The sequence below is a fragment of the Microcoleus sp. PH2017_24_DOB_U_A genome, from assembly GCF_020738205.1.
GTDB lineage: Bacteria > Cyanobacteriota > Cyanobacteriia > Cyanobacteriales > Microcoleaceae > Microcoleus.
Genome location: NZ_JAEQCT010000061.1, coordinates 1 through 88,683, shown reverse-complemented (window position 1 = coordinate 88,683; position 88,683 = coordinate 1). Strand labels below are relative to the sequence as shown.

The following is an 88,683-nucleotide window of genomic DNA, read 5'->3' as shown; positions in this document are numbered from 1 at the left end:
GCAATTTCCGGGAAATGTGATGTTGTAAAATAGATTTTTGGAACGAACCGCGAACTCCGCAAACTTGGAGAACAAAAGCTCGATCAAAAAAACATCCTTAGTCGAGTTTATTGAGTCCGGAATTTGGTACAATGCCAACAATTTCTCTCAAAAACTTCTCTTTTCTTCCTCTGCGTTCTCTGCGCCCTCTGCGGTTAAAAAAAATCTCATTCACAAATCAAATAAAATTGGACTAAAACTCCCTATGCCTAACCCAGAAATTCGCACAGCTAACGTCACAATTCCCAATAGAGATTTGCAAATCGCGGCTTACCTAGCCCAACCCGCCGCCGCAGGGCAATTTCCCGCTGTGATCGTGATTCAAGAAATCTTTGGCGTCAACGCACACATCCGCGAAGTTACAGAAAGAATAGCAAAGGAAGGATATGTGGCGATCGCCCCAGCCATCTACCAGCGCCAAGCCCCCGGCTTTGAAACCGGCTACACGCCCGAAGATATCAAAATCGGCAGACAATACAAAGAACAAACTACCGCATCCCAACTGCTGAGCGACATCCAAGCCGCCATCGATTACCTCAAAACCTTACCATCCGTCAAACAGCAAGGTTTTGGCTGTATCGGTTTCTGCTTTGGCGGACACGTCGCCTACCTCGCGGCGACTTTGCCCGAAATCAAGGCTACAGCGTCGTTCTACGGCGCTGGTATCGCCACTCTCACCCCCGGGGGCGGATCTCCCACGATCGATCGCACAGCGGACATTAAAGGTACTCTCTACGCCTTTTACGGCACTCAAGACGCCAGCATTCCCAAAGAACAAGTTGACCAAATTGTCGCAGAATTGCAAAAACACAGAATTCCTTACCGAATTTTCAGCTACAATGCCGATCATGGCTTCTTCTGCGACCATCGCGGCAGTTTCAACGCTACCGCAGCAGCCGAATCGTGGGTGCAAGTGAAGCAGCTATTTCAACACGAACTTCAACCAGCTTAGAGAGTGGAAGATGAGAGAGAGGGGAGAGGGGGAGAGTGGGAGAGTGGGGGAACATCTTGCTTCTTGCTTCAACAACTGACAACTGTCAACTGACAACTGACAACTGTCAACTGACAACTAATTTACTGATAACTGACAACTAAACTGACATGAATTCCAAATCTACAGGTTCTCAAAGCGCAAAAGCATCTTTTTCAATGGATGATTTTGCTAAAGCCCTCGAACAGCACAATTATGAGTTCCAGAAGGGACAAGTAGTGCGCGGCAAAGTGTTCGAGTATGACTCAAATGGCGCGTATGTTGATATCGGCGGCAAGTCTTCGGCTTTTTTGCCGATCGAAGAGGCTGCTTTGAGAACGGTAACGGATTTGTCGGAAGTCGTTCCGCTAGACGAGGAACGGGAATTTTTAATTATCCGCGAACAAGATGCAGACGGCCAAGTTACTCTGTCTCTGAAACAGTTACAAATTCAGCAAGCTTGGGAAGATTTAGTTGCATTGCAGGAAACTGGTAAAGTGCTTCAGGTGCGGGTTTCTGGGGCGAATAAGGGCGGCGTGACGGTGGATGTTGAGGGAATGCGCGGTTTTATTCCCCGATCGCACTTAGCCCAACGCGATAACATAGAATCGCTGATTGGTCAATCTTTGACCGTGAATTTCTTGGAAGTCGATCGCGAACGAGAAAAACTCGTACTTTCCCAGCGGATGGCCACTCAATCTTCTGCCTTAAATCAGTTGCAAATCGGTCAATTAGTGGAAGGAACAGTCAGCAGCATCAAGCCTTTTGGCGTGTTTGTGGATTTGGAAGGAGTTAGCGGTTTGCTGCACATCAAGCAAGTCAGCCAAAAATATATTGAGAACCTCGGACAAGTTTTCACCCCCGGCCAACCCCTGAAAGCCGTGGTAGTTGACCTCGATCAAAGTCGCGGTCGAATTTCGCTTTCTACTCGGGTACTCGAAAATTATCCAGGGGAAATGGTGGATAAAATGGCGGATGTCATGGATACCGCAGAAGAGCGATCGGAACGTGCTAGAAAAACTCTTTCTTAGGTTTTGACAATTGTACTCGTTTACTCGTTTTCACGCTAACCCTGAAAACGAGTAAACGAGGGAGGCGAAAATTATGAAAACTTGGGCGAAGGTATGTAGTTGCGCTTCAGCGCTCTTTATATATATATATGTTGATCGAGAGCAAGGTATGTAGTTGCGCTTCAGCGCTCTTGATTATATATATTTATCAAGAGCAATGTGCGATCGGACAAGGTATGTAGTTGCGCTTTAGCGCTCTTTATATATTATAATCAAGAGCGCTCAAGCGCAACTACGTACCTTTCGGAGCGCTCAAGCGCAACTACGTACCTTTCGGAGCGCTCAAGCGCAACTACGTACCTTTCTACGTACCTTTCGGAGCGCTCAAGCGCAACTACGTACCTATTAAGAGTGCTCAACGACAACTTCCATTAAACAGTTTTAGCCGCAGTCGAACTTGTTTCAGTCTCAGCCTGTGCTTGCACCGTCCAAGCATTTTCCATATCTAGCACTTGTTTCGCCTGATAAACTGGTAAGTCAAACCAGAAAGTCGTGCCCACATTAACTTCGCTAACTAAATTAATTTTAGTGTGGTGTTTGTCAATAATGTTTCTGACAATCGAAAGACCTAATCCCGTGCCTTCTAGAGTGTGGACTCGGTTTTCTACCCGGAAAAAGCGATCGAAAATTGCCTGCTGATCTTCGGGATCTATGCCAATCCCGGTATCAGAAATTTCGATCCGCACCACCGGAAAATGGCTGGTATTTGGTGGAAATTTGTGGGTTCCGGATGCGCCGTCTTCGCGTGGATGAGCATCCGACTCTAGGAAATAGGCTCGAATTGCCACCTTACCACCGGACTCGGTAAATTTTAAGGCATTTCCTACTAAATTTGCAAATACTTGCAGCAGCAAATCGTAATGACCTAAAGCTGGCGGTAAATACGGGTCAACTTCTTGCTCTAATTCGATGCCTTTGTCCTTGGCATTTAACTGATAAGTCCGCAGGGTTTGTTCCACGGCTTGCGGGAGGTCAACCGCGTCCAATTGATAAATTCGGCAGGATTCTAGGCGCGATAAGTCTAACACGTCGTTGACTAAACGAGTGAGGCGATCGGTTTCTCGATTGGCAATTTCTAGAAATTCCCGGCGTTCGCTTTCTAGAAGGTCTTCTCCGTACTCGTGGAGAGTTTCGATAAAAGATTTGATATTAAATAAAGGGGTTCTCAATTCGTGAGAAACATTGCTGATAAAATTGCTTTTAGCCTCATTTAGTTCGACTTCGCGAGTGATGTCCTGCACTGTCATGGCAATGCCTTTGAGACTGTCTCGGTACTGTCCGGAACCTTGATGCTTCGAGGTTTGCTCGTAGAATGTACACTCGATCGCGTTCGGGCGTTTTGACTCGGTACAGGTATTTTCCTCGTCGCGCACGCAGCTTTTGCACAGCGGTTCGGTTCCAGGGGCTTTGTGGAGAATTACGGTGGTTAGCAGAATCCGAATTGTGCGGTTGACTGGTTCGCTCAGAGTAATCCGAAATTCGCCGCCTTCGCGATCGCCCGCAGCGATTTCGTGCAGGGGTCTTGCTAACTCGCGCTGCACTTCCGCAGGTAAAATATTGACGACGTTAATGCCGATCGCATTTTTACCTTCCCATCCAAAAATCCGCCTCCCCGTCGGGTTGACTAAAATCACCTGCAAATTTGCATCCAGCAACAGCGCCCCATCAGCAATAGTTGAAACCAAAGTTTCTAGTTTCGCTTTTTCCGCTGTCAACTCTTCAATATTTTGTTCTTCATAACTCTCTAATTTCTCGGCCATCTCGTTAAAACTGCCGATCAACTCGCCCAATTCTCCCCCCAAAGGCAGGTCAACTCGCTGCTTAAAATTCCCGCCCGCGATATTTTTGACCCCAAATACTAATTGTTTGATCGGGTGAGTAATTGTCAGCGCATTAAATACAGCGCCCAAAATCACCATCACCCAAATCGTGACAAATACTGCTAAAGTAACATCCCTGGTTAGATTTGAAGAGATAACTGCTGCGGGATTTGGGTTAATGCCGATCGCCAAAACGCCTAAATACTTGTCCTCGTGAATTAGCGGCACAAATACGTCAGTAACTTCTCCGTCTGGCGTCAAGTGCTGCCGCACCAAAGGCAAAGAAGTTAAATTTCTCGCCTCAATGTCGGCGATAAAATTATCCGGGAGTTTAATTTGGCGGCGCAGTGTCAGGGAAGTTTGCACCTCAGATTCCGAGAAAGGTATCCCCAGAAAAATATCTCCTGCTTCGTCGCCGTACAGCATATAGCGGACGCTGGAGGTGCTGCTATAAAATTGGCGGGAAAAACGGGCTACTTCGGAGCGATCGTTTTTTGCAATCAACGGCGCCACATTTGCCGCCAAGAGCAGACCGAGGTCGCGGCCGTAGCGAGTATCGTTAAGTCTGGCGTCTAGTTGGATAGTATTCACGGCCCAAAAAGTCAGGCCGCTCATAATTAACGAAACTACGAGGGTAGCACCGGCCATCAGGCGAGTCTGGAGGGTAAAATCCGACCACCAGCGGGCAATAATTTCTCCGATTTTGTTTAGTATGGCCAGCATTTGAGCAGTTCACCAGTTGAATATTAAAAGGAAGATTAATTGAGTTTGTGGTCGATCGATTTTTCTGTCGCGACTTGTCCGCTACTGCCACCGCAGATGTGCCAAACTTTATTGTGGCACTTCTACCTTGAAATTGCTCTGCTTTTGGGCGGCCAAAACCTCTATCCTCCGGGGTTTTAATTCTATCTTCTGCTTGGGGGAGTTCTAGTATCCCCAGCGTGTCGAGCTTTCGGATAGCAGCGGCCACAGCAGGCCGCAATTCCTAATTTCGATCGACACTGGGCTCGACACTGGGCTCAACACTGGGCTCAACACTTGGCTCGACACTGGGCTCAACACTTGGCTCAACACTTGGCTCGACACTGGGCTCGACATTTTGAGGGGCCAGCGCTCGAAGGCCGATATCCCGGCGGCAGTAAACCCCTTCAAATTGGATGCAATCAACTGCTGCATAAGCTTTAGAGATAGCTTGTTCCAAAGTTTCTGCAACCGCCGTGACGCCCAAAACGCGGCCGCCCTCGGTCACTAACTGCTGCTGCTTCAACTGAGTGCCGGCGTGAAACACTTCTGCACCTTTGGCTTCAGCTTCCTCGATACCTGTAATAACTTTGCCTTTTTGATAATTTCCGGGATAGCCCCCAGAAGCTAAAACCACGCAAACAGAAGCCCCAGACTTCCAGCGAATGTTGGAATATTCACCCAGACGCTGCTGACAACAAGCAAACACCAAATCTTCCAGGGGAGTTTCCAAGAGGGACAAAACCGCTTGAGTTTCGGGATCTCCAAAACGACAGTTGAATTCTAAGACTTGAAGTTCTCTTTTCGGTGTAATCATTAAACCTGCGTAGAGGACGCCCCGGTAATCGATGTTGCGCTTTTGTAGCGCAGCGAGGGTAGGTTCAAGAATTTCTGCTTGAATCCTGTCCATTAGTTTGGGCGAGACAATTGGCGCTGGGGCGTAGGCTCCCATACCGCCGGTATTGGCTCCCTTGTCGCCTTCGCCAATGGCTTTGTGGTCTTGAGCTGCCAGCAGCGGTTCTACTGTGATACCGTCGGTGAGGGCGAGAATAGAGACTTCTTGACCGGTTACATATTCTTCGACGACGACTCGGAGGTTGTCGGTGCCGAATTCGCCTCTAAAAATGGTGTTGATGGCGCTGTGAGCCATTTTGACGGTGGTAGCAACGGTGACTCCTTTGCCTGAGGCGAGTCCGTCTGCTTTGATGACTATGGGTACTCCTTGTTCCACAACATATGCTTTGGCTGCTTCTGCGCCTGTAAATACGGCAGCTTTGGGTGTTGGGATTTGTGCTTCCAGCATCAATTCTTTGGCCCAGGATTTGCTGGATTCAATTTGGGCGCCGGCTTTGTTGGGGCCGAAAATCATCAGTTTTCGCTGTTGGAAGTAGTCAACGATGCCTAGCGATAGGGGCAATTCCGGGCCGACGATGACGAGTCCGATGTTGTTCACCATCACAAAGCGTTCTATGCCTTGGAAGTCGTCGATGTTGAGCGACAGATTTTGACAGCCTTTTGTGGTAGCTGTGCCGCCGTTGCCCGGAACGCAGAATACTTGTTTAATCCGCGTAGATTCTAGCAGTTTTTTTGCGATCGCGTGTTCGCGACCTCCGTTCCCCACAACCAAAACTTTCACAGTATCCTCACCTATAAATTTTGTTCCCTGAATGTCGCATTTTCAGTGTTTGCACCTGTCTATCTGCTTTTTGCAGTGCTGTCAATTATGCCATGCTTGGCGAATCGTGAATTGCTAGATGTGGCACTTTTCTGGAGGAGTGGGGAGCGATCGCTATTTGCCGGCATCCTGGGATCGTGCAATAATTCAAGACTTTCGCCGTCGATTTTTTCTAGGTTCTGCCTCGATTAAATCGTGCAATTAGCCCAAAAAAATTGCTTTTAAATATTCAATATTTCTCATACATTCGGCTACAAATAGCGATAAAATAAACAAGTTGATACCAGGAATTTTACTCACATGAAATCTAATCAAACCGCTGCGAGTTCGCCTGCCAAATTGAAGCGGGTGGGCGTTGTCGGCGGCGGTCAGCTAGCTTGGATGATGGGAGAAGCTGCTAGCGCGCTGGGTATTGAATTGGTAGTCCAAACTCCTAATGGTGATGACCCGGCAGTTTCTGCTGCTGTGGGTGCTGTTTTGGGGGCTGTTGATGATGTTTTGGCTACGGCTTATTTGGCGGATGGCTGCGATGTTATTACTTTTGAAAATGAGTTTGTGGATTTGGATGGTTTGCGAACGCTAGAACAGCAAGGTGTGTTATTTCAGCCGAGTTTGTCGTCGCTTTCTCCTTTGTTGGATAAGTACGTGCAGCGCTGTTATTTACAAAGGTTGGGTTTGCCAACTCCCAGGTTTTGGGCGCCAGATAGTATGGCGGATTTGGATTTAGATTTGTTGCAGGAACCCCAGGGAAGGCAGATTGGAGCAGGGGCTGTGGGGCATGAACCTATGTGCGGGGAAGTTGCGATCGACAATTTAGCAATTTCTGTTTCCGACAGCACACAGATAGAACAAAACTCGGAATCTGGGCCTAGAGATTTTCCCTTTGTCGTCAAAGTTCGCCGCCACGGTTACGACGGCCAAGGTACTTTTATTGTTAAGGATCGCGAGAGTTTTGAGTCAATTAGCGCTACACTTAAAGGTCAGTCTTTGCTGGTAGAAGAGTTTGTGCCGTTCGATCGCGAGTTGGCTGCGATCGCAGCTCGATCGGTAACTGGTGAAATAGCGATTTACCCGATCGTGGAAACTCAACAGCAAAATCAGGTTTGTCGTGTAGTGATTGCCCCCGCCGATATTAGTTTAGAGGTGCAAACCGAAGCTTGTGCGATCGCCCGTACTCTCCTCAACAGCTTAGAAGCCGTCGGCGTATTCGGCATTGAATTATTTTTAACCGCCGACAATAAGCTGTTAGTCAATGAAATTGCTCCCCGCACCCACAACTCGGGACACTTTACAATCGATGCTTGCAAAACTTCACAATTTGAACAGCATTTGCGCGCAGTTTGTCAACTGCCTTTAGGTAATTGCGATCTAAAATGTGCAGGTGCTGTGATGGTAAATTTGCTGGGCTACGAGTCTGCGGAGTCAGATTATTTAGAGAAACGAAAACAACTGGCACAAATTAGCGGCGCTTTTGTACATTGGTATGGTAAGAAAGTATCCCGCCCTGGCAGGAAACTGGGTCACGTTACTGTCCTCTTCGACGGGGACTTGGGGGGATCGCTCAAACCATTGAATCTATCTGGTATGGAAGTTAAATTGCTCGAAGAGTTGCCAAAATCGAGTTAGTTGCTGTATGTTAACTACCAGCCGGGAAGTCTAAGGGTATATTTAGAGGGGATTAATCTCAATTGCTGCGCGAAGTACCCCGTTGGGAATTACTCCTTGGGATGAAAGGCTCGTCGGGTGTAGATACCGAAACCGACAATTATTCTTTTATACCCCTTGATGATCTGGAAATACTCTGATACTATATTAACAAGTGGGGGTGGAACTACCTCACTATAAAAAGCCTTTGAAAAAAAGGAAAAAGAAGCCTGCGGTCTAACTGTACTCAGTTGACAGTCAGGTTTGTTCACATAAAGGTTCTACTGCGACGTTGGTGACTGCCAATAATGTTTTTTTGATCTATAACTCTTAACTCTCGGGAATCAAGATGTTTGGACAGCAGTAAACTGGGCTTGTACCCAGAAACTTTAAGTCCGAGCCAACGGTGCCCACCTGGTAAAATACCAGGTCAAAAGCTGAGGTAAGACGGCGTTGCGGTGAACCCTTAAAATATTGATTGAGATAGGCGCTAATATGGCTGGCCTATTTTTTTTATTGGGAATTGGGAATTGGGAATTGGGAATTGGGAATTGGGAATTGGGAATTGGGAATTGGGAATTGGGAATTGGGAATTGGGAATTGCATAAGTCCTATGATTATTAGTTTCGATCGCAAATAACACATAAATACTGACTACCGACTACTGACTACTGACTACTGACTACTGACTTCTTCTCAACCTTCCCGTACCATCCAGACAAGCATCGACAAAATTGTCTCGACAGGAGGAAACGGATAATCACTGACATCAATAGTCACAACTTGCCCTTCGAGCTTCATAAATCTCCAAGCAGTGCCGGTAGTTACTGAACCGTAAATAATCGGAATTGAATTATTGTTAATTTCATTAAATCTTTGAGCCGCCACCATTTCAGCAATGCACTGTCCTAAACCGCTGTTAATGTTATCTCGCTTCGCTTCTACTAGCATAACAGCAGGTGCTTCTATCTCAAATTGCTCAGGAGAGCGACTGATTAAAAAATCGCAAACTCCGTTTAATCCCGCTGCGGTATCCACGGTGAAATCGGTGCCGGAAAATACGCTGATTTGGCGGTTCAGCAACCGTTTGACTTCCAAAAGTGCGGGGGCGATAATTAGTTCTGATTTAGCTTTTTCGGTTCCTACTGCGATCGCCCAAGGCACTGTATCTGCCAACAAACCTGCTAAAATAGCACTGGGTGCGATCGGCTCAACTTCCGGCAAAAAACGCCCGCCTTCAACTGCGGTCAATCCGAAGCTTTGCTTAACCTTTCGCAGTGTAAAATCGCTGTATGCCATGATTTTGATTTCAAATTTAATCAGATGCTATATTAACATCAATAAAAATGGTGCTTTCAATGCCCTACAGTGAATTCACACTCAGAAAAGCTAAACGCGATTTCGGCTTAACTACCGTAGAAGCAGGCAGATTTTTGCCACCAACCGAACCCATCGAGCCTAGTGTATATTTAACTGAATCCCTCATTGAAGGATTGCCGCTTGCTACAGCGACGGGTTCTGAAAAAGCGCGATCAGAACTGATTATTAGTCCTATTTTAGTCGAAGTCCGCAAGATTTTACAGCGGCAAGTGAGTCTATTTTCGGGAGAAGATTTTACTGTAGAGCCGGAGTTGGGATTGAGTGGTATCTGCGATTTTTTAATTAGTCGTTCTCCCGAACAAATATTAATCGAAGCACCAGCAATTGTGATTGTTGAAGCGAAAAAAGCCGATTTAAAAATGGGATTGGGACAGTGCGCGGCCGAGATGGTAGCAGCTCAAAAGTTTAATGAAATCAACAATATTGCGATCGGCACAATCTACGGAAGTGTCAGTAGTGGCACTGCTTGGAGATTTTTGAAGTTGGAGGCAAAAACTCTGACAATTGACCTCAATGACTATCCTGTGCCGCCTGTGGAACCGTTGCTGGGGATGTTGGTTTGGATGGTTCGCGATGGTTAGGGCGATCGGCTTTAAGTTGAATTTTAAATTAATTGCGATCGCCCCTTGCCATTCACAGTTCGCTCTGCTATTCTCTAAAAAAGACCGATAAGTCGGTTAGCGCCATAAAAATGTCAAAAGCTCAAGAAACCAGAGAAAAAATTCTCAGGGAAGCCGCAGCACTGTTCAATCAGTACGGCTACTCAGGTTCTTCTATGTCTGACATCATGCGCGTTACAGGCTTGCAAAAAGGAGGAATTTACAACCATTTCAAGAGCAAAGATGAGTTAGCCCTGCAAGCTTTTGACTTTGCGGCTGAATGTATGCGCCGACAATATCTCGGGGCTTTGAAAGGAAAACGTCATGCGGTCGATCGGCTAAAAGCTGTTATATCTTTATTTAGCACGTTTGCCGAAAATCCTCCAATTCCAGGCGGCTGTCCCCTGTTAAATACAGCAGTTGAAAGCGATGATGCTCATCCAGCTTTGCGTCAGCGGGTACAAATAGCAATGGATGGTTGGCGCGCTTTGATTTGCAAAATTATTAACAAAGGAATTGCTAAAGGCGAAGTTCGAGAAAATGTCGAAGCCGATGTAGTCGCAACTATTGTGATTTCAACCCTGGAAGGAGCCGTGATGATGAGTAAACTTTATGGGGATGCAATTCATGTCAAAAGAGCAATTGAGCATTTGCACGGATATCTCGACAGTCAACTTTAGAACCGAATAATTTTTTTGTTATCAAACAGACCTTTCGGTCTCAAGAGAGCAATTTCTCCTCGTTACTAGGCTCTGCCTCCAATTTTCCTCCCCAATCGAGGCAGTTTTTCAATTATTAAAAATAGACTGAGAGTACCCAAAATGCAAGCATCCAGCGAACAGAAAAGACCTTTGGAAATAGAATTAAGCTTTCCCGTACAAACTTACGATATCGACTTTGCGGGAATCGTTAGCAATATTGTTTATATCCGCTGGTTGGAAGACTTGCGGATCGCACTTGCTGATGCTTATTTTCCAGTACAGAAAATGCTGGAAAACGGTGTGGCTCCAATGCTGGTGAAAACAGCAATTGAATACAAGCAGCCGATTAATATTTTCGATAAACCAACTGGGAAAATTTGGATGAGTAAAATGAAATCGCTGAAGTGGATGATGGATGCTGAAATAATTGTAGCTGGGAAAGTCGCTGCTATCGCCCAACAATCTGGTTGTTTTATTGAACTATCAACTCGCAAACCAGTGCCGATTCCATCTGAGTTTTCTCAAGCATATTTGGCTCAACAGTAAATCGATAAATTTTCACACAAAATACTTTTTGTAGTCAGGAGTTTAGTCCTTAAATTTTACGCCGATCGTCCGAAATAATACCAATACCAAACTGCAAATATTTACAAATCTCAATTACTTTATGAATCATTCAACAATTGCCAATACCGAAGTTATCCGCCTCATCACCATCCCCATCAGTCACTACTGCGAAAAAGTGCGGTGGGCCCTTGACTTGCTAAAAATTCCCTACATTGAAGAAAGACACGTACCACCTTTTCACCGATCGGCCACCAGCAAAAACGGAGGTAGCAGCGTTCCTGTTTTAGTTACCAAATCTGGCAATTTTACAGATTCAACAGATATTTTGCATTACCTCGATACAATCAGTTCATCAGGTCAGTATTTGTATCCGACAAATGTAGAAATGCGCCAAGAAGTCGAAGCACTTGAAGAGTTATTTGATGCTAGACTGGGAGAATATACTCGCAATTGGGGATATTTTTATCGATCGGGCGATCGCAAAACAATGCGAAGAGCTTGGTGCAACAGTACCCCCGTACTTGAGCGAATAGGGTTTGAAATAGCCTTTCCGTTGATTAGCGCCAAAGTGCGGCAAGTCTACAACATAACAGCAGATTCCGCCGCCAGTTCGCTGCAAGGAATCAAAGAAATTTTTGAGATTGTCGATCGAAGATTAGCAGGTGGCAAAACCTATTTAGTAGGCGATACAATATCCGCAGCCGACATAACTTTTGCAGCGCTGGCGGCTCCGGTTTTGCTGCCGTCGGAACATCCGGTTTCGGTAGCGAAAATTGAAGAATTGCCGATCGAAATGGCAGCAGTAATTAAAGAATTGCAGTCAACTGCCGCCGGAGTTTACGCCCTCCGCTTGTATCGAGAGCAGCGCCGAGTTCAGTCATCCCATCCCGATCGTCGCAAATCCAGCTTGCAGAAAGTAGCAGAAACGTGATACAGTTGAAGCTTGTGTCCAAATAACACCACTCCATGCCAAAACTCAAAACTCGCAAAGCAGCCGCAAAGCGCTTTAGAGCGACCGGCAGCGGAAAAATTGTGCGCCGCAAAGCTTACAAAAGCCACTTGCTTTCACACAAAAGTTCAGCTCGCAAAAGCCGTCTCTCTAAGCTGGTCGTCATCGATGAGACCAATGATGGTAACGTGCGGTTAATGCTTCCATACTTGTAAAGTTTAACGGAAATTCAAAGATGACACGGGTAAAACGCGGTAATGTCGCCAGAGCGCGCCGCAAAAAAATTCTCAAATTAGCCAAGGGTTTCCGCGGGGCACAGTCCAAACAGTTCCGCACAGCTAACCAACGGGTGATGCAAGCCCTGCGAAATGGTTATCGCGATCGCAAAAAACGCAAACGCGATTTCCGCCGCCTGTGGATTGCTCGGATCAATGCTGCATCGCGCCAACACGGCACGAGCTACAGCAGACTGATCGGCAACATGAAGAAAGCCAATATCGAAATCAACCGCAAAATGCTGGCACAAATGGCAATCATTGACCCCGCAACATTCGGTAAAGTCGTGGAAATGGCAAATCGAGCCGGATCGTGAAAGCTTGAATAGTTTTCAGACAGAAGAAAGCAGAAGTAGGAAAGATTTAGCTATCTGCCAGAGAAGGAAAACTCCTGATAAATCTAGGAGGTTGAGACTCATTTTCCTTCTTTGTTCTTACTTCTGGATTCTTGATTTTTCAGAAATCGCGATCGGGCTAGTCGATCGCCATTTTCGTGTTTTTATATAGTTGCCAAGGCAAATCTCACAGATTGCTAGCGGATTAAAATAAATAAAACCTTCCACAAACCAACTAACATAAAAAAACATGGATAGTAATTTGCTGATTGTTTACCTGTCAGTTTTGCTGGCTATACTCGGTAGCACTTCCTGGTTTGTTGTGCGCCAGATTTTCAAAACTCGGAAGCTGGAAATGTCCTTGGAACGCTTAGAAAATAAGCTGACCATAGAAAAAGGAACAGCACAGGAATACTACGAGTTAGGCAGTATCTATGTAGATAAGAAACTTTACTCCCAGGCGATCGTACTATTTCAAAAAGCTCTGAAAAGCCAAGAATTAGCAGGCGAAGAAGATCTAGCATTTCTTTACAACGCCCTAGGTTTTGCCCACTTCGGCCAAGAACAGTACGACATCGCGATCCGTCAGTACAAAGAAGCCCTGAAGTTGCAGCCCGACTACGTTACATCTCTCAACAATCTCGGTCACGCCTATGAGCGCAAGAAATTAACAGCTCAAGCCTTGGAAATGTACGAACAAGCTCTCACCTGCGATCCAGAAAATGCCACTGCTAAAAAGCGAGTAGAGTCCCTCAGGAAGCGTTTGGTAATCTATAATTGAGGGCCGGTGTTACGAGCAATACAGATCCCGCAAACCTGGTTTCATTCAGAAACCGGGTTTTTTCTTCCCATAATCAAAGAGACTAGACTATCGAACACCTTAATGCGTTAGTTTTTAAGAACAGGAATTCACCTAATGCGAGCGATCGCAGGCGATCCCAACAGTTTAAACTACTGTCAAGATCGAAGCAGTGCCTGCAACATCGGTCAGTCCTAAACAATTGAAGGAGGAGAACGTAGTGACATCAATTCTCGTTGTCGAAGATTCGTGGTTGACTCGCAGGGTGATCTGCAAAATCCTGCGAGCAGAAGGATACGAGACTTGGGAAGCATCGAGCGGCCCGGAAGCTCTGGAACTTCTGGCCGCTAAGACCCCAAACTGTATGCTCTTAGATTTGCTGATGCCAGAAATGGAAGGTCGCGAAGTCCTGCAAGCCATGCGCGATCGAGGATATAACATTCCAGTCATCGTCATTACCGCAGATATTCAAGCAACCACCAAATCCGAATGCATGGAACTCGGAGCCCTGGCAGTAATTCACAAAATGCCCAACTCAGACGAACTAATCGGGTGGATCAAAAAAGCTCTCAGTGCCAGCGAGGAGAGCGCCCCATGAAATTAAGCGCTCGACAGCTCGATGCTTTGCAGGAACTCGTCAACATCGGGATCGGTCAAGCAGCAGGGATTTTGAACGACATGATCGAATCTCCCATTCGCTTGCAAATTCCCTACCTCCAAATCCTGTCTCCAGCCGACGTGCAAACAGAATTAGAGCAGCACCTCAACGGCGAACAAATTTCCGCCGTCCAGCTCAAATTTACTGGTTCCTTTGGAGGCATTGCCCAGCTAGTCTTTCCCACCAACAGTGCGGCCACGCTCGTGACCATGCTGACTGGGGAAGAAGCTGGAACTCACGACCTGGATTCGGTCAAAATTGGTACGCTGAGTGAAGTAGGAAATATTGTAATCAACGGGGTCATGGGTGCAATCAGCAACGTACTTCAGCAGCGCCTGAACTACTCAATTCCCAATTACACGGAAGGGACGATCGCGACTTTGCTCACATCTGGCGGTTTGGCTGCTGATACAGTGGTTTTATTAGCCCAAACCCGTTTCATTATTGAAAGGCTTCACATTGAAGGAGATATCATCCTCATTTTCAATGTCAGTTCCTTTGACGCCTTGTTGGCTGCGATCAATCAACTTGCCGGGGGTCTATGATCGAGGAGAGCAAAACTATTGAGGAAAAGTTTGGAGTTCTCGACAGTGTACCAGTCGGCGCCTGCCTGCTGCGAGATGATTTTGTGGTGCTGTTTTGGAATGCCTGTCTGGAAGACTGGACGAAAATTGGGCGCGAGCAAATGTTGGGAACCAAGATCACAACTCATTTTCCTCACCTGAGCCAGCTCAAGTACGCAAATCGCTTCCAGCAAATCTTTGCAGGAGGCCCGCCAACAATTTTTTCTTCTCAAATTCACAAGCACCTGATTCCGGCAACTTGGCAAGAGGGCCAGCAGCGCATCCAGCAAACTACTGTGACGGCTGTCCCTGCACTTTCACCGGGCGTTGCAGAACTGAATATTCCCAACTTGATTCGATCGACTGTGGAGTTGGAACCAGATAGTATGGTGCGACAAGGAGATTCTGTTGGTGTCGCATTGCCGTCAAACTTTCGGGATTCAATTTCGCCTTACGGCTTTATCCCACCAAACTGCCAATCGTTTTACGCCCTGTTGGTAATACAAGACGTAACCGACCTCACCCACCGCATCCAAGCTTACCGCACGATGCGAGATCAAGCTTTGGAAGAAGTGGAAGTGCGCCAGCGGGTGGAAGCAGAATTGCGCGAGAGCCAGCATTTCATCCAGCAGATTGCCGATGTGGCGCCTTACTTACTCTACATTTACGACTTGACCGAACAGCGCAACGTCTATGTCAACGGTCAAGCTTCTAAGCTGCTAGGCTACACTCCCCAAGAAATTTTACAGATGCAAACAGCTTTGTATTCCAGTTTGGTGTACCCAGAAGATTTGCCGAGGCTATCCGCCCACCTGCAAAAATTTCCCTCAGTCGCAGACGGGCATATTTTGGAGTTGGACTATCGGCTCCAACACCGATCGGGCGAATGGCGCCACTTTCGCTGCCGCGATCAAGTGTTCGCCCGCACAGCAGAGGGGAAGCCCAAACAAATTTTCGGCACTGCTCAAGATATTACCGAGTACAAGCAGGCAGAAGAGGCGCTGCGACAACAAAACGAACGGGAACTGCTGATGGCGACGATTACTCAGCACATCCGCCAGTCTCTAGATTTGGGCGAAGTGCTCAGCACGACAGTGACAGAAGTGCGCCAGTTCCTTCAGGCCGATCGAGTGATGATCGTCCGCTTTAACCCCTGTACGGGCAGTCACTGCGCCACACCCCCGACGGGGGCGGTGACAGTGGAATCTGTAGCACTCAACTGTCGGCCGATGCTGGGAGAAACCCTGGAAAATTTCTGTTTTGACGAGTTCTATCTTGAAGCCTACCAACATCGGGCGATCCGACCGATCGCGGATGTCTCCGCCGCCGATTTGCCGCACGCTCAAATTGACTTGCTCGCACAATTTGAAGTCAGAGCTTATTTGGTAGTACCGCTAGTGCAAGGGGAGGAATTGTGGGGACTGCTGATGGCTCACCAGTGCAGTCCCCGACAGTGGATGCAGTTGGAAGTCGAGTTATTGTCTTCTCTGGCCACTCAGTTGGCGATCGCGATCAAACAAGCAGAACTCTACCAGCAGTTGCAAGCAGCCAACCTCAAGTTAGAGCGTTTAGCAACTTTAGACGAACTCACGCAGCTAGCAAACCGCCGTCGGTTCGATCAGTATTTAGACAGGGAGTGGCGCCGACAAGCGCGGGAACAAACACCTCTGTCCCTAATTTTGTGCGATATTGATTCTTTTAAAACTTATAACGATACCTACGGACATCCAAAGGGAGACGAGTGTTTGCGGCAAGTCGCCCAGGCGATCGGCAAAGCAATTAATCGCCCTGCCGATTTAGTAGCTCGCTACGGAGGCGAAGAATTTGCCGTTATTTTGCCGAATACGGCGAGTGAAGGGGCCGAGCTGGTAGCCGAACACATACAGCTCAAAATCGCAGCTTTACAGATTCCTCACGCTGGTTCTCAGGTGAGCAACTACGTCACTGTCAGTCTGGGGATAGCGACTATGGTTCCTATCTCTGAATCCGAAGCCTCTATTGCGATCGACGCAGCCGACGCAGCAGCGAGTACGGTTCCTGCATCTAAATCCCCAGCCTCGATATTGATTGACGCAGCCGACGCAGCGCTGTACCAAGCTAAAGATCTCGGGCGCGATCGCATCCAAGTTTACCAACCAGACCCTCCCACAGCCAAAACCAACGGCACAGCCCCTCCCGTGCGCCCGGTTGACTTTTCCCTACCCAATACTAATTTCCCCTCACCCACAAGCGCTTGACTTCTGCCAATATTTGTGAATTCGGAATAGACACTGACCCGAATCCGGCACTAATACCATTAAATATTTTAGATTAAATATTTTAAATTAAATATTTTAGAATGACTTATCACTATCAGGCTTTCGAGCTTGCCTACAGTTACATTCTTTTTTTTACCGCTATAACTTCAACACCGGAGACATTTTTATTCTAGCATTTTGGAACCAGCTTTGGCAAGAAAAAGTCTCAAATACAATCAGTTTTTTCTGACAATTTTACTGACTTTATCACTTGTTTGACCGAGAATGCTCCCAGTATAGATTAAAGTTTAATATCAAGTCCGCTGCTACCAAACTTGTATGGTAGGCTTCGATCGCAATTAGCAATAGAACAATGCCACCAATTAAAGAAAGTTAAACCAGGAATTAAGTCTTGACAGCGATGAAATAGTACCTTTTTGGCTACCAATCTTATAGCGTTCCAGCCAGATAGTATGGTACCAAGTGAGATCGATCGGGTCGGATTCCTAACCGTAGTTGCCTTCAACTTCTTCTACTGAAAGATGTGGTTCAACAACCAGACGCTTGACCATAATTGTACGATCGCACGCTCTTCACCACACCGCCATTATAGCCAGGACGGTGCGACCGGACTTGATATGAGTAAAATTCTAAAAAGTCAAAAGTAATAAAGCTTTCAGTAAAAACAAGATTTTTTACTTTTGACTTTTGACTTTTGACTTTTTAGCACATCGAGTATCAAACTCAAAACTCAAAACTCTTAAGGTGCTGCCGCCGCCCTGCGGTTGGCAACAATCAGATTTGCCTGGTACTCTGCCGCTTTTTGCTGAGCCTTTGAATGGTTGGGGCTAGTTGACGGCACGGCTCTCATAAGCTGAACCGCTTTCTGCCATTCGCTTGCTACCGCAATCCACTCTGCTTGAGATTGAGCCGTCTGTGCCAAAACTGCCGCCTTCTGAGCGTTGTTAACGCCTTCCCTCCAAGAGTCAGGCTTAGGCGCGGCGGCTTTTGGTGCAGGAGATGCTGCTTTTGGCGCAGGAGATGCTGCCTTGGGCGCAGGAGGTTTGGGAACAGGGCTCGCGGGCGTAGCAGCATTAGTGGGAGCGGCTTTTGGTGCAGTAGGAGATGCTGCCTGTGGGGCCTCGCCAGATGCGCTGGGAGATGGAGATGTGGCTTTAGACGCAGGAGATGTGGCTTTTTTGGGGGAGGGCGAAGCTGCTTCGGGGGCGCTCGGTTCAGGGTTCGAGCCGCCACCGAAGGGGAAATTTCCAGTCAAGTAAAGCGCTGCGATCGCCCCCAAAGGCACTAAGATACCCACAGGTATTGCCCATTTTGGGAATTGTTTTTTCGGAGGGGGGGCTACATCTTCGTCTTCGTCTTCCTCGTCGTCTTCCTCGTCGTCATCTGGATCGAATTGTCCCTCTTGATAATAGTCTTCGCCATCGGGTTCGACATCATCTAAACCTACAGAGTCGTCAGGCATTCCAGTATCCGAGGCATAAAGCATTGGATCTGCTGGCATCAGATCTATTTCATCTTCCCACGCAGGGGAGCCGTCACCTGTGCGACGCCCGTAAACTTTGACAGTGTGAATTGATTCGACTCCCAAATTCGTCATCCCGCTGCGGATGAAATCCACCAATGCCATTTGACTCGGTACTTTGCCTGACTCCAGAGTTATGTGGAGGCAGCCGTTGTCCCGCGTCACATCGGCGTTGATGCCTTTGGGTTTGAGTGTACGGTTGATGCTAGATGCGATCGCTTTTGGATCGCCCTGCTTCAGAAGTTCCCGCAGGTTCTGTTGTGTCATGGGTAGCGCTCTTTTTTTTGGGGGGGGTGGAGAGCCGGCAAATAATATTAATCGATCGGCGTTCGGCGGCGGACAATATTTATTTACCACATTAACTTCTACTGTGGCATTCTGAGATTATTTCTCGTAGCTATTGAGATTTTTGCGCGCGATCGGATATCCAGCATATATCCGATCGCGCAATTTGTTGTAAAAATTTACCAGAAAGAATTGGTTTAAAGCCCGCCCGCCCGATCGGGAGAAATTAAAAGAAGCCTATTCATTACTCCAATCCTTTTCCTTCCAGGTAGAGGTCGCCCTCAAACTGTCAACTGTCAACTGTCAACTGTCAACTGACTGAAAGTCACGGCCCGCTCCTGCTGGGCTGTCTCTCCTCACCGAAACAAGCTAGAAAGTTCTATTACTTTGGTTTGCAGGGTTGAGACTTCTTCCCGGCCCCGCTTTAAAGAAGCTTCTAACTCTAGCAGCAAAGGCAAACTTTTTTGTAGTTTTTCTAAGCTGGCGTTCTTGACTTCTTGGCGAAAATAGTATACTCGTTTCGGATTGCCGAGGTCTAGAGCTTGAGCAATTTTATCATCGCGATCGCCCGCTTGGATCATTGCCTTCACCCACAGCCAAATCCGAAACTTACCAGTCAAGCCCGCCACAATCCTCAAACCAGGTTCGCTCTGAGCCGTTAAGCCCGCCAATAACTCTAAAGCAGCGGAAGTCTTGCCCTCGCGAATCGCATCGGCTAGCTGGAAGGTATTCTGGGCGTTACAGTGCACCAGTGCAGCAACTTCCTCGGGGTTGAGAGGTTGACTGCGATTGCCGGCAAACAGCAGCAATTTTTCGAGTTCGCTGTATAGCCCGCGCGTATCGCTACCGATGGATTCGGCTAAAAGTTCGATCGCCGTGGCGGTCAATTTGACATTCATTTCGCCGGCGACTTGGCGCACCCGCTGGGCTAACTCTTTTTCATTCCAAGGCGGAATCGGTGAAAATTCTCGGAATTCGGCGGACTTGGCGATTAACTTGGTAGATTTGAGCCGGCTGTCGGGTTTTTTGACAGATGTCAGCAGCAATACGGTACTAGGGGAAATTACTGGCAGCGTCCGTTCCAATTGGGCTAAAAGTTCCGCAGAGCACTGCTGCGTTACAGTCGTATTTGCCAGCCAGACAAAACGGCTGCCGGTGCCGAAGGGTGGCGTTAAAGCTCGATCGAGTCCTTCAACCACAGCGTCGGGTCGATCGGCAACAATCTTGTCATAGTTAAAACTAGCCCAGTTGGGGTCGAGGACTGAGGAGCGCAAACTTGTGACTGCTTGCGCGATCGCAAAGTCGTCTTCCCCCCAAAACAGGTAAATTGGCATATTTCAAGTTCAGCAGCCCAAAAAATCAGATTTGCACGATCCCGAAGTCCAACATATCCTGAATCAGACTGTTGATACAAAGTAAATGATTTTCTAGAAACTTCTTGAATAATTAGGTAAAAGCTGGTAGTGTAGATTGAGAAAAAAATGCTTTAGCGACTAAAACAGCTAAGACCATGGTCACTTTGAGTCATTATCATTTCCAGCAAATGTTGAAGCATCAAGCTGCTGTTAAATGGCAGTTTTGTAGTAGGCATAACGGAAGAATACACATCAAAAACCTGTTCAAAGTGTGGACATAAATTCAAATGGCGCTTTCAATATCCTGTTGAAAGCTTTGAGAGATACCTCCTTGACAGGAGAGCTGGCAGCTTTTTCTGTATTGCCATACACGGTAGTATCAGGCTTAGTCCTGGATTTGCCGGGTTAAATGTATCTGTTGAAAGCCCGCACCATAATATAAAATTTGGTGTGGCAGTATTTCACCGCGAGGAAATCAAGATTGGATGATACTTATCAAGCTTACGTAAATCGGGTGGCGCGAATGACGCTGCTGGACTCCTACAAGTCCCAGGTGGAACACATTCAGGAATCTCCAAAATTTAAGCCTGATGAAGCCGGTCACAGAACTCCTGTACCTTTTCCGGGTTATTCGGTGATTACGCCACCTGCGGGGGAAGATGCAGACAATACTGCACTTTATACTAATTTACACTCAGTCCAACAACGGCTATTGCAGGAAATCGCGGACGGTGCGATCGTAGCACTGCCTCCTGATAGCTTCCATTTAACCGTCGCCGATCTGATTTGGAGCAGCGCTTTTCGAGATGCCTCTGAGAAAAATCCAGAATTTGAGGGTCAACTGCGCGGGCGCATGAAAGATGGTTTTGCGGCCTGCAAACCCTTGGCGGGCGGCTCTCCCATACGCTGGACGGTGCTGGGGTTGATGGTGATGACTAGGGCTGTAGGTGTCTGTTTGGCACCGACGGACGAAAACTCTTACAAGCAAATTCTGGAGTTTCGTCGATCGATCTATCAAAATCCCGATTTAATTGCCTTGGGAATTGAACAGCAATATCATTTTACGGCACACATTACTCTGGCTTATTTTGGGGATACCGGGCCGAACCTAGACCGCGCTCATTTTTCTGCCCTGATGGCTGAGTTAAACGACCAATGGCTCGACACGCCCCAGGATCTGTGGGTGCACAAAGCCGAACTGCGGAAGTTTGACGATATGACTAGCTACGTGCGGCAACCGGATTGGCCTGTTTTTGAGTTTTGACCACGAAGGAAGAAGGAAGAAGGAAGAGGGAAGAGGGAAGAAGGAAGAGGGAAGAGGGAAGAAGGAAGGAAGAGGGAAGAAGGAAGAAAGAGGTTCGAGCGAAGTTCGGCAACGAGCAAAGTACGGAATTTAACCGATACAAGCCAGAATTATGAGGAATCAAGGAAGATTTTCCCAATTCTTCCCCCTCTTCCCCTCTCCCCCTCTCCCAATTCTTCCCCCTCTCCCCCTCTCCTCCTCTCCCCCCTCTCCCCCTCTCCCCCTCTCCTCTGTCCCAACCTTCAAAATACTGCTTATAAAATGCTTTAATTATTCTGACTTGACAACAAAATCAAGCAAAAAATTCATGAGAAACCAGGAAAAATCAGTAATTCTGGTTTTTTAATTTTTAATGCAAAAGTGACTGTACACGTTGTTGGTATTGGTTTAGATGGAGCTGCTGGGCTGAGCGAATCGGCGCGGCAGGTTGTAGAAATGGCCGCTCTGCTCATCGGGAGCGATCGGCATTTGAGCTATTTTCCCCAGCAATCCTGCGAGCGCTGGGCGTTGGAAGATTTAACCGAAGCAATTCTGGAAATTAGGCGTTGGTTGGCCGCAGATGCGAATTTAGAGCCAGATGCAGGGACTTTTTCGCCCCCCTCCACCCCCTCGCATCAACTGATTGTAATTTTAGTAGCCGGAGACCCGCTGTTCCACGGCTGGGGAAAGTTGCTCATTTCCCAACTGCCGCCGGATAAATTGACTTTTCACCCCCATGCAAGCTGCGTGCAGTTGGCCTTTAACCGCTTGCACGTCCCTTGGCAGGATGCTCATTTTGTGGGTTCCCAGGGACGTTTTTTTGAGGAACTGACGGCAAAACTCAAGCTGGGTGTTGAGAAAATTGCGGTACTCGCAGACGAAACTCGCACTCCGGCGGCGATCGCAAGTTTGGTGAAAGCTCTGGATTTGCCCACACGCTACCAGTTTTGGGTTGGCGAAAATTTGGGTTCCGCCGAAGAACGCGTGGGTTACAAGTCTCTGGAAGCTTTGCTGGGAGAGGATTTTGCACTTCTGAGCGTGGTGGTGATGCTGCGGCACTCCCCGCCGATAGAAGCTTTGGATTTGGGAAAGTTGCCTTTGTTGGGTATTCCCGATGCAGCTTTTATCGGTTGTGGCGACAGGCCTGGTTTGACGGTTGAACGGGAAGTGCGGGTGTTGGTACTGGCACAATTGGCTTTGCAACCCGAACAAGTTGTCTGGGATGTGGGTGCTGGTAACGGTTCTGTGTCGATCGAGATTGCTCGTTTATTCCCGCAGTCCGAAGTATACGCGATCGAACAAACGGTTTCTGGGACTTCTGCGATCGAACTCAATTGTCGCCGTTTTGAGTTGCAAAATGTGTTTTCGATTCACGGAACCGCCCCGGAAATCTTGCACCGCTTGCGTCCGCCGCACCGGATTTTTATCGGTGGTAGCGGTGGAGGGTTGACTAAAATTTTGGGCGTTTGCGCTCTGCGGCTGCTCGCTGGAGGGTCGATCGTCCTAGCTTTGGATGTTTTTGAGGATATTGCTACTGTTTTAAGCTGGATTGGCGATCGGGTGCGCCGGGAACCCCACTGGAGTTACCGCATCGTGCAGGTGCAGTTATCGCGTTCTGTGTCTGTGGGCAGTTTGACTCGTTTTGATGCGTTGAATCCAATTTCGATTGTGACGATCGATCGACATTTGAATTAATTCTAGAATTTTAACCGCAGATGAACGCAGATGAACGCAGATGAATCGCTGCATAATATCCCGTCTTCTCGAAGGATCGCACCTAATAATGGTGATTTTTCAGGACATGATATTATGATAGCTTAGATAATAGGTTTGCTCGCTGAGTAGACCAGGGTGCAAATTGATTAAATCAACTCCATGACCGCAGTAAATTAAATTAAATTAAGGTACTAGAATTATGCAAATAAACCAGCTAGGGTTCCTATTTGTTGATGTTGTACTCTTGGCGATCGCCCTGATCGTTCTAATTCCGGTTGCAGTTCTATTCCTAGAATGCTGTGCAGCTTTCCTGTCCAGCTTTGGCACTACAGCGGAAACTCAAGAACCCCGCCCCAAAGTAGCAGTTTTAATTCCCGCCTACAACGAAGCAGCAGGAATAGCCGCCACCATCTCCACTATATTGCCGCAGCTAACACCTCAAGACCGGCTGTTAGTGATTGCTGACAACTGCACCGACGCCACAGCAGAAATCGCCCGCAACAGCGGTGCAAGCGCGATCGAGCGCCACGACACAGAACGCAAGGGGAAGGGATACGCCCTAGATTTCGGCTTGCAGTCGATCGCCTCAGACCCCCCAGAAGTAATCATCATGGTTGACGCCGACTGCATTTGTCAGCCGGACGCGATCGATAAATTAGCCCGGGTAGCAATGGCAGAACAAAGGCCAGTCCAAGCAACATATTTAATGGAACAGCCGCCCAATCCTACCCCAAAAGATTCGATTTCTGCCTTAGCATTTCTAGTGAAAAACCTAGTCCGACCCAGCGGATTAAAACAGCTAGGATTGCCCTCATTGCTAACAGGTACGGGCATGGCTTTTCCCTGGTTAATCATTCGAGATGTTCCTTTAGCCAGCAGCAATATCGTCGAAGATATGCAAATGAGCTTGGATTTGGCGATCGCCGGACATCCAACGGTATTCTGCCCCGAAGCCCGAGTCACCGGATGTTTGCCACAGCAGCAACAAGTCGCTAAAACTCAAAGAACCAGATGGGAACACGGACACTTACAAACCTTGCTAACTCAAACTCCCAGGCTGGCGACAGCTTCGATCGAGCAACAGCGTTTTGACTTAATGGCGATCGCCCTCGACTTAGCCGTCCCTCCTCTATCCCTTTTAGTTGCTATCTGGCTAGCCACTTTTGCCGCCTCAATACTAGCAGCAATTATCGGAGCATCCGCGATTCCCGCCATATTATTAGGAGTACAAGGATTGCTAATTTTAGTTTCAATTGTCAGCGCTTGGGCAAAATTTGGGCGTGCCGACATTTCCGGCGCAACTCTATTATCTGTTCCTTTTTACATCCTGTGGAAAATCCCTTTGTATCTGGGTTTTATCCTGAAACGGCAAACTAAATGGGTACGCACGGAACGCGATGTTTAGTATTCGGTAATATTCCGTAGGGTGCGTCAGCCAAATAGTTGATGCAACTCGAAACTCTTGTTCCTGACGCACCTTAGGATGACGACTGTAAGTTATTTTTTGATCCGAGATTTGAAAGTATTAGATAAGCGTTGACGTAGCCGATCCGTTTGTTGCCCTATCAAAACACTCATCAAAACAATTCCCATCCCAATCAGTTGAATTGGCGTAAGTGTTTGGTGTAGTAAGACGAATCCCAGTAGTGTTGCTACTACAGGACTCATCAACCCTAGCGATGCCACAGCCGATGTTTTGAGTTTATCAATCCCCCGAAACCAAAGTGCATAAGCAACTCCAGTGCCGACTAAGCCCAGGTAAACGAAGCCCAATAGGTTAGTTGTTGAGATATGAGTTATTGGCCCTTCGATCGCTAGGGCGATCGGCAGCAGAACGATTCCACCAACTGTTAACTGCCATGCTGTAAAAACAAGTAGAGAAACTGGGCGTTTCCAACGTTTGACTAGCACCGTTCCCAGACCCATTGTTGCAGCTCCAGCGATCGCAGCAACAATGCCAATGCTATCAAGACGCGCATTAGGGCCCAGAACCAGCAACCCGACACCAATAAAGCCTGCGATCGCCACCACAATAGACAGCTTAGACGGTTTTTCATTCAATATTAACGAAGAAAATAATACGACTAATAAAGGTTGGATTGCGCCTGCCGTTGCAGCAACGCCACCCGGAAGGCGATAAGCAGCGACAAATAATAGTGCTTGAAAAATTCCGATATTGAGGCTACCCAAGAGCAGAATACGCCACCACCAAATACCTTTGGGCAGTTGTCTAAACCAGGCTGCTAGCAGAATACCGATGGGGAGCGATCGCAAAGCAGCCACTAATAGCGGATGGTTAGGGGGCAGGAGTTCAGTCGCTACAACATAAGTTGTTCCCCAGATCATCGGCGCCAGAGCAGTCAGCAGAATATCAGAGAGGCGAACAGTAGCTGTCTTCACAATTTTATCTTAACGTCAAGATACTTGATGCCAAGATTCTAGCATTTATCTTGATGTTAAGATGGTTGGCATCAAAATTTTTAGGTGAGTAGCATTTCAATGAATGCCGATCCAGTCGATGCGATTTTGGCTCAATGGCAAAGAGAGCGCCCTGACTTAGATGTGTCGCCAATGGGCATTATTGGTAGGATGGGGCGACTGACCAAATACTTAGAACGATCGCTTCAACAGACATTTTCCAACTTTGGCTTGAACGTTGGAGAATTTGATGTGTTGGCGACATTGCGCCGTTCTGGCCAACCGTACCAGCTTACGCCGACCGAGCTATTCAATACATTGATGGTTTCATCGGGTACGATGACGCATCGTATAGATCGCTTAGAACGGGCCGATCTTGTGAAGCGCATGGACGATCCGAGCGATCGCCGAGGGACGCTAATTCAGTTAACCGATAAAGGTTTCAACGCGATCGAGAAAGCTGTTGAGGCTCATGTTGCCAATGAGCATCGACTCCTTAGCGCTTTAGACGAAGCCGAACGTAAAGTTCTAGCTCAACTGCTGCGGAAGCTTTTAATTTCATTTGAGGAGTAGCGGTGACAGTAAAAAATCATTGCAGCGGATGCACAAAGTCTTTTTACTTCGTTGCAATCATACTTGTCACAATACAGAAATCGTTCAACTTAGCGAAATCCCAGATTTCTGTATCTGTTTTCTCTGCTAGCCCGTGAAATTCAACATGGCTAGCGTTAGGGAAAATATCAGCCAAGCGAGTAACTAATTTTCGGCTCAGATTTTGATCGAATAGTAGTTTCAAGCGACACTCACCGAAGCAACTAAACGACGATCGCGATCGGCGACAAACTCTAAACAGGCTCTAATATCTGTTTCTGTCAGTTCTGGGAAGTCGTCAATAATCTCAGTAATAGACATTCCAGAAGCCAGCCAGCCAAGAACATCGTAAACCGTAATTCGCATCCGACGAATGCAGGGCTTGCCACCACGCTTATCTGGCTCTATGGTGATGATATCGCGATAGCTCATAAAAAATATTTGGTGGTTTCAACCGCCTTGAATCCCCTTTCGGGGTTAGAGGGGTATGGTTGCCCCTCTGTGGAGATATGGTTGTCTCCGAATCCCTTTCGGGTAATGTTCGCTTGTCGGTCAATGTTATAAGGGCTTTTTCCGGCTAGCAGCACTGTTTCAGTGACCTTGAAACAGTTTAACTACTAGCGACAGGGCAGGGGACTAGCGTCGCATCCACAGGGTGTCGTGACCCAAATAACGTAGACCTGCGTGAGGTCTTAGGCTGGTCAGAATGGCTTACTTGATTTCTCTTGCAAGCCCAATCTCTTTAGAGTTGGGTTCCTGACGATACAGGTAAAGTGTTTGCATCTACATTATAGAAAAATATATCGGAAAATAAAAACAAAAAAATCTGAAGCTGGAAACTTCCAACTTCAGACTTTTACTAACTCCCCGGGTAGGATTTGAACCTACGACCAATCGGTTAACAGCCGATCGCTCTGCCACTGAGCTACCGAGGATTGCGTGGTTTTTGTCACCCACATTTACTAATAGTAGCTGAACTTAGAGGATTTGGCAAGGCCTTTGACAAACTTTTTTTCGATCGTACAGAAAGCGGGTTCCAGCAGCTAATGCAGCCCCATTCTCATTCTGGCGAGGCGCTGCTGCGATTCAGGATCGAGGGAATTCGACAGAAAGCGACTGGAGTTGTGTTTGCGGGATTTGTGCTGGCGCTCGCTGCGGCGGGCGGTGGATTCTACGTCAGCGGCTAGTTGTTCGGCGGACATCCATTCGGCACCGTAGCCGACTACGGTCAATTGCTGCGCTCGGTCTGAGGTGGCGACAATCATCCGCCCTTTGCCTTTGACCGATCGCAACTCGTAGCGCAAACTAGCACAAGACTTTTCAATATAAGTATCTGCCGTCTGACCGAAGTCAGTGTAGTGCACTGATAAATTTTTAGTAATAATTTCTTTAACGCTCGGAGTATCTCGATAGTGAGCGTCAAACACGAGTCTGGCCTCAAAATCTTGAACGGCGCTGTAGTTAACTAAAACCTCAATCAACTCGCGGCGGGCTGTTTCGAGTTCGTCGCGATCGCGCTTCTCTCGGAGTCGAGGCCAAAGTCCAATCATGTTATAGCCGTCTACAAGTAACACTGCTTGCGATATATAGGGTGACATGGTTCAAGGCTGAAGAGCTCCAGCAGATAGAGGACGTTATTTGCATTGTTCATCAAAGCTTTTGTTAAATCTTATTACAGATTGATGATTGATTGCTACCTCCGATCGCAATAATTAAACCCCCCAAATCCCGAAAAGCTTGGGATGTGGGGGGTGATACGATTTTCGATTTTCGATTTTCGATTTTTGATTAAAGAATCGGGAATGACTTGTCACATAAGGGTTTGGAGTTTGCTTGCAGTTGCATTCCTGTGGGAAATTGGTGTGGGATTTGTGCGATCGTCTTCTGCAAGCTTTGCTAGCGCGCGATCGATAAATTTTTCCGCTTACTCGACAGATTCCACGGATACGGGCGATGGCTTACGCCCCGCTTCGCTACGGACAACCGTCGGCAGAGATATTTTCTCCACCGCAGGAGTACAGCCCAGCCACTGCACCGACAAGTCCGCAAACTGCTGCGGGGCGCCACTCACGCAAAAACGAGTCGGCAGCGCAGCACCCGAATTTCGCAGCCCTAAAACCTCCAATTCTCGGGCAGCAGCAGCCACCACGCGCACCGCAGGATCGATTAAATTCACCCCAGCAGGCAAGAGCGATCGCAACACGGGAGCCAACAGGGGATAATGAGTGCAACCGTAAATCAGCGTATCAATTCGCTGCTGAATCAAAGGAGCCAAATATTCCCGAGCCACCTCAGAAGTATAAGGATCGTGAATCCGGTTTTGCTCCACCAGAGGCACAAAAGCCGGACAGCTAACCTGCCATACCCGACAAGAATCATCCATTTCCAAAATCGCATTTCGATAGGCATTGCTAGCAGCCGTAGCAGGAGTTGCGATCACCCCGATCCGCTTGCCTTGCTGCACCGCAGCCTGGGCCCCCGGCAGAATTACTCCCAGCACCGGAATATCAAACTCAGCCTGCACCATCTCCATCGCCAAAGCAGAACTGGTGTTGCAGGCCATAATGACCATTTTCACATCCTGTTCCACCAGCCAGGCCATAATTTCGCGGACAAAATGCACAATTTCCGACGCCGCCCGAGTGCCGTAAGGCAGTCTCGCCGTATCTCCAAAATAAAGTATTGATTCGTTGGGCAATTGTTTGTATAACTGCGTCAAAACAGTCAAACCGCCCACGCCACTGTCAAATATACCGATTCTTTGTTGTCTAGAGTCTGTTGTCATTTGTTAGCTGTCAATAGTCTGTTTTCAATGGTCATCAGTTATTAGTCATCAGTCAGTAGTCATTAGTCAGTAGTCATCAGTTATTAGTCATTAGTCAGTAGTCATTAGTCAGTAGTCATCAGTTATTAGTCATTAGGGAAAATTACCAATGGGAGCATCTCATTTTTGTAAAAAGCATTTTTTCTTTGAGTGCGAGCGTCCCCGCTCGCGTATTGTACGATACGCGAGCGGGGACGCTCGCACTGTAAATGCAAAACTTAGATGCTCCCTTACCAATTACCAATGCCCAATGCCCTGTTTGCCCAATTCCCAATTCCCAATTCCCAATTCCCAATTCCCAATTACCAATTACCAATTACCAATTACCAATGCCCGATTCCCTGTTTGGCCAATGCCCTGTTTGGCCAATGCCCATTATCTTTGTTGAAGATAATATAAAATGCCACGAGCGATCGAAGCCGCCATTTGACTCCGGTAAGCTGGATCGGAAAGTTTAGCAGCATCCTCAGCACCTGTGACAAAACCGACTTCCAGCAACACAGAAGGCATAGCACTCTTCCTCAAAACATAAAATCTCGCCTGCCGCACCCGACGGTCTTTCGCCCCCGTCCCATCCAAAATACTGGCGTGAATCACCCGGGCTAAATCTTCCCCGCTATCGAAATAATAAGTCTCAATCCCGCTAATATCCGGGCGACTCATGTTAATCGCGTTGGCGTGAATGCTGACAAACAAAGTAGCATTCACCCGTGATGCTAAAGAAACTCTCGGTTCTAGGTCAATTTCGCTGTCGTCAGTCCGAGTCATTACGGCTTGCACGCCCTGCTGTTCTAGCAGCCTTGCCACCTGATATGAGATATCTAAAACAATTTCCTTCTCCTGAATGCCCCCAATCCCGACGGCACCCGGATCGCGGCCGCCGTGGCCAGGATCGATCGCCACTACGAAACGACGGTTAGAACCTTGGGGCAAATCACCCGCTCCTATACTGCTTCTCGGCGGCAACGGCTGCGGATTTGGATCGCGAATCAAAGGTGACTGCGCGCTAGCACTCGATCGCAATTGCAAAGACAGCATCTGCGGGTTAGGTCTCGTCACCCTGCCTACCTGTACCCCCGATCGCGGTTGCACCCAAATCACCACAGTCTCCGCGTCTTCCTGGCTGGCGGTAAACGATACAGGACTGTTGCCATCGAGCTGAGGAATTTGCCCCGCCAGAGAACTAGAAGCAAGCCGAATCCAGTAAGCTTTCGATGATTGATCCCACCCGCTGGTATAGGAGACTTGGCGGTCAGTTCTCACCACGAATTGCGTGCCGTTACTCGCTAAATCAATGGACTGAACTCTCGCTAAACTTCCTTGAGCTGGTCTCCCAACAGTTAGGGGTTGGGAGCGCGTCAGGATTGGCGGACTCGTGCCTCCTGGCGATAGCACAACCGAGCCAGAATTGCCGACAGAAGCGCGCCACTGAGTATTAGAACTCTTCATCCGCAAAGTTACGCGGGTAACGGGCGGATCTGTTGGCAATTGCCGGACTTCAATCTTGTCAACTCCGTGCTTGCCGTTAGTTTGAGGCTGTTGGCCGCCCGCGCCCGGAGCTAAAGTAGCTCCTTCAATATCGAGGGTGGCGATGTCCCCGGCCCGACTTTGTTGAAAATTAATTTGGGGGTTGCCACCGGCAGTACGGATCAAAAAACCGTCCGCCGTCACCTGAACGTTCTGAACTACAGTCGCTTCAGCAGATTGGGTTTCCCTTGCTGAAGGTTCAACCGATAATCTTTCTCCCCCAGGTTCTGAGATCGAATTTTGAGTTCCTCCGCGTACTGGTGCGGGCAAATCTACTGTCCACTCGCTGGCAGAAATGCCCCGAAATTTTACTTGCTGGGGGTCTAGAGTAAACCCGTCTTTGAGTTCGACGACTATTCTGGTGGTATCGTCGTCAAACTGTCCTACTCGCACAGATTCGATCGCCCCTGACAGCGGTTTGTTGACCGAGGGACTGCCCAGACTCGTCCCCGGTAAGTCGATTACCAATCGCGTGGGGTTGAAAATCAGTTGAGCCTTGGGTTGGACTCCCCCCTCTGTTCTAATGTAGAGCCGGTTCTCTGAAGCATCAAACCGCCAAGATTGCAGTCTAGCTGCTTCGGCGGCTCCGGCGAGCAAAAATACACTTAAGAAACTTGGTAGTAGCCAGTGGAATTTCACGACAGTTTTTTCCTCGTTTGCGTTACTGCTAAAAGCTGGAAGGGTGCTGCTTGCCCGAGTGGCTTTCAGCAGTTCGCCGCCAGCAGACCGGGGGCCAGGGGCCGTCAGTTGTTGGCTAAATGACTTTTTTATGCGTTAACTGGCCGCCAAATCCCCAATTATGACATTTTGGAACTTTCCTGCATACTTGGGGGCGATCGGTTATAAGCTGACTGAGAAATTGTTGGCACAAGGGAAGGTATTTATAGCAAAAGGAAGAAGGAAGTTCGGCAACGAGCACGCGATCGGGATTTTTAAAATGCGATCGGTTAGAAAACTTTAATTATCTATCGTCGCCAGAGAACTCAGAAGCAATAAAGTCAATGGTTTCAGCAATTCATAATATCCGGACGATCTGGTGCTGCTACTATTTATAGGAGCAATTAACCCTTATTTCTTGAAGTTAGAAGTTGAAATTTTACCAGAAAGAATTGGTTGAAAGCCGGAACCCCGATCGGGAGAATTTAAAATCAGACTATTCATTACTCCAATCCTCATCCTTCTAGGTAGAGGTCGCTCTCCTTCGGTCAACTGTCAACTGTCAACTGTCAACTGTTGAACGCTCTTCAAGGAATCTGTACGACGGGTCTTTAATGGATAGAGATAGTTACAGTAAGGGTAATAATCCGTTTGACAGTTGCATTGTCTTCTAACTTTTCATAGGCTACCTTGATAACTTAACAACCTACTTTCAGCATAATCAGGATTTCCCAGATTGAAATGACTTTTGAATGCAGCTAAATATTAGTTCCAGACCAACTGGCATATCCTTTTATAAAATCATTGTCTCTCACAGCTTGACATTGACATACAACTACATAGCGCCTCTTCCGTCTTTTTTTATGGCATTGTTACAGTCGGACATTTTGGGTAGTAATGGAAACTTAGTTGTTAGTTAGGTTTCCGGCATCGCTAATCTTAAACGATGATAGCCAGTCAATGCTGTTAACTGTAAATGGAGAATGTTTTGTCTCACTTTGTTTGGTGCCTAATGCTTTGTCACCAACAGTCTTTGAGCGTATACGATCGACAGCCAAAGGATTGGTTGCTTGACGGGGGAAAAGTTTTGACCGGAGATATTGTTATCGCAGTTGTCAAGTTTTTGCGACACCAGAAACAATCGATCGGCTTCTGGCAAAAACCTGTGATTTGGTTTGATGACCTGCCTTTCGACTAACTGCATAACTCCCACGTATACTACCAGTTAGAGAAGATACAGTATCTTGGCGATTCTGTCAATCTCTAAATTGCTGAAAAAAGCGACCATAAAATTAAATAAATCAACTCACCTTAGCTGCAAAATTTCGATCGATCCAGTTCAAAATTGCTTCATTTACTTGTTCCGGGCATTCATCCTGGGGACAGTGGCCGGCATTGTCTAATTCAACTAGCTCTACATACTGGGGATTGCATTCGACAAATTGGTGGGGCCGGGCGAACCGAGGGGGAATCATCCGGTCTTGTTTGCCCCAAATTAACAGCATCGGGATTGTGGAATTTCGCAGTACAGTCTTGACACCGGGGCTGAATTGTGAACTGCCTACAGCTTTAAATACAGCGCAGAAGGTACGGGCTGCTCCCCGATCGCCCGCAGGCCCTGATAGAATGTCCACTAATTCGTCGGTAACAGATTCCGGGTTGGCGTAGGCAAAGCCGACCCAGCGGCGGACAACTGAAGGTTTGCGGACGAAAGCAAACAGAGGCCTGAGGATGAGCGGAGAAACAAACCAGCTTTCCACAGCTTCGATCGCGGGTAACAGCCATCCTGGCACCGCCTCGGCTCGCACAGACGGGTCTGGGAGGCTAATCATCACCGTGCCGGCCACCATCTCCGGGTGAGCGGCGGCGGCGGCCAGACAAATCAGGGAACCGATCGAATTTCCTGCCAATACTACCGGCTCTCTGATAAAAGTCAGCCAAAAATCATACACTTGATCGACCCACAAAGACACAGAGTAGTTAACGGGAGCTTTTTGGGAAGCGCCAAAACCCAACAAATCCAAGGCGTAAACTGTATGTTTTTCGGCGAGGGGGCCGAGATTTTGACGCCAATGACCGATCGAAGCTCCAAACCCGTGCAGTAAAATAATTGGGGTGCTTGATGTGGCGGAGGCTATTGGTTTGGTAGCAGCATCTGGAAGATCGATCGCGCCTTGATTGTTCCCCAAAGCCGGCCGCAAATAGCTGTAGCGAGTTTGCCAACCGCGCCACACCCAGTCTCGTTGAGTTCCTACCCGTTGGTGCCAGTGCAGATAATTTGTCAATTTTGCCTCAGCTCGCAACATAAATTTACATTTGCTTATACCCATTCTACAAGGCAAATCAGGGGACTTGGGGAACGGAGCGGACTGGCTAGATTAGCTAATAAAAGCCGTTTTAGCTGATTTTTAACGATTTACCGGGAATTTGCGACCTTTTTACCATCAATCTGGCACGGGGGCGGGCGATCGTGTGTGAAGTTAAAATAAAACTAAGCAGAAACTTAGCCAGACTGAGTAGAATAACAGGTATTGTAAGAATTCATTTACGATAGTCCAAATATTCCCTAAGGCTTTAGCTGAGGGGAGAGAGGGCGCGGTAGTACGTCCGGTAAGGGTAACACCTTACAAAATAGCTCGATCGGACAAAATGAAAGATTGGTCGATCGAACCTGTAATTATCAAGAAGCTTCAATATTAAACTACTGATTGTAAAACCATTCATGCCTGTGATTGAAAGAAGACAAAATCGCAACCTACCCCAGATTAACGAAAATATTCGATACCCCAAAATCCGGGTGATCGATACCGACGGCGCGCAACTAGGGATATTGACACCCGCAGAAGCGCTGCGTCTGGCAGAAGAAAAAGAACTCGACCTCGTACTTGTCAGCGACAAAGCTGACCCGCCTGTATGTCGCGTCATGGACTACGGGAAGTACAAATTCGAGCAGGAAAAGAAAGCGCGAGAAGCTAAACGGAAGCAACACACTGCTGACGTGAAGGAAGTGAAGATGCGCTATAAAATTGAAGAACACGACTACCAAGTGCGCCTCAAACTAGCAGACCGCTTTATCAAATCTGGGGACAAAGTAAAAGCCACGATCATGTTCAGAGGTCGGGAAATCCAACACAGTAACCTAGCAGAGGACTTGCTCAAGCGCATGGCCACAGATTTGCAGGAAATCGCAGAGGTGCAGCAAGCGCCGAAAAAAGAAGGCCGCAGTATGATGATGCTGCTGTCGCCGAAAAAATAGTTATGAGCGATTAGTCATCAGTCATCAGTCATCAGTCAATAGTAATAGACTGGTGACGGTAGACTAATTGCCACGCCCCAAAAAGGATATAGGTTTCCGACTCTAGTCGTCGAGGGTCAAAACAAAAATTTTAGACCAAAGTTCCAGCTCCTAGATTCCATCTGTGGAGCAAATCTAAAATCGTTCGATGCTCGCGCTAGCCGAAGTCTAAAATCTAAAATCTAAAATCTAAAATCGGGATATCTACGCACTCTTAAGCATGGAAAATTTTCAAATCAGCGCTTGGGCGGGAGCAGGAAAAGGAGTGCTGCGATCGCTCAACCTGCGATCGGAAGAAGTAGAGCGAACCATACTGATGTTCCTCGTCTACACTCTAACCTCCGTCGGGCTGATCTGGCTGGAACTCAGCACGGTAGGTCTGTTTTTAGACGAATTCGGTGCGGACAAAATGCCCTTTATCTATATAGCCAGCGCCTTTATTGGTTCTGGTTTGGGATTTGTCTACTCGTGGATGCAAAAAATCCTGCCGCTGAGACGCACCGTTGTAGCGGTTCTGGGAATGATGTCGGTACCGCTATTTTTGTTTAGATTCGGCATCGGCTACGAAAATACTAAGATAGCTGGCATCAGCATCGCTTTTATTACTATTTTTTTGATGTGGCTGTGGGTGGAAGCTTGCTATGTCCTCAACGACCTCAATACTTCCATTACTTCCAACCAACTGTTTAATATTAGAGAAATCAAGCGCACCTATCCGCTAGTCAGTAGTGGTTATCTAGTGGCTGGGGTAGTTAGCGGGTTTTCTCTGCCAGTTTTGCTCTATGTAGTCGGACTCAAAAACGTTACTCTAGTATCGGGGTTAATGGTGGCGACAGGCTCGCTGTTGCTGTACTACCTCACAGAAAAATACCGTCAAGCTTTCCCGGAAACGGCTCACTGGACAGATGACGAGGACGAAGACGACCAACAAGAATTTACCGCCCGAAAAATAACAGGCCCTCTCCAAAAATACGCCATACCTCTAGTTAGTTTTTTCGTCCTTGCAGAAGTCCTCTATGTGTTGGTAGATTTTCAATTCTACAGCCAGCTAGAATACCAAAACCCTTCGGACGGCGCTAGTGGAGCTAGCTGGATTGCTAGCTTTTTGGGCATTTACGAAGGCATACAAGGTTTGTTTCAAGTGGCGACTCAGTGGTTCGCCTCCAGCCGCTTGGTAGAACGAATCGGTGTATTCGTGACGGCGATGATTTTGCCGGCGGGAATCGCTATTCTGGGCGTGCTGACGATAGGAGCATCCCTGGGCCAGCTAGTATCTGTGTTCATCGGACTGATATTGCTGAGATTTCTGGACGAACTGCTGCACTACACGCTGTTGGAAACGGTGAGCCCGGTTTTGTTCCAACCGATTCCTGACAATATTCGATCGGGAATTCAAACTCTAGTCAACGGTGTGGGCGAACCTCTGTCCTGCGGTGTGACAGGAGTTGGCATCCTAATTATGCTGTGGGTGACAGACAAGGTACTTCCCCACCAAGACGAAAAAGACACACTATTTCATGACAACCAAAGCTTGGTATTCATCGGGGCGATCGTACTTTTGGCTTTGGTGTGGCTGTTTGTAGTCTGGCTGATCCGCTCTCAATACGTGGGTTTGTTGGTCAAAAGTGCTGAACGGGGGCGCTTGGGCGTCACTGACGTTGACCTGAAAGCTCTCAAACGCGCAGTGGTGGAAACTCTGGAAAAGCCGGGGGGCGAAGATGAAAAGCGCTCTTGTATAGAACTGCTGACGCAAATTGACCCGAAAAATGTCGGAGAAGTTTTGGCGCCGATCCTGGAAGTGTTACCTTCGGCTTTGCAGCGCCAGAGCTTGGAAACAATGCTGCAACACCCAAACCCGGAATATTTAGAAGCTGTACGGGCTCTATCGCAGCAATCCTTGCCGCCGGAGGTGCTGGCCTTGGCTTTGCGCTACATCTGGCTGACGGAGGCTGAACCGAATATTGACAACTTGCGGCCTTATTTGCAGCCGAATGTCGATCCGGTAGTACGGGGTACGGCGGCTGCTTTAATTATGAGAAGGGGCGATCGCCAGCAAAAGGCAGAGGCTACTAATACGCTGCGCCAAATGCTGACGCACAAGATGGAACGAGAACGGGTGATGGGGACGCGGGCTCTGGGAGAGGCTGATTATTTGCAAGGACTGCGGCTTTATATTCCCAATCTGTTGCAAGATGAATCTCTGCGAGTGCGCTGCGCTCTGTTAGACGTGATTTCTTCTACTCATTCGGAAGAATATTATCCTTCGCTGCTGCGCGGACTCGGTTACAAATCGACTCGGGAAGCGGCTTTGCAGGCGATCGTCAAACTTCACAATGATGCGATTCCTTTGCTCGTCTATTTGGCTGAGGATATCCATAAGTCAGATTTGGTCAGATTGCAAGCTTGGACGGCTCTCGGTCAAATAGGGACTGTGGAGGCGATCGACATTTTGGTCAGCAATTTGATGACGGCTTGGGGAACTACCAGGCGCAACATCCTCCGCATCCTGTTGAAAATGCCATCGGAAGCGGGTATAGAAGGGATTCTAGACCGCATCGGCCGCAGCGGATTGGAAACTCTTATCGAACAGGAGTTGATGTTTATCGGTCAAATTTATGCAGCTATGGTGGATTTGTCTGGTGTAACAACCTATGGCAATTTTGCCGATCGAGATGCCAGCAGGGGTGCACCCGAGAACGATACGGCTCAATTGTTGCAGCGCGCTCTGGCGGGGTTGGAAGCTGATGCTAAGGAACGATGTTTTTTGCTGATGAAGTTTCTTTATCCGTTGGACACCGTACAAGCTGCTGCTTTCAACATTGCTTCTGGCCAACCTTCTTTGGTGGCTAGGGGATTGGAAATTCTCGACAATACTGTGGATATCGCTAAGAAGCGATCGCTGATCAATTTGTTGGATCAGCACTCGGAAAGAGAGAAATTGAGCAATCTCTCGGAATTAATGGTGTACAAACCTCTATCCCCGAGCGATCGTTTGCGCCGCTTACTGGAATTGCGCCATTTCCTTTCGGATTGGACTTTAGCTTGCTGTTTTCACTTGGCGAGGGAAGCGCGTTGGAGCCTTACCGCCCAACAAACTCTTGTCTGTCTGCAACACCCGACGGGTTTTGTCCGCGAAGCAGTGTTAGCCTATTTGAAAATAGCTTCACCGCGGGCTTTGCTCGAATTGTTGCCGAGGCTGCAAAATGACCCCGATAATTTGGTATCAGCTCAAGTTGAAGAGATGATGGCAGAGTTGGGTGCTGGGGGGAAAAGGTAAAGAAGGAAGAGGGAAGAAGGAAGAAGGAAGAAGGAAGAAGGAAGAAGGAAGAAGGAAGAAGGAAGAAGGAACAAAAAGAAACTATCTTCAATACCTAATTCCCAATACCTAATGCCCAATGCCCAATGCCCAATGCCCAATGCCCAATTCCCCTTCCTTTGTTAAAGTTTAAATTAATCACTGCATCGCATTATGTTAACTAGCGTCGAACGCCTATTGTTTGTCAGGGAAGTTCCGATTTTTAAGGAACTGCGGGATGATTTTCTTGTCCGTCTAGCATCGGTAATGGACGAACTTTCGTTTCCTTCTAAGCACAGGATTTTTACGGAAGGACAAGAAGGTCGATCGCTCTATATCTTGGTATCGGGTACGGTGCGGGTGCATATAGGCGATCGGGATTTGGCACAGTTGAAGGCGGGGGCTTGTTTCGGGGAAATGTCGCTATTTGATGCGGAACCTCGATCGGCTTCTATTTCGACTCTGGAACAATCGGAGTGTTTGATGCTGACTCAAATGCAGCTTTATGATGCGATCGATGAAACGCCGGGAATTGCTGTTAATATTATTCGCTTGCTGTCGCGCCGGATTCGCGAGTTGAATATCAAGTTGAATGCTAAAGAGGCGGTTATGCCACCGACAGATCCTGTGAGAGTTCCTGAAATGCGATGAATATTGGGAATCGGGAATTGGGAATTGGGAATTGGGAATTGGGAATTGGGAATTGCGGATAGTTTATTCCTTCTTCCTTCTTTCCTCTTCCTTCTTCCTTCTTCCTTCTTCCTTCTTCCTTCTGCTATCAAACAATTAAAAACCCGGCGGGCTAGAAGCCCATCCCACAAAAATCTTTTTTCTTGTGGGATGGGCTTCTAGCCCGTCCCAAAATTTGGTTAAAAGGATTTTTGCAAGAGGTCTATTGAAGAAATCGGGTTGTTTAAAATCGATAATGAAGCGCGATTTGCTGTCTAAACTATTCGGAAAATAAAAGGGTAGCGGTAAGCTTCGTTTGGAGTTTGCAACACGTGGATAATAGCCATGATTGTCAGTCCCCAATGTAGGAGATAACCTAGCGGCACTAGGATAAACCCGGCAAGCCCAAAAGTCACCACAGTTAACGCCACAATCACAGCGCTGTACACCCATACATTCAAGTGAAAATTGATGGCTTCGGTGGCGTTTTCTTTGACAACGGGGTCATCAGATACTAACAATACAGCGATCGGCGCTCCGATCGATAAAACTAACGTGCTGAAAAAAATCGCCCCGTGACACACCAGTGATAGCAGCTTCCGCTTGTCGGAGTCGTACATATTACTTTGATTCCTTGACTTTAGTGATAATTTTACCTTTAATAGCAACTCTAGCACAGGCTATAATGGCGATCGGGTGATGATTCCCCTACCTATTTTGTGATGACAACAGAACTCGAAACTGAACTGCTAACTGCTGTTGAGCGCCGGCGCAACTTTGCTATTATCTCGCACCCTGACGCGGGGAAAACTACTTTGACAGAAAAGCTGCTGCTTTACGGAGGTGCAATTCACGAAGCAGGTTCTGTGAAAGCACGGCGGGCTCAGCGACACGCTACTTCTGACTGGATGGCGATGGAACAGCAGCGGGGAATTTCGATTACTTCTACTGTTTTGCAGTTTGAATATCAAAATTATCACATTAATCTGCTCGATACTCCCGGACACCAAGATTTTAGTGAAGATACTTATCGTACTCTGGCGGCTGCTGATAATGCGGTGATGCTTGAGGATGCTGCTAAGGGTTTGGAACCGCAAACTCGCAAGTTATTTGAAGTTTGTAAGTTGCGACGTTTGCCTATTTTTACTTTCTTTAATAAGCTCGATCGCCCTAGCAGAGATCCTTTGGATTTGTTGGACGAAATTGAGAAGGAATTGGGGTTGCAGACTTATCCGGTGAATTGGCCGATCGGTACGGGCGATCGCTTTAAAGGTGTTTTCGATCGCAGAGGGCGCAAAATTCACTTGTTCGAGCGGACTAAACACGGTTCTCGCGCTGCTGTTGATACGGTGATCGAATTGGGCGATCCGCGCATTGAGGATTTGTTGGAACAAGACCTTTACTATCAGCTCAAAGAAGAGTTGGAACTGCTGGATGAGTTGGGAACTGAACTCGATTTAGACTCCGTTCGGGCTGGGAAAATGACTCCGGTTTTCTTTGGTAGTGCGATGAGCAATTTTGGGGTCGAGCTGTTTTTGGATGCGTTTTTAGATTACGCCATGAAGCCGATCGCCCGCAACAGCAGCGCCGGCGAACTGCCCCCAACTTATGAAGATTTTACCGGGTTTGTGTTTAAGTTGCAAGCCAATATGGATCCGAGACATCGCGATCGCGTGGCGTTTATTCGCGTTTGTACCGGCAAGTTTGAAAAGGACATGAACGTCACTCACGCTCGGACTGGTAAAACGGTGCGTTTGTCAAGACCTCAAAAGTTATTTGCTCAGGATCGGGAGTCGATCGAGGTTGCGTATCCGGGCGATGTTATCGGTTTGAACAATCCGGGGGTTTTTGCGATCGGCGATACTATTTTCACCGGTCAAAAAGTCGAATATGAAGGGATTCCCTGTTTTTCGCCGGAACTTTTTGCCTTTTTGAGAAATCCGAATCCTTCTAAGTTTAAGCAGTTCCGCAAAGGTGTTTCGGAGTTGCAGGAAGAGGGCGCTGTGCAAATTATGTATTCGGTTGATGAGTCGAAACGCGAACCGATTTTGGCGGCTGTGGGACAGTTGCAATTTGAAGTGGTGCAGTTCCGAATGCAGTCGGAATATAATGTCGAAACTACGATCGATATGTTGCCTTACAGTGTAGCTCGTTGGGTAGATGGCGGTTGGGATGCCCTGGCCAAGGTGGGACGGCTGTTTAATACTGTGACGGTGAAGGATTGTTGGGGAAGGCCGGTTTTGTTATTTAGGAATGACTGGAATTGCCGTCAGGTGGAAGGTGAGCATCCTGTTTTGAGGTTAAATGCGATCGCGCCTGTGGTTTCTGGTTTGGCCGTTACCGCGGAGTGAGATTACCACGATTACCTTGAATGAAAGACAACCCTAGATTCGATCGAAATCTTCCGAGTGGCGATCGTTGACATGAGTGCGATCGCCTCCATCAACCGCAAGCAGTGCGAAGTGCAAGCAGATTTCGACATTCGGGGCGATCGAGTGCGATCGATCGCCCCCGGCTACGGCAAACTGATCGGTTTGTACGAATCCCGCAAACCAGAAACCTGGAAGCATCCAGTCACAAATTATTCCCTCACCTACCGCCGCTTGTTTGAATTAGAAGCGTGTCTGCTGGAAAAAGAACGATCGGGAAAAAGCGGTTTATTCGGTCAATTAATTGTGCGCTGAGGTGATACAATGGCATCAGAAAAAAACTGGTATCTAGTTGGCATCGCATTATGGTTGCTTTACCCGATCGCCTATTGATGAGCGCAGAAGAATACCTGACTTGGGAACCCACCCAAGAAGAACGCTACGAGTATTGGGATGGCGAAGTCGTCGCTATGAGTGGCGGAACCCGCAATCACAATCGGATTACCTTCAACTTCTCCAAGGTTCTAGATGATGCCCTTGTCGATCGCCCTTGCGAGATGTACATGGCCGATGTCAAAGTCCAAGTGGAACCAGGACAAAAGTATTTTTATCCTGATGTTGTGGTAACTTGCGACGATCGCGATAACGATCCGCAATTGGTGCAATTTCCTTCCTTGATTGTCGAAGTTTTGTCACCTTCAACAGAAGCTTTGGATCGCGGCGCAAAATTTGCTAAATATCGCCAATTTTCAACGCTGCAAGAGTACGTCTTGGTGCAAGTCGAACAGCCCAGAGTAGAAATGTTTCGGCGCAACGAACAAGGGCTATGGGTGCTGTCGGAGTATGGTTTGGGCGATACTTTGCGACTGGAATCAGTGGATGTCGAAATTGCGATCGACCAATTGTACCGCCAAATACAATTTTCTTAGTCTCGCGTTGCGCGGACATTGTTTGTGTAGCCACGAATTCCATTCGTCCTTTCTCTCTTTCTTTCTTTCTTTCTTTCTTAGTCCGCGGAGGCGGACATTGTTTGTGTAGCCGCGAATTCCATTCGCCGGGTATCCAACGGAAATTCACCCAATATTCACCCAATATTCACCCAATATTCACCAGATATTCCCCCTTTCTTCCTTACAAAACTTGCTTGGGGGCGATCGGAATTTCAATAATAAACTCAGTCCCCTCTCCAGGTGCAGAAACACAACTCAACTTTCCGCCATGAGAACTCACAACAATCGAGTGCGAAATCGATAATCCCAAACCAGTTCCCGAACCCACCGGCTTAGTTGTAAAAAACGGATCGAATATCTTGTGCAGCACCTCACTGCTCATCCCTGGCCCACTATCAGCCATTCTAATAATAGCAGAATTGCGATCGGTCACCTCCGTAGAAATTGTAATAGTAGGCTGTTTATGAGAGCTTTCCGGGCAATCTCTTGCCAACAGCAGCGCATCGATCGCATTTGTCAAAATATTCATAAATACCTGATTCAACTGCGACGCATAACAAGTAATTAACGGTAGCTTGCTGTAATTTTTAATCACCTCAATTCCCAAACGGCCACCTTCTTTTCTCAGGCGGGGTTGCAGCAACATCACTGTACTGTCTATGCCTTCATCGATATTAACCGACTTCATTTGCGCTTCATCCAGGCGCGAGAAATTCCGCAAACTCAACACAATATCCCGGATTCTTTCCGCTCCGACTTTCATAGAATCCAGCAGCTTTTGCAAATCTTCGCTCAAAAATTCCAGTTCAATTGTTTCTATTTCCTCAATGATTTCATCAGCAGGTTCGGGATAGTGCTGCTGGTAAAGCTCAATCAACTTCAGCAAGTCTTTCACGTAGTCGCTAGCTGGATTGAGATTGCCGTAGATAAAACTTACAGGGTTATTAATTTCGTGAGCAACACCAGCCACCATTTGCCCCAAACTCGACATTTTTTCAGTTTGAATTAATTGAGCTTGAGTTAGTTTCAGCTCCAGCAAAGTTTGTTCTAAACGCTCATTCTTGTCATTTAACTCATACGTCCGCTCTTGCACTTTCTGCTCCACAGAATTGTAAAGCAGAGCATTTTCCAAAGAAATAGCAACTTGCGAAGAAAGCAGCCTTAAAACTTCCAATCTATGCGCCGTAAAAGCCCCGAGTGTTAAATTGTTTTCTAAATAAAGAATCCCAATTAGTTTGCCTTGATTGACAATCGGCGTACACAAAAGAGATTTGAGCTGGTGTTTGGCGATGTAAGGATCGGCAGTAAATCGCCCCTCAGCCACAGCATTGCTCAACACCAAGTCCGAGCGAGTCCTTTCCACATAATTAATCACCGTAACAGGCAAATCCTGACATTCTTCCACAGGCGTAAATTGCAGCACTGCTACATCTTCAGCAATTACTGACGCTTTGGCAGAAATCAACAGTTTTTCATCTCTCACCAAAATTAAAAACCCGGATTGTGCGCCTGCGTTTTCGAGGGATATCCTCATCAAAGAAGCCAGCAATTTGTCTAGGACAATTTCGCTGGAAATTGCCAGAGATGCTTTCATTACAGTTGCTAAATCCAGCACTCTCGCATCGCTTCCAGTAGAAGTATGAATAGTTGTGGTAGTTTGATTGTTGTGAAAACTGCCGTTGAGCGGCGTCATTTCCCGCAACTGGGGATACTTCTGTTCTAAATCTTCAACTTTGCGGACTGCACCCCAGCGCAAGTAGCACGAGTGAGCTTCGCGCAAGTGGATTTTGGCATATTGATATTTGCCTTTACTCAACCAAAACTTGGCGGCTAGTTCGTTAGCGAGGGCTTCATTTTGGACAAACTCATTGTCTTGAGCTAAATTGATCGAGAAATCGTAAAGCTCTACAGCTTCTGAATCTTTCTTAGTAATTCTGGCTATTTCTGCTTGTACTAAAAGATACTTGTGCAGAAAGTTTTCACGACAGTTATCAGCCCAGATTTTCATCTGTTTTTGATTGGCTTCTAACTTTTCCAGATATTGTTTTTGCTTGCTTTTTGAAACATTGGGAAAAACGGCAGCTAAAACTAGAGAAAAGAAAAAATTCCACTCGGTAGCGGGTATCGCTCCGGTAATAAAAGATAGTTGCTTTTCTACTTCCAATGCTAGTTGTAGTGCTTCATTGAAGTTGCCATACCAGTACATTACCTGGCATTTGCGAATCTGGTAAAGGCAAAGCGAGTACAAATTTTGATGAGCTTGACAGTTTTGTACGTATTCAGCTTCGCTCATATCGTCGCTTTCAAAGACAAACTTGTCAACAGTGAGTTGGCTCAAGTTACGCAGTATCAGCTCCACTCCTAATAATGTATCGGTAACAAGCTGATTTTTGGTTTTTTGGCTGAACTGCAAATACCTGCTCGTGTCTGCCAGAATTTGCGATATTTCTTTGCCTTGAAAAAAGTAATTGGCTATGCGGTTGGATAGGATATAACCGGCATATTCTAAATCTCCTGATTCTAAAGCTGCTTGATATCCTTCATTACTGATTGCGTGTGCCTCTTTAATATGGTTGAACCAGTAATGAAAAATACTAACCAGCGAAGAACAAGCTCTGCACTTCAAGCCGATATTGCCAGATTTTTCACTCAAATTCAGCGATAGCATGGCAAATTGATACGCGGCTTTGTAATCTCCCGAAACAGCGTTTAAGAACATACCGTAGCCTGCGTAGCAGAGAGATGCTTCGGGTACTAAACCGTAGGTGAGAGAAAGATTGACTCCTTTTAAAACGCTGACTTTCCACAAGTCGGGATTGCTGAGGTAAGCTGATGTTAAGAAGTTGGTGATTAATTTGACTGCGACTTTTTTGTCGGGTACTGTCATTTCGGGAGCGTCAATCAGGGAAGCTATTTCTCTACCTGCTAAAAAGTTTGTGGCTGCTGCAAATTCTTCGGCTATGACTTTTTGCAGCCCGTCTAGCGGCAAGTCAATGCCCAGCAAGTTCAAGGCTTTGATTCCAGCTTTAACTGCTTCCTCGTATTTGGCTCGCAGGGTGTACTGCACGATCAGGAGGTTGTAAATTTCTACTTTTTCTAAAGGCGATCGCGCTTTTTGCAAAGTTATGTTGATAAATTCTTCTGAATGCTCGAAATAGCCGTTCAGATACTCAACGTTAGCGCGCTCCATGTGCAGAGCAAAGGCTAAATCGTAGTGGGAATCCCAGATATCGGCGGTTAAACCGTCCATACCTGCGGTTAAATACTGCAACGCAGCAACGTAAGCTGTGGCATCTTTGGCTCTGCGGGCGGCGTCTAAATTCAGGGTTGCCAGTTCAATTAGTTCTCGCTCGTCTCGAATTAGCGATCGCGCTACATTCAAGTGATCGACTAACTCAAAGATTCTGTCAGCGCGATATTCAGCAGGAGTATTTTCGAGGATCTGCCTGCCGATTTTCAGGTGAACGTCTTTTTTTTGCGAATCATCAATTAAAGCATAAGCTGCTTGTTGTACGCGATCGTGCAAAAATTTATAATTGAGAATTAACAGCGGAAACAGCACGTAATCTAATGACTTGCTTTCCAATTCCGAAGTCGGCAGAATCAGCCCCGACTTAATCGCCGGCAACAGGTGAGAAAAAGTTTCCGACGCTTCTTTCTCATTAATTAAAGAAAGAGTATTTAAGTCAAATTCGTTGCCCAAACAAGCCACTAAACGCAAAACCTGCTGCGTTGAACTTGGCAGTTTTCTCAACTTCTGCACCATCAAATCTACTACATTGTCAGTGATAGCGCACTGCTCAATTTGAGTCATATCCCAATGCCAGCCGCCCTTGCTCCCCAACTGTGGCGGATGAAAAACTAGCAGATTTTCTTGATACAATGTTTGTAGGAATTGATTAACAAAAAAAGGATTGCCGTCTGTTTTACTGACAACCAGTTCAGCTAAGGGTTTGACCGATTTGCGATCGCTGTGCAAAGTCTCGGCAATCAAATGAGTGATGTTGTCCACGCCCAGCGGCGACAGAGCAATCTCATTAATGATGGCTTCCTGATTTCGCAGCGTCTCCACAGTCATCATTAAAGGATGAGTGGGACTGACTTCATTATCCCGATAAGCGCCAATTAAAAACAGATATTGTGTCGCTTCATCTGTCATCATCAACTCAATCAATTTGAGTGTGGCAGAATCAGCCCACTGCAAATCGTCGAGAAAAATTACCAGCGGATGTTCGGGCTGGCAAAATACGCGAATGAAATTTTGAAAGACTAAATTAAAGCGGTTGAGAGATTCCGTCGGCCCCAATTCAGCTACAGGAGACTGAGCTCCGACAATTAGTTCTACTTCGGGAATTACATCAATAATAATTTGCCCGTTTTGCCCGAAAGCAGTACGGAGTTTTTCGCGCCAAACTGCCAATTGAGCTTCGCTTTCAGTTAAGAGTTGTCGCACCAATTCCGAAAAGGCGCTAACAACTGCTGAGTAAGGAATAGTCCGCTTGTACTGGTCAAATTTTCCCCAAATAAAATAGCCGCGCCTGCGGGTAATAGGTTTGTCTAAAATCTTCACCATTGCAGATTTGCCAATGCCGGAATAACCAGCAATCAGCATCATCTCGCTGCGGGATTTATGCTGTCCTCTCGCGAGCACTGACAGGGAACTTTCTTTGCGCGATTTGCTCTCTTTCTTGATGACAGAAATTTGGGACTGTTCGATGCGGGAGGCTCGATTATTTGTTGCTGCTACCCGTTCAAATGCCGCTAAAAGAGTTTCAACTTCTCGCTGTCTGCCGTAAAGTTTTTGAGGGATTTGAAATTTGTCAGAAATATCTTGGCTGCCGAGAGCAAACTCAGAAATAACCCCAGATGTTTGCAACTGAAACAGACAGGATTCCAAATCCGCTTTCAGTCCCCAAGCACTTTGATAGCGATCCTCAGCCGCTTTTGCTAGCAATTTCATCACAATGTCTGAAATAGCTTGAGGAATTTCTGGTGAAAGTTCAGCGAGAGGTACTGGCTGTTTGGCGATGTGACAGTGAACTAACTCCATGGGATCGGTAGTGGTAAAAGGGAGCTGTCCTGCCAGGACTTCATAGAAGGTGACGCCAAGGGAATAAAAGTCCGTGCGGTAATCGATTACCCGGTTCATTCTGCCGGTTTGTTCCGGCGACATATAGGCTAAAGTCCCTTCTAAAAAGTTGGGATTTTTATTGGCAACGTTTTCCTGATTTGAGTCACTTGAGATGCTAAAATCTATGACTTTAACTTGTCCAGTCGCGGGATTAAAAACTATATTAGAGGGGTTTATATCTTTATGAATTACATTTTTTGCGTGAATCTCTCCCAAAGTTTCAGCAACTTTGATGGCTGTGGTCAAAAATCCCAAAGAGGTAAATTTTTGGGTAGCCATAAATATTTTTAAAGATTCGCCACCAAAATCTTCTAAAATCATTGCCAGACTATTTCTAACCTGCTGCAACCTGTGCATTTTAACAACTCCGTCGAGCTGGTTTAAGTTGGCAGTGATGTCATATTCCCGTTTGTATCTATTCAGTTCTTCGGGAGTCGGATAGTCTTCTTTGAGAATTTTGATAATAACAGGTTGGTTGTCTTGCTCGTTGCGGCCGCGGTAAACCAGGGAAGTGCTGCTTTCATAAATGAGAGCGAGAACTGCAACGCCGGGAATTGCCATCATAGTTGGTTCTCTCAAATTAGGTGTGCTTGTTGGTCAATATTACAGGACTTACGCGCGGCGGGCTAGAAACCCGGTTTCTTTGTTGGTAGTTGCTGACAATCTCAAGATTTTTTCCTATGAACCGGGTTTTTTCCGTAAATCCTATGTTATTCTTCATTATCACTCAAGAGCTATGTTTTGGGATGTGTGGGAAGACACGCCGTATCCAGCAAAGAGCTGTTGCTGACTTGCATGGGCCTGGGGCTTTTTCACCTCAGCAGTTAGGTAAACAAAAGCACAGATACAGGATTTGTGCAATGATTTGGTGTGGCGATCGATCGCACGGCTGACAAAAAAACAATCTCAGCTTTTAGATACCGAGCGGTTGAAACCGCGTCTACACAGACAAAACCCACTAGAGAGCGGGTTGAAGAATGGGCGTTTAAAATTAGGTTGTTTTCTTCAGTCTCGTGTTGCGCGGACGAAAGTTTTTGTAGACGCGGTTTCAACCGTGCGTCCTATCTATTGGGTCATCTACGCGCCGGCTGGAATAATAACCTTTAATCTCGGAGTTAAAAAATCGGCCTGTAGAATCAGCTTCTTGCAGATATTCCCAAATTTCCGGTTCTACGTCGCTGTATTGATAGACTGACCCGCTGCTAAATTCTATTTGCAAAACTTGAGCCTCTTCATTGTATCCGATCGCGCTAGCCATTGCCGAATCAACCGGCATCATAGCAATGGGTTCGTCGGCTGGGGCAATTTCTGTTAATTCAATACCGCCACTGAGTTCGGTAGAATCTGTATTGGCGATGAAATCAACCATGTGCAGGCCGTGCATTGCAGCTTCGGGTGCGGCAATTTCGATAAATTCGAGGCATTCCCCGCGATCGATCAACAGTCCTAGCTGGCCGTTAGAGTGACCGACTGCTAAGACATTGCTCAAGTCTATTTTGGATAGTTTCATGGGTTTTGTCAACAAGGATTTGTTTTACGTCAATATTTCCCGATCTTTGCAAGTTTCTGTGTCTAGGAAATAGTGGATTAATTAATAGTTTAGCCTGTATTGCCTAAAAAGTCAATTAACGTATCTTTTATGTGTAAAGTGTGCATTTAGCATCCTAATTTGGTATGATTTGTCTGTTGCTTAAGGAAATTAGACCTCTTCCACTCCTAAGCTTTCCTACCCTAAAATTATCTGCGTTTATATGTATTTATCTGCCTGAAATCTGCGGTTTGTGTGTCGATCGCAGACTTATGCAAGAGCTGTATTGAGCAAGGTTCGCCATAAGCACCCTACTTTGATAAGATGTGTCAGCTTCTTAACGAAACTTGACAATAAATTAAGAATTATTGCCATAAAACAAAGGTAAAGTTGTGGCAATGGCGAGTCAAAGCCCAACCTGTAAAAGCGTTTGAGGATTTTTCCCATCTGTAAATCTTCAGAAAGTTACTATTTCTAAAGGATTCATCTGGTGAGAAAATCTCAAACAACCTTAAAATTTAGCAGTAATCGCCCGATCGGGCAAATCTCAACCAGCATAAGGGAAAATACCTATGAAATTGGCTTATTGGATGTACGCAGGCCCAGCCCACATCGGCACTCTGCGCGTTGCGACTTCCTTCAAAAACGTCCACGCGATCATGCACGCACCGATTGGAGACGACTATTTTAACGTGATGCGATCGATGCTGGAGAGGGAACGGGACTTCACTCCGGTAACTACCAGCGTGGTTGACAGACACGTACTGGCGCGGGGCTCGCAGGAACGGGTGGTGGACAATATCACCCGCAAAGACAGAGAAGAGCACCCCGATTTAATTGTACTTACCCCGACTTGCACCTCCAGCATTCTGCAAGAAGACTTGGAAAACTTTGTTAACCGAGCTCAATTGGATGCCAAAGGCGATGTGATGCTGGCGGATGTTAACCATTATCGGTTTAACGAACTCCAAGCTGCCGATCGGACTTTGGATCAAATCGTCCAACTTTACATTAACAAAGCTCGCAAAAAAGGCGATTTGGAAGGTAAAAGCGAAAAACCATCGGTGAATATTATCGGTATGTCTACGCTGGGTTTCCACAACCAGCACGACTGCACCGAGTTGAAGCGTTTGATGGCAGATTTGGGAATCGAAGTCAACGAAGTTATTCCCGAAGGTGCTTCGGTTCACAACTTAAAAAGACTGCCGCGCGCTTGGTTTAACCTTGTTCCTTATCGGGAATTGGGGATGGCAGCCGGGGAGTATTTGCAAAAAGAATTCGGCACGCCGATGGTGGATATTACGCCGATGGGTGTGGTGGAAACTGCGCGCTGCATTCGGAAGATTCAGGAAGTTCTGAATGCTCAAGGTGCGGATGTTAATTATGAAGAGTTTATTGACCAACAAACGCGGTTTGTGTCTCAGGCTGCTTGGTTCTCAAGGTCGATCGACTGCCAAAACTTAACCGGCAAAAAAGCCGTCGTATTTGGCGATAATACGCACGCTGCGGCGATGACGAAGATTTTGGCTCGCGAGATGGGTATCCACGTTGTGTGGGCAGGAACCTACTGCAAACACGATGCTGATTGGTTCCGGGAAGAGGTAAAAGGGTATTGTGATGAAGTGCTGATCACGGAGGATCATGGGCAAATTGGGGATGCGATCGCCAAAGCAGAACCTTCGGCGATTTTCGGCACGCAGATGGAACGCCACGTGGGTAAAAGGCTTGATATTCCGTGCGGTGTGATTGCTGCGCCGATTCACGTGCAAAATTTCCCGATCGGCTACAAGCCATTTTTGGGCTATGAAGGCACAAATCAGTGCGTAGATTTGGTCTACAATTCCTTTACTTTGGGCATGGAAGACCACTTGCTAGAAATCTTCGGCGGCCACGATACTAAGGAAGTTATTACCAAGGGAATTTCGGCTGATTCTGATATGAATTGGACGAAGGACGGACAGGCAGAATTGAACAAAATCCCCGGTTTTGTGCGCGGGAAAGTCAAGCGGAATACTGAGAAGTTTGCTCGCGAGCGCGGTATTGCTCTAATTAATGCTGAGGTGTTGTACGCGGCCAAGGAAGCTGTCGGCGCGTAGTTACGCAGTACGGGGCATCTCTTGTAGATGCCCTTGCTTATTTATGAAATTTCAGATAAAATGACGGAAGATAGCAATCTACTTTGGACGAGCCGTTCATTCAATAATGTTCCAATACGCCTCACCAAAGAGCGATGGCAACATATCTTGAAAGAACACCCTGAAATGCAAGCTCAATATGAGCGAGTTTTAGAAACTTTAGAAAATCCCGATCTGATTCAAATAGATGACGTTACAGGCGGATTACTAGCCCTACGCTTCTATCCATTGATTCCCGAAAGTAGAAAATTTGTGGTAGTGGTGTATCTAGAAATAAATGATTCTGATGGATTTATCACAACAGCTTACCTCAGAAGACAGCCATCATCAAATAAGCGAATAATATGGACACAACAGTAAAAATTCTCGAAGACTCCACAAATATTACAGGTTTTTACGATAAGGAAGCGGATGTTCTCTATCTCTCGCTGGGAGAACCGCGAGAGGCTGTAGCTGTGGACATTAGCGATGGAGTTATCGCCCGCTATAATGAGGATAGTGAAACAATTGTCGGCATTACTTTAATTGGGTTGCGGCAGCGGGTATTGAAGGAATTAAATCGGAAACTGCACGTATTACCTCATCCAAATGGGTGGGCGGTGACTGAGGAAAATCTAGAGTCAAGTGAGAAGGTGTTTGCTACTCAGGAAGCAGCTTTTAAATATGCCGTTGGTTTGGCAAAAGCTCGATGGCTTGAGGTGGTAATTTATGATGAAAATGGAGAAGTTCGGGAAACTATAAATCCAGCGATAGATGCGTTATTGCAGCGTAGAATCGATCGCCCCGAATCTGACGGAGAGAAGCGGGAATGTTTAGAAATTGTTTAGATGTAGGGAAATAGATACCTGTGACCAAAGGAAGAATATATCAAATTAGTTAGGTGTGGTTTTCTGTGATGCTCGTAAATTCTTTCAATGCTGCATCAAGCCAGTGTTCGTACCACTGAAAAAAGGTAAAGTGCTTTGGGATATCAGCACGAGGCTCTTGCTCGGGATCGTGAAGGTGAACGGCATAGCCAAAGGGACAATATGATGGAGAATTGCTTTCCCAAATCCAAATTTCTCCGCAATACTTACCGTTGAGAACAAGCTCCCCATAAATATCGCAACCGTAATGTGTTAGCAACAGGCTACCACCGTCAGGAATTTTTTTCCATTCGGCGAGAAACTTCTTGTAAGCTTCCCATTCCTGCTCTGAATCGAGCTTTGAAGTGTCAATCGATCCTAAACCTAAAAATGGTTCAACGAGGGGAAAGGGCTCTTTTAGATCCGACGTTAAATTTGTCTCGGTGAGCTTCCGCATCCCCAAACCAGGGCCTGCTGGGCCTTCTCCAAGCTCGCGGAGAAATAATCGGTATTCTTCTGGGAGCTTTACCTGGGCACGAGCTTCCCAGTTGGCGATAAATTCTTCCGACAAGGGAGGGGAAAGCTGATACTTGTGGTGTTCGACCTGCATCACCCATAACTTGGTGTCGTGCTCTCGGAGTTGTGCCAACTTTTCTTTAATTCGTTCGATCGCGCTCATAACAAACTTCTCTCTTGCCTGCTAATTATTCACTAAGCTACTCATTTGTGTCACGGCTATTTTTTCCTGAGTTAACACGATCGCCCTTATTCAGTTTAACACGAGGGAGGAGCGATCGCCCTTTTCAAAGCAAGTGCGATCGCCCATCTGAAAAATTGCTATAATATCAAATGAGCCAACCTTGCTCTCAGTGAAAAAATATGTCAACCCCTACACAAACTCCCCAAACAAGCACCCTTGAGATAACTATCAATCAGGAACAAAAAGAACTGTTAGAAAAAGCAGCTACCCTGTGGGGTATTAGTCTGAGCGAATATCTGCTCGAAGTTGCTCTAAATCTAGCCCAAGAAATGCCACTTAAACCAGAACCGATCGTTCTTTCCGAACCAAATTGGAAAATTGTTACCTCAGCGATAGAAAATCCACCAGCACTTAACTCTAAGCTGAAAGCAGCGATCGAAAGGTATCGACAAAAATACAATCGCAAATAAATAATGGAATGGATTTTTTGCTCTATAGATGATAGGGTAAATTGCTACAATAAAATTAGTCGATCGCTATTTGGTAACAAAACAATGTCAACAGCAAGCGACACCCAAACAAAAATAGAGTTAACTCTCAGCCAATTTGACTAAAGTGCTTGAATAAATAAGAAAGCGATCGCCCTTATTCCACCTCACTCTCTTCTGGCTGATTCTCCGCCTCATCTTCCGCCGCAAAATCCACCTTCTCATAGACATCAGCCAGTGGCACTTCAACTTGAAAGAAATTAAAAACTAGCGCCGCATCTTCCTCATCGTACTGATGGTACGACCACCGCTTGTTAGCCAACTTACAATACTGTTCTACATAAACCTGAGATTGGTCAATCAGAATATACTCTTGAAATGCCGGCAGCGTTTGATAAAACTTAAATTTATCACTGCGATCGTAAGCTTTCGTAGATTTCGATAAAACTTCCACAATTACTTGCGGATTCATCACCGTATCCTGGCGATTATTGTAATACTCAGGTTTACCCGGAATTACCATCACATCGGGATAAGTATAAAATCGCTTTTTCGGCAGCCACAAACGCACGTCACCGAAGAAAACTCGATAGTCCTGTTTTTTGAGCCCAAGACTTAATGCAATATAAATATTGCCAGCGATTTGATTGTGATTTGTAGTTCCGCCTGTCATGGGAATAATTACTCCATCGCGATACTCACTTTTGTACTCTGCTGCTTCTTCCAGGGCGAGATATTCTTCGGGAGTGAAGTAGCATTGTGCTGTTGGCTGTTCTGTTACTTGTAGAATAGCTGTCACGGTTTTTTCCCCAACTCAATTGATATCTTGCATCTAGTTTAACATTGCCCTAAATTGCGGGCGGGCAGGATGCCCACCCCACAACAAAACTCATTCTTTGTGGAACAGGCATCTTGCCTGTTATTGAAAATAGTGCAACATATGCGATCGCCCTTCTCAAACAAAAAGCGATCGCACTTCAATAACTCGCAACCAAAATTAGTCGATCGGATCGAAAACTAAAGTCAATCTCGCAGCCGGAAGCAGTTATTTGATCGCACGCAAATGACCCTCTGCATCAGACCAACTGCGAAAGCGACCGATAACGACCCTTTGCAGGTTCGGAAGCAAACGAACCACAATCCACGGCTTGAGACGTTTCTCATACGGCATAATAGTTGTATCTCCTTGTTAATTGGAGCCATAGCCAGTCCTTGCTTTCCATGGCGGGGGACTGGCTTTTGACTGTGTATTGATTGGATTAGAGGAATTATAACATAATAAGCCCAAATATGTGTCAATTCTTTTCAAGAACAGGGCAACAACACGATCGGGAGCGTAAGCTTGTACCATTAAAAGCGTTAGTAAACCAACAAATATTTACATTGAGCAAGCGCGTTCACGTTACGTTTCCTGATTACGTATATGAAGCTTTGGATCGATGGGCTGACAAACAAGGCCGATCCACGGCTAACCTGATAGCCTTTCTCGTGGAAACGGCTTTATTGGAAGCCCAACAAAAGGGAGAAGTACCCCCTGGGCCCGAAGATCCCAAAAGTGACAAGTAAAGAGTTCCCTCGTGGGTTACATTGGTGGCAACTTAAGTTCAAACCCATCGACAGACTGCTGTTTAAGTATTAAACTTAGATCCCCCCCCCTAGCTCGCCTTAAGAAGCTATGCTTTATAAACATCTTTCTTGACAATCTTGAAAGCTTTGTACAGCAAAAATTTCAGGAGAAGTTGTGACACAAGCCTTGACAATTTAACAACTTTATTTATTGAAAGCAGCTTGCGTTTATTGAGAATTGGCAATCGAGGAATAAGGGTTTGATAGCCTCGCTCGCGCTCGCTCTCAAATGTTAAGAAAAATCCTTATAACGCAGAGCTTCTTAAGGGGGGAACCGGAATCTTCTCAAAGTCCCCCTTCTTAAGGGGGATTTAGGGGGAACTCCTCGGAGTAAACAGTTTTAACCCAGGCGTATTGCGGTATACATCCCATGTCTATCGCAACTCGCCCATATTTCAACTAATCCCCAAAACCCAAAAAACCCTCCCCAACAAGGAAGAGGGAGGGCGCACATAAAATAGAGTTAGAAATTCAGGCTTTTGCAAAATTAACAATAATGAGTCACATCCTCGCCGCACTCATCGGCCAAATAACACAAAGCACGAAAGCGCAGCCCCACCACTTGCTCGTAAAGCGGATTTAACTTGCACAGCGGCGGAATGTAAAATAAAGTGCGATCGCAAATTTTGACTTCCCGCTCAAACGGACACTGGCTGGGAATAAACTTGCACAGAAACCGAGCTAACTTTTGACTTTTAATTGCACTATTGTCAAGCCACTGTTTCAGCGGATTCAACAAGTCAAAGCGCGGCTTGTGGCCGTAAGGTTGAGGATTTGTAGCGACACTAACAGGGGTTTCTTCTTTGCCATGCCATACCCAAATTGGCAGAATTCGATCGGACTGTGTATTCTCAAATACGTTCATATTTCTCTGTTCCTCTTTTACAACGAGGTGCCAAGAACTCTTTGTAGAGCTTGTACGAGATTTTGTCTACAATAAGTACCTACAGCAGCTCGTTTTGCTTTACCGGATGAAACTTCTTGAATTAATGACTTGATCCGAGAAAAGTAGTTCCTGATTATTTTTGAGAGACGGTGTGCGATCGCAAAAGTGTCCTCATTGCCAGCCCAAGGATTTATCTATGGGGTAAAAACTCTGCCTTAAACCTTAAACCTTCAACCTTCAGTTAACTCTCCTTTTGTACTTCCTCTACGATAATGACGCATCGAGGTCAATAATTCCCTGCGTGAAAATGCGGAATTTTCAATCAAAGTTATAATAGTTTCAAATAAGCACGGCGCTGCAAAAAACCCTGAAACCCAGCGCCCACTGTCGCTGCGTGCGTGAATCGTAGCTATCCCGAGCGTGAATCGGCCAGAAACTCCTACAATTATAAATAATCGGCATTACCGCCCTCACCACCCATGAGCAACCCAGAAACCAAATCTATCACCCGCGAATTGCAAAGCCACGTCGCCATTCTCGGCGGCTTCGTCTCCCTCCTCTGGATTATTGAGATTCTCGATGTATTCATATTTCGAGGCGCGCTGAATTCCTACGGAGTCCGCCCCCGCAGCATCGACGGACTTGAAGGCATCCTATTCATGCCTTTTCTGCACGGCAGTTTTGCTCACTTAGCCGCCAATACCCTCCCGTTTCTGACATTTGGTTGGCTGATAATGTTGCAAGAAGTAAGCGACTTTTTTATAGTTAGTGCCGTTACTGTACTCATCAGCGGATTGGGAGTTTGGCTGACAGGCGCGCCCAATTCCGTGCACATTGGTGCCAGCGGATTAATCTTTGGTTACTTCGGATTTTTGCTATTGCGGGGCTTTTTTGAACGCAGTTTTACGTCTATTGCGATATCTTTAATTGTCGGTTTCTTCTACGGCGGTTTAATTTGGGGAGTTTTGCCCTCGCAGCCTGGAGTTTCCTGGCAAGCGCATTTCTTTGGCTTTGTCGGCGGCGTATTAGCAGCTCAACTTTTGGGGCGGCAGAAACGGCAAATCAACTAGGATAAGACTTATGCTGCATCGTATTATGACCTTAGGTACGTTGTTGCGCTTCAGCGCTCATTGCTATAGAAAAGAGCGCTGAAGCGCAACTACGTACCTTACAATTGCATCCCGAAAAGTAAGACTAACTGCTTACTAATAATTCTACTTGCGCCGGCAAGCACACAGTAAAAACCGAACCGCCACCTAACTGGCTTTGAACTTGCATATCACCGCCCATCATCAAACAAAAGTGACGGCTAATAGTCAATCCCAAACCCGTGCCGCCGTACTTGCGCGTAGTTGAGGCGTCACCCTGCATAAAAGCTTGAAATAAATGCTGCATTTGTTCGGGGGGAATCCCAATACCAGTATCAGCTACGCGGAAAATTATTAAATCGGAAGGTTCTGCTATTTCTTGAGTTGTTAAGCTGTCATGTTTAACTCTTTCAATGGACAGGGTAATAGTCCCGCCTTCGGTAAATTTTGCTGCATTGCTCAGCAGGTTGAGCAATATTTGACGAGTTTTGGTAATGTCAGCATACATCACTCCCAAGTCATTAGCACAATTAACTTCAAATTTATTAAATTTTTTCTCTACCAAGGGTTCGGCAGTAGAAACTACCTCGTCAATTAAATTAACCGGGTTGAAAGTTTCTAAATAAAGTTCCATCCGCCCCGCTTCAATTTTAGAAATATCGAGAATGTCGCTAATTAAAGATAGCAAGTGTTTGCCGGCAGTTTGAATTTTGTGCAAGTCTGGGATAAAATCTTCGCAGCCCAAATCCTCGGCGTCTTCTTTGAGCATCTCGCTGTAACCGATAATGGCGTTGAGGGGAGTTCGCAATTCGTGGCTCATATTGGCTAAGAATGAGCTTTTGGCTTGGCTGGCTGCTTGAGCGGTTTGAGCGACTTGTTGGAATTCTTCTGCTAGTTTGCGTTGGGTAATGTCTTCGGCAATGCCGACTATACGGTAAATTTCTCCTGTTTCGTTGCGGACTGGAAAAGCCCGATCGCGCACCCAGCAAACTGAACCGTCGGATCGCACTACCCGATACTCCTCATCATAATCCCCCTGCACCTGTTTTTCAAAGGCAGCCTTAACGCGATCGCGATCGTCTCGGTGAATAGCATCCCAAAAAGCCTCCGGATGTGACAGCAAACTCCGATAGCTTAAATTCCATATTTTCTCGCAAGCAGGGCTCACATAAATTATGTGCTTTTGATTCGGTTCTCTAATCCAAAATACCTCATGAATATTTTCTGCCAACTGGCGAAACCGTTCCTCGCTGGCGCGCAACTGATCCACAGCACGGTGAAACTCTGTCACGTCTTGAACCAGCGATGCCACCCCAATTATACAGCCCTCAGCATCAACCAAAGTCGTATTGTACCACTCGCAAAGAATAATTTTGCCGTCCTTTCTAATGTTCTCGTTAATGCTACTAATTCCTCCTTGATTAGTGAGCAAAGTTATAGATAGTTGCCTGACATACTCCTTAGCATTTTCAGGAACTATGAGATCTACTCCGTGGCGTCCCATTGCTTCCAAGCGATTGAATCCAAAAATTCTTTCTGCTGACAAATTCCAGTCCGCAACTTCAAAATTGAGATTCCATTCGATCGCCCCCAAAGGAGTTTGATAGAGGTGAAAAGCGAGTTTTTCCTGAGATAGTTTCAGAGAGCGAATTAATTGAGTTTTATCAGCAATCGCAGCTTCCACCCGCTCTTCGAGAGTAGTAAACGACTCTTCCAATTGATCTGCCATCGTATTAAAAGAGCGAGCCAGGACACCCACCTCATCCTCCCGCTCTACAGACGCCATCAAGCGGGGATCTACCGCCATTGAGTCCCATTCTCCCCGCGACAAAGCCTCCGCAGCCTTGCTCAGACGATGAATTGGCATGACAATCCACCTCGAAGTCACACATCCTAGAGCCGTCGCCAGCACCAAAGCACCGAAACAGAGCAAAATTGTGTAGCGAGTATTGGCGTTAATCGCTTCCATAAAATCGGCTTCGGGAACCGCCACTACAATCAACCAATCGAGGCCCCTCCTGTCTGAGAAGGGCGTTACCTGTAGAAATTGCCGTTGACCGTCGATGGTAAAATCTAACTGCTGAGAGCTGTCAATCTTGCTCAAATGCCCGAACCGTTGTGTCAAATAGCGGGCTGTCGATCGAATTAGAACATTTTTGCTATTCGCTGCCCCAATCCGTTGTGGAACGCCTTTGCTCACAATAAATGGCGCTTCTGGAGTTGAATTTGCAACCAATTCTCCAGACCTTTCGACAATAAAAGTTTGTCCTGATTTACCAATCTTCAGTTTTTCCAAAAATTGATGAATATCAGAGAGTGTCAAATCAGAACCAAGAATTCCAATCAGTTTATTATTCTTTCCGTAAACGGGTTGAGCAGCAGTAATTGCTAGTTTGGGAGTGTCAAAATAAGTATAAATTTTAGTCCATGTCGGCTTGCCAGCCCGCACCGGAGCTACATACCAAGGTCGGGTGCGAGGGTCGTAGTTAGGAGTAGTTTTTAAAAGCTTAGTTGCTTCGCCGAACTTAGACGGCGTGTAGCTGTGCAAATTATAGCCACTAGACTTATTAGAAATCCGAATTTGCAAATTGCCATCGTCAAGCCTTTCAACTCCCGTAAAAATTTTTTGTTCGGAGCCGAATTGAATGTAGCTAATTGTATTAAAGGTTTCGAGTTGTTTGGAGAAGTAGCTGAGTAAACTGGCTTCATCCTGCACGTTCAAAATACCCAGACGGATGGCATCGAGATTCAGTTGATTGATTTGGTGCGGCCTTTCGATATAACTATAAATGTGTTGCTGGATGCGCGATGTGACTTCGGCCCGCAGTTGCGCGGCAACATCGTTGACAGCTATGCGCCCGTGGCGCAGGGACAGCCACCCCGTCAGCCCCACCGCAGCGAAAGTCTGGATGGCAAAAGGCACTACAAGGACGAGGCGAATTGGCACTTGGCGCGACATTTTTAAAATATGGTCGCTCAGATATCTGATTGGCATATTGAAGCAGAAATATTACGAACCCACAAAGTTTCGGTAAAGTACAACCTGATGAGCGCAGATTTTGAATGAGACCGTTTTCTGTGGCAGAGTGCTGTTAAAAACTGGGAATCTGCCGCTACTAACTTAATTTTTAACGACTGCCACCGTTATCTTAGCGCGATCGCGTGCTTGGTCAGGGCGATCGAGATTAATGCAGTAAGTATAAGGAAGAAGGAAGAAGGAAGAAGGAAGAAGGAAGAAGACAGACACAGCAAGCTTGAGCTTGATTCATATTTTATGTTTAATTAGGTGGATTTACTTATCACTCCTGGAATGAATGTAGGCGCTGATACTATTTGAGATTTTACATTTGAAATTGGGTAGTTTGCGATCGCACTCCCAGCATCAGAAACTGTTTTTTTTCTCGCGTCTACTTCATTGCATCCGCCAGATGCACTAAACAAGCAGGTTTCTGAGAGTCGGAGCGCGATCGCAAGTTATAAATATTTACAATAAATTCACTTGATATCTCCACAACAAGCTACTTTTGATAGAGCGCAACTTAATTCCGGCTGGGTAGAATAAGTATAGTAGGATGCAACTAGCGGAGGCATGGATGATGAACGCAGTTATTGCTACTCTTGGCACTGCTCTCGGACTGAGCTCAATTTTGATCGGTTTGACCCCGGCGGTTATCGCCCAACAAAGGCTGCAACCAGCGCCCCAAAATTCAGAAACGACTTTATCAGGGGATTCCCTCAGAACTGTGGAGGACAGAACCGTAGACTCGGACTACCAAAACTTGATTGGTGAACGAGAAACGGCGGCTAATGCTGCTATTCGGCAGCGCAGCTTGGGGGATACATTTCGCCTCAAAATCGGCCCCGAATTGGAATTTATCACTACTCCTTCCGACGCCCAGCGCCAAGGAAATCCCGTTCCTCTCCAACCCAACGACAGTGGTACAGGAGCTGGAGTTCAGCTTCAGCTAGGACTTTAGCAATTTTGAATGAATTGATGTCAAGCAAACGAGCGATCGCACAGCCCGATTTTTGAGGCTGGGAGTTCTTGTGACTGCGATCGCTCGTTTCTCTGAATTTTATCACAAGTTTTGTGCGGCTTGTATCACAGGAGAGTCTTTATTCTCAATCTAGAATTGGGGCTATTAAACATCAGACGCATCCCAATTAGATACGTATCTTTACAATAGCGCATAAAACTGGCGGTGAAGGTCATGGGAAAGGCTCAACTAATCGATTATTTGCGGGGAGAGTTGGCGATATCGAATTCTGCGATCGCCGTTGCTCTGAGACACGATGAACAAGATGCCGGCCAACTGCCGATGGTTCTGTGGCAGTACGGGTTAGTTACCTTGGAACAGTTAGACCTGATTTTTGATTGGCTGGAAACTCAGTCGGCTTAATAATTTAAAATTCCGAATTTTAAAATATGGATATCTGATTCCAGATTTTTGAGAAATAAAGCTTACCAAAAGATTGGGTCTAGAACCCCGTCATTATAGGACGGCTTGAATTCAAAGTCTAAAGATTACTTTCCAATCAAGTTTATAGCTACAATTGCCCATAAGCGTCATAGAATAATTCCATGATTGTACTAGAGTTCAAGTTAAAAGGCAAGCCACAGCAATACCGGATCGTAGACGAAATGATCCGCACAGCTCAGTTTGTCCGAAACAAAGCTCTCAGATATTGGATCGACAATTCCAGAGTTAAACTATCGGATTTATACAAACAATGCGCCATCATGGCGAAAGAGTTTGAATGGGCCGGAAAACTTAACTCAATGGCGCGTCAAGCTTCGGCTGAGCGTGCCATTTTTGCTATTCAACGTTTCTTTTCTAATTGCCAAGCTAAGAAACCAGGAAAAAAAGGATACCCACAATTCAAAAAAAACACTCACTCCGTAGAATACAAAACTTCCGGATGGGCGATTTCCACCGACAAAAAATGTCTAACATTCACGGACGGTTTTGCGGCGGGTACCTTTAGGTTACTCGGTAGTCGAGACTTGCACTTCTATGCACCTACTGAGATTAAACGAGTCAGAGTAATTCGTCGTGCTGACGGCTACTACGCTCAGTTCTGTATCAATGTAGAGCGAACAGAAGAAATAGTTCCTACGGGGAAAACGATTGGCATAGATGTGGGATTGAACCATTTCTACACCGATAGTACAGGAGAAACAGTTCCAAATCCTCGGCATTTGCGTAAAAGTGAAAAAGCTTTAAAGCGGTTGCAGAAACGAGTTTCTCGGAAAAAGAAAGGTTCGAGTAATCGCAAGAAAGCGATAAATAAGTTAGGCAGAAAGCACTTAAAAGTCAGTAGGCAGCGTAAAGACTTCGCCATCAAGACGGCGTTGTGCGTAGTGAAATCTAACGATTTCGTAGCCTACGAAGACCTTCAGGTGAAAAATATGGTGAAGAACCATAAGCTTGCCAAATCAATTAGCGATGCAGCGTGGTCACAGTTTGCCCAATGGTTGCAATATTTTGGGAAAGTGTACGGTAAAACAGTAGTTGCTGTAGCACCTGGGTACACTTCCCAAGATTGCTCAAGTTGTGGCAATCGCGTTCAGAAATCCCTATCGGTCAGAACTCATATTTGCCTGTGCGGTGCGGTGTTAGACCGCGACCCCAATGCAGCTTTGAATATTTTGGCTAAAGGATTGAAAGCCCGTGCAGGAATTAATTTAAATACGGTGGGGCACACCGGAATTAACGCTTGGGAACAGACCGACCTCTACCCATTGGTGGTGACATCAACGGGCAAGCCGACTGGTTGAACCAAGAATCCCTGCGCGTTCAAGCCGGGGAGTGTCAAACAAACGGTCGTCTAAATAAAAGTATAGGGTTGAGTGTTGAGGTTGAGGTTGAGGTTGATTTTTTACCTTTGGGTAAGATCTAAATATGCGATAGGGACACAGCACTGCTGTGTCCCTATTGTTATGGCTCCAGACGCTATCAAACAAGCCCCAGCAACTTTTAGGTGTGCCGGGGCTTATTTCGATTTAATTTGGTGGCGGGAAGTGGATTTGAACCACTGACCTTCGGGTTATGAGCCCGACGAGCTACCAGGCTGCTCTATCCCGCGTCGCTTTATATCTCTGCTATTCTCAAAAATCAAACCCTGCATCCTCAAAGATTGCAGGGCTTGTTTCAAGTTGGTGGCGGGAAGTGGATTTGAACCACTGACCTTCGGGTTATGAGCCCGACGAGCTACCAGGCTGCTCTATCCCGCGTCGTTTTGTCTACTCTCTAATATAAACACATCTTTCTGGAAATTGCAACCCCTCAATCAAAAAAACTTTTGAGGTTGTGGTAGGGGTTGCTGAAATTGGCGAAGAAGTATCGATCGAAGAGGGAGAGAGGGGAGAGGGGGAGAGGGAGAGAGAGGGAGGGGGAGAGGGGGAGAGGATTTTTGGTCGGTCAACTAGATCTACAATTTAAATGCAGAACAACTTAACTTAAAGCATCGAAACTTCGCCGACCACCTCCAATCGTTTAAAATCGCTGAGAGTCAGGTAAGTGTCCGAAAGAGTTTCGGCGATCGTCGCAGTAATCCAGCCCAACTGCTTGAGCAAGTGAATCGCCACAGCAAATTTAGCGCGCTTTCCTCCATCAGTTACCTTAATTGCCAAACCCATACCTTCGCCAACCCGGCCAATACACTGAACCCCTTCAGCACCGGATTTGCTCACCAATTCGCCTTGAGTCAAGCGCATCAGTTCCGTGTCAAATCTCCCCTCACCAGCAACCATCATCGGGTGGTGAGTCATAGCGCGGACAATCCGCTCCATATCCACATTGTCGCCGGAGGCTAATTTAGCGTACAAAGACGCCATTTGCCCCAACTGCAACAGATAGGTAGGAGCGCCGCAGTCGTCGCGAGCGCTGATAAACTCTTCGGCAGGCATGGCCAGCAAGTCAGCTACTTTGCCCAAAATAAGCTGCTGGACGGGATGTTTGCGCCGCAAATAAGTTTCTAGAGGCCAGTGCAGTTGCTGACAGACAGCCAGCATTCCGGCGTGTTTGCCAGAACAGTTGTATTGCAGGGCGCTCTTTTTGCCTTCAGGAATGGGGCATTGAAGTTTAGATGGGTCAATGTCGCAGCGCCACAGAACGTTAAACACCTGTCGCGATTGCTCGATCGTACCTTGATGAGAACTGCAAATAATCGCTAAATCTCGATCGGTCAATTCGTAGCGTTCCAAAGTGCCGCTCGCCGTCACAGCCAAAGCTTGAAAAGGTTTGAGTGAAGAACGGACAAATGTCGCCGTTTCCGAGTTACCGGCAACGGAAAGAACGCGGCCGCGTTTGTCGCAAACAGCGGCTTGGGCGCGGTGCTTCGATTCCGGAATACCTTCGCGCAGCAGTGTGACTTCGAGTTCGGGAGCTTGGGTTCGTTTTCCCCTTGTCATATCAATTTTAGATTTTAGATTTTAGATTTTAGATTGGGGTGAAAGAAGTCTTGAGTTGCCAGTTGTGAAGTTAATCTTTTGGTGATTGTTTGTAACTCAAAACTATCGGGCGGGCAGAAAACTGCGCCGCCCCTACGACTCAAAACTTCCCTTTTACCATGAACGATTACACAAAACTCCAAATTAGTCCCCCGCCAACCAGCAATACTGTCAAACCATAAAATGTCTGCCGCAGACGCCTGAGAATTGGTTCTAGTTCGTAGTTGACTATCAATTGGTCTTGAGCTAAAACTTCGGGAGTTTTAGGCCAAGATTGACAATCGTACCAGCCAGACTCTTCGTAGACGACTGTGGGATTGGAAAGTCGCGATCGCACGTAGAACCAACCCAAGTAAAGCCGCAGCAAAGCTAATCCTAGAATAAAACCGGCACCAGCGGCAGCGCACAGGGCAAACTGAACTGGATACTTCAGCGGAGCAAAGCTGGCTGCTGCTAAGGGCCCGGATACCAAGCAACTCCAACCCCATACCCAAGCAAGTTTTGCCAGATATGCGGGCAAATCGAGAGTTACCCAGCTAAAAAACCAGGATTCTGTAAGTTCTTGATATTCATTAACCGGGCGTTGTTCCTGGGGAACAGGACAAATAGAAACAGAAGTGTCTTTCACATTAGCGATCCTCTCGGCGCGGTGGAAAATTCAATGCGTTCGGCGTGTCCCCAGAACGCTTCTAAATTGTAAAATTCGCGCTCTTGAGGTTTCAAGATGTGGATAATCACGTCGCCGTAGTCCATGACGACCCAACTGGCGTCTGATAGCCCTTGTGTACGCAGCGGTAAGCGTCCCCATTCTTCTTCTACTTGGTCGGCGATGGCTTGGGAGATGGCTCGTACCTGGACGTTGGAGAATCCGGTGACGATCGCAAAGTAGTCAGCGAGATAGCATACTTCTGCGACGCCCAGCAATACAATATCAACTGCTTTGCGGTCATCGGCAGCTTGTGCAGCGGTCAATATCAGGCCGCGGGCTTCGTCTGGGATGGTGGCGTCGGTTACTGTGGACTGGGCCCGGGAGTATTCGAGTTGGGTTAGATCTGACATTAAGTGTTTAAGTTCCTAATTGATACGGTAAGGGGGAATTGGTGCGCTATTGGCTTTCGGTTGTTGGCAGTTTGAGACTGGAAATAGGAGTTAAATTCAAGCCAAAAGTAAGTACAGGATTGCTGGTAAATTTTACGTTTAACTTGTGATTTGTTCGATCGACTTGGATGTCGAATTTCCTATTTCGGGCGATTGGGCGCGGGCCATTTGCAGCGCCCAATTCCGCGTAAGTACGGTGCGCGGGTGGATGTAGCAGCGAGTTTCTAGCAAATATTTGAGAGAATGATCGCTAGTTTGCCACACGGCTGCATAAAGATTTTGGACGCTTGTCTCGCGCAGTGCTTCTAGTTCGGCTGTGTTGCCGCGGCTGGGTTCTATAGTGTCTGCTATAAATACGGTACAACTGAGCTGGCTCATGTTTGGTCTGCCGAGGGTATGATTGGCGATTGCGTCCAAAATTTCTCGATCGACCACCCCGAATTCGTCTCTAGCGACGATCGCGCTCGCGTCTGCGTGCAGCAAATGCGGGTGTGCTTCCAACACTGAGTCTAACTCTAAACCTTCGTTCTGAGCCATTTGCAGCAGCATTTGGGGTTTGAAGTATTTTGCCAAGTCGTGCAACAATCCTGCCGATCGGGCTTTTGCTTCGTCGAGGCCGTAATGGCGAGCCAAGTCTCCTGCTGTCTGTTCGACTCCGAGGATGTGTGTGATGCGGGCGGCAGGAACGCGCTGTGTGAGCCAAGCTAGGACTTTTTCGCGATCGAGTGCAAGTGTCAAATATTAACTCCCAAATTGTAGGATCTATTATTTTAGCGTTTTGTTTTAATGGACTGCGGTGTAGGGCTGACAGGGGTGCGGTGGCTTGTGGGATGGGGAGAGGTGAAGGGGGCGATCGGTTCTACCTAAACCATTCAAAAATCTGTTAAAGTCGGTGGCTGTAACGACAAATTGTAGTTACCATAGACATCTGGCAAAAAGACAGTCAAGAACAGGCAGGATGCCTGTTCCACAATAATTATGCCAGAAGTCTAATATTTAGTAACAATCAATGAACAACGAATTTACTTCGAGCAAATCTCAAACTGACTGGCAACGCCTAGATGCCATGACTGATGAAGATATTGATTTCTCCGATTGCCCTGAAATTACGCCTGAAACGTTTGCCAAAGCATTAGTTCGGCGAGGCTTACCCAACCCTAAGACGAAAGCTCAAGTGACCTTACGCATTGACCGTGATGTTTTGGAGTGGTTTAAATCTCAAGGTCGAGGTTATCAAACACAGATTAACGCCTTACTCAGAGAATACATGAAAGCCCATCAATAATGGATTTGCTATTTTTTGTATCGTTCTCATTTATTCTACTTTTAATCAGTGCCATCAAAGGTTATTTTATAGTTGCTCCGCTTCTAGCTTCGATGGCAATTTTGACGGTCATTTTGTTGCGGAGGGGATTTCCGCTAAAAACCTTAATCAAAATGGCTGTTGCTGGCAGTCAAAAATCTTTTTCAGTCATCGCTATTTTACTTTTAATCGGCGCAGTCATGGCTGTGTGGATGGCTGCGGGGACGGTTCCGGTTCTGGTATATTGGGGAATTAAATCGATCGACCCTCAGTATTTCATTTTTTGGGCGTTTATCTTAACCAGCGTTTTTTCTGTACTACTGGGAACATCTTTTGGTGCTGCGAGTACGATCGGCATTGCTTTGATGATAATCGCCAACGGCAGCGGTGTAAATCCGAATCCGATCGCCGGGGCGATTGTAGCGGGAGCTTATGTGGGCGATCGGTGTTCTCCGATGTCTTCGAGCGCTATTTTGATTGCCATCCTTACCAAAACCGAAATTTATACCAATCTCAAAAATATGGCGGTGACGGGCTTATTACCGCTGCTCGTTTCCAGCTTGTTGTATTTAATTTTATCGGCTTCAAATCCCGTCGAACTTTCCGGCAACAATTTGGCTTTGGAACTAGGCACAGCCTTCAATCTTAATTCGATAACTTTGCTGCCAGCCTTGACAATTCTCATACTTTGTGTACTGCGAGTCGAAGTCAAAATCGCGATGGCTGTTAGTATCATTACCGGAAGTGCGATCGCCTTTTTCGTTCAAGGTTATTCGCCGATCGAGATTCTGCAATTTGCGATCGCAGGATTTAAATTAGAATCAACTTCTAGTTTAAAAGATATTGTAGCAGGAGGAGGAATTTTGTCTATGGCAAAAGTTTCATTAGTTGTAGTTGTCTCGACAGCATTTGCTGGCATTTTTGCCGGCACCAGAATTTTAGAATTTGTGGAAGTGTCTCTCAATAAAGCTCGAACCAGAGGAGATTTATTTTTTGCCACAAGAGTAATTAGCATTTTTTCAGCAGCCTTTGGTTGTACCCAGACGATCGCAATTATCTTGACCCATCAATTAGTGGAATCAAAGTACCGCCAACAAAAATTAGATGATTATCAACTTGCTGTAGACTTAGAAAATACCGCTGTTGTGATTTCCCCCTTAATTCCTTGGAATATTGCAGGATTAGTTCCAGCAACTGTCTTGGGTGTCAATTCGGATTTTATACCCTATGCGTTTTATTTATATCTGATTCCTTTATTTAATTTGATTCAACTGAAACTGGCTAAGGCACCTCATAAAAATTAACCAAAATTAAGAGATATCTTACATTCATTATCTCGCTTTTCTTAAAATTATCGGTGTTCATCTGTGTTGCGTCGGGAGCATCTCAGTTTTGCATCTGTAGTGCTGTCCCCGCTCGCGTGCTGATTGATATAGCAGGCGAGCGGGGACGCTCGCACTGCAATAAAAAATGCTTCTTGCAAAAATGAGATGCTCCCTGTTGCGTCTGCCTTAAATCTGCGATCGATCGCAGATGTATGCAATTGCTCGTCTACTTTGGCAGCGGTTGCAATATTTTCTCAGCATGACTTGCCGCCACCGCCGCAAATAAAGCCTCATAATGATTCAAAGCTTCCTCAAATCCGTAATTCTCCACAGCATACTTTCTACCTTGCTCGCCCAACGCATCCACCCGATCGCGATTTAAGAACAAATCCTCCACAGCATCAGCCAAAGCCTGCGGATCTTCCGGCGCTACCACCACCCCGCCACCGCTTTGCTGCACTGCTTTATGCGCCGTACCAGTTTCGGGAACGGACGCCAAAATTGCCCGACCGCTCGCCAGCAGCACTTGAATTTTTGAAGGCATATTAAAGTTAGTTACCCGGCGCTTTTGTACGACTAAACTAACATCCGCAGCAGCTAACATTTCGGGCAATTTTTCTCGCGGTTCAAACGACAGTAACATTACATTAGTAGCTTTGTAAGTTTCGCAATCTTTTTGCAAGCGCGTCAGTGCTGTTGATTCCCCCACAATTACAAAAGCAATTTCAGGTATGTGCTTCAAACGGGTCGCTGCTTTGACCACTGTTTGTAAGCCTTGGGTAAGGGCAATATTTCCAGCATAAAGAACCACAAACTTGCCATTTAGTTTGTGGGTTTCGCGAAAGGGGTTATTTTCTTTTGGTAAAGGGCGGATGAAATTGACATCAACCCAATTCGGAAGGCAAACTATTTTTTCCGGGGGTACTCCCTGAGAGTGCAATTTGCTGACAAAACCGCTGTCGATAACGCTGACTTGGCTGGCTGTGCTGTAGGCAAATTTTTCTAAGGCGTCCGCAATCTGAATTAGCAGTCCGTTTTTTTTCACCAAGCCGACGCGCACTGCTGCTTCTGAGACGATATCCTGTACGTTGAGGACGATCGGGATATTGCGAGTCCAGCCGTAAAAGGCCACTGGAACGCAAATCGGTAAAGGTGGCATTGTTGAGAAAATCACGTCGGGACGCCAGCCTCTGAATGCTTGGACGGCGCTGGATACGACAAAACTACCGTCTAGCAAAAGTCGGTCTAGCAGGCTGGGGTGAGGGCCGTTGACGCGCAGGTAACTCCGCTGAATAGTGACGCCGTTGTGTTCTTCGGTGAGGTAAAATTTGCCCCGATATTGCGGATAAATTCGCCGCTGGGGATAGTTGGGCATTCCGGTGACGACTCGAACTTGGTGCCCTCGCTTGACTAGGCCTTGGGCTAGTTCTGTCATCAAGGGGGCAATGCCGATCGGCTCTGGATAGTAGTTATAGGAATAAATTAGAATACGCATAATATATTTAGTTTGAAGCAAATAGTCCTGCCGCTCCTCTACTCGATCGTCCACCCGGTGAATTGCAGAGGATGTGGTTGGGTGTCAGGGAGCATCGCAGGGGCGGCGCCCGGCCCTGCCGACGATCGCCAGAAGCCGCCCAGGGGAGGGCCCTGCCGGCGCCCTCAGGTAAGGTTTTTCCGCATTACCAGGCAGTTGGAGCGATCGTCGGTACGGATATAGTGCAGCTCGTCGGTGAGCTTGTACATAAACACCAGTCCCCTTTCTCCTTCTCTATCCAACGGATCGCGCTGCTCTTGCAGGATCGAGCGCAGCTTTGATTCCAGGTTGAAGGGTTGACCTCTGTCCCAAATCCTAATTTCTAAGTAGTCTGCAAACACTTTTACGTCAATGTCGATCGGCGTCTCGGGGGGCAAGTTCTGGTGAGCATGGCGGACAGCATTTGTAAACCCTTCATTAACAATCAGGCTGCACTGCCACCACAAGTCCTGTGGTATCAGCGGCAGAACAATATTCTCCAACCATTCCGAAACTTGTGTCAGAGCGTTCAGGTCTGTTGTAACCTGAAGGTCAAACTCGGCAATTGGTTGCTCGTCTTTCATTTTTCTTCTCCCTGGTCGCCCCCCACCACCGCTGTAGCCAGCGCAGGTTGGAGAGGAAAAGGAGGGCAAGGTCTTGGCAACATATTAGTTTAGTCAAGCTTGAATTGAAGAAGCCCGTTTTGCCTCAAGGTGAGCATTCCTTTCGCACCATTTACTCGATCGCGAAAATGAGAGACTTCCGATACTGTAACCCGCTTCGGTAGGACGTTTAAATCGGAAAATTTCCCGACTCAGCAGCTTGCGATGAGTTATTTCAGCTTCGACCGTGTTAGCAGTCGGTACTTTTCTCAACACACCTGAGTTCTTGTCGTCCTCGAAAACCCTGCTGGAGTCATTCGAGTACGACCTCGAACTCGCCAATTGCTAATTAATGCTCCGATCGCAGAGCTGGTAAATAGATGCACATTTTCTGTGTGAATTTTAACACTTAATACTAACGTAAGTATCGCGATCGATCGCCTACTTGACTAAGTATCAAGTTCGAGTTCCGGCTGTCGAGAAATCAACAGCAACTAAAATTTCAGCAATCGGTTGTTGACCGCTCTACATAGCGCCACTATTTTTGTTAAACAGCACAGTTATGGTTTTAACAATTAGTTTCAGGTCATACATCAGGCTCCAGTCTTGTTGGTATTTTAAATCTAAACGGATGACATCTTCAAAATCGCGGACTTTAGAGCGACCGTTGACTTGCCATTCGCCTGTCATTCCAGGTTTGACATCAAAACGCTGCCACTGAGGGACTTCGTAGCGCTCAACTTCGTCTGGAGTAGGCGGTCTGGTGCCGACTAGACTCATTTCGCCTTTGAGCACGTTCCAAAACTGTGGCAGTTCGTCGAGACTCGTTTTCCGCAAGATGCGTCCGACTTTGGTAATCCGCGGGTCGTTGTCATTTTTGAAAAATGCGCCAGAAGCTTGGTTTTTAATTTCGGCTTTCATGGCTTCGGCATTAGTACACATCGATCGAAATTTCCAAATCCGAAATCTTCTGCCCATCCAGCCGCAGCGGGTTTGTGCAAACAATATCGGGCCCGGATCGTTAATCGTGATGGCTGCCGCTATGGGTACAAACAAAATTCCTGTAATTATCAAACCGACGATCGCCCCAACGACATCTATCACCCGTTTCACCAACGACTGCACCGAGGGATGCGTCATCGGTAGCTGATTGTCGGAGGGGTGTGTCTCTATGGGAGTTGACGTTGCAGAAGGCTGCTCGATTGTCAGCACTTGATCTAGGCTGGTGAGAGCAAATACTGCCATCACCTGTGGCTTGAGGCTTCGGAGCACCAAGTCGCTGCCGCGCTGTTTGGAAAATTTCAGATTGCTGACTAAAGCACCGATCCCGCTACTGTCAATGAATGTCGTCTGACTGAAGTCTAGGACAATTTTGCTGGGAACGGTGTTTTCAGAGAAAAGTTGCTGGCAGGTTGTCTTGAAGTTTACGGCTTCAAGTACGCTCAAGCGCACGGGTATGTGAACCGAGGGAATCTCGTCCAAGTATGTAACCCGAAAATCTGTCTCTGGGGTTTGGCTGACCATGAAGTCCTAGTTTCAAATTTCAAGCTGATGTCTTTAGCCTATTGTGTCCTAGCCGCTCCACGTTTACCAAATATTGTTCCGATCTAAAGCCCAGCTTTATACAAACTTTACAAAAACCCTAAAAATGTGGCCGCCGAGCCTCGCCATATCACAGGTCAGGGTAGACTCAAGTCTACCGGTCATCAACCCGTCCAAGTTTTGGCGGAAAAATTTTGAACCCATCAGCTACCCAACTGTCCGGGCTGGAAGTATCTCATTTTTGCAAAAAGGATTTTTTTTAGTGCAGTCCCCGCTCGCGTGCTATGTATAGCACCAGAGCGGCGACTGCACAAAGGAATGAGAATTAAATAACTTACAATTTTTATTGTTGTTGTGGGATGGGCGTCCCGCCCGTCCTTTCTGGACAGGCGGGACGCCCATCCCACAAATATGTGTAAATTATTTAATTCGCGATCCTAAGAATGCCAAATTGAGATGCACCCCCGGGCTGGAAGTATCTGTTTTTTAAAGTTATGACAGACTTTGGCAAACAGGGAAAGTGTATAAATTACAATGTCTTGTCGTGTTCGATCTCTATCGGATCTTTAGAAAAATGGTATCAAATCTGAATCAAGATTTTTGTGGATTCAGAGCGATTAATTTTGTCGTTAAGAATTTTCGATCCTGTATTGCAGGGGGAAAGTTACCGCAGCGAACAGCTAAAAGTTAACGGTTAACTGTGTAACAGGAAAGTCAACAGTTAACCGTTAACTTGAAAACCCCGCACCAAAAGTCAGAGGATTAGGTTAAGAATTGTAGACGTTTTCTGACTGGGAGGTTTCGCGGCTGATGGGTTGGACTTTGGCTTTGGCTTTGGCTGCGTTGCGTTTCAGGGCCTGGAGACGAGCTTCGTATTTAGCCCGTTGAGTTTTTTTGGAGGTTTGCTCGATTAAGGTTTTTAAGGCACTACCGAGGCTTTTATAAGCGTTTGGCAGAGTGTAGCCGAAGCGAGTGGCGAGGGTGAGAGCTTTTTCGTCAGCGTCTACTGCTTCTTTTAAACTTTTGTCTCCGTTGTTTTTTTGGTAAAGTCTCCAGCCGGAGACGCCGCACAAAGATAGGGCCAGTACCAGCAGCAAGCCGTCTTGCACCCAAAGTTCGCCGACGGCGCCGCCTAAACCGATCGCCAGAGCCGCCATTTCCCAACCGTCTCTGGGGATGGTGTCGTTTTGGATGCGGGCGACTTCATGCCAAAATAGGAGGTTGCGCTGATCCATTGCTAGCTGTTCCCAGCGGATCAGGTCTATCTGTATTTCTACCTGGTCTTTGCCTATTTCTTCGCTACGGATTAGGGTGGGATTAACTTCTATTGTTTTTTCTACTGTTACCCAACTTTGGAGTTCTGGGGGCAGTATATTTTTCAAGCGCCGGATCTCACTCATCTCGGCTCTTGCTGTAGAGGTTGCATAGGATGTCATAGCTCCGGCCTATTGATTTTCCAAAGGTTAATATGTGTCTATTTCTGGAGTATAGCAAACCTTGAATCCAAATATAGCCTCGTGGCGGGGGTCGATCGACCTTTTGGCAATTTTATTTGATTTTAGTCGTTGTGGGCGATCGATTTCTTCCGACTATTTCATCAACGGTTGAATTTCCTGCCGCAATTTCGACCAAGCCGCCAAAACTTCCGGCTTAGAAGTAATCCCTTTTTGAACCAAAACAACTCCGTCCAATACTTCAGCAATTCCGTAAGAACCGTTCCGCAGAGCTTCGTCTGTAAAACGCACTGCCCCCCTAACTCTACCCCGATCCAGCGGAACTTTTAAATTATGCTGCTGCAACTGCCACAAATCTAACAGCGCATAATCGACATCGACTACCTTTCCCTCTTCATCTCGAAACTGCATCATTTCTAAACGGATGAGGTTTCTGCGACCCGAAAGGTGAGAAACTATGTAACCGCTTGTCGAAACGCTAGCAGCTTGCGGAATCAATTTTAGCACGGTTTGCAGGTCTGTGGCGTGTTCTAATTGCTCCGGCAAGGATTGATAAACCAAAGGATTAAAAGAATAAGGCGACAGAAAATACAAAGCCCCATAGGGATTGGAAGTCAAGGTAAATAATAGCGACAATCCAATACATCCAATCCAAAAACGGTGCAGCCTCGGTTTAAATCTTTCTGGATGTTCCGACCACCATAAAATTACAGCATAAACCAGTAAAGGAATCACGCTTAAGGTATAGCGAGTATTGATAGAAGTCGCTGATTTATTGTAAACTTGCACCAGCAGAACCAGCAAAGGAAAGCTTGACATAATCCAAGCTGGCAGCGAAACAACAGGTATAAATGCCAGCGGCAGCCACAAACCTAAAATAAACCTGATCCGCCTTTCTAAATCGTTAAAAAATACCTCAATTATAATTTGAGGTTGGGTAACAATCCCCCACAGCAGTTCCAGCGTAGACGGATTTTCTGTTTTGACGAATTTCCTAAAAAAATTAGCTAAGTAAAGCCGGGAATTGTCATCAGAAAACATGGGCATCACAACATTGGTAATCAGCGAAACATAACTAAAACTCAACACGCACAGCGCTATTCCGGCTCGCAGATAGCGGCGGCTTACTATTAAATAAGCTCCGATTCCGAACAAACTAATTCCAGTTTCTTCGCGAATTCCTAACGTCAGCGCTGCAAAAATCCAAAACCACACCCACTTTTGCTTTTCTAAAGCTAACAGCAAACTAAATATAAATAGAGGAAGTTGGCAGTGTTCGTAAAAATTTCCCAGCGTCGGGCCTATTACACCATTTGCTCCGTAATAACTGGCTACTATCATTACCGACAGGGGAACAGATAGATAATGTCTTGCTAAAAGATACAAAACTATTCCGGCGACGGCGATTAAAGCTACTTGCAAAACTATCAGGGTAACAGGGGATGGAAACAAGGCATAAATCGGCATCCAAATTAGAAAATTGATAACGAAGTGTTGCCCTAAATGGATGTAAGATGGAGATGACAGTTGTCTGTCTATCAGCGAGGCGCTGGAGGCGCCTGATGACAGGGAACTTTGAAAGAATCTGCCGTGTATGCTGTTCCAAAATACTTGGTTAAATAGGCCGTGATCGTAGGATGCTAAGAAGCTTTCGTAGCGAATTATGCTGAAAGTTAAAACTAATATAAAAAAAATCGCTGCTAGGATTGTAACTTGACGAAATCCTGTTTGATTGTTCCACGAGTCGAGAGGTTTGAATTTCATATTTTTTACTGCACCGATATTTTTTCTAAGGTTGATAGGACTTATCGACAAGTTGCCAGAAACCGGGTTTTTCGCCAAAATACTTGGCTCAAACCCTTAATAAGAGTTGAAAAACCCGGTTTCTTTAGTCGGAGCGATCAAGCCCTGGTTGACTGAAGTTGTGCTTAAATTCGGAAATAGAAATAAATTTGCCTTGGGTTTTAAGCTTGGTAAGGTATTTTTCGAGTTTATCAACCATTTTGCTGCCTGAGTCTTTTTTGACATAACCGGGTAATTTAAACTGGGAAATATCAGTGAATTCCCAGGGGTGAAAGTAGATGTTCAGATACGAGTCTGTTTCTAGCGTTAGCTTGGTTGCCAATTGTATCATTGACAGAGGAAAGTTTTTAAAGCTCAACCAAAATAACGGAAATCGGATCATAGGAGTGACTGAAATGGGAAGGTTGAGCAGTTTATTCGTATAATATGCAGTTCTGGATTTAGATAGATTATTGTATCTGCCGGGGATGTAAGTAGGATTCATTGAGGAGTTGTATTCGTAGCCTGCTTTTTCTATTTCTATGTCGTCAACTGGCTGAAGTCTTGCCATCCTGAATCCAGTGACTTGAGTATTCGTTATTTCTTCTAAGGTTTGCTTTGATTTTTGTAAATCTTCGAGGCTAAATTGAGAGTGGTAAAAGCCGTGGGAGGCGATTTCGTGGTGTTTTGATAGTTCTCTGATTGTATCTCGGTTGTTGAGTGCAAAGTTGGCTGTGACAAAAAATGTGGCTGTAATATCTAATCTGTCGAGAAGTGCAATAATATTTGACAATCCTCGGCTAGATATTTCAAATTTAATCTCGTCTTCCAGGCGTTGACCGTATTCTTCGGGGATGTCAAATTCTTCTAGATCAAAACTCAACAATATTGATTTATTCATAGTAGCCTGCGCGGTCGTTGTATCTAATTTTAAACAAGCTGATCAGCATTTTTAGGGAATCTTTAAGTATGTTGACTTGAGAAAGTTTGTAGAGATGTTCTTGTGAAACTCGGGCGGGTATCTCACCAGTTGTATATCCTTTTTTGTGAGCTAAAAACAGCAGTTCTGCATCAAAGGAAAACCCGGTAATTGTTTGTCTTTTAAATATTTCTTGGGCTGGTATTTTCTTGAAGCCTTTGAGTCCGGCTTGCATATCTCTATATGGTAGATTCAGGATGGCTCTGGAAATTAAGTTAAATATTTTGCCAGCTATTTTTCTGAGTAAGGTAAGATTTCGGAAGTTGTCTCGATCGAGATTTCGGCAACCAATTACGACATCAAATTTTTCTAATTTTTCTACTAAGGGTTCGAGATGTTCGAGGGAGTATGCTAAGTCGCCATCCATGAAGCAAATGCAGTCGGCGTCTGCATCTTCGCATCCTTTTTTGACGGCATACCCTTTGCCTTGACGGTTGCTGTAAGAAATTAGTTTTATGTGATGTGTGGGAAAAGCTTTGAGTTTGTTTTCTATAATTTCCAGTGTATTGTCGGTCGAGCCGTCATTAACAATGATAAAATTGTAAGCATGATTTTTTTGAGTAAATTCTAAAATTCTGTCAAAGGTTGGCTCTATGCAATTTGCTTCGTTGTAAACAGGCAGAATTACTGCGATTTTCATCATTATTGTTCGATCGCGCTTTCGCAGAAGTATGCTACCACCTCGGGCAAGAAATCACAAGTACAGGACATCAGGTGTCAAAAAGTTAGCCAACAATAAATCTTGTCAAGTTTGAAGGGGGCTGCGGAAAAAGTACGATCGCCATAAATTGTATCATGGTAGGCTTGACCTAGCTCATCTTTAGGGGCGACACGGGCGATCGACAATCTAGACACTCCCAACATCTGAACTCGAAAAACCGTCATACTACCGCCTGAACTATATACCTTATGAGGTTGTAATTGTCAATGATAAATTATTTAGTTAACAAATGGCCCGAGTATTTTCAACCCGGTATGACGCCCCGAAAAAAACGTATTATTAGATTTTTACTAGCATTCCTCCTAACTTTCATCACCTATCAAGCAATCCTAGAAATCATCACAGTAGAAATTCCGATTTTCGGCTTTCACGATATAGTAGACCTGCGGAATCCCCAGGAAATACCGCCGCTGCGGCGAGACTTTCCCGGCGACTACAGCCAGCAAAACTTGGAACCTTTTTTAGAGGACTTAGTTAGGCAGAACTATTGGTTTTTGTCAACCCAAGAGCTTTACGAGTATTTCATCGCCAATCCCAAAAAGCCGGTGCCGAGTGAATATCGCGATCGCAAAAAAGTTATGATTACCTTTGACGATGGCAACAAAAGCATTTATACGCACTTACTCCCGATTTTACAAAGACTCGAAAATAAATACAGCAGAAAAACTAAAGTAGTTGTATTTGTCAACTCCGGCTTTTTAGGTCGTCAAGACTCACTCATAAAAAAAGTAACTTGTCAGGACTTAAGAGACGGAATGCAAAAAGGATTTTATGACATTCAATCCCACGGACTGAACCACGAAAATCTTACAAAAATTTCTATGACAGCATTAGACAGAGAACTATCTCAAGACCAAATTAGACTCAGAAAATGCACCAAAGACTTAGATCCAAATCAAATAGTTGCGTCTCACATAGCCTACCCCTTTGGCGCAGTCAACAAAGAAGTTGACAAATACCTCGTCAAATACTTCTCATCAGGATACTTGTACGACAGTCTCAAATTAAAATTGCGGTTTTTTCCACCCAATAAATACCGGATTTCGAGATTAACAGTCAACAAAAAACACTCCGCAGAAAGACTCAGCAGCCTAGCTTCAGGAAGCTGGCTACACAAACTAATTGGCAAAAAATAAGCTATACAGCTTTTACAGTTATTCAATGAAGAATTGGTGAGTGCATTGGAACACGCAACATCGGAATCACAAAATAGCATCGAAAACCAAAAACCCTTAGCAATTGCTGCCGTTTCCCAACGCGCCGACGCACTGGATGCGCTGCGCGGACTAGCAGTATTAGCAATGGTTTTATCAGGTACAATAGCCCGCAAAACCTTACCAGCGTGGATGTATCACGCCCAATTACCACCACCAGACCATATTTTCAATAACAAACTGCCAGGATTAACCTGGGTTGACTTAGTTTTCCCCTTCTTTTTGTTTGCAATGGGCGCCGCGATACCGCTAGCTTTGTCGCGCCGCATCGCCAAGGGAGGGGATTTTAAAAAAGTAATATTCTCTATTTTGCAAAGAGGCTTTTTATTAGCATCATTTGCCATATTTCTCCAGCACATTCGCCCGACTACAATTAATCCCGACGAACCCAGTCCGCAAAAGTGGTGGCTGGCTTTGTGCGGGTTTTTTCTATTATTTTTAATGTACGTTCGCTGGCCACAAAAATGGTCAACTTGGCTGTGGCGAGCGATGACAGTTGCTGGTTGGAGTGCCGGAATTGGCTTCATCTCTAATATCAAATATCCCGATGGTAGGGGAATTTCTTTTGAACGCCAGGATATCATCTTGATGGTACTTGCAAATGTAGCGGTTTTTGGTTCTATAATTTGGCTGTTTACTCGTTCAAATGTATGGTTGCGAGTCGGATTTTTGGGCTTGCTATTGGCGGCGCGCCTGTCTTCTCATGATGCTGGTTGGATTAAGTCTATTTGGCTGTACTCTCCTGCACCTTGGCTGTTTCAATTTGATTATTTAAAGTATTTGTTTGTAGTGATTCCTGGTACGATTGTTGGAGATTTACTTGCAAGGTGGATAGAGTATCGTTCGCCGGAAGAGGCGATTTATGCTAGCTGGAAAAGTTGGCGCTATTTTAGCATTATGATTTTGATGTTTGCTGTCAATTTAGTTTTGTTAGTTGGACTGCAATCTAGATTGGTGTGGCAGACGACCTTAGTGACGGTGGTACTGTGTTTGTGCGGTTTGCTTTTGTTGAGAAAGCCTCGGAATGTCACGGAAAATGTATTGAGCCGCCTTTACAAATGGGGTTTTTATTGGCTGTTTCTGGGTTTACTGTTTGAGCCTTATGAAGGTGGAATTAAGAAAGATTCGGCGACGATGAGTTACTTTTTTGTAACGACTGGAATGGCGATTTTTCTGTTAATTGGGTTGACGATAATTATCGATGTGTTTCAGAAGAGATGGTTTTTGCAGTTGTTTATTGATAACGGGGTGAATCCGATGATTGGGTATGCGGGATTTGCGAATATTATCTGGCCGATTCTGGTGTTAAATGAATGGGAACCTGTGATTATTGAGATGACTTCAACTGATCCGTTTATGGGTTTTTTGAGGGGCTTTGGATATACGGCGATTTTAGCGTTAATTGTGGTGATGTTTACGAGGTTGAAACTATTTTTGAGGACGTGAGTTAATTAAAGGGCGAGTTTATCTTCAGCTATTGTAGCGGAATGATTTAACCGCAGAGAACACAGAGGACGCAGAGGGAGAGAATGGATCGTGACTTACGCACGGGGTTCATAAACCTGGTTTTTGGTCTCCCATGCGTAACTTCTAGGAAAGTGACTTTAAAATGCCACTTTCTAATTGATAAATCGCTGCCATAATTCCAGTTTCAGGATTGGTTAACAGGGATTTTTTGACATCTTTCAAGTAACTTACAAGGTGTTCGCGCAAAATTGGTCTTTCTATTGTGACTGTATGATTGTAATCCCACAAATCCCACATGATAATCCCGACACCGACAATCGGGTCGATTAAACCTACTCCTAGCTGACTTGCAACTGTACCGCCTGTTTTTGTTGCTATTTTGGCGGCGGCTTTGCTGGCAACTTTTGCTGTAACTTTGCTGCCGACTTTGGTTGCTACTCCCAATATTAATGGTTTAGCAATTAAGTAACCGCTGCCGCCAACTAATACTTTTAATGATAAATTTGAGACGTTTCCTTTGTCGCTAATTGTGGTGGCAATGTCGTTCAGATATTTGTCCCACTGTACTTGTGGGATGTTATAGTTGTTTTGAACTACTTTGACATTTTTGCTGACTTCGGCTATGTACAAGTTAGCAGTATCTTGAGTGATTAATTGAAATTTCAATTGAGCATTTTTGGGAACCAGCACGCGGTTAGCAAATTCTCTTTGGAAGTCTTCTGTTAATTTTTCGGAAACAGCGCGAGATGCTGCTGTCATGTCAAATCGGTTGAGTACGGCGGATTTGACGAAGTTGAAAGGTACTGTAAACTCCATCTTTTTTTGGTTGAAGTAATCGAAGTACCAATCGAGGAAGCTGTTGTCTACTCGTGCTATTACTTCGGTTTCCCATTTGTCCAATTCTTTTGATGCGAAAGTCTCGGCTGTTGTATTGGCTTTTTGAATGGCGTTTTTAAGGTCTTGGTTGATTTTGCTGAAGTCGTGGGGCGGGGAGACTACAACTGTTGTGGTTGCGGTATTTGTTAGGGATTTGGAGATTAGAAAGTTGCCTAGTAGGGGAATGATGACTACTATAATGACAACTGTCCAAATCATCGGTGTCACGGTTTTGATAAACTGGGTGATGACTTTGAGGCGTTCTGTTTTCTCTGAGTAGCTGATTTTTTCGCTGTCTCGACTCATGGCGGTTCCTCAATTGATGAGAATTTCGGGCTAGTTTTGATTATAGGCGGCGTTTTGGGCGATCGTGTTGCGGGCGTGTAGGCTGGGATTCTGCAAAGGTTGGGGGAAAGGGCGATCGCACTATATTATCAAAGCTAATTTGTGGTCAACCAAAAACTATCGCCCTCGCCTCAATTCTTTAATATCTGCCATTCAACTAATGCTCAGCTTTAACTTTTAGCCTCACTTCATTGCCGTTTTCCACCAACTTCGCAAAGGGTCGCTTTTAGGTGCCATATATCGCGCTTTAACTCGAATTAAATTGAGTACATCGCGTAGTGTTTGCGAATCAACACCTGCTTCCTCTGACCAATGCTTAACTATCTCTAGGGTTGATAAAATCTGAATCTGTGGTGTCTCTTTCCGAAAAAACGATATCGCCCGTTTATCATCCGTCGCCATTGCCCATTCTCGGTGAACCGCGATCGCGCCGGTCGCTGATTCGCCGTCACCTAAAATAGCAGCATAATTCACAAACGATTCTGCCTCCTCTTCAGACTCAAAATCCACGGTTATAAGTAAACTTTGTGCGATCGCTGCCTCGAATTGTGTCGCACCATCATTTTCCTCTCCCTCAAGGCGTTGGAGCGTCTTTAACTCGCACTCTTGCACAACCTGGGTGACTGCAACCTGAACAGGAATAGACTTCAGAATTGCCAGGAATTGACCCGAAGCACAAAAGTTTAGAACGCAACAGGCATCAAGAAGAAGGTGGGAGTGAACAATCTGCATAATTTGACTTCTCCCACTACTCCTGCATATTGATCAGATCGAAATGAGAAGCTTCCTCCATCATTCCGCTTGAATGTTCCCGCAATGTTTCTGCAATGCGGCGGGCCTCCAGACGATCGACATTTAGGAAATCAGAAAAGCGACTCTCTGTAATCAGTCCCTGATCCAACGCCTCAATCGCGAGATGCTGATAGTGGAGAGGGATAGTATCAGTGCGCTGTGGGATATCTTCTAAGCCCAGCTCCTGTTGTACCTTTCTAACTTTCAAGCCACGATCGCGCAATCGCTCCCAAGTTCCAGTCCGCACAAGCTCCATTTCTTCTAACCGATAAGCAAGCGCTTCTATGGAAACACCGTAGTAATGCGCTAGTGTGAATAGATGAGTCGGAGTAAACTTGCCATGCGTGCGGCACATATCGTTGAATCGCCTGAACAAGCCGCTGGTGGGCATCAGGAAATATTTTGGGAAAGTGTCGGCCAGTCGCTCGCTCTCTGGAACTCGCTGATACTGACCTTCAAATTCCAACACAGCTTTTCGCCGATGTGCGAGAAAGTGAAGGTATTCGTGAGCCAGCGACCAACGCCGCCGCTCCTCTGGATGGTTAGCATTGATTGCTATGCAACCGCCAAGTCGTTCATCGTAGCTGTAAATCCCCGAGTATTTTGGTGGCATTTTTAGATAAAAGATGCGAAGTCCCACATCCTGCTCTAAAATGTCCCGCAGACGTAAAATAGGCCCATCTCCAAGCCCAAGGCGCTGGCGCTCTGCAACTGCTATGCTCTCGGCACTAGCCTTGAGTGGCATATTAGTCACCTCGCACTCAGGAGGATAGTTCTGGGGAAGTGGTGCGGACATAATTTCTTCAAGCTCTAGGTAATTCCGACACAACTCCTCTAGCTGCTGAATTGCTGGTTCAATCTGTACCTCTTCTCCCTCACTGCGCTGGTAGGCAGCTCGGAATTGCATCTCAAAAGGTTGGATTACGGGACGAGATCGAACAAAGTCACTAACGGATCGCCCGTAGGCGCGGGCGAGTTTAATCAGTTCGGTTGCCTTAATGCGACGCTCTCCTTTCTCGATCGCAACTATAGTGGTACGTGCAACATCAATGATGTTAGCCGCATCAGACTGAGTCATACCGCATTTTTTACGTGCCTGTTGAAGGAGTTCCCCAAGCGTTCGCAGATCGATGTTGTCAAGGATGTTGGTAGTCATACATTTTTCCTCAACTTTACTGAGCTTTGACTGCGTGTCTGTTCAATACCTGCTGTTTGCCATGTTGATTCAACTGGTCAACCGCAATTTGGGATTTGACTGTATCCCATTCAGAAACATAGTTTCGATAAAGCTGAATCAGGTGGCTCCGCATATCAGCGGGCTGTAGGCTTTCTGCCCCAGCGCCGCGATCGACGATATCATCTAGGTCTGAAAACTCTCGGGTTAAAGCTTCCCACTGAAGACCCATTTCATCTGATACATTGAGCAAGCTGCGGAGGGTGTTAACCTGCACAAGCATATGAGCCAGATGCAAACTGGATTCCTTGGGCGGGCGCTTTCCGTGGAACACTACGTAACGGGTTAGATCTTCTAGATCGTTAGCCGCAAGCGACTGTCGTCTTAACAAACAAGAGGAGCAGTAACCACACTGAATCGGCTGCTGGCGATGTGGGCTGTCGCATGACATAGTTAGCGACGGTAAGTCGTTTCTCCCTTCTTCAGCCAATGTTTTGCACATTTTGGCTTTAGTCCAGAACAGAAATGGGTTTTGCACACGGAATTCTTCTCCCAAAAGTTCTGAGACGACATCGCTCACCATAAGTAAAGTCAGTGGGTGAACAGAGCGAGAGTGATCCAGTCCTACAGCAGATGCACGGTAAGGAAGGTTGATCGCCCCAATCCCATTCTCGTAAACACAGATAACCCGCCGATTCATAAGGTATGCACACGCAGCACCAAGCAGAGTGAATACAACACCTCGCGCACGCGAACGCTTGTTCTTGTGCTGCATATCGCTATCGTGGAAGCGGATCGGGACGCGGAAAAGATGACAACGACCGGGGAATATAGACTCAACCTTTTTTCCTACTCGTCCCTGGCGGGCATAGACACTATTGTTACTACCACTTCCAAACAGCACGAACGACTTTTCTGGATACATCCGAAGACGAGTGTACAAACCCGCCAGAGCATCAAGTCCACCACTCCAAAGCGCGACTTCACAGCATTGAGGTACTATTGACAAAAAAACTAATTGTTGCTCAACAAAACGTTCCGGTGCGACTCTTGCTTGAAAGTCGAAAACCCATTCGCTCCAAGTCGCCCATTCCAGCAAGTCTTCCAGTTTTGTTCTGAATGGTTCGGCACTTAACAATTCTGGATGACGGACAGGAAGCACCACAAAAAGACGACGCTTCTTCTCTCTGAGATTTTGGGGCGCAAGGCGATCGGAAGCATGGATTGCAACGGCGAGGTCAACGAGGTCAGCAATGAGGGCTGGAAACTCTGCCTGAACCCGATACCCGAATGCTTTATCATCCAGATTGATACCAACAGTTAGCTCTTTGCCCTGAGAGTGATCTATGAATCGCACACGCCCATTACTGTTCAATATAGGTTCAAAGTGCAAGGTGTAATCGCTGTAATCAGTGTTGTGAAGCTTCTGCTCAATCGAAGGTTCGTAGTTCATCGCAGATCATCCTCATCCCTATTTATTTCTATCACCTTTTTGCGTGGAGACCTTCGCAGGTTTTTCACATCTCCATCCGCAGTAGCTTTGCTTGCCCATTTGCTGATTTCGGCCAACATATCTGGACGGAGAGACTCAACACGCTCTGTAATGGTCGCGTTATCAACATCAGCATGGTGATTAGGCGTCAGGGGAATGCGTTGCTCAAATTTTGCCTTGTACACTTCCTGGAAGAATCGCTCTACAACAGCTTCCGGCAAATTGCTAGTTTCTGCTGCATGGTGATAGCGAAATTCATGTAGGATTCCCTTACCAGCACGACGCAGTAGTTCTTGGACATGATGCTTAACTTTCGCTTGTCCTACCTGTCGATCGATCTCCATGCTTAAAGCAGCCCAATTCACAGAGCTATTCTGGTCTGCATTTTCCATCGCCTGTCTGAACATCTCCCCGATTTGCTTGGCGTATGCGATCCCAATACCGTAGTTTTTCTTGATGTCCCGTATCACAGCACCCTTCACAACCCAAGCATATTCACTGTTGTTATCTTTTCCTTCACAAAGCAACTTATACGGATTCTGGTAAAACCACGAAAGCTGACTGTGAACGATATCTCCGTCGGGCATGGTGGAACCTCCAAGGCTCGGAGTTTGCTTGTATGATCAAGTTAGCTCATTTTTCTGACAATGTCAAGTATTACTGCGCCCAAAAGTAGTAAATGTCAGAATGGAGGTTCCCAAGATTGGGTATAGCCCACACTCGGAGATGAGGAAGGGCATCAGTGGTACTCGATCGCGCACCCAATCCCCCACCTCGCAGCAACAGACGGGCGATCGTACTAATTTAACGGGGAGGCTGGAAAATAGGTTCAACCTAACCGATGACAAAAAATCTTAAAAGCTTACTCTGCAAGGCTTTGAGTGGATAAACATCAAAAAAGGTGCGATCTGGCGATCGATCGTCAATGAAAAAGTGAGGCTTGTAGAGAAGTAGGTTCAAGACAGAAAAACCCGGTTTCTTGGAGAAACCGGGTTTTGAATTCAACCCTAAAAACGACTAAACCTTCGCTTCTTTCTTCACCAAATCACCCCAACCCAAATCCTTCAGCGAATTATTCCGGCGCAGCGGACGAGTCACCAACTCCAAAATATCCCGCGCATTCCCAAAGCCGTGAATCTGAGCGAAAGTAAACTCAACTGACCACTTAGTATTAATTCCCCGCGCTTCCAAAGGATTAGCGTGGGCCATACCGGTAATCACCAAGTCGATATTCTGCGCGTAAATCCGCTGTAGCTGATTGTAATTGTCTGGTTTTTCGACAATCCGAGGATTAGGAACTCCCATCTCGTGACAAGTCTTTTCTAACAAAGCTAATTCGGCTGCTTGATAGCGTTTGTCCATGTAAGGAATGCCGATTTCTGGGCAAGTCATGCCACAGCGAATCAAGAATCTTGCTAAAGAAATTTCTAGCAAGTTGTCGCCCATGAAGAAGACTGATTTGCCGCGAATGATTTGCAGATAATCTTCTAAACCAGCCCAGATTTGTGCTTCCCGTTCGTCTAAACCTTTTGGTTCAATGTTGAGTACAGAGCAAATCTTTTCAATCCAAGCGCGAGTTCCGTCTGGCCCGATCGGGAATGGAGCACCAATTAGCTTACACTTACGACGGCGCATCAACGTCGAAGCGGTACGGGACAAGAACGGATTCATGCCAGATACATAATAACCTTCTTCCAGAACTGGCAATTCAGTGTAGCGTTTGGAAGGAAGCCAACCAGAAACTTTGATGCCTTGCTTCTTCAATTCTAAGGTTAGCTGAGTCACAACCGGATCGGGCAAAGAACCGAAAAGTACCAGCGGTGTGTGCTTGACATATTCCGATTCATCTGCTGCAACTTCCTCTTTTTTCTTGCCGAAATTCAGCAGTTGAGAGATGGCGTTGCGTTCTACTTTCTGAGATTCCATCACTGGCGCTTTCTCAGGGCATTTAGCAGCCATCGCCGCCAAAACTGTATCTTCACCTTGAGTAAAGGCGTAATCCAAGCCGTTAGCGCGGGCTGTGACGATGGGAATGCCAATTTCGGCTTCCAGCTTCGGCGCCAAGCCTTCTAAGTCCATTTTGATGATTTCGGTGGTGCAAGTGCCGATCCAGACAATTACGCTGGGGTTACGATCGCGCTTAATTTGCAAGCACAGCCGCTTCAACTCATCAAAATCGTTTAATTGAGCGGAAATGTCGCCTTCTTCCAACTCAGCCATCGCATAGCGCGGTTCGGCAAAAATCATCACGCCCATGGCGTTTTGCAAGAAGTAGCCGCAAGTTTTGGTACCGATGACTAGGAAAAAGCTATCTTCAATTTTTTGATAAAGCCAAGCTACGCAGCTAATCGGACAAAATGTGTGATAATTACCAGTTTCGCATTCAAAGTTTAAAGCTTCTGGCTCAGTAGTCGTAATTGCAGTCATATTTCAAATGTTCTCCATTTAAATTGTTTTTCGTCTTGAACTTTCCCAGGCTAGGCTAGCGAGGAAATAGCTGTATTTGGCGATCGCGCGATCGCAGAACAATAATAGAAATACCTGGTTTTGGCGTAATTCCTGTGAAAAATAGATGCAGCAAACTGAATATTTTCGCAGCAGCAGCATCTAAAATTCCAGCTCAAAAATTCTGCGCGAGGGCTTGTAATCCCTCACAGCAGGGATTTAGTGTTTTTCAACTCGCTAAGCTAAAAACCATTTTGGTGGTTGTGAGTTTGAGTCAATTAAAATTTAACAATTAAAATTTAACAACTCGCAACTCACAACTCACAAATAGGCGGGAAAACTCCCGACTAGGATAGACTTTGGCGATCGCAACAACCTTACTTAAAATCCGACAAAAAGCCCGAAATCTCTTCATCCTCATCATCAGAATCCAAATCACCGAGACCTAGAGCATCTAAATCATCTTCATCAGGATCTCCGGTAGTTGCTTCCCCCAAATCGTCTAGTCCGAGTTCGTCGAGGTCATCGTCATCAGATACAGAGAAATCGTCAAGACCATCTTCGTCCAAGTCGCCCAGATCCATATCTAGGTCATCTGAGGTCGTAGCCCCAAACGGATCGGGTATTGCTTCGGCGACAAACTCTGCATCTTCTTCCCCAAACGGATCGGATATCCCCGCTTCGAGATCCCCAGAGGTCAAAGTCCCAAATTCTGAGGCTTCATCTTCCTCGTCATCGAGGTCGAGACCGCCCAAAGCCGAGCCTTCATCTTCCTCATCGTCGAGGTCGAGACCGCCCAAAGCTGAGGCTTCATCTTCCTCATCATCGAGGTCGAGACCGCCCAAAGCTGAGGCTTCATCTTCCTCATCGTCGAGGTCGAGACCGCCCAAAGCTGAGGCTTCATCTTCCTCGTCATCGCCCATATCGAAGTCTGATATGGCGTCTTCCTCATCCTCGCCCATATCGAAGCCAGATATGCCGTCTTCCTCATCCTCGCTCATATCAAAGTCTGATATGCCGTCTTCCTCATCGTCCCCGAGAGCGAGACCGTCCAAAGCCGAGGCTTCTTCTTCCTCATCCTCGTCCATGTCGAAGTCGGAGACAGATTCTTCCTCATCCTCGTCCATGTCGAAGTCGGAGATAGATTCTGCCTCGTCCTCGTCCATGTCGAAGTCGGAGATAGATTCTGCTTCGTCCTCGTCCATGTCGAAGTCAGAGACTGCTTCTTCCTCATCCGGTCTCAGTGCGTTAACAGCAGCAGCCAGACCAGCGACTCCGGCGACTCCGGCGACTACTCCGGCTGCTGTTAACGCCGCACCGCCTAATTTATTAGATTTGGCATCAGCAGTTGGAGCGGCTGCGGGTGCAGCAGTTGCAGTTGGAGCGGCTGCGGGTGCAGCAGTTGCAGTTGGAGCGGCTGCGGGTGCAGCAGTTGCAGTTGGAGTGGCTGCGGGTGCAGCAGTTGCAGTTGGAGCGGCTGCGGGTGCAGCAGTTGCAGTTGGAGGTTGACCGGCTACCTGTGGCACGGTACTTGAAGGCATACCCAGTGCTAGATCCGGGTCAAAATTTAGACCCAAGACTTCGATCAGGCTGTCTGCATCCGGCTTGAGTTTTGAGAAGGGCAGCATTAATTGCTGGAGTTCCGGCTCCAGGGCAGCCGCAATTCCCAGGATGAGGTAAGAAACAGGCCTTTTCCCGCCGTCGGGTGTGGCGACCGTGTTGTCAGCCGTCATGTGCAGGAGCAGCCAAGTCCGATTTGCCTGGTAGTAGTCCAACCACTTCTGTTTGAGAGCAACTGAAAAAGTATCAAAAAAAGCCATAACCTCTTTATCCTCATCCTGATCGCTAGACCTATTAAACCATCATCAGGTCTAGCTCATCTTCCTCCTTCTTGACCACTGGTTGCACAGGATTTAGATAAAAATCTGACAACAAGGAGAATAATTCGCGATCGGGCGTGTCGTTGGGCACTACTCCTTCGGGCATTGCCAAAATTTGGTCGGCGATGTTGAGGTAGTAATCGCAGACGTAGTTGAGGGAGGGATCGCTCTCGGCCATCTCAAACAAAGTCTTGCCTTTGACGCGAGAAACGCGGATGTCTTCAATTAGCGGCAGGACTTCGAGCACTGGCATGGGTACAGTGTCGATGTACTTGTCGATCAAATCGCGCTTGGAGGTGCGGTTGCCAATTAGACCGGCGAGGCGCAACGGGTGAGTGCGGGCTTTTTCGCGAACTGAGGCGGCGATGCGGTTGGCTGCAAATAATGCGTCGAATCCGTTGTCGGTCACAATCATGCAGTAGTCGGCGTAGTTCAATGGGGCAGCAAAACCGCCGCACACTACGTCGCCGAGTACGTCGAACAGGATGATGTCGTATTCCTCAAAGGCGTTGAGTTCTTTGAGCAGTTTAACGGTCTCTCCGACTACGTAGCCGCCGCAACCAGCTCCTGCGGGCGGGCCGCCTGCTTCTACGCAGTCAACGCCGCCGTAGCCTTTGTAGATGACATCTTCGGGCCAAACGTCTTCGTAGTGATAGTCCTTTTCCTGAAGGGTGTCAATAATTGTGGGGATCAAGAAGCCCGTGAGGGTAAATGTGCTGTCGTGCTTTGGATCGCAACCGATTTGCAAAACTTTCTTGCCGCGTTTGGCTAGGGCAACGGAGATGTTGCAGCTTGTTGTCGATTTGCCAATTCCACCTTTTCCGTAAACTGCGAGTTTCACTCTTTTTTTCTCCTATAGGTTTCTATCAAAACGATCGGGCTGGGGTTTGACGCTTTGATGTTGCGATCGCTACGCCTCTAATCGCCAATTAATTGGACAAACGTGGACTCAGCATACAAAAGAAAACCTTGGCACCTCAAAAGTGGTCATTCTTTTTGGC

82 protein-coding genes, 3 tRNA genes and 1 other RNA gene are annotated in these 88,683 nt (G+C 46.4%); 42 read left to right on the top strand and 44 right to left on the bottom strand.

Annotation, left to right across the window (positions count from 1 at the left end):
* The first annotated feature begins 244 nt into the window (after positions 1–244).
* Positions 245–991 carry a dienelactone hydrolase family protein gene (locus tag JGK07_RS18390; RefSeq protein WP_293184726.1) on the top strand — a complete coding sequence of 249 codons (747 nt, stop codon included), beginning with the start codon at positions 245–247 and terminating at the stop codon, positions 989–991.
* Between the two features lie 149 nt (positions 992–1,140).
* A complete protein-coding gene (locus JGK07_RS18385) occupies positions 1,141–2,040 on the top strand; it encodes a S1 RNA-binding domain-containing protein (RefSeq protein ID WP_293184723.1) in 900 nt (299 codons plus the stop codon).
* A 410-nt stretch (positions 2,041–2,450) separates the two neighbouring features.
* On the opposite strand, the gene JGK07_RS18380 is transcribed toward JGK07_RS18385, so the two are convergent.
* Both JGK07_RS18380 and purD read right to left on the bottom strand, forming a co-directional pair.
* The gene (locus tag JGK07_RS18380) at positions 2,451–4,622 is read right to left on the bottom strand and encodes a HAMP domain-containing sensor histidine kinase (protein ID WP_293196903.1); all 2,172 of its coding nucleotides are present in this window, start codon (positions 4,620–4,622) and stop codon (positions 2,451–2,453) included.
* Positions 4,623–4,884: 262 nt separating this feature from the next.
* Positions 4,885–6,276 carry a phosphoribosylamine--glycine ligase gene (purD, locus tag JGK07_RS18375; RefSeq protein WP_293184718.1) on the bottom strand — a complete coding sequence of 464 codons (1,392 nt, stop codon included), beginning with the start codon at positions 6,274–6,276 and terminating at the stop codon, positions 4,885–4,887.
* 339 nt (positions 6,277–6,615) lie between these two features.
* On the opposite strand from purD, the gene JGK07_RS18370 reads away from it, so the two are divergent.
* The 3 genes from JGK07_RS18370 to JGK07_RS18360 all read left to right on the top strand — a co-directional run bounded on the left by JGK07_RS18370 (position 6,616) and on the right by JGK07_RS18360 (position 8,583).
* Positions 6,616–7,941: a 5-(carboxyamino)imidazole ribonucleotide synthase gene (locus tag JGK07_RS18370; RefSeq protein ID WP_366934312.1), complete on the top strand. Its 1,326-nt coding sequence runs from the start codon at positions 6,616–6,618 to the stop codon at positions 7,939–7,941.
* Between the two features lie 296 nt (positions 7,942–8,237).
* A non-coding RNA gene (ssrS, locus tag JGK07_RS18365) (6S RNA) lies at positions 8,238–8,425 on the top strand.
* 29 nt (positions 8,426–8,454) lie between these two features.
* Complete coding sequence (locus JGK07_RS18360) at positions 8,455–8,583, top strand: hypothetical protein (RefSeq protein WP_293184713.1); 129 nt, start codon at positions 8,455–8,457, stop codon at positions 8,581–8,583.
* Between the two features lie 72 nt (positions 8,584–8,655).
* Here the strand turns inward: JGK07_RS18360 and JGK07_RS18355 are convergent, their stop codons facing one another.
* Positions 8,656–9,258 (bottom strand): hypothetical protein, encoded by a 603-nt coding sequence (locus JGK07_RS18355; protein WP_293184710.1) that lies wholly within the window; start codon positions 9,256–9,258, stop codon positions 8,656–8,658.
* Positions 9,259–9,317: 59 nt separating this feature from the next.
* On the opposite strand from JGK07_RS18355, the gene JGK07_RS18350 reads away from it, so the two are divergent.
* The 10 genes from JGK07_RS18350 to JGK07_RS18305 all read left to right on the top strand — a co-directional run bounded on the left by JGK07_RS18350 (position 9,318) and on the right by JGK07_RS18305 (position 17,022).
* Complete coding sequence (locus tag JGK07_RS18350) at positions 9,318–9,920, top strand: hypothetical protein (RefSeq protein ID WP_293184708.1); 603 nt, start codon at positions 9,318–9,320, stop codon at positions 9,918–9,920.
* Positions 9,921–10,030: 110 nt separating this feature from the next.
* The gene (locus JGK07_RS18345) at positions 10,031–10,618 is read left to right on the top strand and encodes a TetR/AcrR family transcriptional regulator (protein WP_293184706.1); all 588 of its coding nucleotides are present in this window, start codon (positions 10,031–10,033) and stop codon (positions 10,616–10,618) included.
* A gap of 141 nt (positions 10,619–10,759) precedes the next feature.
* Positions 10,760–11,185, top strand: coding sequence for a thioesterase family protein (locus JGK07_RS18340; protein ID WP_293184703.1), 426 nt, complete (start codon positions 10,760–10,762; stop codon positions 11,183–11,185).
* A gap of 121 nt (positions 11,186–11,306) precedes the next feature.
* The gene (locus tag JGK07_RS18335) at positions 11,307–12,137 is read left to right on the top strand and encodes a glutathione S-transferase family protein (protein WP_293212413.1); all 831 of its coding nucleotides are present in this window, start codon (positions 11,307–11,309) and stop codon (positions 12,135–12,137) included.
* Between the two features lie 35 nt (positions 12,138–12,172).
* Positions 12,173–12,370, top strand: coding sequence for a 50S ribosomal protein L35 (gene rpmI / locus JGK07_RS18330; protein ID WP_293126590.1), 198 nt, complete (start codon positions 12,173–12,175; stop codon positions 12,368–12,370).
* Positions 12,371–12,390: 20 nt separating this feature from the next.
* Positions 12,391–12,747 carry a 50S ribosomal protein L20 gene (rplT, locus tag JGK07_RS18325; protein WP_293148587.1) on the top strand — a complete coding sequence of 119 codons (357 nt, stop codon included), beginning with the start codon at positions 12,391–12,393 and terminating at the stop codon, positions 12,745–12,747.
* A gap of 268 nt (positions 12,748–13,015) precedes the next feature.
* On the top strand, positions 13,016–13,546 hold the full coding sequence (locus tag JGK07_RS18320; protein WP_293184697.1) for a tetratricopeptide repeat protein: 531 nt from the start codon (positions 13,016–13,018) through the stop codon (positions 13,544–13,546).
* Positions 13,547–13,784: 238 nt separating this feature from the next.
* Complete coding sequence (locus JGK07_RS18315) at positions 13,785–14,162, top strand: response regulator (RefSeq protein WP_293184695.1); 378 nt, start codon at positions 13,785–13,787, stop codon at positions 14,160–14,162.
* Positions 14,159–14,767, top strand: a complete 609-nt coding sequence (locus JGK07_RS18310; protein ID WP_293148579.1) for a chemotaxis protein CheC — start codon at positions 14,159–14,161, stop codon at positions 14,765–14,767. Before JGK07_RS18315 ends, JGK07_RS18310 begins: the two co-directional genes overlap by 4 nt.
* Positions 14,764–17,022 carry a diguanylate cyclase gene (locus JGK07_RS18305; protein WP_293190542.1) on the top strand — a complete coding sequence of 753 codons (2,259 nt, stop codon included), beginning with the start codon at positions 14,764–14,766 and terminating at the stop codon, positions 17,020–17,022. The genes JGK07_RS18310 and JGK07_RS18305 overlap by 4 nt, the downstream gene beginning before the upstream one ends.
* A 760-nt stretch (positions 17,023–17,782) precedes the next feature.
* On the opposite strand, the gene JGK07_RS18300 is transcribed toward JGK07_RS18305, so the two are convergent.
* Together JGK07_RS18300 and holA are read right to left on the bottom strand one after the other, a co-directional pair.
* Entirely contained in the window at positions 17,783–18,832 is a 1,050-nt protein-coding gene (locus tag JGK07_RS18300) for a hypothetical protein (RefSeq protein WP_293207012.1), read from the bottom strand.
* Between the two features lie 374 nt (positions 18,833–19,206).
* Positions 19,207–20,184, bottom strand: coding sequence for a DNA polymerase III subunit delta (gene holA / locus JGK07_RS18295; protein WP_293212411.1), 978 nt, complete (start codon positions 20,182–20,184; stop codon positions 19,207–19,209).
* Between the two features lie 544 nt (positions 20,185–20,728).
* Here holA and JGK07_RS18290 point away from each other — a divergent pair.
* The 4 genes from JGK07_RS18290 to JGK07_RS18275 all read left to right on the top strand — a co-directional run bounded on the left by JGK07_RS18290 (position 20,729) and on the right by JGK07_RS18275 (position 24,608).
* Positions 20,729–21,469, top strand: coding sequence for a DUF1868 domain-containing protein (locus JGK07_RS18290; protein WP_293184776.1), 741 nt, complete (start codon positions 20,729–20,731; stop codon positions 21,467–21,469).
* Positions 21,459–21,602 carry a hypothetical protein gene (locus tag JGK07_RS18285; protein WP_293290983.1) on the top strand — a complete coding sequence of 48 codons (144 nt, stop codon included), beginning with the start codon at positions 21,459–21,461 and terminating at the stop codon, positions 21,600–21,602. The genes JGK07_RS18290 and JGK07_RS18285 overlap by 11 nt, the downstream gene beginning before the upstream one ends.
* Before the next feature lie 266 nt (positions 21,603–21,868).
* Positions 21,869–23,182: a precorrin-6y C5,15-methyltransferase (decarboxylating) subunit CbiE gene (gene cbiE, locus JGK07_RS18280; RefSeq protein WP_293225599.1), complete on the top strand. Its 1,314-nt coding sequence runs from the start codon at positions 21,869–21,871 to the stop codon at positions 23,180–23,182.
* Positions 23,183–23,402: 220 nt separating this feature from the next.
* On the top strand, positions 23,403–24,608 hold the full coding sequence (locus JGK07_RS18275; protein ID WP_293242561.1) for a glycosyltransferase family 2 protein: 1,206 nt from the start codon (positions 23,403–23,405) through the stop codon (positions 24,606–24,608).
* Between the two features lie 92 nt (positions 24,609–24,700).
* Here the strand turns inward: JGK07_RS18275 and JGK07_RS18270 are convergent, their stop codons facing one another.
* Positions 24,701–25,603, bottom strand: coding sequence for an EamA family transporter (locus JGK07_RS18270; RefSeq protein ID WP_293184674.1), 903 nt, complete (start codon positions 25,601–25,603; stop codon positions 24,701–24,703).
* Between the two features lie 84 nt (positions 25,604–25,687).
* Here JGK07_RS18270 and JGK07_RS18265 point away from each other — a divergent pair, with 84 nt between their 5' ends.
* Positions 25,688–26,194, top strand: a complete 507-nt coding sequence (locus tag JGK07_RS18265; protein WP_293184672.1) for a MarR family transcriptional regulator — start codon at positions 25,688–25,690, stop codon at positions 26,192–26,194.
* A 43-nt stretch (positions 26,195–26,237) separates the two neighbouring features.
* On the opposite strand, the gene JGK07_RS18260 is transcribed toward JGK07_RS18265, so the two are convergent.
* From JGK07_RS18260 to JGK07_RS18235, 6 genes are all read right to left on the bottom strand, one after another.
* Complete coding sequence (locus JGK07_RS18260) at positions 26,238–26,417, bottom strand: DUF5615 family PIN-like protein (protein ID WP_293184669.1); 180 nt, start codon at positions 26,415–26,417, stop codon at positions 26,238–26,240.
* The gene (locus tag JGK07_RS18255) at positions 26,414–26,644 is read right to left on the bottom strand and encodes a DUF433 domain-containing protein (protein WP_293156139.1); all 231 of its coding nucleotides are present in this window, start codon (positions 26,642–26,644) and stop codon (positions 26,414–26,416) included. The genes JGK07_RS18260 and JGK07_RS18255 overlap by 4 nt, the downstream gene beginning before the upstream one ends.
* Positions 26,645–27,075: 431 nt before the next feature.
* Positions 27,076–27,147: transfer RNA gene (locus tag JGK07_RS18250), tRNA-Asn, on the bottom strand.
* 108 nt (positions 27,148–27,255) lie between these two features.
* Positions 27,256–27,810, bottom strand: coding sequence for an NYN domain-containing protein (locus JGK07_RS18245; RefSeq protein ID WP_293184667.1), 555 nt, complete (start codon positions 27,808–27,810; stop codon positions 27,256–27,258).
* 326 nt (positions 27,811–28,136) lie between these two features.
* The gene (murI, locus tag JGK07_RS18240; RefSeq protein WP_293184665.1) at positions 28,137–28,997 is read right to left on the bottom strand and encodes a glutamate racemase; all 861 of its coding nucleotides are present in this window, start codon (positions 28,995–28,997) and stop codon (positions 28,137–28,139) included.
* A gap of 414 nt (positions 28,998–29,411) precedes the next feature.
* A complete protein-coding gene (locus tag JGK07_RS18235) occupies positions 29,412–31,202 on the bottom strand; it encodes an N-acetylmuramoyl-L-alanine amidase (RefSeq protein ID WP_293225593.1) in 1,791 nt (596 codons plus the stop codon).
* 160 nt (positions 31,203–31,362) lie between these two features.
* Between JGK07_RS18235 and JGK07_RS18230 the strand changes: the two genes are divergently transcribed.
* Positions 31,363–31,524 carry a hypothetical protein gene (locus JGK07_RS18230; protein WP_293184661.1) on the top strand — a complete coding sequence of 54 codons (162 nt, stop codon included), beginning with the start codon at positions 31,363–31,365 and terminating at the stop codon, positions 31,522–31,524.
* A 705-nt stretch (positions 31,525–32,229) separates the two neighbouring features.
* On the opposite strand, the gene JGK07_RS18225 is transcribed toward JGK07_RS18230, so the two are convergent.
* Both JGK07_RS18225 and JGK07_RS18220 read right to left on the bottom strand, forming a co-directional pair.
* A complete protein-coding gene (locus JGK07_RS18225) occupies positions 32,230–32,424 on the bottom strand; it encodes a hypothetical protein (RefSeq protein ID WP_293184659.1) in 195 nt (64 codons plus the stop codon).
* A 97-nt stretch (positions 32,425–32,521) separates the two neighbouring features.
* Positions 32,522–33,526, bottom strand: coding sequence for an alpha/beta fold hydrolase (locus tag JGK07_RS18220; protein WP_293184656.1), 1,005 nt, complete (start codon positions 33,524–33,526; stop codon positions 32,522–32,524).
* A 416-nt stretch (positions 33,527–33,942) separates the two neighbouring features.
* On the opposite strand from JGK07_RS18220, the gene infC reads away from it, so the two are divergent.
* The 4 genes from infC to JGK07_RS18200 all read left to right on the top strand — a co-directional run bounded on the left by infC (position 33,943) and on the right by JGK07_RS18200 (position 38,461).
* Positions 33,943–34,476, top strand: a complete 534-nt coding sequence (infC, locus tag JGK07_RS18215; protein WP_265239585.1) for a translation initiation factor IF-3 — start codon at positions 33,943–33,945, stop codon at positions 34,474–34,476.
* A 259-nt stretch (positions 34,477–34,735) separates the two neighbouring features.
* Positions 34,736–37,792, top strand: a complete 3,057-nt coding sequence (locus JGK07_RS18210; RefSeq protein WP_293196899.1) for a HEAT repeat domain-containing protein — start codon at positions 34,736–34,738, stop codon at positions 37,790–37,792.
* The gene (locus JGK07_RS18205) at positions 37,773–37,904 is read left to right on the top strand and encodes a hypothetical protein (protein WP_293184651.1); all 132 of its coding nucleotides are present in this window, start codon (positions 37,773–37,775) and stop codon (positions 37,902–37,904) included. Before JGK07_RS18210 ends, JGK07_RS18205 begins: the two co-directional genes overlap by 20 nt.
* Before the next feature lie 80 nt (positions 37,905–37,984).
* A complete protein-coding gene (locus JGK07_RS18200) occupies positions 37,985–38,461 on the top strand; it encodes a Crp/Fnr family transcriptional regulator (protein ID WP_293184648.1) in 477 nt (158 codons plus the stop codon).
* 293 nt (positions 38,462–38,754) lie between these two features.
* On the opposite strand, the gene JGK07_RS18195 is transcribed toward JGK07_RS18200, so the two are convergent.
* The gene (locus JGK07_RS18195; protein ID WP_293183305.1) at positions 38,755–39,099 is read right to left on the bottom strand and encodes a DUF4870 domain-containing protein; all 345 of its coding nucleotides are present in this window, start codon (positions 39,097–39,099) and stop codon (positions 38,755–38,757) included.
* Between the two features lie 102 nt (positions 39,100–39,201).
* On the opposite strand from JGK07_RS18195, the gene prfC reads away from it, so the two are divergent.
* Genes prfC through JGK07_RS18180 form a run of 3 tightly spaced genes read left to right on the top strand, consistent with a single transcriptional unit; the run spans position 39,202 to position 41,777 of the window.
* A complete protein-coding gene (gene prfC / locus JGK07_RS18190; protein WP_293183303.1) occupies positions 39,202–40,830 on the top strand; it encodes a peptide chain release factor 3 in 1,629 nt (542 codons plus the stop codon).
* Between the two features lie 57 nt (positions 40,831–40,887).
* Positions 40,888–41,163 (top strand): hypothetical protein, encoded by a 276-nt coding sequence (locus JGK07_RS18185; protein ID WP_293225591.1) that lies wholly within the window; start codon positions 40,888–40,890, stop codon positions 41,161–41,163.
* A gap of 50 nt (positions 41,164–41,213) precedes the next feature.
* Positions 41,214–41,777, top strand: a complete 564-nt coding sequence (locus tag JGK07_RS18180) for a Uma2 family endonuclease (RefSeq protein WP_293183299.1) — start codon at positions 41,214–41,216, stop codon at positions 41,775–41,777.
* Positions 41,778–41,979: 202 nt separating this feature from the next.
* Here JGK07_RS18180 and JGK07_RS18175 read toward each other — a convergent pair whose 3' ends face one another.
* Both JGK07_RS18175 and JGK07_RS18170 read right to left on the bottom strand, forming a co-directional pair.
* Positions 41,980–47,493, bottom strand: a complete 5,514-nt coding sequence (locus JGK07_RS18175) for an ATP-binding sensor histidine kinase (protein WP_293183297.1) — start codon at positions 47,491–47,493, stop codon at positions 41,980–41,982.
* 484 nt (positions 47,494–47,977) lie between these two features.
* The gene (locus tag JGK07_RS18170; RefSeq protein WP_293196898.1) at positions 47,978–48,439 is read right to left on the bottom strand and encodes a KTSC domain-containing protein; all 462 of its coding nucleotides are present in this window, start codon (positions 48,437–48,439) and stop codon (positions 47,978–47,980) included.
* Between the two features lie 590 nt (positions 48,440–49,029).
* Here JGK07_RS18170 and bchB point away from each other — a divergent pair.
* From bchB to JGK07_RS18155, 3 genes are read left to right on the top strand one after another with little or no spacing between them, the layout of a single operon-like run.
* Positions 49,030–50,553, top strand: coding sequence for a ferredoxin:protochlorophyllide reductase (ATP-dependent) subunit B (gene bchB, locus JGK07_RS18165; protein ID WP_293190538.1), 1,524 nt, complete (start codon positions 49,030–49,032; stop codon positions 50,551–50,553).
* A gap of 27 nt (positions 50,554–50,580) precedes the next feature.
* On the top strand, positions 50,581–50,952 hold the full coding sequence (locus JGK07_RS18160; protein ID WP_293190537.1) for a hypothetical protein: 372 nt from the start codon (positions 50,581–50,583) through the stop codon (positions 50,950–50,952).
* Positions 50,937–51,419 carry a DUF2188 domain-containing protein gene (locus JGK07_RS18155; protein WP_293183289.1) on the top strand — a complete coding sequence of 161 codons (483 nt, stop codon included), beginning with the start codon at positions 50,937–50,939 and terminating at the stop codon, positions 51,417–51,419. Before JGK07_RS18160 ends, JGK07_RS18155 begins: the two co-directional genes overlap by 16 nt.
* Positions 51,420–51,468: 49 nt before the next feature.
* Here the strand turns inward: JGK07_RS18155 and JGK07_RS18150 are convergent, their stop codons facing one another.
* Positions 51,469–52,116 carry an SMI1/KNR4 family protein gene (locus tag JGK07_RS18150; RefSeq protein WP_293183287.1) on the bottom strand — a complete coding sequence of 216 codons (648 nt, stop codon included), beginning with the start codon at positions 52,114–52,116 and terminating at the stop codon, positions 51,469–51,471.
* A 200-nt stretch (positions 52,117–52,316) separates the two neighbouring features.
* Between JGK07_RS18150 and JGK07_RS18145 the strand changes: the two genes are divergently transcribed.
* Positions 52,317–52,607, top strand: coding sequence for a DUF1778 domain-containing protein (locus JGK07_RS18145; RefSeq protein WP_293183285.1), 291 nt, complete (start codon positions 52,317–52,319; stop codon positions 52,605–52,607).
* 175 nt (positions 52,608–52,782) lie between these two features.
* On the opposite strand, the gene JGK07_RS18140 is transcribed toward JGK07_RS18145, so the two are convergent.
* The gene (locus JGK07_RS18140) at positions 52,783–53,424 is read right to left on the bottom strand and encodes a Uma2 family endonuclease (RefSeq protein ID WP_293183283.1); all 642 of its coding nucleotides are present in this window, start codon (positions 53,422–53,424) and stop codon (positions 52,783–52,785) included.
* 69 nt (positions 53,425–53,493) lie between these two features.
* Here JGK07_RS18140 and JGK07_RS18135 point away from each other — a divergent pair, with 69 nt between their 5' ends.
* Positions 53,494–53,646, top strand: a complete 153-nt coding sequence (locus JGK07_RS18135; RefSeq protein ID WP_293183281.1) for a hypothetical protein — start codon at positions 53,494–53,496, stop codon at positions 53,644–53,646.
* 362 nt (positions 53,647–54,008) lie between these two features.
* Positions 54,009–54,191 carry a hypothetical protein gene (locus JGK07_RS18130; protein ID WP_293156875.1) on the top strand — a complete coding sequence of 61 codons (183 nt, stop codon included), beginning with the start codon at positions 54,009–54,011 and terminating at the stop codon, positions 54,189–54,191.
* 547 nt (positions 54,192–54,738) lie between these two features.
* Here JGK07_RS18130 and JGK07_RS18125 read toward each other — a convergent pair.
* Entirely contained in the window at positions 54,739–55,116 is a 378-nt protein-coding gene (locus JGK07_RS18125; RefSeq protein ID WP_293183279.1) for a Mo-dependent nitrogenase C-terminal domain-containing protein, read from the bottom strand.
* 500 nt (positions 55,117–55,616) lie between these two features.
* Between JGK07_RS18125 and JGK07_RS18120 the strand changes: the two genes are divergently transcribed.
* Positions 55,617–56,207, top strand: coding sequence for a rhomboid family intramembrane serine protease (locus JGK07_RS18120; protein WP_293183277.1), 591 nt, complete (start codon positions 55,617–55,619; stop codon positions 56,205–56,207).
* Positions 56,208–56,331: 124 nt separating this feature from the next.
* Here JGK07_RS18120 and JGK07_RS18115 read toward each other — a convergent pair whose 3' ends face one another.
* Positions 56,332–59,220, bottom strand: a complete 2,889-nt coding sequence (locus tag JGK07_RS18115) for a PAS domain S-box protein (protein WP_293183275.1) — start codon at positions 59,218–59,220, stop codon at positions 56,332–56,334.
* Between the two features lie 598 nt (positions 59,221–59,818).
* On the opposite strand from JGK07_RS18115, the gene JGK07_RS18110 reads away from it, so the two are divergent.
* The 3 genes from JGK07_RS18110 (at position 59,819) to JGK07_RS18100 (ending at position 62,004) form a co-directional block, all read left to right on the top strand.
* Entirely contained in the window at positions 59,819–60,202 is a 384-nt protein-coding gene (locus tag JGK07_RS18110) for a hypothetical protein (protein ID WP_293183273.1), read from the top strand.
* Positions 60,203–60,436: 234 nt separating this feature from the next.
* Positions 60,437–60,625 carry a DUF2949 domain-containing protein gene (locus JGK07_RS18105; protein ID WP_293183271.1) on the top strand — a complete coding sequence of 63 codons (189 nt, stop codon included), beginning with the start codon at positions 60,437–60,439 and terminating at the stop codon, positions 60,623–60,625.
* Between the two features lie 182 nt (positions 60,626–60,807).
* Positions 60,808–62,004, top strand: a complete 1,197-nt coding sequence (locus JGK07_RS18100) for a transposase (RefSeq protein ID WP_293183269.1) — start codon at positions 60,808–60,810, stop codon at positions 62,002–62,004.
* A gap of 231 nt (positions 62,005–62,235) precedes the next feature.
* Here the strand turns inward: JGK07_RS18100 and JGK07_RS18095 are convergent.
* The 6 genes from JGK07_RS18095 to yqeK all read right to left on the bottom strand — a co-directional run bounded on the left by JGK07_RS18095 (position 62,236) and on the right by yqeK (position 65,514).
* A tRNA-Met gene (locus tag JGK07_RS18095) sits at positions 62,236–62,312 on the bottom strand.
* Positions 62,313–62,383: 71 nt separating this feature from the next.
* Positions 62,384–62,460 (bottom strand) — tRNA-Met (locus tag JGK07_RS18090).
* Positions 62,461–62,685: 225 nt separating this feature from the next.
* Positions 62,686–63,639 carry an asparaginase gene (locus tag JGK07_RS18085; RefSeq protein ID WP_293196897.1) on the bottom strand — a complete coding sequence of 318 codons (954 nt, stop codon included), beginning with the start codon at positions 63,637–63,639 and terminating at the stop codon, positions 62,686–62,688.
* Between the two features lie 166 nt (positions 63,640–63,805).
* On the bottom strand, positions 63,806–64,306 hold the full coding sequence (locus tag JGK07_RS18080) for a CGLD27 family protein (protein WP_293183265.1): 501 nt from the start codon (positions 64,304–64,306) through the stop codon (positions 63,806–63,808).
* On the bottom strand, positions 64,303–64,737 hold the full coding sequence (gene rsfS, locus JGK07_RS18075; protein WP_293183263.1) for a ribosome silencing factor: 435 nt from the start codon (positions 64,735–64,737) through the stop codon (positions 64,303–64,305). Before rsfS ends, JGK07_RS18080 begins: the two co-directional genes overlap by 4 nt.
* Positions 64,738–64,875: 138 nt before the next feature.
* Complete coding sequence (yqeK, locus tag JGK07_RS18070; RefSeq protein WP_293212401.1) at positions 64,876–65,514, bottom strand: bis(5'-nucleosyl)-tetraphosphatase (symmetrical) YqeK; 639 nt, start codon at positions 65,512–65,514, stop codon at positions 64,876–64,878.
* 271 nt (positions 65,515–65,785) lie between these two features.
* Between yqeK and JGK07_RS18065 the strand changes: the two genes are divergently transcribed.
* Positions 65,786–66,061: a BrnA antitoxin family protein gene (locus JGK07_RS18065; RefSeq protein WP_293207086.1), complete on the top strand. Its 276-nt coding sequence runs from the start codon at positions 65,786–65,788 to the stop codon at positions 66,059–66,061.
* Entirely contained in the window at positions 66,061–67,383 is a 1,323-nt protein-coding gene (locus tag JGK07_RS18060; protein WP_293226200.1) for a Na+/H+ antiporter NhaC family protein, read from the top strand. The genes JGK07_RS18065 and JGK07_RS18060 overlap by 1 nt, the downstream gene beginning before the upstream one ends.
* A gap of 247 nt (positions 67,384–67,630) precedes the next feature.
* Here the strand turns inward: JGK07_RS18060 and JGK07_RS18055 are convergent, their stop codons facing one another.
* The 9 genes from JGK07_RS18055 to JGK07_RS18015 all read right to left on the bottom strand — a co-directional run bounded on the left by JGK07_RS18055 (position 67,631) and on the right by JGK07_RS18015 (position 76,161).
* Positions 67,631–68,899 (bottom strand): WcaI family glycosyltransferase, encoded by a 1,269-nt coding sequence (locus tag JGK07_RS18055; protein ID WP_293183255.1) that lies wholly within the window; start codon positions 68,897–68,899, stop codon positions 67,631–67,633.
* A 164-nt stretch (positions 68,900–69,063) separates the two neighbouring features.
* The gene (locus tag JGK07_RS18050) at positions 69,064–69,501 is read right to left on the bottom strand and encodes an ATP-binding protein (protein WP_293207092.1); all 438 of its coding nucleotides are present in this window, start codon (positions 69,499–69,501) and stop codon (positions 69,064–69,066) included.
* Between the two features lie 93 nt (positions 69,502–69,594).
* Entirely contained in the window at positions 69,595–69,795 is a 201-nt protein-coding gene (locus tag JGK07_RS18045; protein ID WP_293183251.1) for a hypothetical protein, read from the bottom strand.
* Between the two features lie 249 nt (positions 69,796–70,044).
* Positions 70,045–71,043, bottom strand: coding sequence for a sugar transferase (locus JGK07_RS18040; protein WP_293183249.1), 999 nt, complete (start codon positions 71,041–71,043; stop codon positions 70,045–70,047).
* 785 nt (positions 71,044–71,828) lie between these two features.
* Positions 71,829–72,497 (bottom strand): DUF3318 domain-containing protein, encoded by a 669-nt coding sequence (locus JGK07_RS18035; protein WP_293183247.1) that lies wholly within the window; start codon positions 72,495–72,497, stop codon positions 71,829–71,831.
* Between the two features lie 153 nt (positions 72,498–72,650).
* A complete protein-coding gene (locus JGK07_RS18030; protein ID WP_293196893.1) occupies positions 72,651–74,279 on the bottom strand; it encodes a DUF2079 domain-containing protein in 1,629 nt (542 codons plus the stop codon).
* A gap of 124 nt (positions 74,280–74,403) precedes the next feature.
* Complete coding sequence (locus JGK07_RS18025) at positions 74,404–75,198, bottom strand: polysaccharide deacetylase family protein (protein ID WP_293196892.1); 795 nt, start codon at positions 75,196–75,198, stop codon at positions 74,404–74,406.
* Positions 75,191–75,919, bottom strand: coding sequence for a glycosyltransferase (locus JGK07_RS18020; protein ID WP_293207094.1), 729 nt, complete (start codon positions 75,917–75,919; stop codon positions 75,191–75,193). The genes JGK07_RS18025 and JGK07_RS18020 overlap by 8 nt, the downstream gene beginning before the upstream one ends.
* Before the next feature lie 74 nt (positions 75,920–75,993).
* Positions 75,994–76,161 (bottom strand): hypothetical protein, encoded by a 168-nt coding sequence (locus JGK07_RS18015; protein ID WP_293183239.1) that lies wholly within the window; start codon positions 76,159–76,161, stop codon positions 75,994–75,996.
* A gap of 90 nt (positions 76,162–76,251) precedes the next feature.
* Here JGK07_RS18015 and JGK07_RS18010 point away from each other — a divergent pair, with 90 nt between their 5' ends.
* The gene (locus JGK07_RS18010) at positions 76,252–77,133 is read left to right on the top strand and encodes a polysaccharide deacetylase family protein (protein ID WP_293226196.1); all 882 of its coding nucleotides are present in this window, start codon (positions 76,252–76,254) and stop codon (positions 77,131–77,133) included.
* A 36-nt stretch (positions 77,134–77,169) separates the two neighbouring features.
* The gene (locus JGK07_RS18005; RefSeq protein ID WP_293226193.1) at positions 77,170–78,657 is read left to right on the top strand and encodes a DUF5009 domain-containing protein; all 1,488 of its coding nucleotides are present in this window, start codon (positions 77,170–77,172) and stop codon (positions 78,655–78,657) included.
* A 144-nt stretch (positions 78,658–78,801) separates the two neighbouring features.
* Here the strand turns inward: JGK07_RS18005 and JGK07_RS18000 are convergent, their stop codons facing one another.
* The 8 genes from JGK07_RS18000 to bchL all read right to left on the bottom strand — a co-directional run bounded on the left by JGK07_RS18000 (position 78,802) and on the right by bchL (position 88,523).
* Positions 78,802–79,860, bottom strand: a complete 1,059-nt coding sequence (locus tag JGK07_RS18000; RefSeq protein ID WP_293183233.1) for a hypothetical protein — start codon at positions 79,858–79,860, stop codon at positions 78,802–78,804.
* A 222-nt stretch (positions 79,861–80,082) separates the two neighbouring features.
* Positions 80,083–80,631, bottom strand: coding sequence for a hypothetical protein (locus JGK07_RS17995; protein ID WP_293183231.1), 549 nt, complete (start codon positions 80,629–80,631; stop codon positions 80,083–80,085).
* A gap of 16 nt (positions 80,632–80,647) precedes the next feature.
* Positions 80,648–81,847 carry an XRE family transcriptional regulator gene (locus tag JGK07_RS17990; protein WP_293183229.1) on the bottom strand — a complete coding sequence of 400 codons (1,200 nt, stop codon included), beginning with the start codon at positions 81,845–81,847 and terminating at the stop codon, positions 80,648–80,650.
* A gap of 16 nt (positions 81,848–81,863) precedes the next feature.
* Positions 81,864–83,318, bottom strand: coding sequence for a 7-cyano-7-deazaguanine synthase (locus JGK07_RS17985; protein ID WP_293183227.1), 1,455 nt, complete (start codon positions 83,316–83,318; stop codon positions 81,864–81,866).
* Complete coding sequence (locus tag JGK07_RS17980; RefSeq protein WP_293183225.1) at positions 83,315–83,944, bottom strand: hypothetical protein; 630 nt, start codon at positions 83,942–83,944, stop codon at positions 83,315–83,317. Before JGK07_RS17980 ends, JGK07_RS17985 begins: the two co-directional genes overlap by 4 nt.
* Before the next feature lie 430 nt (positions 83,945–84,374).
* On the bottom strand, positions 84,375–85,784 hold the full coding sequence (locus JGK07_RS17975; protein ID WP_293226189.1) for a ferredoxin:protochlorophyllide reductase (ATP-dependent) subunit N: 1,410 nt from the start codon (positions 85,782–85,784) through the stop codon (positions 84,375–84,377).
* Between the two features lie 395 nt (positions 85,785–86,179).
* Positions 86,180–87,622 (bottom strand): DUF5331 domain-containing protein, encoded by a 1,443-nt coding sequence (locus tag JGK07_RS17970; protein WP_293190520.1) that lies wholly within the window; start codon positions 87,620–87,622, stop codon positions 86,180–86,182.
* Between the two features lie 34 nt (positions 87,623–87,656).
* The gene (bchL, locus tag JGK07_RS17965; protein ID WP_265237962.1) at positions 87,657–88,523 is read right to left on the bottom strand and encodes a ferredoxin:protochlorophyllide reductase (ATP-dependent) iron-sulfur ATP-binding protein; all 867 of its coding nucleotides are present in this window, start codon (positions 88,521–88,523) and stop codon (positions 87,657–87,659) included.
* Between the last annotated feature and the right edge of the window lie 160 nt (positions 88,524–88,683).

Bases quoted from the DNA above. Each gene is read 5' to 3' on its own strand.
- JGK07_RS18065 (WP_293207086.1), top strand. From the start codon at position 65,786: ATGAACAACGAATTTACTTCGAGCAAATCTCAAACTGACTGGCAACGC.
- JGK07_RS18145 (WP_293183285.1), top strand. From the start codon at position 52,317: ATGTCAACCCCTACACAAACTCCCCAAACAAGCACCCTTGAGATAACT.
- JGK07_RS18035 (WP_293183247.1), bottom strand. From the start codon at position 72,497: ATGACATCCTATGCAACCTCTACAGCAAGAGCCGAGATGAGTGAGATC.
- JGK07_RS18340 (WP_293184703.1), top strand. From the start codon at position 10,760: ATGCAAGCATCCAGCGAACAGAAAAGACCTTTGGAAATAGAATTAAGC.
- rsfS (WP_293183263.1), bottom strand. From the start codon at position 64,737: ATGTCAGATCTAACCCAACTCGAATACTCCCGGGCCCAGTCCACAGTA.
- JGK07_RS17990 (WP_293183229.1), bottom strand. From the start codon at position 81,847: ATGACTACCAACATCCTTGACAACATCGATCTGCGAACGCTTGGGGAA.
- JGK07_RS18220 (WP_293184656.1), bottom strand. From the start codon at position 33,526: ATGTTGCGAGCTGAGGCAAAATTGACAAATTATCTGCACTGGCACCAA.
- JGK07_RS18030 (WP_293196893.1), bottom strand. From the start codon at position 74,279: ATGAAATTCAAACCTCTCGACTCGTGGAACAATCAAACAGGATTTCGT.
- JGK07_RS18115 (WP_293183275.1), bottom strand. From the start codon at position 59,220: ATGCCAATCAGATATCTGAGCGACCATATTTTAAAAATGTCGCGCCAA.
- JGK07_RS18055 (WP_293183255.1), bottom strand. From the start codon at position 68,899: ATGCGTATTCTAATTTATTCCTATAACTACTATCCAGAGCCGATCGGC.
- JGK07_RS18255 (WP_293156139.1), bottom strand. From the start codon at position 26,644: ATGAGCTATCGCGATATCATCACCATAGAGCCAGATAAGCGTGGTGGC.
- JGK07_RS18110 (WP_293183273.1), top strand. From the start codon at position 59,819: ATGATGAACGCAGTTATTGCTACTCTTGGCACTGCTCTCGGACTGAGC.
- rplT (WP_293148587.1), top strand. From the start codon at position 12,391: ATGACACGGGTAAAACGCGGTAATGTCGCCAGAGCGCGCCGCAAAAAA.
- JGK07_RS18245 (WP_293184667.1), bottom strand. From the start codon at position 27,810: ATGTCACCCTATATATCGCAAGCAGTGTTACTTGTAGACGGCTATAAC.
- JGK07_RS18015 (WP_293183239.1), bottom strand. From the start codon at position 76,161: ATGACGGTTTTTCGAGTTCAGATGTTGGGAGTGTCTAGATTGTCGATC.
- JGK07_RS18360 (WP_293184713.1), top strand. From the start codon at position 8,455: ATGGCTGGCCTATTTTTTTTATTGGGAATTGGGAATTGGGAATTGGGA.
- bchB (WP_293190538.1), top strand. From the start codon at position 49,030: ATGAAATTGGCTTATTGGATGTACGCAGGCCCAGCCCACATCGGCACT.
- JGK07_RS18000 (WP_293183233.1), bottom strand. From the start codon at position 79,860: ATGAGTCGAGACAGCGAAAAAATCAGCTACTCAGAGAAAACAGAACGC.
- holA (WP_293212411.1), bottom strand. From the start codon at position 20,184: ATGCCAATTTACCTGTTTTGGGGGGAAGACGACTTTGCGATCGCGCAA.
- JGK07_RS18225 (WP_293184659.1), bottom strand. From the start codon at position 32,424: ATGCAGTTAGTCGAAAGGCAGGTCATCAAACCAAATCACAGGTTTTTG.
- JGK07_RS18170 (WP_293196898.1), bottom strand. From the start codon at position 48,439: ATGAAACTATCCAAAATAGACTTGAGCAATGTCTTAGCAGTCGGTCAC.
- JGK07_RS18310 (WP_293148579.1), top strand. From the start codon at position 14,159: ATGAAATTAAGCGCTCGACAGCTCGATGCTTTGCAGGAACTCGTCAAC.
- JGK07_RS18275 (WP_293242561.1), top strand. From the start codon at position 23,403: ATGCAAATAAACCAGCTAGGGTTCCTATTTGTTGATGTTGTACTCTTG.
- JGK07_RS18335 (WP_293212413.1), top strand. From the start codon at position 11,307: ATGAATCATTCAACAATTGCCAATACCGAAGTTATCCGCCTCATCACC.
- JGK07_RS18350 (WP_293184708.1), top strand. From the start codon at position 9,318: ATGCCCTACAGTGAATTCACACTCAGAAAAGCTAAACGCGATTTCGGC.
- JGK07_RS18305 (WP_293190542.1), top strand. From the start codon at position 14,764: ATGATCGAGGAGAGCAAAACTATTGAGGAAAAGTTTGGAGTTCTCGAC.
- rpmI (WP_293126590.1), top strand. From the start codon at position 12,173: ATGCCAAAACTCAAAACTCGCAAAGCAGCCGCAAAGCGCTTTAGAGCG.
- JGK07_RS17995 (WP_293183231.1), bottom strand. From the start codon at position 80,631: ATGCAGATTGTTCACTCCCACCTTCTTCTTGATGCCTGTTGCGTTCTA.
- murI (WP_293184665.1), bottom strand. From the start codon at position 28,997: ATGACAACAGACTCTAGACAACAAAGAATCGGTATATTTGACAGTGGC.
- JGK07_RS18040 (WP_293183249.1), bottom strand. From the start codon at position 71,043: ATGGTCAGCCAAACCCCAGAGACAGATTTTCGGGTTACATACTTGGAC.
- JGK07_RS18300 (WP_293207012.1), bottom strand. From the start codon at position 18,832: ATGACACAACAGAACCTGCGGGAACTTCTGAAGCAGGGCGATCCAAAA.
- JGK07_RS18370 (WP_366934312.1), top strand. From the start codon at position 6,616: ATGAAATCTAATCAAACCGCTGCGAGTTCGCCTGCCAAATTGAAGCGG.
- JGK07_RS18200 (WP_293184648.1), top strand. From the start codon at position 37,985: ATGTTAACTAGCGTCGAACGCCTATTGTTTGTCAGGGAAGTTCCGATT.
- JGK07_RS17980 (WP_293183225.1), bottom strand. From the start codon at position 83,944: ATGCCCGACGGAGATATCGTTCACAGTCAGCTTTCGTGGTTTTACCAG.
- JGK07_RS18150 (WP_293183287.1), bottom strand. From the start codon at position 52,116: ATGAGCGCGATCGAACGAATTAAAGAAAAGTTGGCACAACTCCGAGAG.
- JGK07_RS17985 (WP_293183227.1), bottom strand. From the start codon at position 83,318: ATGAACTACGAACCTTCGATTGAGCAGAAGCTTCACAACACTGATTAC.
- JGK07_RS18125 (WP_293183279.1), bottom strand. From the start codon at position 55,116: ATGAACGTATTTGAGAATACACAGTCCGATCGAATTCTGCCAATTTGG.
- JGK07_RS18390 (WP_293184726.1), top strand. From the start codon at position 245: ATGCCTAACCCAGAAATTCGCACAGCTAACGTCACAATTCCCAATAGA.
- JGK07_RS18100 (WP_293183269.1), top strand. From the start codon at position 60,808: ATGATTGTACTAGAGTTCAAGTTAAAAGGCAAGCCACAGCAATACCGG.
- JGK07_RS18345 (WP_293184706.1), top strand. From the start codon at position 10,031: ATGTCAAAAGCTCAAGAAACCAGAGAAAAAATTCTCAGGGAAGCCGCA.
- JGK07_RS18355 (WP_293184710.1), bottom strand. From the start codon at position 9,258: ATGGCATACAGCGATTTTACACTGCGAAAGGTTAAGCAAAGCTTCGGA.
- JGK07_RS18380 (WP_293196903.1), bottom strand. From the start codon at position 4,622: ATGCTGGCCATACTAAACAAAATCGGAGAAATTATTGCCCGCTGGTGG.
- JGK07_RS18155 (WP_293183289.1), top strand. From the start codon at position 50,937: ATGGACACAACAGTAAAAATTCTCGAAGACTCCACAAATATTACAGGT.
- JGK07_RS17970 (WP_293190520.1), bottom strand. From the start codon at position 87,622: ATGGCTTTTTTTGATACTTTTTCAGTTGCTCTCAAACAGAAGTGGTTG.
- JGK07_RS18050 (WP_293207092.1), bottom strand. From the start codon at position 69,501: ATGAAAGACGAGCAACCAATTGCCGAGTTTGACCTTCAGGTTACAACA.
- JGK07_RS18120 (WP_293183277.1), top strand. From the start codon at position 55,617: ATGAGCAACCCAGAAACCAAATCTATCACCCGCGAATTGCAAAGCCAC.
- JGK07_RS18210 (WP_293196899.1), top strand. From the start codon at position 34,736: ATGGAAAATTTTCAAATCAGCGCTTGGGCGGGAGCAGGAAAAGGAGTG.
- JGK07_RS18290 (WP_293184776.1), top strand. From the start codon at position 20,729: ATGACGCTGCTGGACTCCTACAAGTCCCAGGTGGAACACATTCAGGAA.
- JGK07_RS18195 (WP_293183305.1), bottom strand. From the start codon at position 39,099: ATGTACGACTCCGACAAGCGGAAGCTGCTATCACTGGTGTGTCACGGG.
- prfC (WP_293183303.1), top strand. From the start codon at position 39,202: ATGACAACAGAACTCGAAACTGAACTGCTAACTGCTGTTGAGCGCCGG.
- JGK07_RS17975 (WP_293226189.1), bottom strand. From the start codon at position 85,784: ATGACTGCAATTACGACTACTGAGCCAGAAGCTTTAAACTTTGAATGC.
- infC (WP_265239585.1), top strand. From the start codon at position 33,943: ATGCCTGTGATTGAAAGAAGACAAAATCGCAACCTACCCCAGATTAAC.
- JGK07_RS18105 (WP_293183271.1), top strand. From the start codon at position 60,437: ATGGGAAAGGCTCAACTAATCGATTATTTGCGGGGAGAGTTGGCGATA.
- JGK07_RS18010 (WP_293226196.1), top strand. From the start codon at position 76,252: ATGACGCCCCGAAAAAAACGTATTATTAGATTTTTACTAGCATTCCTC.
- JGK07_RS18175 (WP_293183297.1), bottom strand. From the start codon at position 47,493: ATGATGGCAATTCCCGGCGTTGCAGTTCTCGCTCTCATTTATGAAAGC.
- JGK07_RS18385 (WP_293184723.1), top strand. From the start codon at position 1,141: ATGAATTCCAAATCTACAGGTTCTCAAAGCGCAAAAGCATCTTTTTCA.
- JGK07_RS18180 (WP_293183299.1), top strand. From the start codon at position 41,214: ATGGTTGCTTTACCCGATCGCCTATTGATGAGCGCAGAAGAATACCTG.
- JGK07_RS18320 (WP_293184697.1), top strand. From the start codon at position 13,016: ATGGATAGTAATTTGCTGATTGTTTACCTGTCAGTTTTGCTGGCTATA.
- JGK07_RS18135 (WP_293183281.1), top strand. From the start codon at position 53,494: ATGCCCACCCCACAACAAAACTCATTCTTTGTGGAACAGGCATCTTGC.
- JGK07_RS18085 (WP_293196897.1), bottom strand. From the start codon at position 63,639: ATGACAAGGGGAAAACGAACCCAAGCTCCCGAACTCGAAGTCACACTG.
- JGK07_RS18020 (WP_293207094.1), bottom strand. From the start codon at position 75,919: ATGATGAAAATCGCAGTAATTCTGCCTGTTTACAACGAAGCAAATTGC.
- JGK07_RS18025 (WP_293196892.1), bottom strand. From the start codon at position 75,198: ATGAATAAATCAATATTGTTGAGTTTTGATCTAGAAGAATTTGACATC.
- JGK07_RS18230 (WP_293184661.1), top strand. From the start codon at position 31,363: ATGACATTTTGGAACTTTCCTGCATACTTGGGGGCGATCGGTTATAAG.
- JGK07_RS18160 (WP_293190537.1), top strand. From the start codon at position 50,581: ATGCCCTTGCTTATTTATGAAATTTCAGATAAAATGACGGAAGATAGC.
- JGK07_RS18060 (WP_293226200.1), top strand. From the start codon at position 66,061: ATGGATTTGCTATTTTTTGTATCGTTCTCATTTATTCTACTTTTAATC.